General features: G+C 70.9%; 81 protein-coding genes and 2 pseudogenes (2 of these 83 cut by a window edge). 35 read left to right on the forward strand and 48 right to left on the reverse strand.

Going from position 1 to position 115,343, the window contains the following annotated elements:
• The 3 genes from IGS69_RS26860 to IGS69_RS26870 all read left to right on the forward strand — a co-directional run.
• Positions 1–182: the 3' portion of a bifunctional salicylyl-CoA 5-hydroxylase/oxidoreductase gene (locus IGS69_RS26860; RefSeq protein WP_232543650.1), read on the forward strand. 2,134 nt of this gene lie to the left of the window's left edge; the window shows 182 of its 2,316 coding nt (coding positions 2,135–2,316); its start codon lies beyond the left edge, outside the window; the stop codon is at positions 180–182.
• A gap of 10 nt (positions 183–192) precedes the next feature.
• Complete coding sequence (gene sigJ / locus IGS69_RS26865) at positions 193–1,143, forward strand: RNA polymerase sigma factor SigJ (RefSeq protein ID WP_190903051.1); 951 nt, start codon at positions 193–195, stop codon at positions 1,141–1,143.
• A 114-nt stretch (positions 1,144–1,257) separates the two neighbouring features.
• A complete protein-coding gene (locus tag IGS69_RS26870) occupies positions 1,258–2,472 on the forward strand; it encodes an NAD(P)/FAD-dependent oxidoreductase (protein ID WP_190903052.1) in 1,215 nt (404 codons plus the stop codon).
• 21 nt (positions 2,473–2,493) lie between these two features.
• Here IGS69_RS26870 and IGS69_RS26875 read toward each other — a convergent pair whose 3' ends face one another.
• The 6 genes from IGS69_RS26875 to IGS69_RS26900 all read right to left on the reverse strand — a co-directional run bounded on the left by IGS69_RS26875 (position 2,494) and on the right by IGS69_RS26900 (position 8,778).
• On the reverse strand, positions 2,494–3,567 hold the full coding sequence (locus tag IGS69_RS26875) for an ABC transporter ATP-binding protein (RefSeq protein WP_190903053.1): 1,074 nt from the start codon (positions 3,565–3,567) through the stop codon (positions 2,494–2,496).
• A complete protein-coding gene (modB, locus tag IGS69_RS26880; RefSeq protein ID WP_190903054.1) occupies positions 3,564–4,415 on the reverse strand; it encodes a molybdate ABC transporter permease subunit in 852 nt (283 codons plus the stop codon). Before modB ends, IGS69_RS26875 begins: the two co-directional genes overlap by 4 nt.
• Complete coding sequence (gene modA / locus IGS69_RS26885) at positions 4,412–5,224, reverse strand: molybdate ABC transporter substrate-binding protein (protein ID WP_190903055.1); 813 nt, start codon at positions 5,222–5,224, stop codon at positions 4,412–4,414. The genes modB and modA overlap by 4 nt, the downstream gene beginning before the upstream one ends.
• Positions 5,225–5,394: 170 nt before the next feature.
• Positions 5,395–6,165 carry a ribonuclease BN gene (locus IGS69_RS26890; protein ID WP_190903056.1) on the reverse strand — a complete coding sequence of 257 codons (771 nt, stop codon included), beginning with the start codon at positions 6,163–6,165 and terminating at the stop codon, positions 5,395–5,397.
• 174 nt (positions 6,166–6,339) lie between these two features.
• Positions 6,340–7,152 carry a PaaX family transcriptional regulator gene (locus tag IGS69_RS26895; RefSeq protein ID WP_190903057.1) on the reverse strand — a complete coding sequence of 271 codons (813 nt, stop codon included), beginning with the start codon at positions 7,150–7,152 and terminating at the stop codon, positions 6,340–6,342.
• A 15-nt stretch (positions 7,153–7,167) separates the two neighbouring features.
• Positions 7,168–8,778, reverse strand: coding sequence for an AMP-binding protein (locus IGS69_RS26900; RefSeq protein WP_190903058.1), 1,611 nt, complete (start codon positions 8,776–8,778; stop codon positions 7,168–7,170).
• Between the two features lie 127 nt (positions 8,779–8,905).
• On the opposite strand from IGS69_RS26900, the gene IGS69_RS26905 reads away from it, so the two are divergent.
• Both IGS69_RS26905 and IGS69_RS26910 read left to right on the forward strand, forming a co-directional pair.
• Positions 8,906–10,159, forward strand: coding sequence for an acyl-CoA dehydrogenase family protein (locus IGS69_RS26905; protein ID WP_190903059.1), 1,254 nt, complete (start codon positions 8,906–8,908; stop codon positions 10,157–10,159).
• Complete coding sequence (locus tag IGS69_RS26910; protein WP_190903060.1) at positions 10,156–10,554, forward strand: RidA family protein; 399 nt, start codon at positions 10,156–10,158, stop codon at positions 10,552–10,554. The genes IGS69_RS26905 and IGS69_RS26910 overlap by 4 nt, the downstream gene beginning before the upstream one ends.
• Before the next feature lie 37 nt (positions 10,555–10,591).
• Here IGS69_RS26910 and IGS69_RS26915 read toward each other — a convergent pair whose 3' ends face one another.
• Positions 10,592–10,786 (reverse strand): DUF5999 family protein, encoded by a 195-nt coding sequence (locus IGS69_RS26915; RefSeq protein WP_190903061.1) that lies wholly within the window; start codon positions 10,784–10,786, stop codon positions 10,592–10,594.
• 245 nt (positions 10,787–11,031) lie between these two features.
• Between IGS69_RS26915 and IGS69_RS26920 the strand changes: the two genes are divergently transcribed.
• The 6 genes from IGS69_RS26920 (at position 11,032) to IGS69_RS26945 (ending at position 16,695) form a co-directional block, all read left to right on the forward strand.
• Entirely contained in the window at positions 11,032–11,472 is a 441-nt protein-coding gene (locus tag IGS69_RS26920) for a DUF6299 family protein (protein ID WP_190903062.1), read from the forward strand.
• Between the two features lie 126 nt (positions 11,473–11,598).
• Positions 11,599–13,185: an ABC transporter substrate-binding protein gene (locus IGS69_RS26925; protein ID WP_190903063.1), complete on the forward strand. Its 1,587-nt coding sequence runs from the start codon at positions 11,599–11,601 to the stop codon at positions 13,183–13,185.
• Positions 13,186–13,205: 20 nt separating this feature from the next.
• Positions 13,206–14,174, forward strand: a complete 969-nt coding sequence (locus IGS69_RS26930; protein ID WP_190903064.1) for an ABC transporter permease — start codon at positions 13,206–13,208, stop codon at positions 14,172–14,174.
• Positions 14,164–15,063 carry an ABC transporter permease gene (locus IGS69_RS26935; RefSeq protein WP_190903065.1) on the forward strand — a complete coding sequence of 300 codons (900 nt, stop codon included), beginning with the start codon at positions 14,164–14,166 and terminating at the stop codon, positions 15,061–15,063. The genes IGS69_RS26930 and IGS69_RS26935 overlap by 11 nt, the downstream gene beginning before the upstream one ends.
• 62 nt (positions 15,064–15,125) lie before the next feature.
• A complete protein-coding gene (locus IGS69_RS26940; RefSeq protein WP_190904656.1) occupies positions 15,126–16,049 on the forward strand; it encodes an ABC transporter ATP-binding protein in 924 nt (307 codons plus the stop codon).
• A complete protein-coding gene (locus tag IGS69_RS26945; protein ID WP_190903066.1) occupies positions 16,042–16,695 on the forward strand; it encodes an ABC transporter ATP-binding protein in 654 nt (217 codons plus the stop codon). The genes IGS69_RS26940 and IGS69_RS26945 overlap by 8 nt, the downstream gene beginning before the upstream one ends.
• 31 nt (positions 16,696–16,726) lie before the next feature.
• On the opposite strand, the gene IGS69_RS26950 is transcribed toward IGS69_RS26945, so the two are convergent.
• From IGS69_RS26950 to IGS69_RS26970, 5 genes are all read right to left on the reverse strand, one after another.
• On the reverse strand, positions 16,727–17,026 hold the full coding sequence (locus tag IGS69_RS26950) for a hypothetical protein (protein WP_190903067.1): 300 nt from the start codon (positions 17,024–17,026) through the stop codon (positions 16,727–16,729).
• 147 nt (positions 17,027–17,173) lie between these two features.
• Positions 17,174–17,938, reverse strand: a complete 765-nt coding sequence (locus tag IGS69_RS26955) for a class I SAM-dependent methyltransferase (protein ID WP_190903068.1) — start codon at positions 17,936–17,938, stop codon at positions 17,174–17,176.
• Positions 17,939–18,038: 100 nt separating this feature from the next.
• A complete protein-coding gene (locus IGS69_RS26960; RefSeq protein ID WP_190903069.1) occupies positions 18,039–19,235 on the reverse strand; it encodes an aminotransferase class V-fold PLP-dependent enzyme in 1,197 nt (398 codons plus the stop codon).
• A gap of 5 nt (positions 19,236–19,240) precedes the next feature.
• Positions 19,241–20,560 carry a pyridoxal-phosphate dependent enzyme gene (locus IGS69_RS26965; RefSeq protein ID WP_190903070.1) on the reverse strand — a complete coding sequence of 440 codons (1,320 nt, stop codon included), beginning with the start codon at positions 20,558–20,560 and terminating at the stop codon, positions 19,241–19,243.
• Positions 20,557–22,023, reverse strand: coding sequence for a Y4yA family PLP-dependent enzyme (locus IGS69_RS26970; protein ID WP_190903071.1), 1,467 nt, complete (start codon positions 22,021–22,023; stop codon positions 20,557–20,559). The genes IGS69_RS26965 and IGS69_RS26970 overlap by 4 nt, the downstream gene beginning before the upstream one ends.
• Before the next feature lie 396 nt (positions 22,024–22,419).
• On the opposite strand from IGS69_RS26970, the gene IGS69_RS26975 reads away from it, so the two are divergent.
• The gene (locus tag IGS69_RS26975; RefSeq protein WP_190903072.1) at positions 22,420–23,064 is read left to right on the forward strand and encodes a hypothetical protein; all 645 of its coding nucleotides are present in this window, start codon (positions 22,420–22,422) and stop codon (positions 23,062–23,064) included.
• Between the two features lie 4 nt (positions 23,065–23,068).
• Here the strand turns inward: IGS69_RS26975 and IGS69_RS26980 are convergent, their stop codons facing one another.
• The 5 genes from IGS69_RS26980 to IGS69_RS27000 all read right to left on the reverse strand — a co-directional run bounded on the left by IGS69_RS26980 (position 23,069) and on the right by IGS69_RS27000 (position 35,479).
• The gene (locus IGS69_RS26980) at positions 23,069–23,653 is read right to left on the reverse strand and encodes a DUF488 domain-containing protein (RefSeq protein WP_190903073.1); all 585 of its coding nucleotides are present in this window, start codon (positions 23,651–23,653) and stop codon (positions 23,069–23,071) included.
• Between the two features lie 653 nt (positions 23,654–24,306).
• Complete coding sequence (locus IGS69_RS26985) at positions 24,307–26,580, reverse strand: UvrD-helicase domain-containing protein (protein ID WP_190903074.1); 2,274 nt, start codon at positions 26,578–26,580, stop codon at positions 24,307–24,309.
• Positions 26,577–33,524, reverse strand: coding sequence for a DEAD/DEAH box helicase (locus IGS69_RS26990; protein ID WP_190903075.1), 6,948 nt, complete (start codon positions 33,522–33,524; stop codon positions 26,577–26,579). The genes IGS69_RS26985 and IGS69_RS26990 overlap by 4 nt, the downstream gene beginning before the upstream one ends.
• 99 nt (positions 33,525–33,623) lie before the next feature.
• Complete coding sequence (locus IGS69_RS26995; protein ID WP_232543652.1) at positions 33,624–34,271, reverse strand: hypothetical protein; 648 nt, start codon at positions 34,269–34,271, stop codon at positions 33,624–33,626.
• A complete protein-coding gene (locus IGS69_RS27000; protein ID WP_190903076.1) occupies positions 34,268–35,479 on the reverse strand; it encodes an AAA family ATPase in 1,212 nt (403 codons plus the stop codon). Before IGS69_RS27000 ends, IGS69_RS26995 begins: the two co-directional genes overlap by 4 nt.
• A 601-nt stretch (positions 35,480–36,080) precedes the next feature.
• On the opposite strand from IGS69_RS27000, the gene IGS69_RS27005 reads away from it, so the two are divergent.
• Positions 36,081–37,283: an IS110 family RNA-guided transposase gene (locus IGS69_RS27005; protein WP_385865423.1), complete on the forward strand. Its 1,203-nt coding sequence runs from the start codon at positions 36,081–36,083 to the stop codon at positions 37,281–37,283.
• A 39-nt stretch (positions 37,284–37,322) separates the two neighbouring features.
• Here IGS69_RS27005 and IGS69_RS27010 read toward each other — a convergent pair whose 3' ends face one another.
• The 7 genes from IGS69_RS27010 to IGS69_RS27040 form a co-directional block, all read right to left on the reverse strand.
• Positions 37,323–37,907 (reverse strand): hypothetical protein, encoded by a 585-nt coding sequence (locus IGS69_RS27010; protein WP_190903077.1) that lies wholly within the window; start codon positions 37,905–37,907, stop codon positions 37,323–37,325.
• A 64-nt stretch (positions 37,908–37,971) separates the two neighbouring features.
• On the reverse strand, positions 37,972–38,640 hold the full coding sequence (locus tag IGS69_RS27015; protein WP_190903078.1) for a hypothetical protein: 669 nt from the start codon (positions 38,638–38,640) through the stop codon (positions 37,972–37,974).
• The gene (locus tag IGS69_RS27020; protein WP_190903079.1) at positions 38,637–39,017 is read right to left on the reverse strand and encodes a hypothetical protein; all 381 of its coding nucleotides are present in this window, start codon (positions 39,015–39,017) and stop codon (positions 38,637–38,639) included. Before IGS69_RS27020 ends, IGS69_RS27015 begins: the two co-directional genes overlap by 4 nt.
• Positions 39,014–41,599, reverse strand: coding sequence for a tetratricopeptide repeat protein (locus IGS69_RS27025; RefSeq protein WP_190903080.1), 2,586 nt, complete (start codon positions 41,597–41,599; stop codon positions 39,014–39,016). Before IGS69_RS27025 ends, IGS69_RS27020 begins: the two co-directional genes overlap by 4 nt.
• Before the next feature lie 117 nt (positions 41,600–41,716).
• Entirely contained in the window at positions 41,717–45,634 is a 3,918-nt protein-coding gene (locus tag IGS69_RS27030) for a caspase, EACC1-associated type (RefSeq protein WP_190903081.1), read from the reverse strand.
• A 6-nt stretch (positions 45,635–45,640) separates the two neighbouring features.
• Positions 45,641–46,072: an effector-associated constant component EACC1 gene (locus tag IGS69_RS27035; protein ID WP_190903082.1), complete on the reverse strand. Its 432-nt coding sequence runs from the start codon at positions 46,070–46,072 to the stop codon at positions 45,641–45,643.
• A 98-nt stretch (positions 46,073–46,170) separates the two neighbouring features.
• Entirely contained in the window at positions 46,171–46,689 is a 519-nt protein-coding gene (locus IGS69_RS27040; RefSeq protein WP_385862582.1) for an ATP-binding protein, read from the reverse strand.
• A 138-nt stretch (positions 46,690–46,827) separates the two neighbouring features.
• On the opposite strand from IGS69_RS27040, the gene IGS69_RS27045 reads away from it, so the two are divergent.
• Together IGS69_RS27045 and IGS69_RS27050 are read left to right on the forward strand one after the other, a co-directional pair.
• The gene (locus tag IGS69_RS27045; RefSeq protein ID WP_190903084.1) at positions 46,828–47,691 is read left to right on the forward strand and encodes a helix-turn-helix domain-containing protein; all 864 of its coding nucleotides are present in this window, start codon (positions 46,828–46,830) and stop codon (positions 47,689–47,691) included.
• On the forward strand, positions 47,688–47,873 hold the full coding sequence (locus IGS69_RS27050) for a DUF397 domain-containing protein (RefSeq protein ID WP_190903085.1): 186 nt from the start codon (positions 47,688–47,690) through the stop codon (positions 47,871–47,873). Before IGS69_RS27045 ends, IGS69_RS27050 begins: the two co-directional genes overlap by 4 nt.
• A gap of 62 nt (positions 47,874–47,935) precedes the next feature.
• Here the strand turns inward: IGS69_RS27050 and IGS69_RS27055 are convergent, their stop codons facing one another.
• From IGS69_RS27055 to IGS69_RS27070, 4 genes are all read right to left on the reverse strand, one after another.
• Positions 47,936–53,098 (reverse strand): Eco57I restriction-modification methylase domain-containing protein, encoded by a 5,163-nt coding sequence (locus IGS69_RS27055; RefSeq protein ID WP_190903086.1) that lies wholly within the window; start codon positions 53,096–53,098, stop codon positions 47,936–47,938.
• 11 nt (positions 53,099–53,109) lie between these two features.
• The gene (locus IGS69_RS27060; RefSeq protein WP_190903087.1) at positions 53,110–56,100 is read right to left on the reverse strand and encodes a DEAD/DEAH box helicase; all 2,991 of its coding nucleotides are present in this window, start codon (positions 56,098–56,100) and stop codon (positions 53,110–53,112) included.
• A gap of 87 nt (positions 56,101–56,187) precedes the next feature.
• Positions 56,188–57,564 (reverse strand): serine/threonine-protein kinase, encoded by a 1,377-nt coding sequence (locus IGS69_RS27065; protein WP_190903088.1) that lies wholly within the window; start codon positions 57,562–57,564, stop codon positions 56,188–56,190.
• Positions 57,565–57,703: 139 nt separating this feature from the next.
• Positions 57,704–58,465, reverse strand: a complete 762-nt coding sequence (locus IGS69_RS27070; RefSeq protein ID WP_190903089.1) for a DUF6338 family protein — start codon at positions 58,463–58,465, stop codon at positions 57,704–57,706.
• Between the two features lie 165 nt (positions 58,466–58,630).
• On the opposite strand from IGS69_RS27070, the gene IGS69_RS27075 reads away from it, so the two are divergent.
• Positions 58,631–61,468, forward strand: coding sequence for a CHAT domain-containing protein (locus tag IGS69_RS27075; protein WP_190903090.1), 2,838 nt, complete (start codon positions 58,631–58,633; stop codon positions 61,466–61,468).
• A gap of 494 nt (positions 61,469–61,962) precedes the next feature.
• On the opposite strand, the gene IGS69_RS27080 is transcribed toward IGS69_RS27075, so the two are convergent.
• Positions 61,963–63,492 (reverse strand): helix-turn-helix domain-containing protein, encoded by a 1,530-nt coding sequence (locus IGS69_RS27080; protein ID WP_190903091.1) that lies wholly within the window; start codon positions 63,490–63,492, stop codon positions 61,963–61,965.
• Positions 63,493–63,577: 85 nt separating this feature from the next.
• Positions 63,578–63,778, reverse strand: coding sequence for a DUF4236 domain-containing protein (locus tag IGS69_RS27085; protein ID WP_190903092.1), 201 nt, complete (start codon positions 63,776–63,778; stop codon positions 63,578–63,580).
• A 275-nt stretch (positions 63,779–64,053) separates the two neighbouring features.
• Between IGS69_RS27085 and acnA the strand changes: the two genes are divergently transcribed.
• Complete coding sequence (gene acnA / locus IGS69_RS27090; RefSeq protein ID WP_269783183.1) at positions 64,054–66,771, forward strand: aconitate hydratase AcnA; 2,718 nt, start codon at positions 64,054–64,056, stop codon at positions 66,769–66,771.
• Between the two features lie 129 nt (positions 66,772–66,900).
• On the opposite strand, the gene IGS69_RS27095 is transcribed toward acnA, so the two are convergent.
• The 5 genes and pseudogenes from IGS69_RS27095 to IGS69_RS27115 all read right to left on the reverse strand — a co-directional run.
• Complete coding sequence (locus IGS69_RS27095) at positions 66,901–68,256, reverse strand: ABC transporter substrate-binding protein (protein WP_190903094.1); 1,356 nt, start codon at positions 68,254–68,256, stop codon at positions 66,901–66,903.
• A gap of 89 nt (positions 68,257–68,345) precedes the next feature.
• Entirely contained in the window at positions 68,346–69,644 is a 1,299-nt protein-coding gene (locus IGS69_RS27100; protein WP_190903095.1) for a sugar ABC transporter permease, read from the reverse strand.
• Entirely contained in the window at positions 69,641–70,420 is a 780-nt protein-coding gene (locus tag IGS69_RS27105) for an ATP-binding cassette domain-containing protein (RefSeq protein ID WP_190903096.1), read from the reverse strand. Before IGS69_RS27105 ends, IGS69_RS27100 begins: the two co-directional genes overlap by 4 nt.
• Positions 70,421–70,434: 14 nt before the next feature.
• Positions 70,435–71,517, reverse strand: a complete 1,083-nt coding sequence (locus IGS69_RS27110) for a substrate-binding domain-containing protein (protein ID WP_190903097.1) — start codon at positions 71,515–71,517, stop codon at positions 70,435–70,437.
• Between the two features lie 458 nt (positions 71,518–71,975).
• Positions 71,976–74,567, reverse strand: a pseudogene (locus IGS69_RS27115) (SpoIIE family protein phosphatase); the annotation flags it as partial.
• Positions 74,568–74,965: 398 nt separating this feature from the next.
• Here IGS69_RS27115 and IGS69_RS27120 point away from each other — a divergent pair.
• Complete coding sequence (locus IGS69_RS27120; protein WP_190903098.1) at positions 74,966–75,376, forward strand: MmpS family transport accessory protein; 411 nt, start codon at positions 74,966–74,968, stop codon at positions 75,374–75,376.
• 78 nt (positions 75,377–75,454) lie between these two features.
• Here IGS69_RS27120 and IGS69_RS35095 read toward each other — a convergent pair.
• Positions 75,455–75,574 (reverse strand): annotated as a pseudogene (locus IGS69_RS35095) (hypothetical protein); the annotation flags it as partial.
• 159 nt (positions 75,575–75,733) lie between these two features.
• Entirely contained in the window at positions 75,734–79,531 is a 3,798-nt protein-coding gene (locus IGS69_RS27130; RefSeq protein ID WP_190903099.1) for a GH92 family glycosyl hydrolase, read from the reverse strand.
• 368 nt (positions 79,532–79,899) lie between these two features.
• Between IGS69_RS27130 and ngcE the strand changes: the two genes are divergently transcribed.
• The 9 genes from ngcE (at position 79,900) to IGS69_RS27175 (ending at position 92,170) form a co-directional block, all read left to right on the forward strand.
• Positions 79,900–81,354 (forward strand): N-acetylglucosamine/diacetylchitobiose ABC transporter substrate-binding protein, encoded by a 1,455-nt coding sequence (gene ngcE / locus IGS69_RS27135; RefSeq protein WP_190903100.1) that lies wholly within the window; start codon positions 79,900–79,902, stop codon positions 81,352–81,354.
• Positions 81,355–81,397: 43 nt separating this feature from the next.
• Complete coding sequence (locus IGS69_RS27140) at positions 81,398–82,324, forward strand: carbohydrate ABC transporter permease (protein ID WP_190903101.1); 927 nt, start codon at positions 81,398–81,400, stop codon at positions 82,322–82,324.
• Positions 82,325–82,327: 3 nt separating this feature from the next.
• Positions 82,328–83,251: a carbohydrate ABC transporter permease gene (locus tag IGS69_RS27145; RefSeq protein WP_190903102.1), complete on the forward strand. Its 924-nt coding sequence runs from the start codon at positions 82,328–82,330 to the stop codon at positions 83,249–83,251.
• 450 nt (positions 83,252–83,701) lie between these two features.
• Complete coding sequence (locus IGS69_RS27150; RefSeq protein WP_190903103.1) at positions 83,702–84,913, forward strand: ROK family transcriptional regulator; 1,212 nt, start codon at positions 83,702–83,704, stop codon at positions 84,911–84,913.
• Between the two features lie 133 nt (positions 84,914–85,046).
• Positions 85,047–86,147: an ABC transporter substrate-binding protein gene (locus IGS69_RS27155; protein ID WP_190904658.1), complete on the forward strand. Its 1,101-nt coding sequence runs from the start codon at positions 85,047–85,049 to the stop codon at positions 86,145–86,147.
• Between the two features lie 189 nt (positions 86,148–86,336).
• The gene (locus tag IGS69_RS27160; RefSeq protein ID WP_190903104.1) at positions 86,337–87,128 is read left to right on the forward strand and encodes an ATP-binding cassette domain-containing protein; all 792 of its coding nucleotides are present in this window, start codon (positions 86,337–86,339) and stop codon (positions 87,126–87,128) included.
• On the forward strand, positions 87,125–88,417 hold the full coding sequence (locus IGS69_RS27165; RefSeq protein WP_190903105.1) for a sugar ABC transporter permease: 1,293 nt from the start codon (positions 87,125–87,127) through the stop codon (positions 88,415–88,417). Before IGS69_RS27160 ends, IGS69_RS27165 begins: the two co-directional genes overlap by 4 nt.
• 179 nt (positions 88,418–88,596) lie before the next feature.
• A complete protein-coding gene (gene dxs, locus IGS69_RS27170) occupies positions 88,597–90,519 on the forward strand; it encodes a 1-deoxy-D-xylulose-5-phosphate synthase (RefSeq protein WP_190903106.1) in 1,923 nt (640 codons plus the stop codon).
• A gap of 136 nt (positions 90,520–90,655) precedes the next feature.
• Entirely contained in the window at positions 90,656–92,170 is a 1,515-nt protein-coding gene (locus IGS69_RS27175) for an amino acid permease (RefSeq protein WP_190903107.1), read from the forward strand.
• Between the two features lie 286 nt (positions 92,171–92,456).
• Here IGS69_RS27175 and IGS69_RS27180 read toward each other — a convergent pair whose 3' ends face one another.
• Positions 92,457–92,828, reverse strand: coding sequence for a PIN domain-containing protein (locus tag IGS69_RS27180; protein WP_190903108.1), 372 nt, complete (start codon positions 92,826–92,828; stop codon positions 92,457–92,459).
• An 81-nt stretch (positions 92,829–92,909) separates the two neighbouring features.
• Between IGS69_RS27180 and IGS69_RS27185 the strand changes: the two genes are divergently transcribed.
• Positions 92,910–93,929, forward strand: a complete 1,020-nt coding sequence (locus IGS69_RS27185; protein WP_190903109.1) for a hypothetical protein — start codon at positions 92,910–92,912, stop codon at positions 93,927–93,929.
• 72 nt (positions 93,930–94,001) lie between these two features.
• On the opposite strand, the gene IGS69_RS27190 is transcribed toward IGS69_RS27185, so the two are convergent.
• The 5 genes from IGS69_RS27190 to IGS69_RS27210 all read right to left on the reverse strand — a co-directional run bounded on the left by IGS69_RS27190 (position 94,002) and on the right by IGS69_RS27210 (position 100,842).
• On the reverse strand, positions 94,002–96,131 hold the full coding sequence (locus IGS69_RS27190; protein ID WP_190903110.1) for a 3-hydroxyacyl-CoA dehydrogenase NAD-binding domain-containing protein: 2,130 nt from the start codon (positions 96,129–96,131) through the stop codon (positions 94,002–94,004).
• On the reverse strand, positions 96,128–97,345 hold the full coding sequence (locus IGS69_RS27195) for a thiolase family protein (protein ID WP_030838745.1): 1,218 nt from the start codon (positions 97,343–97,345) through the stop codon (positions 96,128–96,130). Before IGS69_RS27195 ends, IGS69_RS27190 begins: the two co-directional genes overlap by 4 nt.
• A gap of 314 nt (positions 97,346–97,659) precedes the next feature.
• Positions 97,660–98,949, reverse strand: a complete 1,290-nt coding sequence (locus tag IGS69_RS27200; RefSeq protein ID WP_190903111.1) for a ribonuclease D — start codon at positions 98,947–98,949, stop codon at positions 97,660–97,662.
• A gap of 186 nt (positions 98,950–99,135) precedes the next feature.
• Entirely contained in the window at positions 99,136–99,798 is a 663-nt protein-coding gene (locus IGS69_RS27205) for a response regulator transcription factor (protein WP_003993737.1), read from the reverse strand.
• Between the two features lie 369 nt (positions 99,799–100,167).
• Complete coding sequence (locus IGS69_RS27210; protein WP_190903112.1) at positions 100,168–100,842, reverse strand: DUF3000 domain-containing protein; 675 nt, start codon at positions 100,840–100,842, stop codon at positions 100,168–100,170.
• 101 nt (positions 100,843–100,943) lie between these two features.
• Here IGS69_RS27210 and hemE point away from each other — a divergent pair, with 101 nt between their 5' ends.
• On the forward strand, positions 100,944–102,011 hold the full coding sequence (hemE, locus tag IGS69_RS27215; protein ID WP_190903113.1) for a uroporphyrinogen decarboxylase: 1,068 nt from the start codon (positions 100,944–100,946) through the stop codon (positions 102,009–102,011).
• Positions 102,012–102,126: 115 nt separating this feature from the next.
• Positions 102,127–102,459, forward strand: coding sequence for a hypothetical protein (locus IGS69_RS27220; RefSeq protein WP_031109274.1), 333 nt, complete (start codon positions 102,127–102,129; stop codon positions 102,457–102,459).
• A 123-nt stretch (positions 102,460–102,582) separates the two neighbouring features.
• On the opposite strand, the gene IGS69_RS27225 is transcribed toward IGS69_RS27220, so the two are convergent.
• Both IGS69_RS27225 and IGS69_RS27230 read right to left on the reverse strand, forming a co-directional pair.
• Positions 102,583–103,971, reverse strand: a complete 1,389-nt coding sequence (locus IGS69_RS27225) for an FAD-dependent oxidoreductase (protein WP_190903114.1) — start codon at positions 103,969–103,971, stop codon at positions 102,583–102,585.
• Positions 103,972–103,998: 27 nt separating this feature from the next.
• A complete protein-coding gene (locus IGS69_RS27230; protein ID WP_190903115.1) occupies positions 103,999–104,979 on the reverse strand; it encodes a DUF4349 domain-containing protein in 981 nt (326 codons plus the stop codon).
• Positions 104,980–105,136: 157 nt separating this feature from the next.
• On the opposite strand from IGS69_RS27230, the gene hemG reads away from it, so the two are divergent.
• Both hemG and hemQ read left to right on the forward strand, forming a co-directional pair.
• Positions 105,137–106,582 carry a protoporphyrinogen oxidase gene (hemG, locus tag IGS69_RS27235; RefSeq protein ID WP_190903116.1) on the forward strand — a complete coding sequence of 482 codons (1,446 nt, stop codon included), beginning with the start codon at positions 105,137–105,139 and terminating at the stop codon, positions 106,580–106,582.
• Between the two features lie 5 nt (positions 106,583–106,587).
• Positions 106,588–107,331: a hydrogen peroxide-dependent heme synthase gene (hemQ, locus tag IGS69_RS27240; protein ID WP_190903117.1), complete on the forward strand. Its 744-nt coding sequence runs from the start codon at positions 106,588–106,590 to the stop codon at positions 107,329–107,331.
• On the opposite strand, the gene IGS69_RS27245 is transcribed toward hemQ, so the two are convergent.
• The gene (locus IGS69_RS27245) at positions 107,332–108,990 is read right to left on the reverse strand and encodes an alpha/beta hydrolase (RefSeq protein WP_190903118.1); all 1,659 of its coding nucleotides are present in this window, start codon (positions 108,988–108,990) and stop codon (positions 107,332–107,334) included.
• Between the two features lie 113 nt (positions 108,991–109,103).
• The gene (locus tag IGS69_RS27250) at positions 109,104–109,874 is read right to left on the reverse strand and encodes a TIGR04222 domain-containing membrane protein (protein WP_190903119.1); all 771 of its coding nucleotides are present in this window, start codon (positions 109,872–109,874) and stop codon (positions 109,104–109,106) included.
• A 283-nt stretch (positions 109,875–110,157) separates the two neighbouring features.
• Between IGS69_RS27250 and IGS69_RS27255 the strand changes: the two genes are divergently transcribed.
• From IGS69_RS27255 to IGS69_RS27265, 3 genes are read left to right on the forward strand one after another with little or no spacing between them, the layout of a single operon-like run.
• Positions 110,158–111,627 (forward strand): aldehyde dehydrogenase family protein, encoded by a 1,470-nt coding sequence (locus IGS69_RS27255; RefSeq protein ID WP_190903120.1) that lies wholly within the window; start codon positions 110,158–110,160, stop codon positions 111,625–111,627.
• 51 nt (positions 111,628–111,678) lie between these two features.
• Complete coding sequence (locus IGS69_RS27260; RefSeq protein ID WP_190903121.1) at positions 111,679–113,235, forward strand: GMC family oxidoreductase; 1,557 nt, start codon at positions 111,679–111,681, stop codon at positions 113,233–113,235.
• A complete protein-coding gene (locus tag IGS69_RS27265) occupies positions 113,232–114,734 on the forward strand; it encodes an APC family permease (protein WP_190903122.1) in 1,503 nt (500 codons plus the stop codon). The genes IGS69_RS27260 and IGS69_RS27265 overlap by 4 nt, the downstream gene beginning before the upstream one ends.
• Before the next feature lie 36 nt (positions 114,735–114,770).
• Here the strand turns inward: IGS69_RS27265 and IGS69_RS27270 are convergent, their stop codons facing one another.
• On the reverse strand, positions 114,771–115,343 hold the 3' portion of the coding sequence (locus IGS69_RS27270; protein WP_190903123.1) for a DUF692 domain-containing protein. It continues 891 nt past the right edge of the window; the window shows 573 of its 1,464 coding nt (coding positions 892–1,464); the start codon falls outside the window, past its right edge; its stop codon occupies positions 114,771–114,773.

Genomic DNA, 115,343 nt, shown 5'->3' on the forward strand with positions numbered 1-115,343 from the left:
CCCGCCCCCACCTCTACGACCCCCACTGGACCCTGCACGCGGCGGCCGAGCAGGACTACACCGGCCCGGGTGCGCCCTGGCCGGATCCGTACCGCGCGGGCAGCCGCCGCCCCCAGACGGGCCGTACGGACGCCCCGAAACCGCGGCTGAGTCTGGGAGGCGGCGGCGCGGGCGGCGGTTAGGATCCGGGGCATGGCCCTGACGCTGGACGACGTGGACCGGTTCGAAGCATCCAGGCCGCGCCTGGAGGCCGTGGCCTATCGGCTGCTGGGCTCGGCGAGCGAGGCCGAGGACGCCGTGCAGGAGACGTTCCTGCGCTGGCAGGGCGCCGACCGTGATCGCATCGGAGTTCCCGAGGCGTGGCTGACGAAGGTCCTCACCAACCTGTGTCTCAACCAGCTCACCTCGGCCCGTGCGCGCCGTGAGACCTACGTCGGGCAGTGGCTGCCCGAGCCGCTGCTCGCCGGGGACCGGATGCTCGGGCCCGCCGACACCGCCGAGCAGCGTGAATCGGTCTCCTACGCGGTGCTCGTCCTGCTGGAGCGGCTCTCCCCGAACGAGCGGGCGGTGTACGTGCTGCGGGAGGCCTTCGACTATCCGCACCGGGAGATCGCCGAGATCCTCGACATCACCGAGGCCTCCAGCCAGCAGATCTTCCACCGCGCGAAGAAGCATGTCGCGGACGGCAGGGCCCGGACCCGCACCGAGATCGACGAGGCCGCCGCGCGCCGGATCATCGACGAGTTCCTCGCGGCCGCCGCGAGCGGCAAGACCGAGCCGCTCGTCCAGCTGCTCACCGGGGACGCCGTCGCGGTCGGCGACGGCGGCGGGAAGGTCCCGGCGCGCGCCAGGGCGTTCGAGGGCGCCCTCGCGGTCGCGAAGTTCATGCGGGGTCTGTTCAAGCCCAGCGCGGCCAAGCGCGCCCTGGTCGGCGGCTCGCCCGACGTCTACGCCTGGACCGCCAACGGTGAACCCGCCCTCGTGGTGGTCCTCGACGGGCGGGTCATCGGCGTCATGTGCCTGGAGATCGCCGACGACGGCATTTTGGCGTTCCGCAACCAGGTCAACCCCGACAAGCTCGAACGCGCGACCCGGCTGTGGTCCGCCGGCGACCACGGAGTCCCCCTGCTCACGGTCTTCTGACCCGGCCGACCGTGATGTGACGCGCGTCACACCGCGCTCCTGTCAGGAAACGGCGGGCCGCCCGGTTCAAGTGGCGAACCCGCTGAAGACAGCCGTCATGACAGGAGCCACGCCATGCAGCACCGCATCGTCGTCCTCGGAGCCGGCTACACCGGAGCAACCGCCGCCGGGCGCCTCGCCAGGCGCCTGCACCGCGAAGACGTCGCCCTCACCCTCGTCAACGCCGAGCCCGACTTCGTCGAGCGCGTCCGGATGCACCAGCTCGCAGCCGGCCAGGACCTCGCGCCCCGGCCCTTCGCCGAGATGTTCGAGGGGACCGGCGTCGCGCTGAAGCAGGGGAAGGTCACCGCCCTCGACGCCGACCGCAAGACCGTCACCGTCGCCGCCCCGGAGAGCGCGGGCGAGCGGCAGGACGAGGTCCTGCCGTACGACACCCTCGTCTACGCCCTCGGCAGCGGCTGGAACGGCCAGGGCGTGCCCGGCACCGCCGAGCACGCCCACGAGATCGCCGGCCGCACCGGAGCGCTCCGGCTGCGCGAGCGCCTGGCCGGCCTGGCCGCCGGCGAGTCCGTGGTCGTGGTCGGGGGCGGTCTCACCGGCATCGAGGCGGTGACCGAGATCGCCGAGGCCCGCCCGGACCTCGACGTCGCCCTCGTCGCCCGCGGCGCACTCGGCGACTGGCTGTCGCAGAAGGGCGCCGGGCACCTGCGCACGGTCGTCGACCGGCTCGGCATCACCGTCCACGAGCACGCCGGCGTCACCGCCGTCGAGGCCGGCCGCATCATCACCGGCGACGGGACGGCCGTCCCGGCCGCGGTCACCGTGTGGACCACGGGCTTCGCCGTCCACCCCGTCGCCCGGGCCACCACCCTGGACGTGAGCGGCACCGGCCGGATCGTGGTCGACCGGAGCATGCGCTCGGTGTCGCACCCGGACGTGTACGCCGTCGGCGACGCGGCCCTGGCGATGGGCCCCGGGGACAAGCCGCTGCGGATGTCGTGCGCCTCGGGCGTCCCCACCGCCTGGCAGGCGGCCGACGCCATCGCGGCCCGGCTGACCGGCGGCAAGGTCCCGAACGTGCCGGTGCGCTACTTCAACCAGTGCATCTCGCTGGGCCGCAAGGACGGTCTGATCCAGTACGTCACCGCCGACGACCGCGCGAAGTCCGCGGCCCTGACCGGCCGGCTCGCCGCGCTCTACAAGGAGATCATCTGCAAGGGCGCGGCCTGGGGCGTCGCCCACCCGACACTCCTGCCGGTCCGGCGCCGCCGCGTCGTGCGGGAGACCGCCGTCGTCCCGGAGGGCTCGCCGGTCAGGACGGCGGCCTGACCCGTGCGGACGCCGACCGTCTCAGACCGGGTAGGCGTGGGTCTGGGTGGCCTTCACCGTCGCCCAGACCTCCGCCCCCGGGTGGAGACCGAGTTCGGCCGCGGCGACCGTCGTGAGGTCGGCGGCGAGCGGGAGTTCACCGGTGAGGCCGGCGCGGATCTGGTCGCCGTGGGTCTCCAGACCGGCCACCTCGCAACGCCACAGGTTGCGGGCGCTGGAGCCCGTGGGCCGCTCCCGGTGCAGGGTGACCGCGCTCGGCGGGAACGCTACGAAGACCGGGCCGGACAGCACCTCCGTGGTGGTGAGCTGCGGGCCGTCGGCGAGCCGCACGGTGTGGCCGTCGGACTCGCCCCGGTAGAGGTTCAGCCCGACCAGCTGCGCGATGTAGTCCGTACGCGGATGGCGGGCGATGTCGGCCGGAGTGCCCTCCTGGACCACCCGGCCGTGCTCCACGACCACCAGCCGGTCGGCCAGCACCATGGCGTCGAGCGGATCGTGGGTGACGAGCACCGCGACCGCCTCGAAGTCGGCCAGATGGCGCCGGAGCCGGGCGCGCACCTCCAGCCGGGTCCGGGCGTCCAGGGCCGCCAGCGGCTCGTCGAGCAGCAGCAGCCGGGGCCGGGTCGCCAGGGCACGGGCGAGGGCGACGCGCTGGGCCTGCCCGCCGGAGAGCCTGCGCGGCTTGGCACCGGCGTGCGCCGCGAGGCCCAGCCGGTCGAGCCACTCCGCGGCCTGCGCCCGGGCCTCGGCCTTGGCCGCGCCCTGGCAGCGGGGGCCGAAAGCGACGTTGTCGAGGGCCGTCAGGTGCGGGAAGAGCAGGTAGTCCTGGAAGACGACCCCGACGGGACGGGCCTCCGGCGGCGTACGGTCCAGCTCGGTGCCGTCCAGTCGCAGATGGCCGCCGGAGAGCGGGGTCAGACCGGCCAGGGCGCGCAGCGCGGTGGTCTTGCCGGCGCCGTTCGGCCCGAGCAGGGCGACGACCTCGCCGGGCGCGACGGTCAGCGCCACGTCGAGACGGAAGCCCCCGCGGTCCACGAGGAGACGGGCGTCGAGACCGTCCGTGGCGGGGCCGGTGGCGGGGTGGGTCTGGATCATCCGGCGCTCATCCATCGGTCGCGCAACCCGGCGAGCACCGCGATCGACACCGCCAGCAGCACCAGGCTGAGGGCGATCGCGGCCTCCGGGTCGCTCTGCAGGGCCAGGTAGACGGCCAGGGGCATGGTCTGGGTGCGGCCGGGGAAGTTGCCGGCGAAGGTGATCGTCGCGCCGAACTCCCCGAGCGCCCGCGCCCAGGCGAGGACCGCGCCCGCCGCGATGCCCGGTGCGATCAGCGGCAGCGTGACCCGGCGGAACGCGGTGAAGCGGGAGGCGCCCAGGGTGGCGGCCGCCTCCTCGTAGCGCGGATCGGCGGCCCGCAGGGTGCCCTCGACGCTGATGACGAGGAACGGCATCGCCACGAACGCCTCCGCGATCACGACCCCCGCGGTGGTGAAGGGCAGCGTGATCCCGAACCACGAGTCGAGCCACTGCCCGACGATGCCGTTGCGGCCGAGCGCCATCAGCAGCGCCACACCGCCGACGACCGGAGGCAGCACGAGGGGCAGGGTGACGAGGGCGCGTACCAGGCCGCGGCCGGGGAAGTCGACGCGGGCCAGCAGCCAGGCCAGCGGCACGCCGATGACCAGGCTCACGCCGGTGGCGAGGGTCGCGCAGATCAGCGAGAGCCTGAGAGCCTGCCATACGTCCGGGCTGGTCAGCTGCGTGGGCAGGCTGTGCCACGGGGTCCGCACGAGCAGGGCGATCAGCGGCACGATCAGGAAGGCCAGGCCGAGCAGCGCGGGGATCAGCAGGGGCAGCGGGACGCCCGTGCGGACGCGCCGGCGGCGTGGACCGCCCCGGAGGGTGCCGGCCGCGGCGCGAGGCTTGTCGGTCGGGAGCGTCACGGCTTGAGGAACCCGGCCCCGGTCAGGACCTTCTGGCCGTCGGCGGACCGCACCAGGGCGATGAACGCCTTGGCGGCCTCGGCGTTCCGCGCGTCCTTGAGCAGGGCGATCGGGTAGTCGTTGACGGCGTCGGCGGACTCGGGGAACTCCACGCCCTCCACCTTGTCACCCGCCGCGCGCACGTCCGTCTTGTAGACGACGGCGGCGTCGGCCTCCTTCAGCTCGACCTTGGTGATGGCGGCCTTCACGTCCTGCTCGTAGGAGACGGGTGTGAGCTCGAGCCTGCTCGCGGCCAGGGCCTTCTGCGCGGCTGCGCCGCACGGCACCTCCTTGTCGCAGAGCACGACCTTCCGCCCCGCCTCGGTGAGGTCCTGGAGCGAGGAGATCTTCCCGGGGTTGCCGGGCAGGGTGGCGATCTCCAGCTCGTTGCGGACGAAGGCCGCGGGGGTGCCCGAGGCGTCCCCGGCGTCCGTCACGATCCTCATCGTCCTGGGGCTGGCCGAGGCGAAGACGTCCGCCGGGGCGCCGCCGGTGATGCTCGCGGCCAGCGAGTCACTGCCGCCGAAACTGAAGGTGACCTTCGTGCCGGGGTGCTCCTTCTCGAACTGCTCGCCCAGCGTCGTGAAACTCTCCTTCAGCGAGGCCGCGGCGAACACGGTCACCTCGCCGGAGAGCTTGCCCGGCCCGGAGGAGTCCGGCTTCGCCGAGGAGCCCGAGCCGGACGAGCAGGCGCTCAGGGCCAGCAGGGCGGCGGCTGCTCCCGCGGCATGCGGGAGCGGGCGGCGGGTCCGGCGCGCGGTACGGGTCATCACGGATCTGCTCCCTCGGTTCACTATGGCCCGATGATAATGCCGCAGATGCGAGGCGAAAGGCCCCTGTGGATTCGCATGAGCGGGGACAGGGATCCCTGGGGGTGGCATGTGCGTTCGTACGGCACGGCAGGGCAGGGCAGGCAGGACGGGGCAGGCCGGAGCCGGGTCTACTCGGCGTGGTCCTGATGCACGTGGTGCTCCAGCACCCAGCGGCCGACGAGCGCGCCGCCGTAGACGACGTAGCCCACACCGATGAGCCAGGACTCCACGACGAGGACGACGCCCATCGCTCCGTAGCTGATGGCGTTGGTGACGATGAGCGGGGTGAAGACGAAGTAGGAGAACATGCGCAGGCCGACCAGGCCGGCCATGGTGGCCAGCGCCCCGGGGAGCAGATCGGTCCAGCGGACCTGCCCGCCCAGCAGGAAGCGCTGCCCCCACCAGAAGAACAGCACACCGGACGCCGAGCTCAGCGCGATCCGCTCCGGCCCCGAGACGATGCTGCGCGTCTGCACCTCCTGGTAGAGGTACGCGGTCATCGCGATCATCCACACCGCCTGCCGCCAGACGCGGTGCCACGGACCCGAGGGCAGGCCCCAGATCCGCTCGTAGCCGTTCTGCACGCTCCCGCCGAACGCGACACCGAAGACCGCGAGGGCGACCCCGCCGAGCACGCTCGTGGTGCCGATGACCTTGCGCGGCGGGCTGATGATGTCCGTGAGCACCCGCGCGGACCGCCCCGACAGCCCCATGCCGTCGGCGAGCCACAGGGCGAACCCGCCCCGCTCCAGGGGGTCGGCGGCGGCGACCACGATGAGCAGCGGCGCCAGGGTGACCAGGGCGAGCGTGGCGAACCCCGTGGCCCGGTGCAGCAACTCCACCTCGCGGCCCTGCCGGACGAGGGTGTGCCCACCGGCCCGGTGCCACCCGCCGTGCACCGAGCGCCCCCACCGCCTCACGGGAGCCGGTCCGCGCGGGAGCCTGTCGTCCTCGGTGGTGTGGTGACGGTCATCCCTCGGCCCGCCTCCCGGTACGCGCTCCGTCCAGTCGCGGACATCGTTGACCGTTCCACGGCGGAGCAAACGCCGCAAACCGGGCGGCGTCCGGGTGGGTCAGAGGCCGACGAACGCCGCCCCCGCGTCCCGCAGCCGCTCGTGCAGGCCCCGGAACACCGCCGACGAGCGCACCCCCGGCCAGTCCGCGGGAAGCAGCTCGGACGGCAGGCCCGGGTCGGTGTAGGGCAGGTGGCGCCAGGAGTCCAGGGCGAGGAGGTAGTCCCGGTAGGCCTCCTCCGGCGGGGTGTCCTCGCGCTTCTCCCAGTCGCGCAGCACCCGCGCGTGGCGGTCGAGGAACTCCTCGTGCTCCTTGGCGATGGCCGCCAGGTCCCACCACCGGGCGACAGCCTCCGCGGTCGGGGCGAAGCCGAGGTGGTCACCGCGGAAGAAGTCGACGTACGCGTCGAGCCGCAGCCGCTGGAGCGTGTGCCGGGTCTCCTCGTACAGCCGCGCGGGCGCGATCCACACACCCGGAGCGGCCGTGCCGAAACCGAGCCCGGCCAGCCGGGAGCGCAGCACGTGCCGCTTCTGCCGCTCGGACTCCGGCACGGAGAACACCGCGAGCACCCAGCCCTCGTCCTCGGGCGGAGCGCAGGCGTAGATGCGGCGGTCGCCGTCGTCGAGCAACTGACGGGCATCCGGGGACAGTTCGTAGCCGGCCGCGCCCTGTTCGGTGCGGGCCGGTACGAGCAGGCCGCGTCTCTTGAGCCGTGACACCGAGGAGCGTACGGACGGAGCGTCCACGCCGGCCGCGGCCAGCAGCCGGATCAGTTCGGCTACCGGCACGGGGCCCGGCACGAAGCGGCCGTACGCGCCATAGAGCGTGACGATGAGAGACCGTGGTGCATGGTGGTCGGACACGTTGATCATCTTAGGTCGTACGGATCATTCCCGGTCGCCTTCCGGTATCCCCGGGGCACGCAGTCTGAACCGCTGGAGCTTGCCGGTGGCCGTGCGCGGCAGCGCGTCGAGGAAGACGATCTGGCGCGGGCACTTGTACGGCGCCAGCTCGCTCTTCACGAAGGCGCGCAGCGCCTCGGCGTCCCGCTCCGCGCCCTCCTTGAGGACGGCGAAGGCCAGCACGACCTGCCCGCGGGCCTCGTCGGGCCGTCCCACGACCGCCGCCTCCACCACGTCCGGGTGCCGCAGCAGCGCGTCCTCCACCTCGGGTCCGGCGATGTTGTACCCGGCCGAGATGATCATGTCGTCGGCGCGGGCGACGTAGCGGAAATAGCCGTCGGGATCGCGGACGTAGGTGTCGCCGGTGACGTTCCAGCCGCCGCGCACGTAGTCCCGCTGCCGCGGGTCGGCCAGGTACCGGCAGCCGACCGGCCCCCGCACGGCGAGCAGACCCGGCTGCCCGTCGGGCACGGGCTCGCCGTCCGCGTCCTGCACGCGCGCCTGCCAGCCCGGCACCGGAACGCCCGTGGTTCCGGGCCGGATCCGGTCGTCCGCCGCGGAGATGAAGATGTGCAGCAGCTCGGTGGCGCCGATGCCGTTGATGACGCGCAGGCCCGTGCGCTCCTGCCAGGCCTGCCAGGTGGCCGCCGGCAGGTTCTCGCCGGCCGAGACGCAGCGGCGCAGGGAGGAGATGTCGTGCCCGTCGAGCTCGTCGAGCATCGCGCGGTACGCCGTCGGGGCGGTGAACAGCACGGAGACCCGGTGCCGGGCGATGGCGGGCAGCAGTTGCCGGGGACCGGCCTGTTCGAGCAGCAGCGCGCTCGCACCCGCCCGCAGCGGGAAGACCACCAGCCCGCCGAGGCCGAAGGTGAAGCCCAGCGGGGGGCTGCCGGTGAACACGTCGTCCGGGCCGGGCTTCAGGACGTGCCGGGAGAACGTGTCGGCGATCGCCAGCACGTCCCGGTGCAGGTGCATGCAGCCCTTCGGGCGGCCGGTGGTGCCGGAGGTGAAGGCGATCAGTGCCACGTCGTCGGCCGCCGTCGCGACCGCCTGATACGGGGTCACGGGCGCCGGGCGGTTGAGGAGGTCGTCCGGGGCGTCACCGCCGTAGGTCGTGATCCGCAGGCCGGGGATCTCCGCCTTGGCGAGGTCGTCGACGGCCCTGATGTCGCACAGGGCGTGTTCCACCCGCGCGATCTCGCACATCGTGCTCAGCTCGTGCGGGCGCTGCTGGGCGAGCACCGTCACCGCCACGGCCCCGGCCTTCAGCACCGCCAGCCAGCAGGCCGCGAGCCAGGGGGTGGTGGGACCGCGCAGCAGCACCCGGTTGCCCGGGACGACGCCGAGCTCGCCGGTGAGCACATGGGCGACCCGGTCCACGCGGGCGCGCAGATCGCCGTACGTCCACGGCTCGCCGGTGGCGGTGAGGAAGGCCGGGCGTTCGCCGGGCGGGCCGGTCAGCAGTTCGGCGGCGCAGTTGAGCCGTTCGGGGTAGTGCAGCTCCGGCAGATCGAAGCGGAGCTCGGGCCATTGGTCCGGGGGTGGCAGATGGTCCCGGGCGAAGGTGTCGACGTGGGCCGTGCGCCGTGCGGTCATACGGTTCGCCCCCTTGGCGTGGTGGGCTCGCACCTGGAGCGTATCGTGTTGGTGACGACAGTCAACGGTCCGCGATAGCCTCGGAGTGGCCCAGCCGGAACGCAGGGTGGCGGAGAAGGGACCGGCGATGACCGCATTCTCACTCGAACCGGCACAACTCGCCTGGTGCGCGGAGCTGCGCACCCTGGCGGCGGAACGGCTCCACCCACTGGCCGACAAGGGGGAACCGGGGCATGTGAACCGCGCCCTGGTCGCCGAGCTCGGCAGCCTCGGCCTGCTCGGCCGCCTGTTCACCTCGGGCGCGCTGGACCTGTGTCTGATGCGTGAGTCCCTGGCCTACGCCTGCACGGAAGCGGAGACGGCCCTGGCCCTCCAGGGCCTCGGCGCCCATCCGGTGCACGCGTACGGAACCGAGGCGCAACGCGCCCGCTGGCTCCCCCGGGTCACCGCCGGCACGGCGGTCGCGGCCTTCGCGCTGAGCGAGCCCGGGGCGGGATCGGACGCGGCGGCACTGGAGCTCACAGCGGAGGCGGAGGGGGAGGCGGAGGCGGACGCGTCGCGGGCCGGCCGGTCGTCGGACGCGTCGCGGGCCGGCCGGTCGTCGGACACTTCGGGGGCCGGCCCGTCACCGGAAGCCCCCGCGCTCACTGCCGCCCCCGACGGCCCCGCCCGCTGGCGGCTCACCGGAGAGAAGTGCTGGATCTCCAACGCCCCCGAGGCCGACTTCTACACCGTCTTCGCCCGCACCACCCCGGGCGCCGGGGCACGAGGCGTCACCGCCTTCCTCGTGCCCGCCGACCGGCCGGGCCTGACCGGCCGCGGACTCGACATGCTCTCGCCGCACCCCATCGGCGCCCTCGGCTTCGACGCCGTCCCGGTGACGGCCGACGACGTGCTCGGCGAGGCGGACCGCGGCTTCCGGGTCGCCATGGGGACGCTCAACCTGTTCCGGCCCAGCGTCGGCGCGTTCGCGGTCGGCATGGCGCGGGCGGCCCTCGACGCCACCCTCGCCCACACCGCCGGACGCGACGCCTTCGGGGGCAAGCTGCGGGACCTGCAAGCCGTCTCGCACCAGGTCGCCGAGATGGCCCTGCGCACCGAGGCGGCCCGGCTGATGGTGTACGCGGCGGCCTCGGCGTACGACAGGGGCGACCCGGACGTGCCCCGGCGCTCCGCCATGGCGAAACTGCTCGCCACCGAGACCGCGCAGTACGTCGTCGACACGGCCGTCCAGCTGCACGGCGCCCGGGCGCTGCAACGCGGCCACCTGCTCGAACACCTCTACCGCGAGGTGCGTGCCCCACGCATCTACGAGGGGGCCAGCGAGGTGCAGCGCGGCATCATCGCCAAGGAGTTGTACGCCCGTCAGGAGGCCCGGTGAGCACCGAGCGCGTCAACCCGTCCGAGCTGTCCCCGCCGGCCGGCTTCTCCCACGCCGTCGTGGCGTCCGGGTCGCGGGTGGTGTTCCTCGCGGGGCAAACAGCCCTGGACCCCGACGGCAAGGTGGTCGGGCGCACGCTGCCCGAGCAGTTCGAGCGGGCTCTCACCAACCTGCTGGCCGCCCTCGCGGCGGCCGGTGGCACGCCCGCCGACCTGGCCCGCGTCACCGTCTACGCCACGGATGTCGAGGCGTACCGCACACACGCGCCCGAACTGGGCCGCACCTGGCGCGAGTTGGCCGGCCGCGACTATCCCGCCATGGCGGTCGTGGAGGTCGTCCGGCTGTGGGACGCGGAGGCGATGGTGGAACTGGACGGCTTCGCGGTGCTGCCGTAGCGAGGCCGTCGTGCCGCAGTCAGGGGACGTCCTCGGGTCAGGCCGCGACGGCCAGAGTCGCGGCGGTCACCCGGCGCGGCTGCACCACGCGTCCGTCCGGCAGCAGTTCGCCGGTGTCGTCGAAGACGACCGTCCCGTCGCACAGCAGGCTCCAGCCCTGCTCGGGGCGGGCCGCGACGACGTGCGCGGCGGGGGAGTCGGTCGCGGGGCACTGGAGCTGGTGGGCACACATGGCGCACCTCCACGTCGGTACGGCCGTCCGAAGGGTTCGGAGGACTCGTACAGACAGACCATCCTCCCGTGCCGAACTCATCGGAACGGCCCGGCGGGAAGCGTGACACGCCCAGGACATTCCCAGGACGGTTCCACGACGGCCGGCGTGGACTCGCCACCGAAGGGGTGAGGGTCACGGGCGCCGGCCCGGAGGGCCGGTACGAGTGGAAGCCGCAATTCCGCTCCTTTCGGGAGGTTTCCCCCATGCGTGTACGTCCCCTTCTCGGCGCGGCGGCCGGTGCCGCGCTGCTCCTGCTCACCGGCGCCGGCGCGGCGCCCGCCACCGCGTCCGTCCTCGCCCCGACCGGGTCCGTGACGGTCGACGCCGTCGGCCGGATCACCGCCGACGGCACCGTCACCCTGTCCGGCACCTACCGCTGCGTGAGCTCCAGCGGCCCGGTCTTCGTCAGCTCCTCCGTCAGCCAGGGCGTCTCCGTGACCCGTCACGGCGTGGGCGGCACCCGGGCCGTGTGCGACGGCGCGGAGCACCGCTGGGTGAACACCGGCCAGGTCACGCCCGGCGCGCTGGTGGCCGGGGCGGCCCGCGTCGAGGCCACCCTGATGGAGCTGCGCACCTTCAGCGGCCTGCCGCTGCCCAGCTTCCACGCGGTCCAGGGGCAGGACGTCACCCTGACCCAGGCCTGAGCACCACCTGAAGGAAACGGCGGGCGACCCGGGTTCGGGTCGCCCGCCGATCCTGTTTAATTGCGAGGTCTTTGCAATAACCTGTGTGTGCAACAAGCTGACTAGGCAACAAGGGTGTGAGGTCACATGTCGACCCGTCGGATACGAGGGGCCGCCGTCACGGCGGCGCTGACCGCGGCGGTCACCGCCTGCTCGGCCCCCGGCGGCGGCTCCGGCGACGGCACGTCCGCGGAGTCGGTCGTGCTCGGGGTGGCCTCCGAACCGGACACCCTCAGCCCGCTGCTCGGCTACGGCAAGGACGGCAACTCCAAGATCTTCGACGGGCTCCTCGCCCGCGACGCCGACCTGAGACTGAAGCCCGCGCTGGCGTCCGCACTGCCGAAGATCACCGACGGCGGCCGTACCTACACCTACACCCTGCGCGACGGGGTCGAGTTCAGCGACGGCGAACCGCTGACACCCGCCGACGTCGTCTACACGTACCGGACCGTCCTCGACGCCAAGACCAACAACACCTTCAAGAGCGAGCTGGACGCGGTCGAGGAAGTCGAGGCGAGCGGCGACGACAAGGTCGTCTTCACCCTCAAGTACCCCTACGCCCCCTTCGCCGCCCGCACGGTGCTGCCCATCGTCCCCGAGCACATCGCGGGGAAGCAGGACCCCAACACCGGCTCCTTCAACACCGAGCCGGTCGGCACCGGCCCGTACGTCCTCACCGGCTGGAGCAAGGGAGAGAAGCTCTCCTTCAAGGCCAACCCCCGCTACTGGGGCGGCAAGCCCGCGATGAAGACCTTCACCATGGCGGTCATCGCCGACGACAACGTACGCGCCACCCGCCTGCGCTCCGGCGACCTCGACGGCGCGGTCCTCCCGCCCAACCTCGCCGCCACGTTCAAGGGCGACGACGCCAAGCGCACCTACGAGGCCCGCTCCTACGACTTCCGGGCCGTCACGCTCCCCACCGCGCACCGGGTCACCGGCGACCGCGCGATCCGGCGGGCCCTCGACGCGGCCGTGGACCGCGAGGCCATGATCGCCAGGATCCTCGACGGCGCGGGCCGCCCCGCCTACGGGCCGCTGCCCGTCGACGACCCCGCCTTCAGCAAGGACATCGAGCGCACCCAGGATCTCGGCAGGGCCGGGAAGATCCTCGACGAGGCCGGCTGGAAGCCCGGCAAGGACGGCATCCGCAGCCGGGACGGACAGCGGGCGTCCTTCGGCCTGCTCTACCCCTCCGGCGACAAGGTCCGCCAGGACCACGCCCTCGCGTACGCCTCCGACGCCAAGAAGGCCGGCATCGACGTGACGGTGGAGAGCGCCACCTGGGAGGTCATCGAGCCGCGCATGAAGGACACGGCCGTCCTCGCGGGCTTCGGCAGCACCGGCGACCCCGACTTCGGCCTCTACACCCTGCTCCACTCCTCCCTCGCCGGCGACGGCTTCAACAACATGGCCCGCTACGACAACCCGGCCGTGGACCGCGCCCTCGACGACGGCCGCCGCAGCCAGGACCCGCAGACCCGCGGGGCCGCCTACGACAAGCTCCAGCGGGCCCTGGTGCAGGACCCCGGCTACACCTTCCTCACCCACATCGACCACCTCTACGTGCTGGCCGACCGCTGGGACGGCCTGAACACCCAACTCGAGCCGCACGAACACGGCTTCGCCAGCGGCCCCTGGTGGAACATCGAGGACTGGCAGCCGAAGAAGTGACCCGACTCCCCTGGGGAGCGATGGCACGACTGGCGGGACGGCGGGCCCTGTTCGCCGTCCCCGTCCTGCTCGTCGTCACCTTCGGCGTGTTCGCCATCGCCGCCGCCTCCCCCTTCGACCCCGTCAAGGCCTACGCCGGCACCGCCGCGCTCGACGCCGACCAGCAGACCCTGGACCGGCTGCGCGAGAACCTCGGCGTGGACCGGCCCTTCGCCGCCCGCTGGTGGCACTGGCTGACCTCCGCGCTCACCGGCGACCTCGGTCACTCCAGCGTCATGCGGCAGCCGGTCGCCCAGGTCATCGGCGAACGGCTCGTGTGGTCCGCGCTCCTGTGCGTCGTCGCCTTCGCCGCCGCCGTGCTGGCGGGCACCCTGCTCGGCGTGCTCGCCGCCCGCCGCCCCGGCTCGCTCGTCGACCGGACCGTCACCTCCCTCGCCTACACCCTGGAGGCGGCCCCGGTCTTCTGGATCGCGCTGCTCGCCATCTGGCTGTTCGCCCTCCGGTGGGACGTCCTGCCGGCGGGCGGCCTGACCGACACCGGCAGCGCACAGGTCACGCCCGGCCAGGTCACCAGCCATCTCGTCCTGCCCGCCGCTGTCCTCGCCGTGTCCCAACTGCCGTGGTTCACCCTCTACGTCCGCCAGGGCGTCGGCGACGCTCTGGCGGAGGACCCCGTGCGCGGCGCCCGGGCCCGGGGCCTGAGCGAACGCACCGTCCTGCTCGGCCACGCCCTGCGCTCCGGGCTGCTGCCGGTGCTCACCCTCATCGGCTCCCGCGTGCCCGAACTCATCACCGGTGCCCTGCTGGTGGAGAGCGTCTTCAGCTGGCCGGGCATCGCCGCAGCCACCGTCGAGGCGGCCACCGCCGTCGACTTCCCGCTGCTCGCCGCCCTGACGACCCTGGCCACCGCCGCCGTGCTCGCCGGGAACCTGCTCGCCGACCTGCTCTACGGACTGTTCGACCCGAGGGTGAAGCTCAGTGACATGTGACGCACCGGCGCCCGCCGGCGCCCCGGCCGAGCCCGAGTGGCGCTCGCACGGCCCGGAACGCCGCTCCACCCGCGCCCTGCGCGTGCGCACCTCCGCCGCGCTGGTGGCCGCGACCGTCCTCGCCGTGCTGCTCGTGCCGCCGCTGGTCCAGCTCGACCAGCAGGCCGTCGACCTCGCCGCCAAGCTGCAACCCCCCTCCTGGGCACACCCGTTCGGCACCGACGACGTCGGCCGCGACCTGCTGCTGCGCTGCGTATACGGCCTGCGCGTGTCGCTGCTCGTCGGAGTGGCGGCGGCGCTGACCGCGACCGTGGTCGGCACGGCCGTGGGCGCCGCGGCCGGTGCGCTGGGCGGCTGGGCCGACCGGGCCCTGATGCGGGTGGTCGACACGTTCTCCTCCGTGCCGCACCTGCTGCTCGGCATCTTCATCGTCGCCATGTTCCGCCCCGGGGTGTGGCCGGTGGTGATCTCGGTCGCGCTGACCCACTGGCTGTCCACGGCCCGGATCGTGCGCGCCGAGGTGCTGTCGCTGCGGTCCCGGCCGTACATCGACGCGGCCGTCTCCGGCGGGGCGTCCCGGTGGCGGGTGGCCGTACGGCACCTCCTGCCCGCCGTCCTTCCCCAGGCCGCGCTCGCCGCCGTGCTGATGGTGCCGCACGCCATGTGGCACGAGTCGGCCCTGTCCTTCCTCGGCCTCGGGCTGCCCACCCACACGGCGAGCCTCGGCACCCTGATCCAGAGCGCCCGCGGCTCCCTCCTCGCCGGCCAGTGGTGGCCCACCCTCTTCCCCGGCCTCTTCCTCATCGTCCCCACCCTCGCCATCGCCGGACTCGCCGGCGCCTGGCGGGAGCGGATCAACCCACGTCACAGATCGGAGCTGATGCTGTGAGCGCCGGTACGCCGTCCACGACCCCCGTGCTGTCCGTGCGCGGACTGTCCGTGCGGTTCCTCATGCCCGGCGGGCGCCGCGTCGCCGCCGTCACCGACGCGCGCTTCGACGTGGCGCCCGGCGAGTGCCTGGCCCTGATCGGGGAGAGCGGCTGCGGCAAGTCCGTGCTGGCCTCCGCCCTGCTCGGACTGCTCCCCGGCAACGCCCGCACCGCCGGCTCGGCCCTGCTCGGCGACCTGGACCTGCTCACGGCCGACGAGCGGACCCTCGCCCGCACCGTACGAGGACGGCTCATCGGACTCGTACCGCAGAGCCCGGCCGCCCACCTCACCCCGGTCCGCACCGTCCGCTCCCAACTGCAGGAGACCGTCGCCGCGTTGACCGCGACCCGGGGCCGCGCCGCCCTGCGTGCCGCAGCCGAGGCCGCCGCCGAACGGGCCGCGTTCCCCGCCGACCACCTCGACCGCCACCCCCACCAGCTGTCCGGCGGCCTCGCCCAGCGCGCCGCCACCGCCCTCGCCCTGGTCGGCGACGCGCCCCTGCTGCTCGCCGACGAACCGACCACCGGACTCGACCGCGACCTCGTGGACCGTACGGTCGACGAACTGCGGCGCCACGTCGACGCCCCGGGCGGCCGGGGCGGCGGACGGGCCCTGCTGATGATCACCCACGACCTGGCGGCCGCCGAGCGCATCGCCGACCGGGTCGCCGTCATGTACGCCGGACGGATCGTCGAACTCGCCGACGCCACCGCCTTCTTCGGCACACCCGGCCCCCGCCACCCCTACAGCCGAGCCCTGCTCCAGGCCCTGCCCGACCGGGCCTTCACCCCCGTCCCGGGCATGCCGCCCGAACTGGGCGACCTCCCGGCCGGCTGCGCCTTCGCCGCCCGCTGCGACCGGGCCACCGACACCTGCGCCGCCCCGCCGCCCCCCGGCCCGGTCGCCTGCCACCACCCGCACGTGCCGGAGGACGTCCGTGCTTGAACTGCGCTCCATCTCCGCCGGATACACCAGGAACGCTCCGGTGGTCCGGGACGTCTCCCTCACCGTCGCCGCGGGGGAGTCCGTCGGCCTGCTCGGCCCGAGCGGCTGCGGCAAGTCCACCCTCGCGCGGGTCGCGGCCCTGCTGCACCGCCCCGAGTCCGGCACCCTGCTCCTCGACGGCGAGCCCGTACGGCACTGGCGGCACCGCGCCCCACGTGCCCTGCGCACCGCCTTCGGGGTCGTCTTCCAGCAGGCCAGGCTCTCCGCGGACCCCCGGCTGCCGCTCACCGACCTGATCGCCGAACCCCTGCGGGCCACCGGCCGCGGCAGGGAAGCCGCCGGCCGGGTCGCCGAACTGGCCCCCGCCGTCGGCCTCACCCCCGACCTGCTCACCAGGCGGCCGCACGAGGTCAGCGACGGCCAGCTGCAACGCGCCTGCCTCGCCCGGGCCCTGGTGCTGCGCCCCCGCCTGCTGGTGTGCGACGAGATGACCGCGATGCTCGACGCCTCCACCGCGGCGGCCCTGGTCGCGGCCGTCGAGGGCTACCGGGCCACCACCGGAGCCGCCCTGCTGGCCGTCGGCCACGACCGCACCCTGCTGGAGCGCTGGTGCGACCGCACCGTCCACTGGGACGCCCTGGTCTGAGCGTCCCGGACGGCGGCCCCAGCGAGCTGCGTCAGTGGTCGTCCCAGTGGCCCTCGTGGGCCGCGTGGCGGTGGCCGTCGTGCACGTAGTCCGTGTGGTCGCCGTGCCGTACGGCCAGGTGGCCGCAGTCGTCGCCGTGCTCGTGGTCGTGGTTCCGGTGCACCGTGTGGCGGCCGTCCGCGCACTCGTCGGCATGGCCGTCGTGCATCCGGTGGATATGGCCGTCGTGGGCGTAGTCGGTGTGGTCGCCATGGGTGAAGGCGAGGTGGCCGCAGTCGTCGCCGTGGGCGTGTGCGTGGTCCTCGTGGGTGGTGTGCTCGGTGCTGGTCATGGGGAGCTCCTCGCGTGGGGGGTGCCGCTCGGGGCGCTTCCGCCGCGGGCGGCCATCGACATCACCATAAGACGACATCTGCATGCATGGTCGTAATGTCCACCCCTACCCGCCATCCGGCGCGGGCCGCCCGGCTGACGCGCGAGGTCAGCGCACCGCCACGACCACGCAGCTGTCTCCGTACTGCCACACCGGCCCGGCCGTGCCGAAGCCCGCCTGCCGGAGCAGCTCCAAATGGGCGCAGAGGGGCAGCTCGGCGGGGCGGCCGGTGCCGAGGAGAGCTGCACGCCGTCGGCGCTCCGCGAGGAGGTCGGCCAGCTCCGGGTCCTCGCCGACGGCGGCCCACCACGAGCCCCAGTCCTCCTGGGCGAACACGCGCTGCCGGTCGGCCCGGCACCGCCCGACATGGGCCGCGATCCCGGCCGGGCCCCGCTCGCCCTGGGGGAGGTGGTCGCCGTTGACGAGGACGCCCCCGGGGCGCATCAGCTCGGCGAGCCGCCGGTAGGTGCCGAGCAGGGTGTCGCGGTCGAGGTAGTGCAGGGCCGTCGTGGAGACCGCCGCGTCCAGGGGCCGGTCCAGTTCCAGCGCCCAGGTCCAGCCGGGCGCGCCGATCTCGGCGTCGACGTACCGGGCCGCGTCCGGGTGGTGGGTGCGGCCCAGCTCCAGCAGGACGGGGTCACGGTCCACGGCCACGATCGCGGCGTCCGGGAGCCGCCGCACCAGCCGCGCCGCGAGGGAGCCGGGCCCGCAGCCCAGGTCCACGACGAGGGGCGGGGCCGCGCGCCCCGCCGTGACGTGCTCGACGACATCGGCGATCACCGTGAACCGCTCCTCGCGGTCGACGGCGTACCGCTGTTGCTGGAGCTCCCAGCGCTCCACCCATCGCTCGGCCGTCGCCAGACTCAGCCCCATCCGCTCGCGCCACCTCGCCGTCTCGCATCGGACACCTGCGGCCCGAGCCTACAGGTGGAAACGGTTCTCATTACACATGACGGTCACACGGGAGGGGGAGTCAGGCGAGCGAGGCGAGAACGGACAGCAGCCGGTCGATCTCCTCACCCGTGTTGTACACATGCAGACTCACCCGCACCGAACCGGTCTTCTCGCCCGCGTCGCCCTGGCAGTGATGGTCGGAGCGGACCATGAAGCCGTGGCTGAACAGGATGAACCCCAGGTCGCCCGAGTCGATGGCGCGGTGCCGCAGGGTCACGATGCCCTGCCGCCGCTGGACGCCCGAGTCGGCGGCCAGGCTGAGCGGGCAGCCGAGGATCTCGTAGGCGTCCATCCGGCGCAGCTCCTCGGTGAGCCGGGCCGCAAGACCGGCCGTCCAGCGCTCGATCCGGTCGACACCGGCCGCGTCCAGCCAGTCCAGGGCCGCCTCCAGCGAGGCGATGCCCACCGTGTTCGGGGTGCCGCTCCAGCCGCCGGGCACGAAGGCGGGCCCGCGCGCCTGCCGGGCCCACACCGCCCCGGAACCGGGCAGGGCCAGCGCCTTGTGCCCGGAGAACACGACGAAGTCCACGTCCAACTCGGCCACGGACACCGGCAGATGACCCACGCTCTGCGCGGCGTCCAGGCAGATGACCGCCTCGGGGCCGACGGCCTCGCGGATGCGCCGCACGTTCATGTCGCCGCCGTACACGTGGTGCACATGAGTGGTGGCGACGAACCGGGTGCGCGGGCCCGCCCGTTCGGCCAGGGCCCGGTGGTCGTAGTCCCCGGAGCCGCTCTGGTACGGCATCGGCACCACCCGGACGTGCACGCCCTCGCGCGCGAGCGACTCCCTGGCCTCCAGCCACGGTGTGATGTTGGCCTGGTGGTCGGCGTCCGGCACGACGATCTCGTCGCCGTCGCGCAGGAACCCCGGCAGCCAGTCACGGGCGACGGTCCGCAGTCCCTCGGTGGTGCCGCTCGTGAAGTGGACGGCGGAGCGCTCCGGCCGGGGATCCCCGAGGAACCGGGCGACGCGCTCGCGGGTCCGCTCCACCAGCTCCGTCGTCCGGTTGGCCCAGGTGTAGGTCCCGCGCGCGGCGTTGGCGTTGGACGTGGTCAGATACGTCCGCACCGCGTCCAGCACGGCCCGCGGCTTCTGCGCCGTGGCCGCGCTGTCCAGGTAGGCCAGCTCGGGATGCCCGGTGACGATGGGGAACTCCTCGCGCAGCGCACGCTGCCACGGGCGCAGATCCTCGCGGGTGATCGGTGCGGTCATCCCGGTCAGTCCCGCACCAGGGGGGCGCCCGCGTCCCGCCAGGCGATGATGCCACCGGCCAGGCTCCGCACGTCCGGGTGACCCATCCGGGTCAGCAGCGCCGCGTACCGCGCGGACTGCTCACCGACCGGGCAGGCCAGCAGGACCGGCTGGCGCCGGCTGAACGGCAGCCCGCCCCGCAGGAGTTCGGCGAACAGCTCGTCGACGATGTTGACCGACCCGTCGATGTGCAGCGCCGCGTACGCGAACGGGCTGCGCAGGTCGACCACGAGCGGCCGGTCGGTGTCGATCCAGTGCCGGGCGCCGGCCACGCCGATCGACGGGGCCGCGCCGATCTCGGCGTCCGACAGGTCGGCCGGCGAGTTCTTCCGGGGCGGCCGGCCCAGCAGATCGGGGCGCCGCTGCCGGACGTAGCTCAGATAGCTCTCCACGCGGTCGCAGACGATGAACACCGCCGTCCGGCGCTCGCTCAACTCCTCGTCCACAGCACGCAGATGGCGGACCGCGCCGAAATAGGCGGCCCCTCCGGTGGGGCCGCCGAGGATGCCGCAGCGGCGGTTCAGGGTGAGCATGCCCTCGATCGCCTCGTCGGCGCTCACCGACTCCATCGTGTCGTACGTCTCCGGGTCGAACAGGCCGACCTCCTGCACCTCGTCGATGGTGCGGATCCCCGGGATGAAGTCGGACTTGGCCCCGACCAGCCCGAGCACCCGCACGGACGGGTCCTCCTCGCGCAGAGCCCGGGCGACACCCGTGGAGGAACCGGCGGTGCCCACGCAGGCGACGAACCAGTCCGGGACCCGGCCGTCCAGGTCCTTGACGATCTCCGGCCCGGTGCCGGTGAGATGGGCCTCGGTGTTGCGCGGGTTGAAGTACTGGTCGGTGTGCAGATAGGCACTGCCGGAGGCCGACAGCGTCCGGTGGAACAGGGTCAGCGGATCGTCCGTGGCGGTCGGGTCCAGGCACTCGCTCTGCCCCGGCAGCTCCTCGATCTCCGCGCCGAGCAGCAGCAGGAGGTCCTTGATCTCCGGGACCCGCATCCGGTTGGTGACGCTTCTGAAGCCCAGGCCGTGCATGCCGGCGATGACCGCGAGGGCCTTGGCCGTGTTGCCGCTGGACAACTCCACGACCTGGCTGCCGTGTTCGACCGCCTCGTCCAGCAGGGGCCGCGCCATGCTCCAGGCGGCCCGGTCCTTGACCGAGCCGAAGGGGTTGAGCATCTCCAGCTTGGCGTACAGATCGATGTTCCGCAGGCCGTGCACGGCCGGGTCGATCCGCACCAGCGGGGTGTTGCCTATCGCCTCGGTGATGCTGTCGTACCTCACTGGACTCCCCCCGAGGGCGTGATCGGCCAGAACTGGTCGTCGAGGCACCAGCGCCACGCGTCGCCGTCCTGCCAGGCGGCGACCTTGCGGGCGCCGGGCTGGTACTGGGCGCGCGTGGCGTGGAAGTCCATGGCGTAGCCCGCGGTGTTGGCGAAGGCGAGCAGGTCACCGGGTTCCGGGCGGCGCGGCAGGAACACCGTGCGCCGGGTGATGAGGTCGGTCTCCAGGCAGAGACTGCCGAAGAGGTGCACGGCGACGGGCCCCTGACCCGGCCCGGCTCCGCTTCTGGGGACGACGACCGGGTCCATCAGCACTCCGTGGTCCTCCAGGGCGATGTCGTCCGCCTTCGCGGCCAGCCGTACGAGCAGTTCCCCACCGGGTTCGGGGCCGCGGACCTCCAGGACCCGCGCCAGGGTCACTCCGCACTGGTCCAGCAGGGCCCGGCCGGGCTCGGTGTGCAGGTCGTACAGGTGCTCCAGCAGCAGCGCCGCCAGCGGGCGTCCGCCCAGCGAGCCGGCGGGCTGGGCCAGCAACTCGTCCAGGTAGGCGGCACCGGTGACCGGGCGGTGGGCGGGGTAGAGGCCCAGCGTGCCGCGCAGGGTGCCGGACTCGCTGCGCAGCCCGTAGCCGTGCCCGCCCCACGTCAGGGGCGGACGCCGGCCGAGGACGGCCGCGGTGAGCCCGCTCGTGTACGCCTCCCACTGCTCCCGCTCGGCGAGGTAGCTGATGCCGAACCCGCCGCCGATGTCCACGGCCCGGGGCCGCAGACCCCGGCTCCGGCACAACTCCAGGGCGGCCAGGCACCCTTCGAGGGCCGTCGCCTTCTCCGCGACGCTCGTCGTGTCCAGATGGAAGGCCACCCCCGTCGGCTCGACCGCGTCACCGTGCCGCTCGACCGCCTCCAGCAGCGGCTCCACCTCCCGTACCGGCGTGCCGAAACGACTGCGCCGGCTCAGCACCTTCACGCCCGGCGCCTCGAAGCCCGACAGCCGCAGCAGCACCCGCACCGGGGCGAGCCCGTGCTTGCGCACCAGGCCGGCGAGCCGGTCCAGCTCGGCGACACCGTCGACCCCGACCGTGACACCCGTACGCGCCGCCAGCCACAGGAACTCGGGGTTCTTCGGCCCGGTCGCCGTGATCCGGTCGGCGCCGAAGCCGGCACCCAGCGCGTGCTGCAACTCGCCCAGCGATGCCACGTCCACACCCGCGTCCGTCGCGGCGAGCCGCCGCAGCAGCGCACTGGAGCGGTTGGCCTTGTGGGCGTAGAAGACCTGCCCCGACAGGTGGTGCGCCCGGTAGACCGACCGGAACCGCTCCAGGTTCTCGGCGATCTGGTCCGGCACCACGAGGTGCAGGGGTGAACCGAGTGCGTCGACGATCGAGTGCAGCGTGCCGTGTGCCGCCACGAGCGACCTCAGCCGTGGCTCCAGCCGCGGTTCGAGATACAAGGGCCGTCCGTCCATGCGCGCTCCCCCTCCTGAAGCCGCTGCGCCCGGCATCCGGGCACGTCGGACACTCCCCGCGTTTCGCCGTATAGCCCCTATCCATTCTTCGGTCGCTTTACGCCCTGCACGACCCGCACCTGTCCGCGCGTCGGTGTGAAGCGGATCACGAACCAGAGGGGCGGCGCGCGCCGGGCGCACGCAGCTCAGTTCGCCCTGAAGCCGTCCCTGACCTCCGGCCGATCCGCGATCCGCCCCGGGGCGAACCCGGTTGCACGCCGGTGACATTCGGGACGGATCCGTAGCGGGCGTACAGGGCAACGGTCGCGGGCGGTGGCGGGTCGTACGGGGGGCAAGGGCAAAGGCCCGCGCATTCGACCGGGGAAACCGACCGGGAAAACCGGTCGGGGAAGACCAATGGGGGAGACCATGCAGATCCGCACCCGAGGCATCCGTGCCCGAGGCATCCGTACCACCGTGGCCGCGCTGGCGGCCGTCGCCGGTGTCGCCGCGGCCGCCGTCCCGGCGGCCGCCACCGGACCGGCCTCCGACACCCCCCGGTTCCTGGAGCCGGCCGAGCTGCCGCCGCACCCGTCCTCGCCCTGGTACGCCGGAGCGGTCACGGCCGGCCAGCCCGACCCGCTGCCGATGTGCGTCGGCGACGCGCTGCCGTCCATCACCTCGCACAGGGAGTACTGGACGGAGTTCGACACCAACGCCCAGCAGCTCACGGTCGAGGGGCGCAGCGAACAGTGGGCGAAGGACTTCGCAGCGCTGCTGCGCAAGGACCTGGCCGGCTGCGCGAAGAAGCTCATGCAGCAGGACCCCGACATCACCGCGACGCAGAAGTACTACGGCCACCTCAACGTCGAGGAGGGCGCGGACGTCTACGGCATCCACACCGCCTCCGCCTGGGGCTCCTCCGACATCGGCCTCTTCTCGGTCGGCCGCGACGGAGCGACCGTCACCATCGTCCGGTGGGGCCAGATGGGCACCTTCCAGCACGCCCAGGTGGCCGACTTCAAGGCCACGACCGTCACGGCGGTGAACAAGCTGTACTGACCGCTCACCCCCGGGGCGGCCCGGCGGGGGCGTCGTACACGAGGAGCCCGTCGTCGCGCAGACGGGCTCCCGGTGTCGGCGTGTGGGCGCTCAGCCGGCCGTCGTGCATGAGGTGCCGGGCGGACGCACCGCGGGCGAGGACCGCGAAGTCGCCGATCAGCCGGCGGTGGCAGCGCCACCAGACCGCCTCGCTGCACATCACGGCGGTACGCGCGTGCGCCGCCTGCCGCAACACCCGGTCCATGGCGGCGACGAACTCGGGGGACCGGGTGTGGGCGGCGTACCCGCGGAAGGAAGCATCGCGCCAGGCGACGTCCGGGCTGTCCCCGGGCAGGGGACGGAATCCGCCGAGGCGGGGCTCCCACCGGTAGGCGAGGCCCACCTCCGGCATCCATGCGGCCATCCGCTCCCGCAGCAGGTCGGGGTCACGACGGCTGCCGGGAGCGGTCCGCACGTCCACGACGGCCGCGACACCGGCCGCCCGCAACAGCTCGGCGATCCGCTCCCGCCCGGCGGTGCTGTGCCCGAAGGTCACCAGGGAGGAGTCCACGGTGTCGGACTGTCCCTTTTCGGGGGGCGCACGCCTCATGCCCCGGCGGCCTCAGATGTCCGGGAGAGACCAGCCAGCTCGGTGACCTGTAACGTTGTGTGGAAATCGGTTGCTGACCTGGGTGAATAGCCTTTCAGCTGTTTCACGCTCGTGCCGGTTGATGAAGCGGGAAGTCCCAGCAAAGTCCCAGAGCACCCCCACGGCTGGCGGATCCTCTTTCGGTTTTGCTCGACGTAGGGCAGCGCGGCGGGCCGGGGCTGTGTGCTCGAGGCCGGTCTGTCACATATCCGCTGTCAGTCCCCAGCGGTCAAGTGGTCGGCCGAGGGTCTTCCGCCGGCCCCGCACGGGCGGCACACCGCTGCGGTCCTCGCCCACCCCGGGACCGCGAGCGTGCGCAGTGACGTTCGGGCAGCAAATAGAGCGTCGATAATTTGCACGTATCGCCCACTCGGCACGTCATGCATATCGAGACTGTGCTCGATTTGTTAAATGTGTACCAATTCTGGTGCCTGTGGCAAAGGGACGCTGACCTGCCGATTTCGGTCTTCTCGTGGTGATCTCGGATATCGCTCCGTCGGACTCCGGCCCGGTGGTACGTGGTGGATCTGCGTCGTGGTCTGGGCATGTGACCGCACGGACTGGGACACGGCTCTGACGCCCGGACGGCCGGGGGCCATGAGGAGGCCTCACTCTCAGGATGGCGACGCCGACGAGGCGACCCACGAGTCGTCGAGGAACGGGCTGGGCTTTCCGTGCCAGAAGACGTCCACACTGTCCCGGGCCCGCGTCGTCGCCACGAAGAGCAGGGACCGGGCACGCTGGATCTCGTGCCGGTGACGGCCTGGGTCCCTGTCGCGCAGGCTGTTGACGGCCTCGCGGGGCACGAGTCCGTCCGTCACGCCCGCGATGACCATGCGCTGGTATTCCAGCCCTTTGAACCGGAACATCGTGCCGATGTGCACCCCGGTGGAGCCGTTCGGGCCGTCGGAGCGGATCTCCACCGAGTCGATGCCGTGCAGCTTGAGTGTGTAGGCCATCTCGGCCGCCATCTGATTCGTCGGCACGCAGATCGCGATCTGCTCGTGCGGAATGGACATGTCCGAGTCGGCGTCCCACTCCTCGATGAGCGCGGCGACGCCTTCCCGCTCGGAAGCCCAGTCCGGGAAGGCGTGCCCGGCCGGAAGCCCTCCACTGAGCACCGACCGGTAGCCGGCGAGTGTTTCCTCGCTGCCGTCGAGGTCGTCGTACTTGGTCTCGCCCAGCACGCCGAGGGCGGAGCGCAGGATCTGCCGCGTCGTGCGGTAACTGAGGCTCAGCTTGGAGGATCGGCCCCGGATGTTGACACCGAGGCTGCCGAGCGTCACCTGGTTCTTGTAGATGCGCTGATGGGTGTCGCCGACCAGGAACAGGTCGTCGGCGCCGCGAGGGACCATCGCACGCAGCATCTTCCAGTGGGCGGGGCGCAGATCCTGTGCCTCGTCCACCACGATGTGCCGGTACCGGTGGCGCAGCCAGCCCCCTGAGCCGTCCTGGAGGTGGATGTTGTCGAGGCCGCCCGCCTCCTCCCGCTGCCGGGCGATGTTCTGGATGCGCTGTTCGCGGCCGATCTCCAACCGCGCGGCCCGCTCTGCCACCTGGTCCCAGGTCTGCCGCCCGAGCCGGTCCAGCCGCTGGGTGAAGCGCTCGGCGAGCTGCCAGATCTCGGCCCGCTCGGCGCGGCCGATGTTCCTGCCGCGTCCGGCGCGCCGGGCCCTGAAGTAGTCGGTGCGGGTGCCGACGGCCTGGCCGAGGATGACCTGCGTCCACTCGTCGTGCAGGAACTCCGCGTCCCAGCCGTCCTCTCCCAACTCGTCCAGCAGCCCCCGCCATTCGCGCACCGCCTGGCTGTCGTCGATGGCCTGCTTGCCACTGCCCGGTTCCGCCTCGCGGACGACGCGCAGGGCCAGCTGGTCGACGTGGCTCACCTCGACCCGGCTCAGCAGTTCCTCGCCGCCCAGCTCCAGAAGCCGAGCGCGCAGGTCGGCGGCGAGGTTCTTGTTGTACGTGGTGAGGAGGACAGGCTTGTCCCGGCCGGGAGGAAGCTGCCGTACGAGATGCCGTACGCGGTGCAGGGCGACGATGGTCTTGCCGGTGCCGGGGCCGCCGCCCACCCGGGCGGGGCCGTTGTAGCGCCGTTCGACCAGTCGGGCCTGGGTGGGGTGGAGGAAGACCTTCCAGCGGCCGAAGTCGCCGCTCTCCAGTGCCTCCTTCAGGGCATCGTCGGTGGTGGTGACGACCGTCGCCGGCCGCTGCGCCGCAGCCTCGAAGTCGTCCGGGTCGACCGGTTCGGTGGCGGCCACCGGCCGGGTCACCTGGTCGAGGACGTCGTCGTACGACGCACCGTCGAACAGGGCGAGGAGCACTTCCCCGGTGAGCTGCGGCGCGTACTCGACGAGGCCCAGCAACTGGTCCTCGGTGGCGAGGGTGCGGATGACGGGCAGCAGGGGTTCGGCGACACCGAGGTCCGACAGCTGCTCGTCGGACCAGTCGGCGAACAGGGACCGTGCCGGCTCGGGCTGCGCCGGCGTGGACGGTTCGGCACTCGCCGGGGCTGGTGCGGGCGGGGCGGGGAGGCGGCGCAGGACGCTGTCCTCGACCACCTCCAGGTCCACGTACTCGATGCCGCCGGTGACCTGGTTGACGCCGTACGACAGCCGGTTGTAGACGTCCTTGCGGTGCTTGACGGAGACGATCAGCCAGTCGTCGTCGGCGAGCCGCAGCAGCAGCGCCCGGTACTCGTCGTTGACGCGTGCCGACCAGAGCCTGCTGTCGCCCTTGAGCTGCTGGAGTTTCAGCCCGGTGGTGTGGGGGGTGCTCCGGAACTTGTGCTGGAAGTCGAAGAACGCGCCCTTGACCGTGCGGGGGAGTTTGAGGATCTCCTTGTCCGCCTTGTCGAGCAGGCGCAGTGTGACGCCGGAGGTGTTCATCGCTTCGGCTCCCCGTCCCTGATGGTGTCGCTGTCGTGCCGTCGTTCCGTGAGCCGGGCGATCATCGCCGCCCGATCCCATTCGGCGGCGGTGTGGACCGTCCAGCCTGCCGCCGAGAATGCCTTGTCCCGGTCCTGGGCCTCGAAGTCCGGCTCGTCGCCGTCCGGACGAGGGCCGAGGACCACTCCGATCCGGGCCGCGGGCCACGCCAGTTCGGCCTGCCAGCCGTGGCCGTCCAGTTCGTAGCCGTCCTGAGGCGCGGGCACCGCGGCGTCGGCCAGTGCGTGGGCTAGATCCGTGAGCCCCGGCTCCTCCGGGTCGAGGTACTCGATGACCCGGTCCCAGCCGGGGTCCCGCCCCGGTGCTTCGCCGCCGCGTGCCTCGTCCGCGGAGGGCCTCGGCGCGACCGTCTCACCACTGCCCACGGCAGGCACCGCGGGCACTGGGGCGACCCCGACGGGCGCGAGTTCGTCCGCGGGCGAGAGGACCGGCGTACGCGTCGACGTCAGCCAGCCCTCCCCGCCGGTCAGGGTGAGAACCTCGGGAGTGAAGCCGTCGAGCATGCTCGTTGTCAGCTGGGCGCTGTCTCCACCGCCGTGCTCCAGGAACTGCAGCACGTTGCTCCAGTACAGCCAGGCACGCCAGCGTCGCTTGTGGGCCGGCTCGTCGGAGAGGGCCGCGTCGCCGTCGTCCAGGACGGTGAGTCCCGTCCACACGGGAGGAGTGCGTCTGCCGTCGGCGGCCAGCACCAGACGGCAACCCGACGCGTCGGGACCGGAGAGCAGGCGTACGGGTCCGGCGCCCCCTGCCGGCATGTCGCCGCGCAGTGCCGCCCTGAGCCCCTCGCCGGCCTCTTCGCCGGTGAGCGCGGTGGCTCGGACCCCGTCCGCCCCGCTGAGCCCGGCGGCGGCCGCCTCAGCTCGCCGCCTCCAGCGCTCCGGGTCGGGAGAGCGCAGATAGGCCAGCAGCAGCCGGGCCGGATTGACCCACACCGTCTCGGCGAGTTCACCGGGCAGGCCCCGGCCCACGCGGTCGTAGTAGTCGCGGGCCCGCTGCTGTCCGGCCGCGCCGTACGGCTCCCACACGGGGTCGGCGGGGCCGGCTCCCGCGTACCCCGTGTCCTTGATCCGCTGACGCCACTCCTTCACGTCGTGGTAGGTCAGCTGGAACACGCGAAGGCCGTCTGCCCGGAGCCGGGTGCGCTTCATCGCGTCGTCCGCCAGCCGGTTGTGCTCACGGGTGGCGTGGTACGCGTAACCGTCGAGGTACAGGGCGACGCGCGGGCCGGGCGTGTCCAGCCGTTCGAGGAGTATGTCGGGCCGGGTGCCGTCCAGGGCTCGCTGCTGGGAGACGCGCCAGCTCACCGTGGCCCCGTCGGGCGCTGTGAGCCGCAGGTCGAGGGCGTACGTACCGGCGGAGGTCGTGTACGTGTCCGCCGCGGCCTTCGACTCGGTCAGTTTGGCCCAGTCCTGAAGGGTGTCGATGAAGAGGATCTCCAGGTCGCTCTCGGCCTGTCGTTGCAGCGGGATGTGACGGGTCGTCGCCACCGGCGAGGTGCGCCACCCCTCACCGTCGGCGCCCAGCAGTTCGTCCAGCATCTGGCGGACCTCGCCCCGGCTGACCTTGTCGTATTCGGCGGCCGGCACGCGCCGCAGCAGGCACTGGTGGCAGCCGTCGAGTCCCTTCTCGCGGCAGGCGCAGCGCTCGATGACGTCCCGTGCCTCGAGCAGTACCTCCCGGAAGCCGTCGGCGGAGGACAGCCGGTGCAGGTAGCCCGTGCCGCCCGGCAGCCGGTCGTAGACGACGAGGAAGCGCCTCGGCCAGTCCGCGTCCAGGTCGCCCCCGTGGTCGGGCATGGTCGCCTCGGCGATGTCGATGTGGTCGGGGTCGCCGCCGTAGCGAGCCGCGATCCCCACGAACAGGGCGGCGGTGAACGACGCGAGCCGCTCCTTGACGCGTGCCACCGAAGCGGGCAGCAGAATGCGCACGGCCTCGGTGGTCAGTTCGTGGGCGAGCAGCAGCGGCACGTCCTGGCCCATGCCCTGCTGTTCGCCCTCACCGGCGACGGGCTTGCGGACACGGCGGCGCGCGCACCACAACTGATGGTGCTGTGCGGCCGGAGTGCTCGCCGCCAGCGACTCGGTGAGCGCATGCTGCGGCGTGTCCACCACCGGCCGGCCGTCCGCCGTGGCGCCGCCGCACTCGGTGCAGACGTAGAACGGGTTGAGCCGTACGTCCTGGCCGGCCAGCGGCACCGTGCTGCTGCCGTCCTCGCGGTCGAGCCCGAGGTTCAGTGTCCGGATCGTGGCGTGGCGGGTGAAGTCCACGCCGAACACGGCGGTGTCGTGCCGCCAGGAACCGGGCGCCAGACGGTCGGGGTCGATGTCGACGGTGGTGAGGACCGCGTAGCGCCTGTGGTCCCGCTCGTCGCGGTCGTCGCGGACTCGGGCGTCGTCGCGCTTGTCGCGGGAGAGGACTCGCCTGGGTCGCAGGACGCGCTGGACGCACCCGGCGTCGGCGATCTCCCGGCCGTGACACCGCGGGCACGGATCGGTGTTCTGCTCCTCGGTGCGGACATATCCGCAGGCGGGGCAGAGCCGCCACACCGACCAGGCGCGACGCTCGGGACTACCGACGTCCAGGGCGCGCACCACGTGACGGTAGCCGTTGACGTAGAAGCTGTTGCCGGGGGCGAGTTCGGTGAGGGCCAGTTTGCGGGACCGCTCGTAGTCCCGCGTCTCACTGCGGTACACCTTGCGGACGGCGCCCTGCTCGGCGGCTGCGGCCCCGGTGTCGTCCTCCTCGCCCGGGGTCTCCGTCCAGTACAGCGTCGCTTCCAGCCGGGTGGTGGTGTCCGTCAGGCTGTAGTTGGGCAGCAGCCCGAGGTCCACCAAGGTGGCGTGGGCGCTCGACTGGCTCAGCTCCCGCAACAGGTCGCCGGCGCCCCGCCGCTCGGCGAGCAGTTCGCGCCGCTCCCGGGCCTGCGACTCGTCGGACTGGGCCAGTTGCTCCGCGGCTTCGTCGATCGCCGCGATCCTGCGCCGCAGTTCCTCGCGCCGCCCCGTCCAGTCCTCCTCGGCCTCCTGCAACGCCCGCGCGATCCCGCTGGTCGCGTACGCCCGGAGTTCCTCCTCCGCGTGCGCAGAGACGCCCGCACCGTCAGGACGGTCGGGGTCGCGCACGTCGCTGCCGCCGGGGAACAGGGCCAGGAACTCCTCCACGAGTGCTGCCCCGTGCGTTCGCGCGGCGTCGGCGAAGTCCTCGCACCACCCGCTGGTGCCGAACAGAGCGGAGGACAGCCGGGGGAGCGGCGCCAGCACCTCGCCGTCGGAGGTGCGCAGCTCGCCACGGGCCGCCAGGTCCAGCAGCCGCGCCGTGTACTGGCGGCGCAGGATCTCCACCGCCGACAGGTAGCAGCCCGGCGGCAGGATGGTCCCGACGATCATCTCGCGCGGCTCGTCCAGGTAGTACAGGTCGCGTGCCTTGCGTCCGCCGAACGTGACGACCAGCGCGTTGCCCGTGCGGCGTCCGGCGCGTCCGGCCCGCTGCACGTAGTTGGCGGGACCGGCGGGCAGGGAGCCGAGAAGTACGGCGGACAGGTCGCCGATGTCGATGCCGAGTTCCAGCGTCGGGGTGCACGAGAGCACGTTGGGGTCGGTGTAGTGCGTGCCCGCCTTGAACGCCCGCTCCACGCGCTCCCGTTCGGGGCGGCTGAGCATGCCCGTGTGCTCGGCGGTCACCACGCGGAACGTGCCGCCCGTCAGGTAGAGGCGGCGGTAGTAGTCGCGGGTGTAGTCCCGTTCCGGTACTAGGGGACCGGAGCCGAAGCTGGACACCTCGGCTTCGGCGGCGGACCGGTTGGTGTGGGGCGCGGTCAGCCGGCCCTTGCACCGGTAGCGGGGGCACGGATGCCCGTACCAGCGGGTCCGGCGCTCGGGCATCACGACCTGCTGCCAGCGGCAGTCCTCGCAGGCGACGAAGGCCTTGTTGACGACGGCGTCGTCGAGGAGCCGCACCTCGATGTGGCCGGGCTGCAACCCGTAGACCCGGGTCTGCCGGTCCCGGGCGGTTCGCACCGAGAGGACGCCCGCGTCGGCGAGGGCGGGCAGCAGCCTGCGCAGGTATTCGGTGGCCCCGGCGGCGTCCAGATCGAGGCATCTGCGGGTCCAGTCCTGGTACCACCCCAGGCGTCCGGTGAGCGAGTCGAACTCGGTCCTGTCCTTCTGCCCGTCCAGCAGGAACCTCGGCGGGGCGACCCCTTCGGGGAAGGCGGGCATGCCGTCCGGCCTACGCCCGGAGATGAGGTAGCGGTCGCCGCCGGCTTCCTTGATCCATGTGTCGAGCCACCGGTGCCGCACCGCGCCGCGCAGCCGAAGCCGCTCCAGCAGACCCCGGACGTAGGCGAGATACCGCTCGGGCGTGGGCAAACCGCCGACCGCCAGCAGCTGGCCGGGCAGGGCAAGGTGCAGGTCCCGCGCCAGGTCCGTGATCCGATCCGGGTCCGCCACGGCGACCTCGGCGGCGGCGGTCCGGGTCAGCTCAAGGGTTCGGCCCATGCGGCTGCGCAGCCCGAACTCCATTACCGTCGCGAACGCCAGCCGTTCACCGATCAGCCGCCAGGTCCGCGCGTCGCCGGTGCCGCGGCCGGACAGCAGCCGGTCAACCCCGGGTTCGTCATGCAGATCGGGGGGAACAACGGCGGCCAGCGCCTCCGGGTCGTCCACCGAGTCCAGGACATGACCGATCAGGTCGTTCAGCGCGGTCGGCGCACCGGACTCGTCCAGGTTGTGCGCGAGCAGTGAGCGGAGCGAGAACTTGTACGAGGCGTTGGCGACGTATCCCGCCCGGTGTGCCGCGTCCTGCGTGGAGTCGTTGAACAGCAGCGTCTTGCGCTCCTCCGGGACGAGCGCGATGTCGCCGCCGGTGAACAGCTGGGTGACCGTCGCGGAGGCGAGGGCCGCCCGGGCCGTGCCGAGGAAACGGATGCTGTTGTCGGTGTGGCAGGCCGGGCACCGGTCGTCCTTGGCGGCCCGGTCGGCGGCCTTCTTGTCGAGCACGGCCAACGCGAACGAGGCGTCGACGAGATCTCCGTCGTCGTCGACAGTCGGCAGTCGGTAGGTGCCCTGCCCGCCGTCCAGCACCACCACCGACAACGGGTCGACGCCGCCGTCCGAGGGCCGTGCGCCGGTCAGCGCGTCGAGGGCCTGCCGTCGCTCGCGGGCGGTGGCGGAGATGAAGTAGCGCAGGCGCCGCTTGTCCCGGCCCACACCGGCCCGCCAGATCCTGTCCTGGGCCATCACCAGCTGCTGCGGGTCGGCTTCCGGGGACAGGGCAGCCCACCCCGATCGCCCGCAGTTACGGCAGTACACGGCGGGCAGGTGCACCTGGGCCGGGCGCGGTGCGGTGTCGGCGCCCGGCAGCGGCTTGCCACTCGCCGACGACGGATAGCCGCCGGACGAGGCGTCCGGGTCCTCGTCACCGGGCGGCGCGGCGTTGAGAGCGGCCCGGCGGGCGGCCGTGCGGTCGTCCTCGTACCACCGGAACTCGGGGGTGCGGCCCACCCCACGCAGCACCCGGGTCACGGGCCGCACCCACAGGTGTGCCTCGATGTGCAGCAGGGGCCGGGGCCGGCGCTCGTCGGAGTCCGGGTCACGGGCGGCCGACAGCAGCGCCACGAACCGGGACAGCGCCTGGAGCACCAGTCTCGGGTTCTCCCGCGCCGTGCGGCCCCAGGAGTAGCCGAACCGGGCGAGCCGGTCCCGCAGCGACCACTCGTCCACCGGCTCCCCGCTGAGCAGCGACAGCGCACCGTGGGTGAAGTCGTGCCGCTTCAGTAGCCGCCCGACGCGGAACGCGTTCAGGCCGGAGCGGCCCAGCATCCGGGTGGCGAGCGCGTCCAGGTCCAGCAGGTCGGGGCGGGCCTCCACGTCCGGTCCGCCGGACACCGCCACGACCTCCTGAGGGCTCGGCGGTTCCGGCAGTTCGTAGTCGACGGCGCCGGTGAACTCGTCGGCGGTCATCCGCTCCTCGCCGATGACGGCGTCCGCGGGGAACGGCATGCCGAACACCCGCGCGGCCACGTCGCGAATGCCCCCGGTCTCCTCGGCCTCCTTGCCGGGCGCACCCTCACCCAGCGTCGCCGAGGTCGCCACCGGGCAGATCGACCCCAGCGGCCTGCCGGGCCGGGACGCGCCGGTGGCGGCGGCCAGCCGGCGCAGCAGCATCGCCACGTCGGTGCCCTGGGCGCCGTCGTACGTGTGGAACTCGTCCAGTACGACGTACGCGGGCTCGGCGCCGTCCCACAGGCTGCGGTCCTCACCCCGCTGCAACAGCAGGTCGAGCATCTTGTAGTTGGTGATCAGCACGTCGGGCGGCGAGACGCGCATCTCCTCGCGGCGCGTCATCACCCGCCGGAAGTCGGTGTCGGGCCGGTCGCCGATGTACAGGCCCGCCGTCACCTGGGCCAGCTCCGGCCGTGCCAGATACTCCCCGATACGCCCGGCCTGGTCGGTGGCGAGCGCGTTCATCGGATACAGCAGCACGGCCTTGATCCCGGCCCGCCCCTCGGCCTTCTGCCGCCGACAGTGGTCCAGTACGGGGATCAGGAAGGACTCGGTCTTGCCGGACCCGGTGCCGGTCGTCACCAGCGTCGGCTGGGCGGGCCCGTGCAGCGTGGACAACCGCGCCCAAGCCTTGGCCTGGTGCCGCCACGGGGCGAACCCCGGGAAACCGGCCGACCACTCCAGCTCCCGCTGCCAGCCGTCGTCGGCGACGTGGAACGGCGTCCTGATCCGCAGGTAGGGCCCGCGGAAGATACCGGTCTCGGGATGCCCGAGGAAGCGTTCGAGCGCGCTGCGGGTGTCTTCGTCGGCGAGGGCGTACGTCGTCGTGAGGTACTGCGTCAGACTGCCGCGGAGCTGCGCGGCGGCCATGGTGGGCTTCACGACGGTCCCCCTTGCGATGCCGGTGCCCTGGTGATCGGTTACCACCGTATAGGGGGTGGCTGACAGCCTCGATACGGTGGTGGACCGGTCCTGACCTGGCTAGGCGGTCTTCGTCCAGACGGACATGTCTTCGGCGAAGTCCCGGAACGACCGGTTGTTGCCGGCCGGGCGTGTGGTGACGTGTCCGCCCTTGACCGCCGCCTGCATGATCGTGGGGGCGTCGGACTCCCGGTACGGGGGCTTGCCCAGGTGTCTGACGAGGTGCTCTTTCGCCTTCTCCAGCCTGGCTAGGTCACGACGGCAGTCGGCTTCCCGCAGCCGCCAGCCTGGCCTGACCTTCGGGAATGCCTCGGGAAAGAGCATCAGCCAGGCCTCGATCTCGTAGGCCGCCAGAGCCAGTGCCGAGGGGCAGTCCCTGAAGGTGGCGCGCATCTCTTCGGTGATGCGCCTGCGGAGTTTGTCGTAGGTCTCGTCGGCGACGCCATCGAGATCGACATGTATGACCACCCCGGCCAGCTTTGCCTTGTCCGCGACGCCAAGGGCGAACCTCTTGATCTCTTCCAGCCGGGGAGAGAGCTTCGCCTGGGCACGCGCGAGCCGTATGGGCTTCTTCATGTTGATCACCTCGGGGCAGCCGCCCGGGTGCAGGGCCGGGACGAGATGCCGGAGTACCTCGCGGTCGTAGTTCCCCTCCCCGGCCACCACGATGACCGAGCGTTGGCGTCCCCGAGCGGTCTTCGCGCTCACAGTCCACCTCCGAGAGCACCCGCGTACCAGAGATCGCCCATCGGCTCGTACTCGGACTTCTCGATGACCCGCTGTGTGTCCTCCGGCCGACGGGCCGGGATACGGGAGGCGCCGCTCGGCAGCCGCTCGCACACGACGAGCTCCTCTGCTTCCAACTCGTTGACCAGGACAGGTGAGTGGGTTGTGACCAGGAACTGGCCACGGACGCTGGCCTCGCGAAGCCTGCCCGCCAGCAGGCTCAGGGCATGCGGGTGGATTCCGTGGTCGATCTCCTCGATGCATGTCAGCAGCGGAGGTTCCGGGTCGTGGAAGATCGCCAGCATGCACAGGATGCGGACGGTTCCCCAGGACGCCTCCCTCAGGCGGGTGCGCCCACGAAGGCCTTCTTCCTCCAGTTCCACCTGGACCAGCGGGGAGCCCGGGATGAGTTCCAGGTGAATGTCCCGGATCTGCGGAACCACGGTCTTGACGTCCTCCAAGAGGTACGTCCAGGCGTCCCTGTCCTCCCTGAGGCTCAGGAGGAAGTCGGCGAGGTTCGATGCGTCGCTCTCCAGATACCGGCCCCGCTCAGTGACCGACGACGGATTCCGAGCAGCCCGCACATCGGGGTCGAACACCCGGATCTCGGAAAGATGCCGACTGATTTCGCGCATGGCCCGCCGGGTCGGAGCGGTTTCCGGAAGCGGCAGTACCTGGTCCCGGTGGAGGGCGGATGCCATCCGCCCGATGCTCTCCGGTTTCTCCGGGTGGTCGGCCTCCAGCGGGCTGCTGACCGTCAGAGAACCCCTCGTCAGCTCGACCGAGGTTTCCGTGCTGTCCGCTGGGTGCTGTGTGAACTGCTCCCGACGGTACGTGGTGTGGCGCTCGCCGGCTCCTTCGGGAAGTCGAGGTCGGGAAACACTCAACTCGTAACGATCCGGCGCTTCCTCCGAAGCGAACTCGGACCAGATGCCCTCGACCCCCACCGTGATCCGGGACACCGGTTTCCGGCCCCCGCGGAAGGCCAGGACATCGAATCCGCCGTGCTTTTTGAGCGTCGGCTCGATCCCGTCCTTGGTGACATCCCCCAGGAACTCCAGGGCATGCAGAACATTCGACTTGCCCGCCGCGTTGGGCCCGACCATGACGGTCAAAGGCCCGAGCGGCAGCTTCGTGTCGGTCAGGGTGCGGAAGTTCCGCACGGTCAGACCGAGTATCCGGTGGTTCAAGCCTCGCGCCCATCGTGGAACGGCCGGGCCGACGACGACCCGGGCATCGAACTGGTCGGCGCACGGCGGACGGTCCCTGAGACAGGTCTGAGTGCCGCTCAGTTCCCCACGTGAGCCGTCCACTTGGTACGTCCGACCACCGAGCATCACGAAGCGTACAACTTGCGTCACACCGTCACCAGGTACTTGCGCACTTCAGCCATGCAGACTGAAAGGGCTCTCTTTTCGCATGCCTTGACTTCCGCGGACCCTGGCGGTGAGGGAAAGCGCGCGGGCAGTGCCGAGGGGGAGCCGCGATGTCCGAACCGGTTCGGACACCCCTGCCAGGGGCCCCCAGGCTGGACGGGTGTGGGTTCTCCCCCCCCATTACCGTCTTCGTAGCCCCGCAACGGGGTTACCGGCCTTCGGAGTTGGCATGACTACCTCCCCTTGTCGAGTGCATGGCCTGGGGGGTGGTGTCACCAGCTCCGGAGGCACTGACAGACCGCTGATTAGGGGCATGACCACCGACTTCTTCGCAGGTCGGGAGGCTCTTCGTAATGTGGATGTGGCGATCAGTGCCGTGGCAGGGCCGGACGAGTACGACCGGAGGACACCGCACGTGATCGACACCGGCGACATCGACGTCTACCTCGGCCTGGACGTCGGCAAGGGCGAACACCACGCCACCGCGCTCACCCCGGCCGGGAAGAAGACCTTCGACCGTAGACTGCCCAACAGCGAACCCAAACTCCGCGAGGTCTTCGCCAAACTGCAGGCCAAGCACGGCACCGTTCTCGTCATCGTCGACCAGGTCGCCTCCATCGGCGCCCTGCCGCTGACCGTCGCCCGCGAGCTCGGCTGCCATGTCGCCTATCTGCCCGGCCTGACCATGCGGCGGATCGCCGACCTCTACCCCGGCGAGGCAAAGACCGACGCGAAGGACGCGTTCATCATCGCCGACGCCGCCCGGGCAATGCCTCACACGCTGCGGTCGGTCGACCTCGACGACGAGACGATCGCCGAGCTGCAGATGCTCGTCGGCTTCGACGACGACCTCGCCGCCGAAGCGACTCGCCTGTCCAACCGGCTGCGGGGCCTGTTCACGCAGATCCACCCGCATCTGGAACGGGTCCTGGGCCCGCGCATGCAGCACCCGGCCGTGCTCAGGCTGCTGGACCAGTTCGGCTCGCCGGCCCAGATCCGCAAGGCCGGACGCCGACGGCTCGTCACCCTGATCCGGCCGAAGGCGCCCAGGATGGCCGAACGGCTGATCGACGACGTGTTCTCCGCGCTGGACGAACAGACCGTCGTCGTCCCGGGCACGGATGCGGCCGCGCTGATCGTCCCCAGCCTCGCCTCCTCGCTCCAGGCCGTGCTCGACCAGCGCAAACTGCTGGCCCACCGGATCGAGGAACTCCTGGAGGCCCACCCTCTTTCCAAGGTCCTGATGTCCATGCCCGGCATCGGCATCAGGACCGGAGCCCGCATCCTCATCGACGTCGGTGACGGCACCGCGTTCCCGTCCGCCGCCCACCTCGCCGCCTACGCCGGCCTCGCTCCGGCGACCCGGACCTCCGGGTCCTCCATCCGCGGGGAACAGCCCTCACGGAGAGGAAACAAGCAGCTCAAACGCGCCTTCTTCCTCTCCGCGTTCGCCGCACTGGCCGACCCGGCCTCCCGCACCTACTACGACAAGAAGATCGCCCAGGGAAAGCACCACACCCAGGCCATCCTCTGCCTCGCCCGACGCCGAGCCGACGTGCTCTTCGCGATGCTCCGCGACGGCACCTTCTACCAACCACCAACCCCGACCACCCCTTGACCAAAGTCATAGGGGCACCCCCCCGGGGGCCGGTTGTGCTCAGCGTTGGTGCAGGCGCTTCAGGGCCAGGGAGAGGCCGACGCCCTTCGCGTGGTGCTTGAGGCGTTTGTGGTCGGGGTCGCGGTCGGTCTCGATCGTGAACCTTCCCTTCTCCCGGTAGTACCTTTCGGCTTCGAAGTCGAAGAGCATCACGTCGTCGGCGGTCATCGGATTCTCGGACGTCGTCCTGTCCGAGAACGTCAGCGCTCCTTTGAAGAAACAATCCGTCTCCGAGGTCACCCTGACCACCAGGCCGCCCTTCACGGTGAGGCAGTAGTCGTACAACGCAGTCACATCCTCGTCCGCCTGATTCCCTTCTCCGCGCTCCTTCTTGTGCCAGGACCGGGACTGCAGTACCCAGAAGTCGTCGGTCTCCGTCCGTGGGACGTCGAGGGTGTAGGTCTCCTGCCGTGTGAACAGGCCGAACAGCCCACTCCTGACCTGGCGGGTTCGCTCCGACCGTTCGACGACCTGGCGAGTCCTGCGCGGAACGCGGGTCTCCCGGGCCACCTTTTCCGCGTAGCGCCGCAGCCGGTTCCAGTCCAGTTCGCTCCGCTCGTAGGCGGCTCTGCTCGGTCCGCTCACCGTGCTTCCTCTCCCTCGCCTTTTCCGGGTGTATGACCACTGAGCCAGGCCGTGCGGTGTGTGTTCACGGCGGGCAGGAGTCGACGGCTGCCAGGGACACGACCTCGGCGGTCGGCACCCGGCGCGGGGTACCGGCCTCGTCCGTGAGGATGGTGAAGGTCTTGGCCCCGCTGGTCAGCTCGCCGCAGAGGACGGCTCCGGGCGTCACCACGAGCACCCGGGGCCGCGCGTCCTGACCCTCGGTCGGGGTGTCGCGTGGAAGCCACCAGGACGTCAGCGTCATGGCGACGATCACGGGCAGGGAGATGAGCAGCGCGATCCTGGCCCTGCGGACGTCGGACCAACTCCTCGCCGCGGCAGCGGCTTTGTAACGGGCCAGGGACCCGTAGCGGCTGCGCACCCGGTCCCGGTCGACCGGTCCCGAACCACCCACCGCGGAAGCGCGCGACGCGGCCCACAGACCGAAGAGCGCCACGGTGAAGCCGAAGCCCAGGACGACGGTGACGACACCGCGCCAGGCGGGGTTCAGGTCGGCCATCCTGCCGGGCCCGCCCAGCATGAGCCCGGCGGCCATGACGGTGACCAGCAGCCCCAGTCCGGTGCGCCACTGTTCCGCGCTGGCCTGGGCCCGGGTGAGCGAGTCCTCCGCGTACTCACGCCATGCCGCGTCCTCCGCGAGTTCGCGCTCACTCAGTGGAGAGGCCGGCTCCCGGTATCGCGCCGGGGGCGTCATGCGATGTCGTCCCGGAGCACTTCGATGGTGAAGGTGATGCCGCAGCCCGTCGTCACGCCCGTGGGCCGGTTCTCGTGCGCGAGCTCGCAGTTGCACGTCACGTTGATACGGGTGTACGGGTCCGGGGTCCCCGCCGTGTCATCGCCGAGCACGCCCGACTCGCCGGCCGCGGTCAGGATCTCCTCGCCGGAGATGTCCCCCAGGCAACGTGGGCAGGCGCCGCTGATGACCGCTCGGGTGATCCCGCCGGAGCTCTCCACGACCGCTCTCAGTTCCGGGTCGTCCCCGACGCACATGGTGAAGGCGGCTTTCGTCCACCTGTAGGCCAGTGGTTCGTCGAGCTCGTATTTCAGGTCCTGATGTGCGCGGGGCGTCACCGCTGACCTCCGAAGGGCCTGTGTGTACCGATGGGAATGAGAGGGGCCCAGTGGTGCATGGCGAGCGAGCGGTAGTCCCGGCGGGCGAGGAACTGACGGGTGGCCTGGTGTACGGCCGCCGCCATGGTGTTCTCCGGGAGGGCGTCCAACACCATCTCCACGTAAGTGGTGGCCGGCCCGGAGTCGCCCAGCTCCCCCACGGTGGCCAGCACTTCGTCGGAGCCTCCGGCCAGCGCGAGCGTGGCGACGCTGATCGGATCGCTGGGGGCGCGGCCGGGGTAGGCACTGCCCCAGCAGGCGATCAGAGCGAGTCGCCGGGGCGGGCGTCGGCCGAGAAGGTCAGCGGGCAGGAGCCACTCGTCCGTGTCGAGTTCGAGGTAGTGGCCCGCTTCGGTGTCGGGCCTGCCGTGCCCGGTCAGCACCATCAGCTCTCGCCCGTCGTAGATCGCGCCGCGGGCCTCGGCCGCCGAGGACAGGCGACGGGGATTCCACCGGCGGTCCTGGAACAGATCCAATGGATGACGTTTCACGAGCGGGCTGCGCCACACGTCGACATCCACCGGCGATCGCGTGTGGGGCGCGGGGCCGTGCCGCGTGGCCAGTTGTCGCTGGATCGTCAGCGAGGGACAGATCACGAAACGTGCGACCTCGCCCAGGACCAGGCCGCCCTCCAGGGGAAGCGCACCCCACGGCACCCGCCACAGCTCACCGGCCGGGACGATCAGCAGGTCATGCCGGCCCGAGGCCACGAGTGCCGTGACCAGAGGCGGCGGGAGCAGTGCGGACAGCGGTCGCAGATCGCCGACCGTCAATGCCTGACGTTCTGTGGTCCGGTCTCCGGACCTGAGTATGGACAACAGGTCCAGCGCGGCCGGTGTCAGCCGAAAGCTGCCCATGGAGATGCGGTCTCCCGGGGCGCTCCACGACCAGCGCACCAGATCCTCCTCGACGGGGTCGAGGAGGATCTGGAGCGTGTGGCATCCGTCGGGCAGTGACTCAAGGAGCGCGTCGCCCTCGTCGGCCGGTGGGAGGTACACGGCTGCCAGCAGGTCGTCCAGCGACTTGCCCGCCCGGGGCTCGGCTCCGTGCCGGACCTCGAACGCGCCCAGGCGGCGTATCCGGTGCTCCCGGCGCTCGTCACCGAAGCGGTCTTCATCGGCACGAGTGCTTCTGCGGTGCGCGAGCAGTCCGCGGTCCGCCCTGGCCAGCAGTTCCTGGAGCTGGTCCAGTTCGTTGCCGGCCATGGCGGTGCTGTTCGCCTCCAGCAGGCCCGCCAGCCGGCGACCGGCCAGGAAGTCGGCCACCACGGCGAAGGTCTGGGGCGAGTGGTGCTTCTCCGCCGCCGACAAGGTTTCCTTGTACACGTCCCGGAAGCGGTGCCGGTACTCCTCCTGGAAGCGTTCCTCCTGGTGGTCGGCGCGGTAGGACTCGACCTCCACGACGGCCTCGCGCCAGGTCCGTAACGCGTCCTCCGCGGAGCCGCACTCCTCTTGTGCCTCTGCCAGTTTGCCCATTGCTTTGGACATGCCCAGCAGATCACCGATCTCCCGGTACCGCTCCAGAGACTCGGTGAACAGCTCCACTGCCTCGGCCCAGTTGCCCCGGCCTCGTGCCGTTCTGCCCAGATCCTGCGCGGCGTGGGCCTGCGCCCGGGGCAGCCCCGCTGACAGGGCGAGTTCCCGTGCCTTGTCGTACGCGTCCGCCGCGTCGTCGAACTGGCGGTTGTCCAGGTGAAGGTCCCCGCGCAACGAGTGCACGTTGACCAGCCCGTTCGGATCGCCCTCCTCCTGGAAGACCGCCATCGCGAGGTCGAGCCAGTCCCCGGCTTCCGAGTGCTTTCCGCGGCGGTGCAGCCAGCCGGCCAGCCGTTGGGCCGCGTTCCCCTGGCCCTGGGCCGACCGGACAGCCGCGAACGCGGCATAGGCGTCCCTGCCGTGTTGCTCCATACGGTCGAGCTCGCCGAGCCGCTCGGCACACTCCGCGGCGCCGAGCAGCGCGTTGCCCTGGAACACCGGGTCATCGAGGGCGGTGGCGATCCCCGCCGCCTCCCGGAACTGGTCCAGGGCGAGTTCCGCGGAGTGGTGCCACAGGGACAGGTACCCCCAGACGACCAGCGCTTGCGCTCGGCCGAAGCGGTACATCGACTCATCGGCGACCACCGTGGCCGTCTCGATGTGCTCGGAGGCGGCCTCGATGTCGTTCCGGTTCATGGCGACCTTGCCGAGCCCGACGTGGGCGTGCACCGTGGGCAGTTGTGGCCTGCTTCCGGTCTCCTCTTCGAGGAGGGCCCGGAACGCGGCCAGTGCCACGGTGGGCGCACCCGACCTCACGGCGTTGTCGCCTTCGGTTTCGAGGCGTAACTGCCGCACCCATGCTTCGGGCGTGAGGTCCGGATTCCACGGACCCGAGGGGGCCTCGGGGTCCAGCAGCGTCCGGTAGCGGCTGCGCAGGGCGATCGGTTCGGGAACGTCGATGCCCCGTACCAGAGCCCGCCTCCGTTCGGTGTCCGGGCTCTGCCACGCGGCCAGGAGTACCTCGCAGGCCGGGTGTCCGGCGATGTCCGTGACGTAGGAATCCCCCATTGGTCCCCTCTCCCCGAGGGCAGAAGATATCCAGCTCCGATCGGCCTGACCACCTCAGGAAGGGGAGTAACTCTTTCGGGTTATTTCCTGTCAACTTGTTCGATCTTTGTGTGGTGGTCAGTCGAACAGCGGTGCCAGCGCCTCCTCGCCCGACAGGATCCGCCACGCCGGGACCCGCACCGCGCGTTCCACCGGGCACGCCTTCGCCCCGTAGCCCCCGGACGGCAACTCGGTCAGGAGATCGCCCCGCGCGTGGGTCAGCCGCAGGTGCCGTGCCGGATCGGTACCGGGCGGTGGGCCGACGTCGATCAGGACCGCCGTGTTCTGCCCGGCCTCGGTGAACAGCAGGTCCACCGGGTGGCCGCCGACCACCGCCGCCCGCTCCAGGTCGGTGATCCCGCGCTCGGCGAGGTACTGCTGGAGCCGGTCGGCGAGTTCCTCACGGAACCCGGTCGCCGGCGTGGCCGTCACCGTCGGCACCTCGGCGTCGTCGGTGTCCGCCCCCAGGAGCGCCGAGCGGTCCGCGAGCAGGGTCGGCAGACCGCTCTGCCCCCGCCAGAACGCGTGTGCACCCACGGTGATCAGCTGGGACTTCGCCCGGGTCACCGCCACGTTCCACAGGTTGACCTGACTCGCGACCCAATGGGTCGTCCTCGGCGGGGTATTGTGCGTGGCCACGGGGCTCAGCACCATCACGTCGCGCTGCCCACCCTGGAAGGCGTGCACGGTGCCGACCCGGACGCGGTCGTCGTCGCGCCACACCCCCGCCAGCGCCTCCTTCTGTGCCCGGAAGGGCGTGACCACACCCACTGTGGCCTGCTGCGGCAGCCGCTCCAGCAGCTCGTCCACCACCCGTCGTACGGCCTCCGCCTCCGCCCGGTTGCGCCAGGACCGCCCGTTGCCCCCCAGCGCCGACTCGCCGCGCGGCACGTCGACCCAGCCCAGCGCCGGCGCCGGATCGGCTGCCCCCACCGGGTCGAGGGCCGGGACCTGCCTCCGTACGTCGGTGAGCACCTGCAACTGGCCCGCGTAGCAGTAGCTGTTGACGATGTCGGCGATCCGGGGGTGGCAGCGATAGTGCTCGTCGAGGAGCAGTGCGGAGTCACCGTGCTGCTCGGCCGCGTGGTACGAGGAGTAGACGTGGTAGGTGAGCCGGTGGTGCTCCAGCTGCGCCGCGCTCAGCCCGGCCCGGACCCGCGCCTGCTGTTCCTGCTGGGGTGACACGCCGGGGATGTGCCCCAGCTGCATCGGATCGCCGATGATCAGCGCCCGGCGGGCCCGGAACAGCAGTGGCAGTACCGACGGGATGGAGCACTGGCTCGCCTCGTCGATGACGACGAGGTCGAACAGCTTCGGGGTCAGTTCCAGCTGCCGCACCGAGTGCGTGCTGACGGCCCATCCCCTGATGTGCGCCATCAGGTTCTTCTGGCTGCGCTGGAAGCCCGAGCGGCTCCGCAGTGCCTGGAGCCGCTGCTGCATGAGTGCCCGCCCTCGCGTCAGCGCCTCGGCGGACAGCGCCCGCGACAGTTCCGCCGACAGCTCGGAGAGCGTGCCCGCCGCCTCCAGCCGTGACCGTCGCAGCCCGTCCTCGTCCCATCCCGTCTGCCGGGGGACGAGCGCCCGTACCTCCCGTTCCACAGCCACGGTGTCCGCCAAGGACTCCAGCAACTCCGCCGGCACCGGCCGCCCGGTCGCCCACTCCGGCCACGACGGCAGGTCCGGCCGGTCCGGTCGGTCCTCTCCCGCGTCAGCGGTCGCCGCCGCGACGAGCGCGGCCAGCGCCCGTCCCCGACGCCACTGGCCGAGCAGCCACCAGGGGGCACCGGCCACCTTCCGCGCCCGGTGCTCCCAGCGCCCCAGAGCGGCCGAACCGTCCTCACCCGCCGCCGCCCACACCCGTTCGAGGAGCGGCAGCGGCAGTGCCAGCGTTTCCGCCCGTTCCGCCCGGTCCCGGAGCAGCTCCAGCAGGCGGCCCTCCTCGCCGACGTGTCGCGCGGCCTGTGCCCGCAGCTCGTCGGCGGTCTTGCGCGCACTGCGCAACTGCCCGCCCACGGTGGCCGATCCGCGCCGCGGCGCCTGGACGGGCTCGCCCAGCAGCCCTTCCAGCTTGGCCCCCTCCCGCACCAGTGCCTCGGTGTTGCCCGTGCGCATCAGCAGCCCGGGAGCGATGTCGTCGCAGCGTTCGGCGACGACGTTCACGGCCTCGTTGTTCGTCGAGGCGACCAGTACCGACTGCCCGGCGGCGACACAGGTGGTGACGACGGCGGTGACGACCTCGCTCTTGCCCGTGCCGGGCGGCCCGGTCGCCACCGTCAGGGGCCGCGTCATCGCCGAGGAGATGACCGACTCCTGGCTCTCGTTGCACGGCCCCGGAGCCACCACGGCGACGGACGCGGACGCGCCCCGCGCCTTGCCCTCGCCGCCGCTCAGCAGCGCGTCCAGGGCGGTGCCGGGGATCTGCCCGGTCCGGGCCGACATCTGCAACAGGTTGTCCACCAGGGCCTCGGTGGCCTTGGCCTCCACACCCGAGGGCACCAGCAGGACGGCCGCGTTGTGCGCGCCGGGCCGCAGCGCCTGCATCACCGTCCGCTCGCTGAGCGCGGACGGGTCGAGTGGCTCCAGCTCCGGCAGCCCCAGCGTCTCCAGCAACTCCCGTACGGCGCGCAGCATCTGCGCGTCGTTGCCCTCCTGCCAGGACGGCTGCCAGTGCGCGATGAGGTCGGCCGCGTCGCCTGCGTCGAGCAGTTCAGAGACGACACCCGTGTGCAGGGAGGGAACGCCACTGGGCCGGAGCACGTCCCGGCCCTCCTCGTCCGGGGCCAGTTCCATCTGCTGGATGAGCAGCGGCGCCAGCTCCACGGTCGTACGGCGTCCCCGGGCCCCGCCGTCGCGCACCGGCAGGGTGATCGCGGGATAGCCGTACCAGTACTCCTGCTGCGCCCCCGTGTCACCGCCGCTCGCACCGGCCGACCTGTCCAGTGGCTTGGGTAGTGCCCCGGGCGCGGGAAAGACGGCACCCCGACCGGATTGGATGGTCTCCTCGCCCTGGCCCAGCAGGAAGTACTTCGAGCCGCGCCCGCTGTCCCGGTCGGGCCGCATGCCGGCCGCCGACGTAGCGGTGAGGCACTGCGCGTAGTACCGCAGCAGCCGTTCCCAGTCGACGCCGTCCCGCGCGTCCAGCGCGGCCAGTTCCCTGGCCTTCAGCAGGGCAGGGGACCGCCGGGCCGCCTCGGTCGCGTCGCGCGGCAGCGCCGGGAGGTGCACCGGGCGGGCCACCGACCGGGCGAAGGGCAGCTGGTTCGTGGCCCTGATCGTGGACTTGGTGGGCTGCTGCTCCTCCGGTACGCCGTCGCGCCTCATCTGCGCGGTCAGGTACTCGAAGAGGTCGTCCGGCGTGATCCAGCCGCCCTCCTTGATCCGCCCGTTGCGCAGCCCCTCCACGATCTCCCCGGTGAACCGGGACGTACCGAGGCTCGACCCCTCCGGCGCCATCGCGGACGCGGACTGAAGAGCGTCGGACGCGGTGATGAAGTAGACGCCCGTCGGCCGCAGCAGCGTGCTCGGCGCGGGCCGGGCGCGCTCCTGCGCCGGCCCCTTCGCGGTCCATCCCTGGACGACGGAGCCGCTGGAGCAGCAGTCCAGCAGCACCAGCTTCGAGGCGGCCCGGCACGACTGGAGCATCCGCTCCAGGAACTCCGCCGGGACCGCCGTACCCGGCAGATCGGCCGGGTCGGTGTCCCGGGTCAGGAAGTACAGCTGGTTGTCGTCCTCGCAGAACTCGCCGTGCCCGCTGAAGTACAGCAGGGCCGTCTCGCTGGGCTGCCGCGTGCTCAGGAACGTCTCGACGGCGTGCAGCATCTCCGCGCGGGTCGGCTCGGCGACCATCGCGCAGTCGTTGTACATGCCGATCTCGGTGTTCTCCAGCACGGCCCGCATGTAGTGCAGATCGGCGCGCACGGGTGGCAGGTCCGGGTACGCGTCACTGTCGTACGTGGACACGCCCACGAGCATGGCGAACCGGTCGTTGTCGGTCATCCGCGCTCAGCCCGCCGCAGGGCTGTCGCCGGGGCCGTGGAGCTCCGTGCGGCGGGGTGTCTCACCGCCGCCCGCGAGGAACCGGTGGATCCGCTCGTCGTCCTCGCGGGCCTCCTTCCCGGTGATGTGCAGGGTCGCTCCGTCCGGCCGCCGCACGACGATCGTTCGCTGCGGCACCCGTGCCAGCCAGATCTGCACCCCGGCGGCGACCAGCGATCCGGCGCTGATCAGCACGCCGATGGTGTCGGCCGTGAGCCCGCCCTTCAGCGACCCGTCGGCCGGCCCGCCCGTGTCCCGCCGGGGAACGTCCAGCGCCGCCTCGGGGTCGGCATCGGCGATCTGCGTGAGCAGTTCCCGGGCTTCCTTGCGCGCCCGGAGCGGGTCCTCGTCGACGATGGAGATCCGGAACCCGGTCCGTTCCTCGGGCGTGGTGGTCACAGCGCGTCCCCTCGATCTGCGGTGTGCCTGGTGGAGGCGTGAGCGGACGACGATAGTTGGCGGGTCTGACAGCGGGCGCCCGTGTTTCCGAAAACCCGTCAGGCGTTGGCGGGAAAGTGACTGATGGGAGACGGTGCGGGGGCCTCTCCGGGCAGCCACAGTTCCGCCCACACGGTCTTGCCCGGCCCGTCGGCGCGCGGGGCGACCGCCCAACGGGTCGCCAGCTGCGCGACGATGAGCAGGCCCCGCCCCGACTCCTCGTCCCCGGGCGTCTCCTGGGCGGTGAGCAGCGGTACGCGTTCGGTGCGGGTGTCGGTGACCTCGACGCGCAGTGTGCGTGGGCCGCCGGCGGTCTCGAAGAGTCGTAGGTGGAAGTCCCGCCCGGCGACATGCCCGTGCCGTACTGCGTTGGCGGTCAGCTCCGAAGTGATCAGCGACAACGTCTCGTTGGCGTTCCCGGTGTACGGGTGGCCCCAGGAGTCCAGCCGGTGGGAGACGAGGCGACGGGCCAGGCGTGCGCCGCGGGTGGACGAGGTGAAACGCATCGCGAACTCGCGGCGGACCGGGCGCGGCGCTGCTCCCGGTGCGGGGGAAGTTTCGTTGTTCATGTGGTCCACGCTGACGTGCCGGTTTTACCGTGACGAGATACGACGTGCACACGGGCGGTAGCTGTAGGTGAGGAGTCGGTGTGTGTAGGCGGGGCGGTGCGTGACGGTCGGCGCGGGGGCGCGTTGGCCGGGGAGGTGGTGCGGAGCATGAGCGAGGTGGCTGGGTTGGCCGAGGAGGAGGCCGGGACGGAAGGGGAGGAGCGGGAGTCGGGGGCGGGCTCCGGCATCCTGCGTGTCTTCGGACGCCAGTTGAAGAGGTTCCGGGTACGGGCGGGGCTGGAGCGGGCCGAGTTCGGCTCGATGACCGGCTATTCCGTGTCGACCATCGCCGCGTACGAGCAGGGGCGCCGGGTGCCGCCGCCGAAGTTCATCGACCAGGCGGACGAGGTGCTGGACGCGGGAGGGGTCCTCCAAGAGATGAAGGAGGAGGTTGCGCGGGCGCAGTATCCGGCGTTCTTTCGGGATGCGGCCAGGTTGGAGGCGGAGGCGGTTGAGCTGCATGTGTACGCCATGTACGCCGTCCCGGGCTTGTTGCAGACGGAGGCTTACGCCCGAGCGGTGTTTTCCATCCGCCGCCCTCTGCTCGACGATGACCGGATCGAGCAAGGGCTGACTGCACGCCTCGCGAGGCAGGAGATCTACGTGCGCAAGCCCGCGCCGCTGATGAGCTTCGTCTTGGAAGAGTCCGTGCTCCAGCGGCCCATCGGGGGTAGGGAAGTACTGCGGGGCCAGTTGGAGCAAGTGTTGCTCATCGGTCATAAGCGGAACGTTGAGATCCAGGTCATGCCGGTCTGCCGAGAGGACCATGGCGCACTGGGCGGCCCGTTCACCTTGATCGATACACCCGAAGGGCGGAGGATCGCCTATGCAGAGGTGCAAGGCGACAGCCGCCTCTACTCAGGGCAGTCGAAGGTCCGGGAGCTTGATGCCCGTTACGGGATTCTCCGAGCTCAGGCCCTCACGCCGAGTGAGTCACTGGCATACGTAGAGAAGTTGCTGGGAGAGACATGAGCGTTGAGCCTGAACTGACCTGGTTTAAGAGCAGTTACAGCACGGGTGATGGGGGCGAGTGCGTCGAGGTCGCTGTCAGCCCCCAGGCCATCCACGTACGCGACTCCAAGGACATAGCCCGCCGTGGCCTTGCGGTCGATGCGGCCGCTTGGACCGCGTTCGTCGGCTTCGCCGTCCGGTAGGGCGTTGGGTCTGCCCCTGGCAAGGCGCCAGGGGCAGAGCTGTGTCCGGCAGGGCCCGGCGACTACGCCTGTACGGCTTCTCGGACGGGCGGTGTCCAGCGCCCGGCGGCGATCTCCGCGTCCAGCCGAGCCTGGAAGTGGGCGTGCGCGGCCCGCATCTCGGCCTCTCGGTCGGCCTTATAGAAGGGGGCCTGGTAGCCCTCCGGGGGAGGGGTGCGCTCCGGGTCCTCCAGGTGGGCGAGGAGATCGAGGTAGTCCTGTTTGGTCTGGCCGTGGCCGTACGTGTTGAAGTCGCCCGCGATCTTGCGGCCGTTGGCGTCGAAGTAGGTCGCCGACTCGTAGGCGTACAGCTGTGGGTAGCGCGACTTGAAGATCGCGGCGAGCTGGTCGGCGGTGATGCCGAGCCAGACGGCGACGAGGGCGTCGAGTTCGACGAGGGCGGCTCGGCGCTCGTGTTCGGTACGCAGTGGGGTGTTGTACTCCCAGGTCGACTTGAGGCCGGCGGCGAGGGGCTTCAGGTGGGGCCAGTAAGGATTGGCCCAGTCCTCGTAGCCAGCCCAGCGAGGGTCGAACAGCTCGGTCCAGAGGGGGCCATAGTGAACGGTGAGGGCGTTCAGGCGGAGGGTGCGGAGGAGAAGGGCGGGGACAAGGGGGTGGACTGGGTCTACTGCGGGCATCTGCCTTGCGTTGGCAGGAGTGAGATCGGCGCGCCCGGTGATGCGCAACAGGTAGTCGAGTGGCAATGACGCCCAAAAGCCCGCGTTGAGCGCGGTCAGGCGATTGTCTGCCAGAGCTATCGACTGCACGGCGTGCACGTGGGAGGGTCCAGGCGGGATGAGGGCGGCGTGCAGGCAACGGCTGCTGTCGAAGGGGATCATTCTCCGCCAAGCCAACCGGTAATACGACGAGGAGGGTTTTCCGCGCCACGATTCCTGTGCCGCGAGGTACGTTGTTTCGTCAGTAGCCCTCACAAGGTTAGTCACCGGGACGAACGCTTCGGGCAGCTCCGTAGGTACGAGCAAGTCCCAGTCCCTATTGCTCCGACAGGGGACCCGCGGCTCCTTCGCAAAGGGGAGAGCCGATGCGAAGTGCGGTCCTTGGAGGATGACATCCGCGAGGTCAGGTACCCCCTGGTTAACCCAGCGGATCAGCCCGTGCTTTTTGTCCGTGGTCTCGTTGTATCCGCTAGAGATCATCGGATGGTAATCGGCCAGATTCCTGTGATACGCGGCGAGCGCCTCAATCGCGCCTTGCTCACCAACTAGGACCGGGTATAGCAAGGGAGTCTGCGCAGTCCCACCTGCTGATCCAGTTATGGCCTGCCAACTGGTCAACAACGCTGTATTTACATGCACCACGCGTTCGCGATGCGGGCGAATGTCCCATGACCCGTTATGCTTGATGCCGGGTGCCGCGCCTTGTCCATCATGGATCAGTGAATCGGGTAGAACGTCGGCGTCACGCAATTCACTGACATGCAGAAAGTCGGGTTCCTGTGGCGTGCCGTAAATGTGAACTCCGAATTCCTGAGACCAATTCAGGTCGTCGAAAGCCCATCTGTATGAGTTCACAAAATGTGCGTGGATGCGGAGGTGCCGGTAGGCGGCTGCACGGATGGCGCCCTCGCGTACACCGCCGAAGTGCGTGTCCGGGTGAATCATGCCCGCTCTGCCGCAAGGCGCAAGGTGCTGCCAAACCTGAGCCATGAAGGCTCGGTAAAGATCGCCTCGGGTGCCGACTAGGAGCGGATACACAGTCGGACTGCCTAGCGTTGCGACGGCCCCAGCATGAGGGGCCAGCTCGCTGAGGATGAAATCTCGACTCCCCGCACGCGTGGCCAGCAGCTCATCTTTGCGGAGGCGCCATTCCTCCACGCTCGGCTTGTCCGCCAGCATGAACCAAGGCTCCAGCTCCGCTAGAACCAGGTCTTCTTGCCACTGCGGCCGAACCCAAGGCGGATTCCCCACCTGCAAGTCAAACCCACCCCGCGCAAACACCTGCGCGAACTCCAACTCCCAGTGGAAGAACCCCTGAGCCTTAGCCACATCCCTCGCCGTGGCCGCCCACAGGAACCGGTTCTCCAGCCCCTGGAACCGCTCCATGCCCATCCACTCGGGCAGCTCGTCCTCATACACCGACAGGTCGTTCAGCGTCTCGAACGCCGACACCAGCGACTCACTCGGCACATCCTGCGTGCCCAGCAACGCCTCGGCGAAGTCGAGCCAGTCATCCAGCCCCGCCAGCGGAATGACCTCCCGGCGCTGCCCCTTGACCTGCTCCGCGCGGCGCCCGGTGCGGCGGCGCGACACCGAATCCCGCGTCAGTGTCATCTGCTGGGGCTCAGCCGAGAAACCCGGAAGCGCGTCCGCCTCCCAGGCCATCAGAACCCCGGAGTCCTCCTCACCGGCCGCAGCCGATACCCCGGCCGCCTCGAACTCCGCCGCCCGCTCCGCCAACGCCTCGGCCCGCGCGTACCGCTCATCCGTACCGTCCAGCAGCGCCGCACTCTGCACCGGCCAGAACCACAGCGCGCACCACGCGTCCATCAGTGTCTTCAGCCGCCAATACGGCGTGTCCTCGGCCTGGAGGTCGGCCAGCACCTCGTCCCGCTGCACCGCGACTTCCGGTCGCCGCAGCCAGTCGTCCTCCGCGCCCCACACCCCGATGCGCCGTGAGATGTCCCGCTCCGACAGCTCCAACCGCCGTACGACCAGCCCCCACAGGTACTCGGCCCGCCGGGCCAGCCCCTGAAGCCTGGCCGTCTCCTTGGCCGTCGGTGACTTGGCGATCGCCTTCCGCCACGCACCCAGTGCCTTGGCTGCCTCCGGAGCGAGCGCCTTCGCCTCCTTCTCGGCGGCTACCGCACCCCATTCCTTCGCCGGAAGGAGGAAGTGGTGCACCGAACCCTCCGGCAGCGCTGCACCCCCCACCGCGTCCGCCAACGCGAAACGCTCCGGAGTCGTCCCCAGCCAGCCGCCCTTCTTCAAGCGATCGGGGCCGTACACCTCCCGCCGTCCACCGATCAGCGAGTTGCCGCGCCGCAGGTGCAGGCCGAACCAGGGCGCTTCCATACCGGGGTGCATCGTGTTGAGCCACAGCGACACTTCGGCCAGCTCGACGGCCGTCTCGTTGAGGTCGACGCCAAAGGAGTTGTGCAGGGCGATGTATGCCTTGGCCTTCTGGAGCTCGACGGCGTACTGCTCGGTGTCGATCGACCGGCCCAATTCGCTCTGCCTGCGCCGCAGATACTCCGCCGAGACCTGGTTGATCGCCTCGTTGAGGAACGCGCCCGAGCCGAGCGCCGGCTCGCAGATCCGCCAGTTCAGCAGCTCCTTCGCCTCGGTCTCCTCGGTGAGCAGCTGCTGGAGCGCCAGCTGCACGGTGACCTTCGTCAGCGACTCCGGCGTGTAGTACGAGGCGGAGGTCTGCCGGTCGCGGCCGGAGAGGCGGTACACGAAGGAGCCCGGGGGGTACCGCACCCGGAGGTCCTCGCCCGTGTGCCTGTCCCGGCGACGTACGAACACCGAGTCGTCGTACTCGCCGATCTTCGACTTGGGGACCAGCCAGGAGCCGTCCTTCCGGTCGCCGCCCTTGGCGACCTCGTACAGCTCCTCGCCCGCGATGAAGCCGCTGTACGACATGAGGCCCTCGTACACCGCGCCGAGCTGGTTGATGCCGAGCTGGGCGTACGAGATGAAGCCGCCGCGTTCGCCCCGCTTTCCCCGGGTGATCATCAGGCTGTGCAGCACCTGGTGGAGCGTGGCGTTGCGCAGCCGGGTGTCGAGGTAGCGCACGGACTCGCCCCGGGCCAGGGCTTCGTCGGAGTCGAAGCGCGGGTCGGGGAGACTGACGTTGCCGATCAGCCGGATGGCATCCCGCTCGAACAGCTTGCTCTTCAGCGGCTCGAAGCGCAGGCCGACGTCCTCGCTGGTCTTGGCGTCGATGCCGTCGACCGTCGCCTCCACGCCGTGGGTGCGGCGGGGGCGGTAGCCGTCCTGGACCTTGCCGAAGAGCAGGTCCAGGGACTCGTAGAGGTAGAAGCCCTTGCGGGCGGTGTCGCTGATGGGCTCCCGGTCGGCGATCAGTTCGGCGAGGCGGCCGAGGCCGTACCCCTGCTGGTATTCGGGGTAGTCGGCCGGCAGGATGCCCAGCTCGGGGCGGGCCTCGGCGTAGAGGAGGAACAGGATCCGGTAGAGGTAGCGCAGCGACTCGCGCGTCAACTGGCGGCCCAGTTCAGAGAGTTCGCCGATGTCCTCGGGGTGCAGGCCCTGCTCGCGGAGCCGTTCCAGTACTTCGTTCGCGATGAGTTCGACGCTCTTGCGTAGGCCGTCGCGCAACTCGCTGGAGACCCCCACCGCGTGCTTCGCGGACTTGCCGACGAGTTCGGCGAGCGGGTTCTCGCCGCCCTCCTCCGGTGTGCGCAGCGAGTCCGCGCCGAACAGCGCGGCCACCGTGTCGAGTTCGCCGCCCACCCTGGTGTCGTTGCGCTGGAGAGCGGTGTCCAGGGAGACGCCGAGGGAGCGGCCCTCGCCCCACACCACCCGGTCGGCGAGGACGACCACCCCGCCGCACAGCAGCAGCACGTACCGGGGAGGTTCCTCGCAGGCGAACAAGAACCTTGCCAGCTTGTCGCCGGTCGCCAGCGAAGGAAGACCGTCGAGGGGCACAGGCTCCAGCAGCCGGCCCCGGCCGTTCTTGTCGAGGGCGGCATCCGGTTCGGCAGCCCAGCCGCAGTCCACCGCGACCAGGCCCTTCTCGGCGTGGGCGACCGGGATCTCATGGGTCTGCCCGGCGCGCACCACGGTGAGCGTGCGCGGCTTGGCGTCGTAACCGAGGGCGCGCAACACCTCGGCGTTGAGCGCCCGTACCCGCTCCCGCCATTCCGAGTCGCCGTAAGTCGCCTTCTCCTCGTCACTCTCCCGGGCCACGGGGATGCCGTCCTTGTCCTTGGGGACTGCGAAGAAGGACCGGGCTCGGAAGTAGTCGCGGCGCAACGCCCGCAACCCCGCGCGGGGGGTGACCGGCAGCTCGTCGGCGCCGGGCGCCGACGCATCGAGCGCGTCGGCCTCCATGGCGGCGGCAACACCTCCGGCGGGCAGTTTCGCCGCCTCCTCGCGGTCCTTCCATACCTGCAACAGGCCCGACTTGAGGTCCTTCGGCAGTACCTCGGCCAGATAGTGGGCCGAGAAGTAGTCGCCGCGGTTGACGAGGGAGTCGTACGTCATGGCAGCTTCTCTCAGCGGGTCGCGGCGGGGCGGGGCCACCACACGGCGGGCGGCGACAGCGGCGGGGGTCCGAGGTGGACGAGCGGCGGGCCGTCATTGTCCTTGTGGTCCGGGTCCGGCACCAACACCGCGAGTACCCGCAGCAGTGGTCGGCCTGTCGTCAGCAAGGAGTCGGCGAGGTCGGCCAAGCGTTGCCTGTCGCGTCCCTCATCAAGAGTTGGCTGATGCCAGGTGGCGAGCTTGCGCTTGTACTCCGCGATGGGCTCGCGCAGTGGCGCCTCCCAGGCGTCGCGGCGCTCGGCGAGGAATTCCTCTGCCCAGCGCAGTACGTTGGGCAGGGCCTCGCGTAGCTGCTTACTGTCGCGGTAGTGGCCCTTGTTGGCCATACTGGGGCCGACCCCGCAGCGGTGCAGCAGTGACACCATGGTGTCGTCGATCGCGCCCTGGCGAGTCACCCCCATCCACTTCACGACCGTGGGCCTGCCCAGCTTGTTCGAGTACACGCCCTGGACGAGATAGATGGGCTCCGCCACGTTCGCCGTGATCATGGGGGCCTCCTGGCGGCCCATCCCGACGAGGACCTTGTCGGTGAGCCACTCGACGACCGGGTGCAGGTCCGTGAGGAGGGAGATCTCCGGCCAGCTCGACGTGGACGACTCCCGGGCGCGCTGGAGGGAGTGTTCGGCGAGGCGGCGGTTGAACGTCACGAGCATGCGCTCGCGCAGCCGCTGCTCGCGCAGGTAGTCGCTCGGGAGCGCCTTGAGACGATGGACGAGTTCCGTCGGGGGACGGAACGAGAGCAGCCCCGACTGCTGGTCGCGCTCCAGGTCCAGCAGCTCGCGGGCGTCCGGGTACACCTCGCGCAGCGCGTCGTCCAGGAACTGCGCGGTCGAGTCGAAGAGACGGGGGAGCACGGGGCTCGCGGCGGCCCGGCCGCCTGACGCCTCCGTACCGGGAGCGGCAGCGGAGCCGCCGCTCTCCGTGGGTTCCGCCGGTGCCGCTTCTTCACCGACCGGGCCGAAGAAGTCCGCCAGGAAGTCGTCCAGCCCCGCATCCTCGCCGTCCGCGCCGGAGCGGCGGGCGTCCAGGGACTCGTCAACGGTCCGGCCGCGCAGCAGGTCCTGGATGAGGGACTTCTCCTCCGCCTCCGCCCGGTACAGACCGGTCACCGCCTCCGCCGTTCCCAGGGAACGGTGGGCCTGGTCCTCACGTTCCAGCAGCCGCTCGGCGACCACCGTGTCGTCCTTGGCGCCCTCGACCTCGCTGGTCAGGATCAGCGCGCGGAACTCCGGGGGCCTGGCCTGCCCGTAGCGGTCGATACGGCCGTTGCGCTGCTCGATCCGGATCAGCGACCACGGCACGTCGTAGTGCACCAACTGGTGACACTGGCGGTGCAGGTTGACGCCCTCGGAGGCCACATCACCGGTCACCAGGACCCGTACGGGCGTGTCGGCCAGGCCGAACTCCTCGACACACGCCATCTGCTGCTCGTCGGAGAGACCGCCGTGCATGATCCGGACGCAGTCCCGGGCGGCCCGGCCCTTGAAGCCCAGTGCAGCGGGCAGTACTTCGGCCAGCCACTCCAGGGTCTGCACGCGCTCGGAGAACACCACGACCCGTTCGTCGGAGCCGGGCCCGACACCGATCTCCTCGCGAAGCTGACGCACGAGCGCGGCGAACTTCGCCGAGTCCGCCTCGGTCAGGTCGGCGGCCAGTTCCGACAGCCGCTGGAGGGCAACCAGTTCGGCGGCGGTGCCCTGCGGGTCGTCCTTCTTCTCCAGGGTCTTGATGCGCGCGGAGACCGTGGCCCGCAGCGCCGCGTGGGAGGACAGGAACGACTTCAGCAGCGTGTACGGGAAGAGGGGCACCGAACTCACCGAGGTGCCGCCCTCACCGGGCAGCCAGACGGCCGCCAGCTCCTCGAAGATTTTCTCCTCGGCAGGGGTGGCCGGGCAGTGCACGGAGTGGGAGGGGCCGCGGTCCGCCCACTGGCCCTTCATCTGCTCCCGCACCTCAGGGCTGATCTTCGTCCGGCGGATGAAGAGGTGCTCGATGTCGGCCGCGCGGTAGTTCTCCGGGTCCCTGATCGCCACCGGGTCCAGCAGGCCGATCAGCTCAGCGAACGACTTCGCGTCGCCGTTGTGCGGGGTCGCGGACGCGAGGATGAGGGCGTCGGTGCGGGGGGCGAGGGTGCGTGCGAGCTGGTTGCGCAGGGAGCCGCGGTTGATCAGGTTGTGCGACTCGTCGATGACGACCGCGTCCCAGCGGATCTGCTCCAGATGGTGCTGGTACTGGGCGGTGTTCTTCAGGGTGTCGATGGAGACGATGACCCGCTTGAACGAGGTGAAGGGGTTGCGGCCGGCCGGGATCTCCCGCTGGATCCGCTCGATGCCGACCGAGTCCAGCCGCACCAGCGGGATCGCGAACCGCGTCCACAGCTCGTGCTGGAACTGCTCCAGCACATGCTGCGGGGTGACGACCAGGATGCGCTCGCCCCTACCGCGACGGATCAGCTCGGCCAGCGTCAGACCGATCTCCAGGGTCTTGCCGAGGCCCACCACGTCCGCGATCAGCAGCCGCGGGCGGAGGTTGGCGCCGGACAGGGCCAGCTCGGCGGGCCGCCGCTGGTACGGCAGCGAGTCCATCAGGAACGAGTCGGCCAGGGCGAGCCGACGCTCCGACTGGGGGAGCGCGGTGCGTCGCAGGACCGCCTCCAGGAACAGCCGGGAGCGCCGGTAGTTCGGGGAGTCGTCCATGACGAGCGTCGTCTCACGAGGGTCGAGCAGCTCGATGCGGTCCAGGCCGGAGAAGAACACGGCCTCCTGGTCACGGACGAACTCCGACACCCCGACGACCTCGATCCGGGTACCGTCGTCCTCCGTCGGCATCGAGCTCCTGACCAGCCACTCCTCGTCCCGCACGACCACCTGGGCGCCGGCCGGATACTGATCCTGGCCCGTGGTGACGCCGCTCTGCTCCGCACTTGTCTGGACGGCGGTCACCCGTGGCCTCCTGAGGCGGTTCGGTCGTACATGGTCAGGCCCCCCATCAGGGCCCGCCCATTATCGCGGGTCGCAGGGGCGTACGGGTCAGAAGGGAGTACTGGCCGCGTATGCCTCACGCAACCGCTGAGCGGTGATCCGGGCCTGGGCGGAATGCCGCAGGGAACGCCGTCGGACGCTGCTGTCATCACCGCCCAGGGTGCCCCGGCCCGCCGGGCGTACCGAGGGCCGCGCGCTGTCCCGCTCCGCCGTTCTGTCCGCCGGCGGCTGCCCTGCTGACGGGGAGGCGGGCGCGCCGTCGGCCGGTAGAGGCGCGGGGGTGTCGACACGGGCGAAGAGCAGTCGCGGATCCATGGGTGGCGGCACCTGGGCCGACGGCCCCGGCGGTGTGGACGGGAGCACCTCGGGATCCCGGCGGCTGGGCCGGAACCCGCTCGGCTCCTGCCGGGCCGGCCCAGGCGCTGCCATGCCCGGTTCCTGCCGAGGGGGTGGAGCGTCGACCGGGCCGTCCGACGTAGCTCGCGCTCGGGCCGACTCCTCCGTGGCCGGGCGGCTCACGGCGAGCAGGTCGTCGAGGACATGAGCTGGAGCGGCCGTGTAGTTCGTGAGCCTGCGCCGCGCCTGGGCGACCTTCAGTCCCTGTGCCTCGATGAGCACCCGGCACCGCCGTACGACATCGTCGAGCGCGGGCCGGTCCTCCGGACGGTGGGCCAGCATCGCCGTCAGCAGCGGTGCGAGTTCCTCCGGTGCCCCCGAGAGGTCCGGAGCGGTCGCGGGATCGACGACCTGGTGGAACAGGAGATGGATGTTGTCGGCCCGGTAGGGAGCATGGCCCGAGCAGGCGAACAGCAGCACGGCACCCAGCGCGTACACGTCGACCGCAGGAGTCAGCGGCTTCTCGCCGTTCGCCTGCTCGGGCGGCATGCAGGAGGGCGTGCCGACGACCGTGTTGGCAGCGGTCAGGGACACGCTGGACTCCGCGAACACCGCGAGGCCGAAGTCGATCACCTTCGGTCCGTTGGGGCCGAGGAGCACGTTGGCGGGCTTGAGGTCGCGGTGCAGCAGCCCTTGCTTGTGCACCGTCGCCAGCGCCTCCGCGAGCGTCGCGCCCAGAGAGGCGGTGAGCAGGGCGTCCAGCGGTCCGTGACTGGCCACGTGCCTGCTGAGGTCCAGCCCTTCGACGTACTCGGTCGCCAGCCACGGCGGGTCCGCCTCCGGGTCGGCGTCCAGGAGGGCGGCGATCCGGGCGCCCCACACCGTCTTGAGGATCTCCACCTCCTGGGCGAACCTCAGACGGGTCTCGGAGTCCACGACGGACGGCTTGATCACCTTCACGGCGGCCGGCTCACCGCCCGGCGACTCCCCCAGATACACCTGGCCCATGCCGCCCTGCCCGATCCGCCCGAGCAGCTCGTATCCGCCCAGCTCGGCAGGGTCGTCGGGGCTGAGGGGCGCGATGTGCACGTGGGTCCTCACAATCGGGACTGGCTGCCGGGGCAGGTGTTCATCGGCACGTTAGACCACTCCGTGCAGGCAACAACGGGCGGCGCCGTGCGGCGCGTGCCTTCCGCGTCATCCTTCGTCGGAGGCACCGGTGTCCGGCTCAGTGGTCGGAGGAGGTGTGGGCGGAGCCTGGGTCGGCTCCGGCCGTCTGCCGACGGGCCGGTAGCCCCTCTTCCCGTTGGGGTCCAACCGCGGTCGAGTTTCGGTCACTGGTCGCGTCTCCGTCCGCGCTCACGGGAGGTACTTCGATGAAGTCGAGATACTCCACATCGTCCATCCGAATATAGATCCCGCCGGAATGCTCCAGCGGGCGTTCGAACAGTCCGGTGGCGGACAGAGCCCAAGCGGTCTGCAGATACAGGTCCGCGGCTTCCGGGTAGCTCGACGTGTAGGAGTCCTCGCCGTAGTACCCGCCGATCCAGCGGCCGCTCTTCAGCCGCGCCCGCACCAGGCAGTGGCCCCGGCGCTGGAAGATCCAGTCCCACGCCGTGGGCGTCGGGTCATAGGCCGACCCGCTGCCGCGCGAGCGCAGCCAGGACGCGAACCACGCGGCCAGAGCCGGAACCGCTATCAACAGGGTTGCCGCTGCCACGGCCGCGACCCGCGGAGTCTCTGCCGCGCCCGCCAGCCAGCCGTTACGACGGTCGTACACCAGGTGCACCAACCAAGGGCCTGCGAGTAAGACGTAGACGGTGTCGAGAGCGATGCCCGCCGTCACCGCTCGGAGCACGCGTTCTCCCAGGTCCCTGTGCCCCGGGGCCAGGCCATGGGCGCGTTCGCGGACGAACTGGTAGGTCACGCCGGGAAGCACCAACAGAAGAACGATCACTACCTGGGCGACTGTTGTGGGCGCGTGCGGCATCGCCGTATGTCCTTCCGGATGGCTCGGTCAGGGCTCTTGCAGCCGCTGGTGGCCTGAAGTACCCCCAGTGTCGCGGCAACTTGTGGGCGCCACAGACATACTGCCGTGGCACTTGTGCATGGTTGGGAAACTGGGGGGCGACTGATGCGGGACAACTTGTTCAGGATGCGTACCGCGTGGGTCGACGGCCTTGCGGCTCGGGTTTGTCGCGAACTCGGGCCCGACCGGCGCCGATACGACATGTTCCCCTCATGGGTTACGGACGAGCCGCTGGCGCTCGCCGCCCTGTTGGCCCGCATCGCTGTGGAGGACATCAAGGGCAGCTCTCCGCAGGACATCAGCGACCATCTTCGATCGACCTCCCTCGTCGATTCCAGAGCACCCGGCCCCGTGGTTGCCGAAGACCTCGTCATGCCTGTTCTGCGCTCGGTTCGCAGCGAAGGCGTCCCGTGGCAACGGTGGTGGGACGTCGCCGGCTTCCATGTGCTGCTCATCGAGTTGTGGGCTGGACGCCGACTCTCGACTCGATCCAGGGAGAGGGTGCGTGAGGAACTGACGAGCGTGTGGTGCCTCCCTGCCCAGGACCTGGAAGTCGTCCTCCGCAATGCCGCAGATCCTTACGCCTCGTTGCCGCCGGACCTCCTTCACGCATCGGCCACCGGCAGGGCGAGTACGTGCTTGCAGACCCTTGTCTCCGGCGGCTGGATCAAGATCACCGGGGACGAGGACGTCCTGCGAGCCAGACCGGCACTGACTGGCAGACCTGACCTCGTGGAGGTCGCGAGGCGCCTGCAGCACCGCATGCATCTGGAGAGCGCGGTAGAACGCATCAGGAACCCTTCGGAGGAATTCCTCGCAGGGCTGCGTGAGGATCTTGAGGTGTGGGAAACCCAGATGGGCGAGTTCGCTTCCCACCTGACAGCGTACGAGCTCGCATTGATGGAACCCGAGGTGGGGGACGATCGGTATGCAGATGAGTGTCTCGTGGCAGGTAGGGAAATGTATAAGTCCCCAATGCTGGTGGACGATGCTCTCTTGTGGGAATCGAATGCAGGCGAACTCGGCGCCTCGGTACCCGACTGGATGGTCGAAGAAATCGTCACTTGCGGAACCCGGTTCTTTCACACACAGGTAGGCCCCCACCCGGTCTGGCTGGCCACCGCTGAGACGGACACTCACCTGGCCGCCATGCAAGCGTTGATGGATCCGAGTGCGCGGTGCGGCTTCGGAATCGTGGACTACGGTGATGGCATCAGGATCTGGTTGGTGTTTCCCACGCCTCCCGGCGACCCGGGCCCTCCGATGCGCGCTCCGTACACCTATTCGCTGGCCTGGGTGGAACATGCCTGGGAACTACTGCATCTTGCGACCGTCGGATATGCCCGCCTCACCGTCGTCCGGCTTGTGGACGACGGTGAGCTCAGGCCTGTGGGCAGCATCTGGCTCCCCCTGCCGGAGGAGTTGCGCGCTCAGTGCAAGGAAGCCGCCATCACGGCGCTCCGTCGGCTGGTTGGTGACGAGACGCAGAGCATCAAGCAGAAGATGGCCGGCGAAGGTCTCCATCAGGTCGCCGAGTCGGCCTTCTGGAGCTGCGAGAACGCAAAAGGTGAGGATATCCAGGACGAACTTGTCTTGGTCTCCGACGCCACTGAGTACCGACACTTCATGTCCGCCGCGCGCCGCCTCGCCGGTGCACGTGCACTCCAAGCGTCGCACCTGCTTGACGGAGGAGACGCATCTGGGATGAACGTGGACCTGAAGGCCGCTGTCGAAGAGCGCCAGCGCACTCTGGAACTCCTCCGGGCAACCGCGGGCCGAGGGGAGACGAAAAAGGGTCACAGGAGTGAACCCGAAATACCCCTGCTGGGCGAGCAGACGGCTTTCGTGCATCTGATCAACCGGTACGGGACGATTCAGCTCGCCGCATGCAGGAGTCGTGCAGGCCGCGCACACGTCGATCTTGTCTCGTGTGAGGAGATTTCCCTCGGACGCTTTCCTGAGGTCGTAAGTGAATGGGCAAAGCTACCGCAGGATGCTCCCGGGCGAATGTGGCATCACTTCCTGGAACAGGCCCTCGCCGGCTGCAGTGAAATGGTGGAAGCAATCATCGACATGAACGAGGACGATGATCTTCGTCGATTGATACTCAGTCCCACGGCTCCACTGGAGCTACTGCCACTCCATGCCGTTCCCCTTCGTGCCCCGCGAGCTGTGACTCTGAGCGACGTTTTTGATCATGTCGCTTACGCTCCCACGGCCCGGCTGGCGTCGGCCATCAGGAGCTCCCGGCGACAGCCGGCCGCAGTCGAGGTCCTCGTGGTGGCACACAGCGGTGAGGGGGTGCCCGGCTTTGAGTCGATCGGCGGGCCGCTCTGCGAGGCTGACTTGATCGCCGACCTCTACGACCATGCCGAGGTCCTCGCGCAGGACGAGGCGACCCCCGGCCGTGCTCTGGAAGCGATGACCAGGGCGCGGATCGTCCATGTGGCATCGCACGGCCTGACGCATCTCAACCGCTGGGCTGCCGGAGTCGTGCTGCAAGGCGATTCGCTCGGAGCAGCCACTTTGACCACGAGCAGAATCCTCGCCGAAGGCGCCTTCAGCAGCGTCGACCTGGTCATCCTGAATGCTTGCAGGACAGGCACGCACGAAGGAATCGGTCGTACCGTGCAGACCTTGCGCAGTCTCGAGTCCGCGTTCCTGGCTCGCGGAGCGAAGGCGGTCGTTTCCACACTCTGGGAGATCACAGATCTGCAAGGCGTCGTCTTCTCTGCTGTACTCCATGCCTATCTCGGCGCAGGCGTGAACCCTCAGACCGCTTTCACTGACACCACTCGGTACCTCCGTACACGTCAGTGGGAAGTGCCCTCTCAGGGAGGGCCGTTGCTCTCCGCCGAGTCGGCCATTCACTCGGTGCTTCCGGACTGGCGAAGCCATCTGGATCAACAGGTCATGGACAACCCGCTGTTCTGGGCCGCCTTCAAGATCACCGGAGCTGTGTGAGTCCCAATTCTAGCTCAAGTCCCGTCGGCTCTCCGCCAGGCACGGCCGTGCTCGATCCCACCCGGACTCGGGTCGCGGTGCTGGCGGCGACCGACACCGATGTCCACCGCGACGCTCTCGGATAGCGGGAAGTCGTCCCTGGCACCTTCTTCGCCCTTGTCGTCACAGTGGGCCGAGATCCTTCCGGCCCCGTGAAGAAGGACGTGGGCGTTACCAGCACCGTGCTGCGGACCCACCGCTGGATTCCGGCCGCAGGGGTGCGGAGACCACGCTGCTCCGGCCGGACGTAACGCTCGGGGTCTTCGGCGAGGCGCTCGGAGCCTCGGCTTACTCACGCTGGCGTGCGGCCGTATCACCTGGCCCCTGGTGAGAACCGTTCTCGATGAACGAACGCGTGACGTGCATGTCCCAGAAGTCCCAGGGGCAACTGCGAGTCCCCCCTGCCCCGCATCTGTGCAGGTCAGGAGGGGTTTCGCGCGGCTTTCCCAGAGCCTTCAGATGTCCCGGAACGTCTCGATCTGCGCCCCCACCGAGTTCAGCCGCTCCGCCAGGTCCTCGTAACCCCGGTTGATGACGTACACGTTGCGCAGCACCGACGTGCCCTCGGCCGCCATCATCGCGAGGAGGACGACCACCGCAGGGCGCAGCGCCGGCGGGCACATCATCTCGGCGGCGCGCCAGCGCGTCGGGCCCTCGACCAGGACGCGGTGGGGGTCCAGGAGCTGGAGGCGGCCGCCGAGGCGGTTCAGGTCCGTGAGGTAGATCGCGCGGTTGTCGTAGACCCAGTCGTGGATGAGGGTCTTGCCCTGGGCGACCGCCGCGATGGCCGCGAAGAACGGGACGTTGTCGATGTTCAGGCCGGGGAACGGCATGGGGTGGATCTTGTCGATCGGCGCCTCCAGCTTGGAGGGGCGGACGGTGAGGTCCACCAGGCGCGTACGGCCGTTGTCGGCGAAGTACTCCGGCGTGCGGTCGTGGTCGAGGCCCATCTCCTCCAGGACCGCCAGCTCGATCTCCAGGAACTCGATCGGCACCCGGCGCACCGTCAGCTCCGACTCGGTGACCACGGCCGCCGCGACCAGGCTCATCGCCTCGACCGGGTCCTCGGAGGGGGAGTAGTCCACGTCGACGTCGATGGTCGGCACGCCGTGCACGGTCAGGGTGGTGGTGCCGATGCCGTCGACCTTGACGCCGAGCGCCTCCAGGAAGAAGCAGAGGTCCTGGACCATGTAGTTGGACGAGGCGTTGCGGATGACGGTGATGCCGTCGTGCCGGGCGGCCGCGAGCAGCGCGTTCTCGGTCACCGTGTCGCCGCGCTCGGTGAGGACGATCGGGCGGTCGGGGCTGACCGCGCGGTCCACCTGGGCGTGGTACTGGCCCTCGGTGGCGGCGATGTCCAGACCGAACCGGCGCAGCGCGATCATGTGCGGCTCGACGGTGCGCGTACCGAGGTCGCAGCCGCCGGCGTACGGCAGCTTGAACGAGTCCATGCGGTGCAGCAGCGGGCCGAGGAACATGATGATGGAGCGGGTGCGGCGGGCCGCGTCCGCGTCGATCGCCGCCAGGTCCAGCTCGGCCGACGGCACGATCTCCAGGTCGACACCGTCGTTGATCCACCGGGTGCGCACACCGATGGAGCCCAGCACCTCCAGGAGGCGGTACACCTCCTCGATGCGGGCGACGCGGCGCAGCACCGTGCGCCCCTCGTTGAGCAGTGAGGCGCACAGCAGCGCCACGCACGCGTTCTTGCTCGTCTTCACGTCGATGGCACCGGACAGCCGGCGCCCGCCGACCACGCGCAGATGCATCGGACCGGCGTAGCCGAGGGACACGATCTCGCTGTCGAGGGCCTCCCCGATGCGAGCGATCATCTCAAGGCTGATGTTCTGGTTGCCGCGCTCGATCCGGTTGACGGCGCTCTGGCTGGTGCCGAGCGCCTCCGCCAGCTGCGACTGAGTCCAGCCCCGGTGCTGCCGGGCGTCACGGATGAGCTTGCCGATGCGTACGAGGTAGTCGTCTGCCATGGGCTTGAGGTTATCTCAGATATGAGATGTCACCCGACCGGGGGGGTCCGAACGGGTGACGGGCTGTCAATCCCGCCCGGCGGCCTCAGCGTCGACGCGCCTTGGTGGTGCGCCGCCATCCGAAAGGTCCGGGCAGATCCATCGATGTCGTACGACGTCCGGTGCTGCTGCGGGTGTAACGCGGGCCGTTCTTTCCGCCGCCGGTGGTGATGGACCAGGAGCGCTTGTTGATGTTCAGGCGCACCCCCGGAAGGATCCGGAAACTCTTGCGGAACGTGAGCGGCATGCCTGTCTCCCCTTCGTATGGCGTGGATGTCGTGCGTGGGTACCCGGTTCGGATACCCGGGAAAGAGGCGCACATGACCGCACGGTGGACGCCGGGGCATGACCATCCGGCGCTCGTGTACTAGAGTTATCTCGACATCGAGATATCTGCCGAGAGAGCACTCCAGCCGCCACCCCGGTAAGGGTTACCTAACTTAGCCTTACCTTAGCGGATCGGCCAAGATGCCGTGGCGGCAGGATCGTGGTGGTACGCGCACATCAATGAAGGAGACTGTCGTGTCGGCGAACAGCTTCGACGCCCGCAGCACGCTGCAGGTGGGCGACGAGTCGTACGAGATCTTCCGGCTGGACAAGGTGGAGGGCTCGGCTCGCCTGCCCTACAGCCTCAAGGTCCTGCTGGAGAACCTGCTCCGCACGGAGGACGGCGCGAACATCACCGCCGACCACATCCGTGCCCTCGGTGGATGGGACTCGCAGGCCCAGCCCAGCCAGGAGATCCAGTTCACGCCGGCCCGCGTGATCATGCAGGACTTCACCGGCGTCCCCTGTGTCGTGGACCTCGCGACCATGCGTGAGGCCGTGAAGGAGCTGGGCGGCGACCCTGCGAAGATCAACCCGCTGGCCCCGGCCGAGCTGGTCATCGACCACTCCGTCATCGCCGACAAGTTCGGCACCCGCGACGCCTTCGCGCAGAACGTCGAGCTGGAGTACGGCCGCAACAAGGAGCGCTACCAGTTCCTGCGCTGGGGCCAGACCGCGTTCGACGAGTTCAAGGTCGTACCCCCGGGCACCGGCATCGTCCACCAGGTGAACATCGAGCACCTGGCGCGTACGGTCATGGTCCGAGGCGGCCAGGCGTACCCCGACACCCTCGTCGGCACCGACTCGCACACCACCATGGTCAACGGCCTCGGCGTGCTCGGCTGGGGCGTCGGCGGCATCGAGGCCGAGGCCGCCATGCTCGGCCAGCCGGTCTCCATGCTGATCCCGCGCGTCGTCGGCTTCAAGCTGACCGGCGAGCTGCAGCCCGGCACCACCGCCACCGACCTCGTCCTCACGATCACCGAGATGCTGCGCAAGCACGGCGTCGTCGGCAAGTTCGTCGAGTTCTACGGCGAGGGCGTCGCCGCCACCTCCCTGGCCAACCGCGCCACCATCGGCAACATGTCGCCGGAGTTCGGCTCCACCGCCGCGATCTTCCCGATCGACGACGAAACGATCAACTACATGCGGCTCACCGGCCGCAGCGAGCAGCAGCTCGCGCTGGTCGAGGCGTACGCCAAGGAGCAGGGCCTCTGGCTGGACCCGGCCGCCGAGCCGGACTTCTCCGAGAAGCTGGAGCTGGACCTGGCGACGGTCGTCCCGTCGATCGCCGGCCCGAAGCGCCCGCAGGACCGCATCGTCCTCGCCAACGCCGCCGAGCAGTTCAAGACGGACGTCCTCAACTACGTCGACACCGTGGACGAGGCCGGCCAGGAGTCCTTCCCGGCCTCCGACGCCCCGGCCATCACCCCGAACGGCGCCCCGTCCAACCCGGTCACCGTGACCGCCCCCGACGGCACGTCGTACGAGATCGACCACGGCGCGGTGACGGTCGCGGCCATCACCTCCTGCACCAACACCTCTAACCCGTACGTCATGGTCGCCGCCGCCCTGGTGGCCAAGAAGGCGGTGGAGAGGGGCCTGACCCGCAAGCCGTGGGTCAAGACCACCCTCGCCCCGGGCTCCAAGGTCGTCACCGACTACTTCGAGAAGGCGGGCCTGACCCCCTACCTCGACAAGGTCGGCTTCAACCTCGTCGGCTACGGCTGCACCACCTGCATCGGCAACTCCGGCCCGCTGCCGGAGGAGGTCTCCAAGGCCGTCAACGACCACGACCTCGCGGTCACCTCGGTCCTCTCCGGCAACCGGAACTTCGAGGGCCGTATCAACCCCGACGTCAAGATGAACTACCTGGCGTCCCCGCCGCTGGTCGTGGCCTACGCGCTCGCCGGCTCCATGAAGGTCGACATCACCCGGGACGCCCTGGGCGCCGACCAGGACGGCAACCCGGTCTTCCTGAAGGACATCTGGCCCTCCGAGGCCGAGGTGAACGACGTCGTCGCCAACGCCATCGGCGAGGACATGTTCTCCAAGTCCTACAGCGACGTCTTCGCGGGCGACGCCCAGTGGCAGGCGCTGCCGATCCCGACCGGCAACACCTTCGAGTGGGACGCCGAGTCCACCTACGTCCGCAAGCCCCCGTACTTCGAGGGCATGGCCCACGAGCCGGCCCCGGTCGAGAACATCTCCGGCGCCCGGGTGCTCGCCAAGCTGGGCGACTCGGTGACGACGGACCACATCTCGCCCGCCGGCGCCATCAAGGCCGACACCCCGGCCGGCAAGTACCTCACCGAGCACGGTGTGGAGCGTCGTGACTTCAACAGCTACGGCTCGCGCCGAGGCAACCACGAGGTCATGATCCGCGGCACGTTCGCCAACATCCGCCTGCGCAACCAGATCGCGCCGGGCACCGAGGGCGGCTACACCCGCGACTTCACCCAGGCCGACGCGCCGGTGTCGTTCATCTACGACGCCTCGCAGAACTACCAGGCCGCCGGCACCCCGCTGGTCGTCCTGGCCGGCAAGGAGTACGGCTCCGGCTCGTCCCGGGACTGGGCCGCCAAGGGCACCGCGCTCCTCGGCGTCAAGGCCGTCATCGCCGAGTCCTACGAGCGCATCCACCGCTCGAACCTCATCGGCATGGGCGTGCTCCCGCTCCAGTTCCCGGAGGGCCAGTCGGCCGCGTCCCTCGGCCTCACCGGTGAGGAGACCTTCGACTTCACCGGCGTCGAGGAGCTCAACAACGGCACCACCCCCCGCACGGTGAAGGTCACCACCGACACCGGCGTCGAGTTCGACGCGGTCGTCCGCATCGACACCCCCGGCGAGGCGGACTACTACCGCAACGGCGGCATCATGCAGTACGTGCTGCGCAGCCTGATCCGCAAGTAAGCGGACCGGCAGGGCAGTTCACGGCAGTTCGAGGGCCGCGTTCCCGGGTGACCGGGGGCGCGGCCCGCGCCGTTCCCTTACTCTCCGGGCCGTTCGCGGACTCCCCGGGCAGGACCCAGGATCCGCCGGTCACCCGCCCCGGTACTTCGCCGCCGCGGCCTGGGCCAGGTCCTGGGACTTGTCCAGGGCCGCGTCCACCGACTGCTGCCCGGCGATGGCCGCGGCGATCTGCTGGGAGACCGCCGTACCCAGCACGGCGAACTCCGGGATGCCGAGGAAGCCGATGCCCTGGTAGGGGCGGGGGCCCACGCCCGGGTTCCTCGGGTCGGCGGAGTCCGTCGCCGCCGTGAACTCCTGCCGGTACCAGGCACCGGCAGCCTGCTGGTACTCGGGCTTCTCGTAGAGCGACATGCGGTTCCCGGCGGGCGCCGAGGTCCAGCCCACCTCCTGGCCGACCAGCTCCTGGAACTCCTTGGAGGAGGCCCAGGAGATGAACTCCCAGGCGGAGTCCTTGTTCCCGGAGGCCTGCTGGACGCCCCAGGCCCAGGTCCACAGCCAGCCGGCCTTGGCGGTCCTGTCGTGCGGGGCGGGGACGTAGCCCACCTTGCCCTTGACCGAGGAACCGTCGGCCTCGATCGACGAGGCCAGCGACGTGGCGTCGTACATCATGGCGCACTTGCCCTCGACGAAACGGTCCAGGATCTCCAGCACGCCCATCCGTTCGGCGCCGGGCTGGCCGTGGGTGCGGAGCAGGTCGACGTAGAACCCGACGGCCTTCTTGAACTCCGGTGAGGTCAGGCGGGCGTTCCAGTCCATGTCGTACCAGGCGCCGCCGAAGGTGTTGACGACCGTGTTGATGGGGGCGAGGTTCTGGCCCCAGCCGGGCAGGCCGCGCAGGCAGATGCCGCTCGCGCCCTCGGAGCCGTCGACCCGCGAGGCGAGGTCGGCGACCTGCTCCCAGGTCGGGTCCGGCGGCATGGTCAGCCCGCCCTTGCGGAACAGGTCCTTGCGGTACATCAGGAAGGAGCCCTCGCCGTAGAAGGGTTCGGCGTAGAGCTTGCCGTCCTCCCCGGTCAGCGAGGACGCCAGGTTCGGGAAGACGTCGTCCTGGTCGAAGTCCTCGTCGGCCTTCACATAGGAGTCCAGCGGGGCGAGCCAGCCGTTGTCCGCGTAGATCGGCACCTCGTAGGCGCTGACGCTCGCCACGTCGTAGGTGCCGGCCTGGGTGGCGAACTCGCGGTTCATCTTCTCCCGCGCCTCGTTCTCCGGCAGCAGCGTGTAGTCGACGGAGATGCCGGTCTCCGCCGTGAAGTGCTTCTTGGTGAGCTTCTTGAGGGTCTGGATCTGCGGCACGTCCGTCGCGAGCACACGGAGGCCGGCCCGCTCCTCGCCGCCGGACGGATCGGTGTCACCGCACCCGGCGAGGACCAGACCGGCGGCAGCCGTGAGAGCCACGGCCGCCTGAATGAGGCGGCTGCGTTCCATGACACATCGCCTTGTACCCACGTGTGCCGCTTGTTAGGCATTTTGTAAGAAAAAGGAATGATGGGTGCATTTTCCAAGCAGGTCTGCGCTCAGGGGCGGCCGCGTCTGGCCTGAGCGCGCCGGGACAACGCGTCCGCCGCCACGGCGGCCAGCAGCACCCCGCCGGTGATCATGAACTGCACGGCGTCCTGGACCCCCAGCAGCCCCATGCCCGAGGCGATCGACTGGATGACCACCACACCGAGCAGCACCGACCAGGGCGAGCCCCGCCCGCCGAACAGACTCGTCCCGCCGATGACGGCCGCCGCGATCGCGTTGATCAGCAGCATCCCCGAACCGGCGGCACGCGCCGTCGTGGGGCTCGCCGAGGTCAGCCCCGAGGCCACGAACAGTCCGCCGAACGCGGCCAGCGTCCCCGACACCATGAACATCGCGACCCGCACCCGCTCCACCCCGATGCCGGCCCGCCGCGCCGCCTCGACCCCGCCGCCGAGCGCGTAGACCTGCCGCCCGTAACGGGTGCGGCGCAGCACGTAGTCCGAGACGACCAGGACCACCAGGAAGATCAGCAGCGCGAGCGGCAGTCCCTGGAACCGGTTGAGGGTGTGGGCCGCGGCGAACGCGACCACCGCGAGCAGAGCGGTGCGCAACCAGATCTCGCCCCCGGGCCGGTAGGGCATCCCGGTCGCCCGGTGGCGGCTCCGCCGGCGGCGGGCGGCCAGGAAGTACCCGCCCGTGCCGAGCGCCGCGACCGCGTACGCCGCCAGGTCGTTGTCGAAGTGCCGGCTGGTCAGGGAGGCGACCAGGCCGTCCTCGTCGATGTTGATCGTGCCGCTCGCCCCCAGCAGGTAGAGCGTCAGACCGTTCCAGATCAGCAGCCCGGCCAGTGTCACCACGAACGCGGGCACGCCGAACCAGGCATGGAAGAACCCGTGGAAGGCGCCCACCGCCGTGCCCGCGGCCACCGCCACGATCACCGCCAGCCACTCCGGCACCCCGTGGTTCACGTTGAGCACGGCGAACGCCGCCCCCGCCAGGCCGCTGACCGAGCCCACCGACAGATCGATCTCCCGGATCAGCAGCACGAACACGATGCCGACGGCGACCAGCCCGGTCCCGACGATGTCCACGCTCAGGTTGGACAGGTTGCGCGGCGAGAGGAACTTGTCGTCCAGCCCCTGGAAGACGATCCAGATCACGATCAGCCCGGTGATGACCAGCAGCGGCCCCCGCTCGCCGTCGCGCACACCGCCGCGGAGGTCCCGGACGTACTCCCGCACACTGTCCTGCCAGCCGCGGGCGGCGCCTGGCTCGCGGCCGGTGGTGACCGGCCCGGCACTGCCCGTCCCGGCCGGCCCGCCGTCCCCGCGCGGCCCCCCGCGGCTCACGGCCACGCCTCCTCGTCGCCCTTCGTCCGATGGGCCACGGCGTTGTCCGCGGCCCCGGTGACGGAGGAGATGATCTGCTCCTGGGTCACGGTGCTCACGTCGAACAGACCGTTGTTGCGGCCCAGCCGCAGCACGGCGACCCGGTCCGCGACGGCCTTGATGTCGCCCATGTTGTGACTGATGAGGATGATCGCCATCCCGCGGTCGCGCACGCCCTCGATCAGGTCGAGCAGATGGCTGGTCTGCTCCACGCCCAGGGCGGCGGTCGGCTCGTCGAGCTGCAGCACCTTGGGCGAGCCCATCAGCGAGCGGGAGATCGCCACGGCCTGCCGCTGCCCGGCCGACAGTGCCGCGACCGGCATCCGCACGTCGGGGATGCGGATCGACAGGGCCCGCATCAGATCACGGGCGCGGCGCTCCATCTCGACCTCGTCGAGGACGCCCACCCGGTCGATCTCGCGGCCGAGGAAGAGATTGCCGACCACGTCCAGGTTGTCGCACATGGCGAGGTCCTGGTAGACGGTCGCGATGCCCAGGGCGTGGGCGTCGTGCGGGCGCCTGATCTGCACCAGGCGCCCCTCCCACTCGATGATGCCCCGGTCGGCTGGGCTGACCCCGGAGATCACCTTGACCAGTGTGGACTTGCCGGCTCCGTTGTCACCGGCCAGGGCCACGACCTCCCCGGCCCGGACCTGGAGATCGACGTCCACGAGCGCCTGGACGCCGCCGAAGCGCTTGGTGATGCCGCGCAACGCCAGTACGGGGGGATGGGCCACGGGGACCACCTCGCTCACCGGGTGAGCCCGGCCCGGTCACAGGCCGGGCGGAGCTTCGGGGTGCAGATCTGGTCGATCGTGTAGACGGCGTCCCGCACGAGCGTCCGGCCGATCGTCTCGCGCGTCACGGCGGTCGGGGTGAGCAGGATCGCCGGGACGTCCTTCGTCGTGGGGCTGTCCACCTGCGTCGTGACCAGGGCGTCGATGTCGTTGCCGCGCGCCAGGGCGACGGCCATCGCGGCGGCCGCCTCGGTCTCCAGCCGGAACGGCTTGTAGACGGTCATGTACTGCTCGCCCTCGACGATGCGCTGCACGGCGTCGAGGTCGGCGTCCTGCCCGGTGACCGGGGGCAGCGGCGAGACACGGGCGCTCTTGAGGGCCGAGACGACACCGGCCGCGATCGAGTCGTTGGCCGCGAGCACCCCGTCGATCCGGCTCGGGCCGAGGTCGCTGATCGCGGCGGACATCTGGTCGTGCGCGTTCTCCGTGCGCCACCCGAGGGTGTTGTACGACTTCAGGATCCGCACCTGGCCCTCCAGGACGGACCGGGCTCCGCCCTCGTACCAGGCGGCGTTGGGGCTGGAGGGGTCGCCGTTCATCATGACGACACCGCCGCCGTCGGCCCTGGCACCCATGCCGTCCAGGAGCGCCCGGCCCTGGAGCCTGCCGACCCGGGCGCCGTCGAAACTGACGAAACCCGAGATCGGCCCCTCGGCGAGGCGGTCGTAGGCGACGACCGGGATGCCCTCGCGGTGTGCCGCGCGGACCGAGGAACGCAGGGCCTTGGGGTCGACGACGTCCAGCATCAGGACCGAGACGCCCCGGGTGATCATGGAGTTCATCTGCTGCCGCTGGCTCGCCGCGTCGTTCTCGGCGTTGGCGTACACGACCGTGCACTCGGGGCACAGCTCCTTCACCCGCTTCTCGATCAGCGGCTTGTCGGACTTCTCCCAGCGGGGCACGGCCCGGCTCGGCAGCAGCAGCCCGACGGTCAGCTCACCCTCGCCCTCCCCGGCGCTGTCGGTACACCCGGCGAGGGAGACGGCCAGGAGGACCGCCAGCAGTCCGGCGACGCCGCGCAGGCCAAGGCCACGCATCAGGGGCCTCCCCCGTCGGCCCGGTTCCGGCGTGAGGACGGGGGAGGCTCGGCGACGCCGTCGCCGATGTGCTCCATGGCCCGGTCGAGCCCCACGGCCTGCTCACCCCTGTGCCCTGCGTCCTTGTCGCCCCTGCGGTCCGCGTCCTGCTCCCCGTCGCGGCCCGGCGCTCGGCCGCGGTCATGGCCGCGGTCCGTGGCGCGGTCGTCGTCACGGCCCGTCGCCGGTTCGCCGTCGCGGTCCGTGACGCGGTCGTCGTCGCGGTGCGTCGGGCGGTCGGTGTCGCGGTTTGTGGCTGGTTCGCCGTCGCGGGGCCGGCCCTGCTCGCGGGCCTTGCGGCGGTCCCGGTTCCGGACCAGGCCCCAGCTCCGGTCGCGGCCCAGGCCCCAGCCACGGCCCGGCTTCCGCTCCTCCTCCGGCTCCTCCTCCGGTTCGTCGTCCGGCTCCTCGCCCTCCTCGGGCTCCCGTTCCGGACGGGTGACGACGATCTCGCTCCATACCTGCTTGCCGCCGCCCACCGGCACCGAGCCCCAGGCCGCCGACACCGCCTCGACCAGGAAGAGCCCGCGGCCGCCCGTCGACTCCCAGTCCACGACCACCGGCTTGGCCGGCGCCCGGGGCGAGGAGTCGCTCACGGTCACCCGCAGCCGGTCCGCCGCCAGGGTCAGCTCCACCCGGACCGCGCCCTGCGTGTGCACCAGCGCGTTGGTGACCAGCTCCGACACCACCAGCAGGACCGTGTCGGCCTCGGCCGCGATGCCCCACGAACGCAGCGTGCGCGCACTGAACCTGCGCGCGTGCATCACCGCGTCCGGCAGCCGCCACACCACCCAGCTCGCCCGCACCGGCCGGACCCGCATCCCGTCGTAGCGCAGCAGCAGCACCGCCACGTCGTCCTCACGGCGCCGGTCCTCGCCGAGCAGCGCGTCGGCCATCCCCCCGAGGTCGGCGGGATCGGCCTCGGCGAGCGACCGGCGGACGAGCCGCATGCCCTCGTCCACCTGCAGATCCGCCGACTCGACCAGACCGTCCGTGACCAGCGCGAGCACCGAGCCCGGGGCGAGCGCCAGTGCCGTCAGCGGGAACTCCGCGTCCGCGAGGACGCCCAGGGGGAGCCCGCCCTCGACGGCGATCTCCGCGGTGCTGCCGTCGGGATGCCGTACGAGCGGGGCCAGATGCCCGGCCCGGACGAACAGCGCGTTGCCCTCCTCCATGTCGAGCTCGACGTAGCAGCAGGTGGCGAACAGGTCCGTCTCCATGCCGACGAGCAGCCGGTTGGCGTGCGCGACGACCACGTCCGGCGGATGACCCTCCACGGCGTAGGCCCTGACCGCCGTACGCATCTGGCCCATGATCGTCGCGGCCCCGGCGCTGTGCCCCTGCACATCACCGATGACCAGGGCGACCTTGCTCTCCGACAGCGCGATCACGTCGTACCAGTCGCCGCCCACCTGGAGCCCGCGCCGGGCCGGCAGATAGCGGGCCACCGCGGTGCCCCCGGGCAGCCGGGGAAGCCGGCGCGGCAGCAGGCTGCGCTGGAGCATCGTCGCGAGCTCCTGCTCGGCGTCGTAGGCGTGCGCGCGCTTCAGGGCCTGCCCGACCAGGCCCGCCGTCGCGGTCAGCAGGGCCCGTTCCTCGGGGGCGAACTCGTGCGGGGTGTCCCAGCCGACCAGGCACACCCCCGCGACTCCGCTCTTGGCCGGCAGCGGCAGCACCGCGAGGCCGCCGGGACCGATCCCCGCGAGCCCGGGTTCCAGCACGGAACCCGCCGGCCACAGGCTCATCCGCCCGTCCCGCAGCGCCGCCTGGAGCGTGGGCAGGGCGGTGACCGGCGCGTCGGGCCACTCCGAGCGCCACTCGCGCCGCCACAGCTCCGGCCAGGCACCCGCACGCGGCGGATCGAGCACGGTGACCGCGAGCCGGTCCTCCAGCAGTTCGGCGAGTGCCACCCGGTCGGCACCGAGCGGCTCGCGCAGCGCGGCGACCACCACCCGGCTGACGTCCCGTACGGTCGTGGCGTCGTCGAGCGCGGCCGTCAGCCACTGGATCCGGGCGACGTCGCTGGCGCTGCGGCGCAGCACCGGCGCCGCGCTCACCACGCCCAGCACCCGCTCCGGGGTGCCGTCGGGCCCCTTCAGCACGCGGCAGTTCAGCCGCAGCCAGCACAGTTCACCGGTCGGGCGGCGGATCCGGAACTCCAGCTCACGCCGGCCCGGGGTCTGCGCGGACGGCTCGATGACCGACATCAGCGCCGGGACGTCCTCCGGGACGCTGCAGGAGAGCAGGGTGTCGGTCTTGCCGTCGAAACCGCCCTCGGGGATGCCGACGAGTTCGAGCAGGGCCGGATCCGTCTCGACCAGCCCGGTGCCGGGCGACAGGGCGAAGGACCCGACGCCCATGGCGCGCAGGGCCGAATCCAGCAGGGGTGAGGGCGCCGACCGGTCGGCCTCGCCGCGCAGCCGCTCGGCGACGGCTTCGGCGTATCGCTCCAGGAACTCCTGCTGTTCGGCGCCGAACCCTTCCCCGGCCTCTCCGACCACGACGAGACAGCCCAGCCACCCGCCGGCGGCCCCCAGCGGCAGCGCCCCGAGGGGTGCGGCCGTGGCCTCGGCTTCCTCAGATCCGGGCAGCACCGCGCTCGCGAGCCATACGGCCCGCCCGCGCAGAAACGCCTCGGCGACGGCCGGACAACCGCGCCCCGGGTCGGTCGGGCCCGGGGATGCCGAGGTGGGAGCGCCGTGGGGAGCGGCAGGGGATTCCGCCCCGGGGGAGTAGCTCGGCCCGGTGCCCGGAGCTCCCGCGGAATCCGGGAGCGGCACCCGCCCCGGCAACTGGTACCGCTGCTCGGACTCGGCCCCGGCCGACTCCACCAGGCGCAGCTCCGCGCCGTCCTCACTGCGCACGTACACCGCCGCCAGCGCCACCCCGGCGAACGCCAGCAGCCGCGCTCGGGCGGCCGTCTCCGGAGCGGGACGAGGCGGACCGGTGCCCCCGTTCCCCGGCGCCCGAAGAGCGGGGACCGCGGCCCGGGCATCGCCGTGATGGGGCATGTCCGCATCCACCTCCCGTCCATGCCGCAGCCACCGGCAGGTGGGAGTCCCCGGGACTCAGGCGACGACGACGCGGGCACGGGACCGGCGGCGCGGGGTCGCGCCTCCCATGGCGGATCCACGCCGCTCATGAGCGGCAGGGCACCCTCACAACAGAATCGCACACCTGGATAACAGCGACATATGGGGCGCGTGACCGGCTGGGTCGACGCCCATGCACCGGAGACGACGTAGCAGAACGTCGTGCTCATGCCCGGGGCCAGGCAGCCGTTCCAGCCGGCGTTGTGGACCATCACAGCCCGGCCGTTGCAGGTGGCGAGGCCGGTCGGAGCAAGTTGACTTTACCTTTCCTTTGCGGTTGGCTGCGGATCCGACCATCATGATCCGGGGGGATCCACGTGAACCGCGCTCTTCGTGCAGCCTTCTGCTCCGTCGCGGTCGGCGCTCTCGCGCTCGGCCTCAGCTCCTGCTCCGAGGCGGTCGACCAGGTCGACAAGGCGGTGAACGAGACGTACGAGGTCACCTACGAGGTCACGGGGAAGAACATCGACTCGATCGACTTCCACGGCGGCGGTGGCAAGGCCATGGAGCCGAAGATCGAGTCGGTGTCGAAGCCGGAGCTGCCCTGGAAGAAGACGGTCACGCTGCGCGGCATCATGCCCGCTGCCGTGATGCCGGTCGCCACGGACCCCGAAGGGGCCCAGGTCACCTGCAAGATCATCTACAAGGGCAAGGTGCTCGAGGAGCAAAGTGCCAAGGGCCTGGTGACCGCCGGCGGTTGCACCGCGGAGTCCCCGATCACGGAGTGATCGCGCGGGTGTTCCACGGTCTCGGGTGTTCCACGGTCTCGGCTGCCTCGCGGCAGAGACCGACGCGGCCCGAGTGCGCTCCCTGATCTGGAAATCCATCGGCCCGTGCTGCACCTGGAGCACGGCGTCGGCCTCGAACTCCCCGTCCAGCGGCACGAAATGGCCGTACGCGGCCCGGGCCCGGTCCGTGCCGCGGTCGCCGGCTCCCCGTGCACCGTCTCCACCAGCGGACCCGATCCCCGGATCAGGGCCGCCGGCTGCCGACCGCCCGGAAGGCGGCGGGCGGCAGCCAGGCCGGGTCGGCACCCTCGGGCAGGACGGGCACGGGAAGCGGCATCGCACTGCCAACTCTGCTGCTCAGGAGAGCAGTTCGACCTCCGCCAGGGTGGCCTCGCCGTCGAGGACCAGGCGGTACTTCTGGTACGTACCCGGCGACCTCACGGAGAACGCGCGCGTCTGACGGTCCCAGGCGAAGGACTCCCCGGAGCGCCGGTCCAGCGTCCGCCAGGTGGTGCCGTCGGAGGAGCCCTGGAGCGTCCATCCGGCCGGTGCCTTCGCCCGGTCCGCCGACGAGGTCAGCGTGTACTGGACCGCCTCGGCTCCCTTGCGGACCGGCAGGTCCACGGAGGTCACCGCGGCGTCCGTCGCCGACGTGTCGTCGAACAGGGCGCCGTCACCCTCCAGCACGTCCGCGCGCGGCGCCGGCACCTCGTCGTCCCGGGTGATCGACACGGGCGCGGCGTGCTCGCCCGTGCCCCAGGACGACGGCCGCGAGCCCATGTCGAACTCCAGGACACCGCCCTTGGCGATCAGCGAGTGCGGCAGCGAGGTCTTCGTCCACGTCCGGCCGTTGACCTTCAGCCCCTGCACGTAGACGTTCTTCGCGCTGTTCCGGGGCGCCTTCACCACCAGCTCGCGCCCGTTCTCCAGATGCACGGTCGCCTTGGTGAACAGGGGTGAGCCGATCGCGTACTCGCCGCTGCCCATCACCAGCGGGTAGAAGCCGAGCGAGGAGAACAGGAACCAGGCCGACTGCTCGCCGTTGTCCTCGTCACCGTGGTAGCCCTGCCCGATCTCGCTGCCCGTGTACAGCCGGGACAGCACCTCGCGGACGTTCTTCTGCGCCTTCCAGGGCTGCCCGGCCGCGTCGTACATGTAGATCGCGTGGTGGGCGACCTGGTTGGAGTGCCCGTACATGCCCATCCGGACATCGCGCGCCTCGGTCATCTCGTGGATGACACCGCCGTAGGAGCCGACGAACTCGGGGGAGGCGGTCTCCGGGGTGGAGAAGTAGTCGTCGAGCTTGTCGGCGAGGCCCTTGCGCCCGCCGTACAGGTTCGCCAGGCCCCGGCTGTCCTGCGGGGCGGTGAAGGCGTAGCCGTACCCGTTGGTCTCGGTGTAGTCGTGGCCCCACACGCGCGGGTCGTACTTCGAGGACTCCACCCGCCAGTCGCCCTTGGCGTTGCGGCCCTGGAAGAACCCGGCCTTCGTGTCGAAGAGGTTCACATAGTCCCGGGCGCGGTTCAGGAAGTACTCCGACTCCTCCTTGTAGCGTCGCTCGCCGGTCTCCTCGTAGAGCTTCCGGCCCATGCGAGAGATGCCGTAGTCGTTGAGATAGCCCTCCAGCGCCCAGGACAGGCCCTCGTGGGTCTCGGTGCTCGTGTAGCCGAGGAAGGGGGAGGTGGCCATGCCCTTGCGGCCGACGCCCGAGTTCGGCGGTACGACCGTGGCGTTCTTCACCGCCGCGTCGTACGCCGCCTTCGCGTCGAAGTCGACGCCCTTGACGTACGCGTCCGCGAACGCCACGTCCGACGAGGTACCCGTCATGAGGTCCGCGTAGCCGGGGGAGGACCAGCGCGAGGTCCAGCCGCCGTCCTTGTACTGCTGCACGAACCCGTCGACCAGTTCACCCGCCCGGGACGGAGTGAGCAAGGAGTACGCCGGCCAGGTCGTCCGGTAGGTGTCCCAGAACCCGTTGTTCACGTACACCTTGCCGTCGACGATCTTCGCGCCGGTGTGCGTCGGGGTGTCCGGGTTCGGCATGGGGGAGAAGGGCGAGGCGTACCGGTGCTTCCCGCCGACCTTCTCGAAACCGGAGTTCGGATACAGGTACAGCCGGTACAGGCTGGAGTACAGCGTCGTCAGCTGGTCGGGGGTCGCGCCCTCGACCTCGACCTTGCCGAGCAGCCGGTCCCACTGCCGCTGTGCGCTCTTCTTGACGGCCTCGAAGGACTTCCCTTCGGGAATCTCCTGGCGGAGGTTGTCCTTGGCCTGGTCGAGGCTGATGAGCGAGGTCGCCAGGCGCAGGGTGACGGTCCGGTCGTCGGCCTTGAAGCGCAGGTACCCCTTCACACCGGCCGAGGAGCCCTCGCTCACCGGCTTGTCGAACTCGCCGTAGACGAACAGCCGGGTCGCGCCCGTCGACAGCCCGGACTTCACGTCCGAGTAGCCGGTGACGACCCCGTTCTCCTTGTCGAGCGTCAGCCCCGCCTGGTCGGTCACGTTGTCCAACAGGACACTCGCGTCGTCGCCGGGGTAGGTGAACCGCAGCGCCGCCGCGTGGTCCGTCGGCGCCATCTCCGCCTTCAGCCCGTTCTCGAACCGCACCCCGTAGTAGTACGGCCGCGCGGTCTCGTTCTCGTGCCGGAAGGCCAGCTCCCGGGCCTCCCGGCCCAGGTCCGGGGTCCCGGACGCGACGGACGGCATCACCTGGAAGGTCTGCCGGTCGCCCATCCAGGGACTCGGCTCGTGGCTCGCGCTGAACGCCTGGATCGTCGGCAGGTTGTCCGCGTTGTTGGCGCGTGCGTAGTCGTACAGCCAGCTCAGCGAGCCCGCGTTGGTCACCGGCGTCCAGAAGTTGAAGCCGTGCGGCACCGCCGTCGCGGGGAAGTTGTTGCCCCGGGAGAAGCCGCCGCTGGAGTTGGTGCCCCGGGTCGTGACCGCGTAGTCCGACAGATGCGCCTTCGGCCGCTCGGGGGCGACGGACTCGATGCTCACATCGTCCAGCCAGCCCCGGAACTTCGCCGGGCCCTTGGGGGAGTCGTAGGCCACCAGGATCCGGTCCACGGTCTTCCCGGCCGCGACCGAGCCGATCCGCGATTCCACGTTGTTCCACTGGTTGACGTAGAGGACCTTCGCCGCGCCCTGCCCCTGCGGGGTCAGCGGGAAGCCGTGCTGGTCGGTGGCGCGCAGGTCGCTCAGATGGGTGCCGTCGGTGAAGGCGAGGTCGACGGAGACGTTCGTCGCGTCGTAGTCGAGGTCACCGTCCGCCATGGACGGGAAGACGCGGTAGGCCAGCCGCGTGTTCCGGCCGACGGCCACGTTCACGTCGAAGACCTTGTTGTACGAGTACGCCCGGCCCTCTGCGGTGTGCCGGCCGGCGTAACGCAGGGCGCGCTTTCCGGTGAACCCGGCGCCCGCCTTCGCGGTGGGGGAGCCGCTCGGGCCCCGGTCGACGAGCGACAGCATGTCCTGCGGTACGGGCCCGTCGGCGCCGCCCGTGGACAGCTGGAGGTCGGCGAGCTGGAGGATGCCGCCGCCGTTGTTCCCGGTGACGTCCAGCCGGAAGTGCCGGTACTCGCCGGGTTCGGCGAGCTCGTACGTCTTCGTCTGGAAGCGCTCGGAGAAGGACTCGCCGGAGCGGGTGTCGAGCGTCTTCCACTCCTTCCCGTCGGCGGAGCCCTTCAGGGTCCAGTCCTTCGGGTCGCGCTCATCATGGTCATTGGCCGACGTCAGCGCATAACGCGTCAGTTTGATCGGTTTGTCCAGGTCGAACTCGGCCCAGCCGGTGGATGCGAAGACGAGCCACTTGGTGCTCGGCTCGCCGTCGACGAGGTTCTCCTTCACCTCCCCGCCGCCCGTGTTCTCGGCGCTGGCCCGGACGTCGGTGACCTGGTCGGTCACATTTCCCGGTATGCCGCTGCTGTAGCCGCCGTCGACTCCCGAGGCTCGTTTGCCGCCGCCCGGGGTGGTGTCGACGGTGTTCAGCCAGTCCGGAACCGGGTCATCCGACTCGAACGAGGACGCGAACTCCCGGTCGGGGGTTTCGGGGGCTTCGGGCCGTGCGACCGCAACGCCCTGTGAACTCAGGGCCAATGCGAAGGCGGTCGCCGACACGACCGCCGACCCCCATCTGTGCCGAGCTTTCCGCTGCATCAACGGGTACCCTCCCTGCGCAGTGGACAACGTTGTCACCTTCAATGCGCAAGGACCAGTAGTTGCCCAAGTGGCCGGGAGTGTCAAGGGTGTTGCCTGTGGCATTCGGGCGCGGTGACCGGGATATTTCCGGCGGAGCACCCACAGGTCACTCATACTTCCGCGAGGTCTCAACTCGGATAAGACCCACGGCCAACCCTGTGTTCGATGTTGATCCGCTGGCGGGAAGTGGACTATACCTGTCGCACGCTTCACCCGATTCGCACGTCACCACCCGCACTTTCCTGCACGACCCAGCTTGACCCGATCGCGGTGCCGGGAAGGATCCGGTTCACCGCCTGAGTCCTGGAGAAGGCGAGGACTTGAGCATGGGATCCACTTCCGCCGAGAACCACGGCACCGAAGGTGTCGGCCGCCGTGATCTGATCAAAAGGTCTGCCGCGCTCGGGCTGATCTCCGTCCCCACCATGAGCTTGTTGTCCGCCTGCGCCAGCAGCGGCGGCGACGACAGCGGGGACAAGGCCAAGGCCGGCAAGAAGACCGCGAAGAACCCGCTCGCCGTCAACGACACGGCCGGCATGGAATTCGTCCTGTTCGACGGCGGCTTCGGCAAGGAGTACGCCGAGGACGCCGTGAAGATCTACGAGAAGAACTTCCCCCAGGCCAAGGTGAAGTTCTCCGCCACCCAGAAGATCCAGTCCACGCTCCAGCCCCGCTTCAACCAGGGCACCCCGCCGGACCTCATCGACAACTCCGGCGCCGAGCAGATGGACATGGGCGTCCTGGTCGGCAAGAACCAGCTCTCCGACCTCACCCCGCTGCTGGACGCGCCCTCCTACGACGACCCGAACAAGAAGGTCCGCGACACGCTGCGCCCCGGCATCGTGGAGATGGGCCAGTTCGACGGCGAGAAGGTCTGGATCCTGTACTACGCCTACACGGTGTACGGCGTCTGGTATTCACAGAAGGCCCTGGACTCGCTCGACGAGCAGTACCCGGAGACCTGGGACCAGATGCTCGCGGTCTGCGCGAAGGCCAAGAAGAAGGGCATGGCGGGCTGGACGTACGCGGGCAAATACCCGTACTACATCCCCTTCTCCCTCTACCCGATGATCGGCAAGGTCGGCGGCCGCGAGGTCCTCGACGCGATCGACAACCTGGAGCCGAACGCCTGGAAGCACCCGGCCGTCAAGGCCTGTTTCGAGGCGTACTACGAGCTCTACAAAAAGGGTTACGTCCTCAAGGGCACCCCGGGCCTGGACCACATCCAGTCGCAGACCGCCTGGGCCGAGGGCAAGGCACTGTTCATCCCGAACGGCTCCTGGGTGGAGAACGAGTCGGCCAACGTCATCCCCGACGACTTCGACCTGGCCGTCTCCGCGCCGACCGGCCTCGACTCCTCCGACGCGATGCCCTTCGGCACCATCTGGGCCTCCGGCGGCGAGCCCTTCATCGTCCCGGCCAAGGCCAAGAACGCGGCCGGCGGCATGGAGCAACTGCGCATCATGCTCAGTGAGGCGTCGTCCAAGAACTTCACCGGCAAGGTGAAATCGCTGACCGCGTACAACGGCGGCACCGACGGCATCCCCCTCACCCCCGGCCTCAAATCCGGCGTCGCGGCGCTGGACAAGGCGGGCGAGAACGTGGTGAATCCCCGTCTGCAGGACTGGTACGTGCAGTTGCAGAAGGAGAAGATCGGTGTGTCCGGCCTGGGCGAGATGATGGCCGGCCGCCTCACCCCGGCCGAGGCCATCAAGAAGATCCAGGGTTTCGCCGACGAGGCGGCCAAGGACGACTCCATCAAGCACTACAAGCACCAGTAACGGCAACCGGAAAACCATTTTCCGCAACGGCACCGGAGTGGCGATGCAGCACGGCAAGTACCGGTTCATCGTGGGCTTCCTAGCGCTGCCCCTGGGACTGTACGCGCTCTTCGTGGTCTGGCCGTTCATCCAGTCCATCTACTACTCGTTCACGGACTGGACCGGCCTGAGCCCCGAATTCAAGATGGTCGGTTTCGACAACTACAGCCGGATGCTCGACGACGACATCTTCTGGAAGTCGCTGCAGCACAGCCTGCTGTTCGCCCTCCTGCTGCCGGTGGTGACGATCGGCCTGGCGCTGTTCTTCGCCTTCATGATCAACGTAGGCGGCAGAAAACGGAGAAACGGGCCCGTCATCACCGGCGTCCGCGGCTCCGGCTTCTACAAAATCGTCTACTTCTTTCCGCAGGTCCTCTCGATCGCCATCGTCGCGCTGCTGTTCGCGTTCGCGTACAACCCGGACAGCGGCGCGATCAACTCGCTCCTGCGCGGCGTCGGCCTGGACGACGTCCAGCCCCTCTGGCTGGGCGACCCCGATCTGGCCCTCTGGGCGGTGATGGGGGTCCTGGTCTGGTCCACGGTCGGTTTCTTCGTGGTCCTCTTCTCCGCCGGCATGGCCTCCATCCCGGCGGAGATGTACGAGGCCGCGCTCCTGGACGGCGCGAACCGCGTCACCACGTTCTTCCGGGTCACCCTGCCCCTGCTGTGGGACACGGTGCAGTCCGGCTGGGTCTACGTGGGCATCCTCGCCCTGGGCGCCGAGTCGTTCGCGGTCGTGCAGATCATGACGACCGGCCCGGGCGGTCCCGACTACTCGACCACCGTCATGGTCCTGTACGTGTACCAGAAGGCGTTCCGTGACGGGCAGGCCGCCTACGCCACCACCATCGGTGTCGCCCTGCTCGTCGTCACGCTGGCCTTCGCCGCCGTGGTGATGCGGCTGGGCCGTCGCGAGCGGCTGGAGTACTGACCCATGAAGACGACCGAAACCCCCGCGCCGCTGCCGGCCGAGTCCGGCGCACCGATCACCAAGACGGACCTCCAGCCGCCCCCTCCCGCCAAGGAGAGGAAGGAAGGCACGGTCCTCAACGTCTTCTCCCACGGCGTCCTGGTCATCTGGGCGTTCATGGTGGTCCTGCCGCTGCTCTGGGCGGTCATGACGTCCTTCAAGGACGACCGCTCCATCTTCAGCTCCCCCTGGTCGCTCCCGGACTCCCTGCACTTCGACAACTGGTCGCGGGCGTGGACGCAGGCCAACATGAGCGACTACTTCCTCAACACGGTCCTCGTGGTCGGCGGTTCACTCGTGGGAACCCTGGTCCTGGGCTCCATGGCGGCGTACGTCCTCGCCCGTTTCGACTTCCCGGGCAACCGCTTCATCTACTTCCTGTTCATCGGCGGCATGAGCTTCCCGATCATGCTCGCCCTGGTCCCCCTGTTCTACGTCGTGAACAACATGGGCCTGCTGAACACCATCCACGGGCTGATCCTGGTCTACATCGCCTACTCGCTGCCGTTCACGGTGTTCTTCCTCACGGCGTTCTTCCGCACGCTGCCGACGTCGATCGCCGAAGCGGCCTTCGTGGACGGGGCGTCCCACAGCCGCACGTTCTTCCAGATCATGCTGCCCATGGCCAAGCCGGGGCTGATCAGCGTCGGCATCTTCAACTTCCTCGGCCAGTGGAACCAGTACATGCTCCCCACGGTCCTCAATACCGACCCCGACAAGCGGGTCCTGACCCAGGGCCTGGTCCAGCTGGCCGTCAGCCAGGGCTACAAGGGCGACTGGTCGGGCCTCTTCGCGGGCCTCGTGATGGCGATGCTGCCGGTGCTGGCGGCGTACGTCATCTTCCAGCGACAGGTGGTGCAGGGGCTTACGGCGGGGGCGCTGAAGTAGGACGGCCGGGCCGCGGTACCGCCGGTTCCCACGACTCGGCGTCGCAGCCGGGGCCGGGTGGGTCCGCAGCCCGGCGCAGCGGGGTGCCGCTCTCCTTGGGACGGGTGCCGCCCCCAGCGGCACGCATGCCCGCAGCTAGCCGCCGGACGGCGCAAGGGGCCGTGTCGGGGGGTGTCCGCCCGCAGCGGTTGGCGCGTCAACGGACAGTCAGTCGGTATGAAGGTCCATCGCGCCGTTCCGAGGACGGACACCCCCCGGCGCGGCCCCGGCCCCCCACCCGCCGGTCAGGCGGAAGCGCGAACCCCCACGTAGCCCTGCGCAACCACCCGCATACCCCTCGGAATCAGTTCAACCTCTTGACGGGAGGCAACCCGAACGGCTCAGCTTAGAGTTCACTAGTTGGACATAGACGGGGCCTCATCGAGGCGGCCCCGCGCGCAGGAGGTCGTCGTGGAGACTCCGGGGTCGCAGTCATCGCTGCACCGAGCCAACCTGGAGCGTGTCGTACGAGCCGTGCGCCTGGCGGGCTCCCTCACCCAGGCCGAGATCGCGAGGACGACAGGCCTGTCCGCGGCGACGGTCTCCAACATCGTCCGGGAGTTGAAGGACAGCGGCACCGTCGAGGTCACACCGACCTCCGCCGGCGGCCGCCGCGCCCGCAGCGTGTCGCTCAGCGGCGACGCCGGCATCGTCATCGGCGTCGACTTCGGCCACACCCACCTCCGCGTCGCCATCGGCAACCTCGCCCACCAGGTCCTCGCCGAGGAGTCCGAGCCCCTGGACGTGGACGCCTCGTCCACCCAGGGCTTCGACCGCGCGGAACAGCTGGTCACCCGCCTGATCGAAGCCACCGGCGTGGACCGCTCCAAGATCGCCGGCGTCGGCCTCGGCGTCCCCGGCCCCATCGACGTCGAGTCCGGCACCCTCGGCTCGACCGCCATCCTCCCGGGATGGACCGGCACCAACCCCGCCGAGGAGCTGCGCGGCCGCCTCGGCGTCCCCGTGCACGTGGACAACGACGCCAACCTCGGCGCCCTCGGCGAGATGGTCTGGGGCAGCGGCCGAGGCGTCCGCGACCTGGCCTACATCAAGGTCGCCAGCGGCGTCGGCGCCGGCCTGGTGATCAGCGGCAAGATCTACCGCGGCCCCGGCGGCACCGCCGGAGAAATCGGGCATATTACACTCGATGAATCCGGCCCGGTCTGCCGATGCGGAAACCGCGGCTGCCTGGAGACCTTCACGGCCGCGCGCTACGTGCTCCCGCTCCTCCAGTCCAGTCACGGCACCGATCTGACCATGGAGGGCGTCGTACGGCTGGCGCGGGACGGAGATCCGGGCTGCCGTCGGGTGATCGCCGACGTCGGCCGCCACATCGGCAGCGGAGTGGCCAATCTCTGCAATCTGCTGAACCCGAGCCGCGTGGTCCTCGGCGGTGATCTCGCCGAGGCCGGTGAGCTGGTCCTCGGGCCGATCCGGGAGTCCGTCGGCCGCTACGCCATCCCCAGCGCGGCACGCCAGTTGTCCGTTCTCCCCGGTGCCCTCGGCGGCCGTGCGGAGGTGCTCGGAGCGCTCGCCCTCGCCCTCAGCGAGATGGGCGATTCGACGCTTTTGGACGGGACGGCTCCCGGTGCCCTCCAGGCAGTCACCCCTGCCTTCACTTAGAGAACGGATGGCACCGTTGCCATCTCGTTAAGGATTTACTTCTTGACGTCGCACGTGTGGCCGAGTTGACTTCCAGCCACCTCGGCCGCAATGTCGCGGCCTCGTCAGGGAGGTTTCTGAAGTGAACACGCGTATGCGTCGCGCCGCTGTTGCTGTTGCCGCCGGTGCGATGGCCGTTTCGCTTGCTGCCTGTGGCAGCGCCAAGGAGTCGGGTGACAACGCCGACTCCACCGGGTCCGCCAAGAAGGGCGACGACATCAAGGTCGGCCTGCTCCTTCCGGAGAACGCGACCGCCCGTTACGAGAAGTTCGACCGGGTGCTCATCGAGAAGAAGGTCAAGGAGCTCACCGGCGGCAAGGGCGAGGTCGTCTACGCCAACGCCAAGCAGGACGCCAGCACCCAGAACCAGCAGGTCGACACGATGGTGACCAACAAGGTCGACGTGCTGATCGTGGACGCGGTGGACTCCAAGGCCATCGCCGGCTCGGTGAAGAAGGCCAAGGACGCCGGCATCCCCGTCGTCGCCTACGACCGCCTGGCCGAGGGCCCGATCGACGCCTACACCTCGTTCGACAACGTCACCGTCGGCAAGACGCAGGGCGAGGCCCTGCTGAAGGCCCTCGGCGACAAGGCCAAGGACGGCCAGATCGTCATGATGAACGGGTCCTCCACCGACCCGAACGCCGCCCAGTTCAAGCAGGGTGCCCACGAGGTGCTCGACGGCAAGGTGAAGGTCGGCCGCGAGTACGACACCAAGGAGTGGAAGCCGGAGAACGCCAACGCCAACATGGAGGGCGCCATCTCCGCCCTCGGCAAGGACAAGATCGTCGGCGTCTACTCCGCCAACGACGGCATGGCGGGCGGCATCATCACCGCCCTGAAGGCCGCCGGCCTCGAGGACATCCCCGTCACCGGCCAGGACGCCGAACTCTCCGGCGTGCAGCGCATCGTCACCGGTGAGCAGTACATGAGCGTCTACAAGCCCTACCCCCAGGAGGCGGACGTCGCGGCCGAGATGGCCGTCGCCCTCGCCCAGGGCAAGTCGCTCGACTCGATCGCCAAGGACAAGGTCGACAGCCCGACCACCAAGGCCATCCCCTCCGTCCTCGTCCCGGTCGTCTCGCTGACGAAGGACAACATCAACGACACCGTCATCAAGGACGGCATCTACACCGTGAACGAGATCTGCGCGGGCAAGTACAAGGCCGCCTGCGACAAGATCGGTCTCAAGTAAGCGACCGCCAAGTCCCCTGCGGAGCACGGGAGTCCGAGCCGGGCTCCCGTGACTCCATGCAGGGGCCGGTCCGCCCCCGAGTTCCTCCGGCGCCCCGCCACATCAGCCCCGCAAGCTCTGCGGGGCGCCGGACGGATCACTCCTCCCACACTTCTGCACAACCTCCCGCCGGGTCAGGCGGCGAAGGAGATGGTTCACGTGTCCGCTACGCCCGTGCTGGCGTTGCGCGGGGTCTCCAAGCGGTTCGGTGCCGTTCAGGCGCTCACCGACGTAGAGCTTGAGGTCCACGCCGGTGAAGTGGTCGCCCTGGTCGGCGACAACGGAGCCGGAAAGTCCACGCTGGTCAAGACGATCGCCGGCGTGCACCCCATCGATGAGGGCGTCATCGAATGGGACGGCAGGTCCGTCCAGATCAGCAAGCCGCACGACGCCCAGAACCTGGGCATCGCGACCGTCTACCAGGACCTCGCGCTCTGCGACAACATCGACGTCGTCGGCAACCTCTACCTGGGCCGGGAGATCCGCAAGCGCGGCGTTCTGGACGAGGTGGAGATGGAGCGCCGCTCCCGCGAGCTGCTCGACACGCTGTCGATCCGCATCCCCAGCGTGCGCATCCCGATCGCCTCGCTCTCCGGCGGTCAGCGCCAGACCGTGGCCATCGCCCGTTCCATGCTCGGCGAGCCCAAGCTGGTCATCCTCGACGAGCCCACCGCCGCCCTCGGCGTCGAGCAGACCGCACAGGTCCTCGACCTGGTCGAGCGGCTGCGCGAGCGCGGCCACGCCGTGATCCTCATCAGCCACAACATGGCCGATGTGAAGGCCGTCGCGGACAAGGTCGCCGTGCTGCGCCTCGGGCGCAACAACGGCGTCTTCGAGGTCAAGTCGACCTCGCAGGAAGAGATCATCTCCGCCATCACCGGCGCCACCGACAACGCCGTGACCCGCCGTGCGGCGCGCACGAACGGGGAGGTTTCCAAGTGAGCATCGACAAGACCTCCGCGGCTCCGGACGACCACGTCGTGGAGAACCCCGAGGCGGCCAAGGCGGCCGTCACGGTGGTCGACCCCCGGCTGCTGGTCCGCGAGCAGGGCCTCAAGGGCTACGTCACCGAGTTCAAGCGGAAGATGAAGTCCGGTGACCTGGGCTCCATCCCGGTCGTCATCGGCCTGGCGATCATCTGGATCATCTTCACGAGCCTGAACCCCAACTTCCTCACCGCGGGCAACCTGTCCGACATGTCCGTCGCCATGGTCGGCACCGGCATGATCGCCGTCGGCATCGTCTTCGTGCTGCTGCTCGGCGAGATCGACCTGTCGGTCGGCTCGGTGTCCGGTGTGGCGGGTGCGTCCTTCGCGGTGCTGAACGTCACCAACGGCATGAACGAGTGGCTCGCCTTCGTGCTGGCCATCCTCACCGGCACCGTCGCCGGCGTGCTGCACGGCTTCTTCTTCGCGAAGATCGGCGTCCCCGCGTTCGCCGTCACCCTGGCCGGTCTGCTGTTCTGGAACGGCTTCATGCTCCAGATCCTCGGCGACAACGGCACGATCAACCTCGACCCGGACGGGGTCGTGGCCCAGCTGACCAGCTACTACTTCTCCGACGTGGCCGCCGCGTACGCGCTGGCCGCCGTGGTGACCGCCGGGTTCTTCCTCAGCTCCTTCCTCGGCAACCGGCGCCGCGAGGCCGCGGGCGTGCCGTCGAGGCCGCTGAGCGAGACCATCGTGCGGACCGTGCTGCTGGCGGTGCTCGCCTTCACCGTCGCCATCGTCTTCAACCAGTACAAGGGCCTGCCGCTCGCCGTGGTGATCTTCATCGCGGTGCTGCTGGTCACGGACTTCGTGCTGCGCCGCACGTCGTACGGCCGGAAGGTGTTCGCGCTCGGCGGCAGCGTCGAGGCGTCCCGCCGTGCCGGTATCAACGTGGAGATGGTCCGGATCTCGGTGTTCGCGATCTCCGGCACCTTCGCCGCGGTGGGCGGCCTGTTCATCGCCTCCAAGATCGCCGCGGCCAACCAGGGCGCCGGCGGTGGTGACCTGCTGATGAACGCGATCGCCGCGGCGGTGATCGGTGGCACGTCGCTGTTCGGCGGCCGTGGACGCACCTGGAACGCCCTGCTCGGTGTGCTGGTGATCGTGTCCATCCAGTACGGCCTCGCCCTGGAGGGCATCGCCTCCCCGGTGCAGTACATGATCACCGGTGGTGTGCTGTTGGCCACGGTCGTCATCGACGCCGTCACCCGCAAGACGCAGAAGACCGCCGGGCGCGCGTAACGCCCGCACCCGCCTGTGCCCGGTACCTCCCAGGTACCGGGCACAGGTGTGTCGTAGGTGTGGCACAAGATGGGTACAGCCGAACGCGTGACGTACGACGCGAGGCCACGGAGCCGCCCGCAAAGGCGGAACATTAGACTCGACAAGCCCGGCAACAGCTCTACTGCAAGGAGGCACGGGTGCCGCTGCTGACCCGTATCAGGGGACCGCGTGATCTGGACCGGCTCAACCTGGAGGAGCTGAACCAGCTGGCGGAGGAGATCCGGACCTTCCTTGTGGAAGCGGTCTCCAAGACCGGCGGTCACCTCGGCCCCAACCTCGGCGTGGTGGAGCTCACCATCGCCCTGCACCGGGTCTTCGACTCGCCCCGTGACAAGGTGCTCTGGGACACCGGCCACCAGTCCTACGTCCACAAGCTGCTCACCGGCCGCCAGGACTTCTCGAAGCTGAAGATGAAGGGCGGCCTGTCCGGCTACCCCTCGCAGGCCGAGTCCGAGCACGACGTCATCGAGAACTCGCACGCCTCGACCGTCCTCGGCTGGGCCGACGGCATCGCCAAGGCCAACCAGATCCTCGAGCGCGACGACCACGTCGTCGCCGTGATCGGTGACGGCGCCCTGACCGGCGGCATGGCCTGGGAGGCGCTGAACAACATCGCCGACGCCAAGGACCGCCCGCTCGTCATCGTCGTCAACGACAACGAGCGCTCCTACGCGCCGACCATCGGCGGCCTCGCCAACCACCTCGCGACGCTGCGCACGACGGACGGCTACGAGCGCTTCCTCGCCCGCACCAAGGAGGTTCTGGAGCGCACCCCCGTGGTCGGCCAGGCGCTCTACGACACCCTGCACGGCGCCAAGAAGGGCCTGAAGGACTTCATCGCCCCGCAGGGCATGTTCGAGGACCTCGGCCTCAAGTACGTCGGGCCGATCGACGGGCACGACCTGGAGGCCCTGGAGTCCGCGCTCGCCAAGGCCAAGCGGTTCGGCGGGCCGGTCATCGTGCACTGCCTCACCGAGAAGGGCCGCGGCTACCAGCCCGCCCTCCAGGACGAGGCGGACCGCTTCCACGCCGTCGGCAAGATCCACCCCGACACGGGCCTGCCGATCGCCAGCTCCGGCGCCGACTGGACCTCCGTGTTCGGCGAGGAGATGGTCAGGCTCGGCGAGGAGCGCGAGGACATCGTCGCCATCACGGCCGCCATGCTCCAGCCCGTGGGCCTCGACAAGTTCGCCAAGCGCTTCCCCAAACGGGTCTACGACGTCGGCATCGCCGAGCAGCACGGCGCCGTCTCCGCGGCCGGCCTGGCCACGGGCGGCGTGCACCCGGTCTTCGCCGTCTACGCCACCTTCCTCAACCGCGCCTTCGACCAGGTGCTGATGGACGTGGCCCTGCACAAGTGCGGCGTCACGTTCGTGCTCGACCGGGCCGGGGTCACCGGCACCGACGGCGCCTCCCACAACGGCATGTGGGACATGTCGATCCTCCAGGTCGTGCCCGGACTGCGGCTGGCCGCACCGCGTGACGCCGACCAGGTCCGCGCCCAGCTGCGCGAGGCCGTCGCCGTCGACGACGCGCCGACCGTGGTCCGCTTCTCCAAGGGCGCCGTCGGCCCCGCCGTGCCCGCCGTGCGGCGCGTGGGCGGCATGGACGTCCTGCGCGAGCCCGGCACCGACCGGCCGGACGTCCTGCTGGTCTCCGTCGGCGCCCTCGCGCCGATGTGCCTGGAGATCGCCGGCCTGCTCGACAAGCAGGGCATCTCCACGACCGTCGTCGACCCGCGCTGGGTCAAGCCCGTCGACGAGGCCATGGCCCCGCTCGCCGAGCAGCACCGCGTGGTCGTCACCGTCGAGGACAACAGCCGGGTCGGCGGCGTGGGTTCGGCGGTCGCGCAGGCGCTGCGCGACGCGGGTGTGGATGTGCCGCTGCGCGACTTCGGCATCCCGCCGCGCTTCCTCGACCACGCCTCGCGTGCCGAGGTCCTGGCCGAGATCGGTCTGACCGCGCCGGACATCGCCCGGCAGGTGACCGGGCTGGTCGCCCGCCTCGACGGCCGCTACGAGCGGTCCGCCGCGGACGCTGTGGAAACCGCGCGCGACTGACACCGCTGAATGGGCCGGTTTCACCACCGTGAAGGGTGGTGAAACCGGCCCAATGGCGTGAATCCTCCCCCGTCGGGGCATACGGATGGTGCCCCCTCTCGATCATGTCGAGGACGACAAGCGTGGGAGGTACCCCGTGAGCAGTACCCTCTTCCGGACGAAGAAGGTCGAGCAGTCCATCCTCGACACCGAGGAACCAGAGCACGCGCTCAAGAAGTCCCTGTCCGCGCTGGATCTGACCGTCTTCGGCGTCGGTGTGATCATCGGCACGGGCATCTTCGTCCTCACCGGCACAGTCGCCAAGAACAACGCCGGGCCCGCGACGGCCCTGGCGTTCGTGGCGGCCGGCGTCGCCTGCGCCCTGGCCGCGCTCTGCTACGCCGAGTTCGCCTCCACGGTTCCGGTCGCCGGGTCCGCCTACACGTTCTCCTACGCCTCGCTGGGGGAGCTTCCCGCCTGGATCATCGGCTGGGACCTGGTCCTGGAGTTCGCGCTGGGGACGGCGGTGGTGGCCGTCGGCTGGTCCGGCTACATCCAGTCGCTCCTGGAGAACGCGGGCTGGACCATGCCCGCGGCGCTGGGCAGCCGGGAAGGGGCCGACACCTTCGGCTTCGACATCCTCGCCGCAGCGCTCGTCCTCGTCCTCACCGTCATCCTCGTGATCGGCATGAAGCTGTCCGCGCGGATCACGTCGGTCGTCGTCGCCATCAAGGTGACCGTCGTCCTCGTCGTGATCATCGCGGGTGCGTTCCTCATCGACGGCAAGAACTACGACCCGTTCATCCCGGAGGAGAAGCCGGTGGAGGCGGGGTCGAGCCTCGACTCCCCGCTGATCCAGTTGATGTTCGGCTGGGCGCCCTCCAACTTCGGCGTGATGGGCATCTTCACGGCGGCCTCGGTCGTGTTCTTCGCCTTCATCGGCTTCGACGTCGTGGCCACGGCCGCGGAGGAGACCAAGCAGCCGCAGCGCGACATGCCGCGTGGCATCCTCGGCTCCCTCGTGATCTGCACGACGCTGTACGTCCTCGTGTCGATCGTCGTCACCGGCATGCAGCACTACAGCCAGCTGTCCGTCGACGCGCCGCTGGCCGATGCCTTCAAGGCGACCGGGCATCCGTGGTTCGCGGGCTTCATCAGCTTCGGCGCCGCGGTCGGCCTGACGACGGTGTGCATGATCCTGCTGCTGGGGCAGACCCGGGTGTTCTTCGCGATGAGCCGGGACGGGCTGCTGCCGCGGTTCTTCTCGCACGTCCACCCGCGGTTCAAGACGCCGCACCGGCCGACGATCCTGCTCGGCGTGATCATCGCGATCCTCGCCGGGTTCACGCCGCTGACGGAACTGGCCGCGCTGGTGAACATCGGCACGCTGTTCGCCTTCGTGGTCGTCGCCATCGGCGTGATCATCCTCCGCAAGAGGCGGCCCGACCTGCCGCGGTCGTTCCGTACGCCGTGGGTGCCGGTCGTTCCGATCCTGTCGGTGTGCGCCTCGCTGTGGCTGATGATCAACCTGCCCGCCGAGACGTGGGTCCGCTTCGCCATCTGGATGGCCGCCGGCTTCCTCGTCTACTTCCTGTACGGCCGCAACCACAGCCGCTTGGCGCGCCGCGAGCCGGGGGAGGAGCAGCCGAGCGTGGGGGGTGGCACGGCGTAAGCGGCTGCGGCTGCGGCTTCGCCTGACCGGTGGAGGTGGGTCGGGGCCGCGCCGTACGGCGGCGGGTGCGGGCGCGCCCAGCTGCGGGCATGCGTGCCGCTCGGGGCGGCACGGGTGGGCGCAGCGGCACCCCGTTCCGCCGGGCTGCGGACCCACCCGGCCTCAGCACGGACGGGGAGCACCCCGAGACGCCGGGTCGCGGACCCACCACACCTCGGCCCCGACGCCGGGTACCTGGCAACACCGGGCCGCGGACCCACCCGCCCCCGCCCCGACCTCGAGATCCCTACGGGCGAACAGTTCGCGGTCCCGCCACATCCGCCCCCAGCTCCCGGACCCGCCTCCGCAGCTCCCGGTCCGCCGTGATCACCAGGACGGGACGGTCACCGGCCGAGGCCACCAGATCGACGATGTGGTCGTCTCCGCTGCCCGGGGCGGACGACACCCGTACCCCCGGCACGGACTCCACCCCGCGCGCCGCCCCCTCCACGACCATGACGATCTCCGCCGGCCCGGACACCGCCGGAACCCCCTCCGACGCCAGCCGGTCACGCAGCCGCTCCGCCGCGCCCCGGCGGTCCCGCCACCACCCGTCCGGCACGGAACCGATGACGTTCGCGGCGTCGACGATGACCAGGACAGGCGCGGTGTCGTTCATGTGGCCAGGGTCGCACGGGAGATGGACGTGAGGCTGGAGCGGGCGGCACGCCGGGCCCTGTCGGCCGCATAAAGTGAACACGTGAACGGCGACTGGCTCATCCGCGGCCGCGACGGCCGCCTCACTGTCTATCTGCCCTCCGGCGAAGCCGTCCTGTGCCGTGCGGAACGCGGCCCCGCGGGCCCCTGGGAGGACACCGCGCGCACCGTCGGCGGCAGCCAGAAGCTGCACCCGGGCGCGGCGGTCGGCCAGGGCACCGACGGGTACGCGCACCTGGCCGCCTGGCGGCCCACCGTGCCGGGGGAGTCGGGGCTCGTGCACACCACGCACTTCCGGCCCGGGCTCGCACCGCTGGACTGGATCCCGATCGGGCACCCGGACCAGAAGGGCGACCGGACGGGCCCACCGGCGGTCGCCGTCGACGGCGCGGGGCGTGGCTACGTCTTCGTCCGGAACAAGGGCGGCGGGGTGAGCCTGCGCAACCAGAAGGTCAAGGGCGGCTGGGGCGGCTGGCTGGACCTCGGAGGGCATGACGTCGAGGGGGAGTTGACCGCCGTGGCGGGGGAGTCCGGGCTCGTGGAGCTGTACGCCTCCGCACCCGGCGGGATCCTGCGCTGGCGGCAGGAGGGGGACGGGAAGAAGCCGGTGCAGGCCGAGGGCGTCGACGCCCCCGTCCGTCCGGGGACCCTGCGCGCGCTCGCCACGTCCGCCGAGCACACCACCCTGTTCTTCACGAACCTGTCCGGAGACCTGTGCGCCTGGCGTCCCGGTGAGAAGCCGGTGACCCTGCTGGCGTCGGCCGGGCCGGGGCCGGTCCGCGCCGTGCGGTGTGTCATCGAGGGGCACGACTGCACGGTGCTCGCGCAGCGGTCGGCGAGCGGCCGGGTCGCCTTCGCCGCGTATCCGACCGAGCAGGAGGCGGCCGGTGCCTGGTGGACCGAGTCCGGGCCCGCGCTGCCCGCCGACGCCACGGTGTCGGTGGCGCTCGACGAGCACGACGAGGTCGTCGCCGCCTCCCTCTCGCCCTCGACCGGGACCGTGCTGCTCACCCGCCGCAAGGACGAGCCGGGGCTCGCGCTGGAGGCCTGGCGGGAGATCTGACGCCAGGTAAAAAAAGGGGGGCGGGTGCACGGATTGTTGCCGTACGCCCCACCCCCCTCAGGGGTTTACGCGTTACGCCGGGACGCTCGCGACGCCCTGTGCCAGGAACCTCTTGCCGTTCACGCGCTCGGAGACACCCTCGCGGTCCAGGTACGGCGTGATGCCGCCCAGGTGGAAGGGCCAGCCGGCGCCCGTGATGAGGCACAGGTCGATGTCCTGCGCCTCGGCGACGACGCCCTCGTCGAGCATGAGGCCGATCTCCTGCGCCACCGCGTCGAGCACGCGGTCGCGGACCTGCTCCTCCGTCAGGACGGTGTCGCCCTGCTTCAGCAGCGCGGCGACCTCGGGGTCCAGCTCCGGCTTGCCGGAGTCGTAGACGTAGAAGCCGCGCTTGCCCGCCTTGACGACGGCCGCGAGGTTCGGGGAGACCGTGAAGCGGTCCGGGAACGCCCGGTTGAGGGTCTCCGAGACGTGCAGACCGATCGCCGGGCCGACCAGCTCCAGCAGCACCAGCGGCGACATCGGCAGACCGAGCGGCTCGACGGCCTTCTCGGCGACCTCGACCGGGGTGCCCTCGTCGATGACGTTCTGGATCTCGCCCATGAAGCGGGTCAGGATGCGGTTCACGACGAACGCCGGGGCGTCCTTGGTGAGGACCGCGGTCTTCTTCAGCTTCTTGGCGACGGCGAACGCCGTGGCCAGCGACGCGTCGTCGGTCTTCTCGCCGCGCACGATCTCCAGCAGCGGGAGCACCGCGACCGGGTTGAAGAAGTGGAAGCCCACGACCCGCTCGGGGTTCTTCAGCTTCGACGCCATCTCGGAGACCGACAGCGAGGAGGTGTTGGTGGCGAAGACGGCGTGCGCGGGGGCGACCGCCTCGACCTCCGCGAACACCTGCTGCTTGACGCCGATCTCCTCGAACACGGCCTCGATGATGAAGTCCGCGTCCGCGAAGCCCTCGGCCTTGTCCAGCACACCGGACACCAGCGCCTTGAGGCGGTTGGCCTTGTCCTGGTTGACACGGCCCTTGCCGAGCAGCTTGTCGATCTCGGCGTGGACGTAGCCCACACCCTTGTCGACGCGCTCCTGGTCGATGTCGGTCAGCACGACCGGCACCTCCAGGCGGCGCAGGAACAGCAGCGCGAGCTGGCTGGCCATCAGACCGGCGCCGACGACACCGACCTTGGTGACCGGGCGGGCCAGGCTCTTGTCCGGGGCGCCGGCCGGGCGCTTGCCGCGCTTCTGCACGAGGTTGAAGGCATAGATGCCGGAGCGCAGTTCGCCGCCCATGATGAGGTCGGCGAGGGCCTTGTCCTCGGCGTCGTAGCCCTGCTGGAGGTCGCCGTTCTTGGCGGCGGCGATGATGTCCAGGGCGCGGTAGGCGGCCGGGGCGGCGCCGTGCACCTTGGAGTCCGCGATGAAGCGGCCCTTGGCGACGGCCTGGTCCCAGGCCTCGCCGCGGTCGATGACCGGGCGCTCGATCTCCAGCTCGCCCTTGAGGACGGCCGCGGTCCAGATCAGCGACTGCTCCAGGAAGTCCGCGCCCTCGAAGATCGCGTCGGCGATCCCGAGCTCGAAGACCTGCTTGCCCTTGAGCTGCTTGTTCTGGTTGAGGCTGTTCTCGATGATCACCGAGACGGCCTTCTCGGGGCCGATCAGGTTCGGCAGCAGGGCGCAGCCGCCCCAGCCCGGGACCAGACCGAGGAAGACCTCGGGCAGCGAGAACGCCGGCAGGGCCGCGGAGACGGTGCGGTAGGTGCAGTGCAGACCGACCTCGACACCGCCGCCCATCGCGGCGCCGTTGTAGTACGCGAAGGTCGGCACGGCCAGCTTGGACAGCCGCTTGAAGACCTCGTGGCCGCCCTTGCCGATGGCGAGGGCGTGCTCGTACTCCTTGAGGATCTCCACGCCCTTGAGGTCGGCGCCGACCGCGAAGATGAACGGCTTGCCGGTGAGGCCGACGCCGACGATCTCGCCGTCCGCCGCCTCCTTCTCGACCTGGTCGATCGCGGCGTTCAGGTTCGCCAGCGAGGCCGGGCCGAAGGTGGTCGGCTTGGTGTGGTCGTGGCCGTTGTCCAGGGTGATCAGGGCGAAGCGCCCGGCACCGAGGGGGAGGTCGAAGTGGCGTACGTGCGCACTCGTGACGACCTCGTCCGGGAACAGCTCGGAAGCCTGCTTGAGAAGCTCGGCGGTGGTGCTCACTTGTCCCCCTCGAAGTGCGGGTTCTCCCAGATGACCGTCGCGCCCATGCCGAAGCCGACGCACATGGTGGTCAGGCCGTAGCGGACGTGCGGCTGCTCCTCGAACTGGCGGGCCAGCTGCGTCATCAGACGGACGCCGGAGGAGGCGAGCGGGTGGCCGAAGGCGATGGCGCCGCCGTACTGGTTGACGCGCTCGTCGTCGTCGGCGATGCCGTAGTGGTCCAGGAAGGCCAGGACCTGGACGGCGAAGGCCTCGTTGATCTCGAACAGGCCGATGTCGGAGATCGACAGACCCGCCTGGGCCAGCGCCTTCTCCGTCGCCGGGATCGGGCCGTAGCCCATGACCTCCGGCTCCACACCCGCGAAGGAGTAGGAAACCAGGCGCATCTTCACGGGGAGGTCGTGCTCCCGCGCGAAGTCCTCGGAGGCGATGAGGGAGGCGGTGGCGCCGTCGTTGAGACCGGCCGCGTTGCCCGCGGTGACCCGGCCGTGCACACGGAACGGGGTCTTCAGGCCGGAGAGGTTCTCCAGGGTCGTGCCCGGGCGCATCGGCTCGTCGGCGGTGACCAGGCCCCAGCCCGTCTCACCGGCCTCCGGGGAGGTGCGGCGGACCGAGACCGGCACCAGGTCGGCCTGGATCTTGCCGTTGGCGTACGCCTTGGCGGCCTTCTCCTGGGAGCGCACGGCGTACTCGTCGGCGCGCTGCTTGGTGATCTGCGGGTAGCGGTCGTGGAGGTTCTCCGCGGTCATGCCCATGAACAGGGCCGACTCGTCGACCAGCTTCTCGGAGACGAACCGCGGGTTCGGGTCCACGCCCTCGCCCATGGGGTGACGGCCCATGTGCTCGACACCGCCCGCGATGGCGATGTCGTAGGCGCCGAAGGCGACGGAACCGGCGACCGAGGTGACGGCGGTCAGGGCGCCGGCGCACATGCGGTCGATCGAGTAGCCGGGGACCGACTGGGGGAGACCGGCCAGGATCCCGGCCGTGCGGCCGATGGTCAGGCCCTGGTCACCGATCTGCGTGGTCGCGGCGATGGCGACCTCGTCGATCTTCTTCGGGTCGAGTCCGGGGTTGCGGCGCAGCAGCTCCCGGATCGCCTTCACGACGAGGTCGTCGGCACGGGTCTCGTGGTAGATGCCCTTCGGGCCCGCCTTGCCGAACGGGGTGCGGACGCCGTCGACGAAGACGACGTCCCTGACGGTACGAGGCACGATGGCTCTCCTCCAGGGTCAGGATCTGCATTGCTGCTGCGATGCGCTGAGCGCGCGCTCAGGCCCATGCTACTTATGAGTAACGTAGCTGCACACCCCTGGCAGGCGGAGCGGTGAAGGTCACACCCCGTGAGGCAGCGCCCCGCGTTTCAGGGGCGCGGGACCCTGTCGATATGCGGCTCCGCCGCCTGGGTGCGAGCAACCCGATACGGCCCGCACCTGTAAGGGCCCTGCCGAGGCGGCGCCTGCGCGCGGCGACGTCCTTGATGGTGACGCGTCCACCGAAGATCTTGGCGTGATCTCGACGGCGGCGGTCAGGCCTCCTTCGCGGCCAGCGCCTTCACCAGCACCGGTGTCACCTGCTCGACCTGCCACTGACGCGCGCCATGACCGGCCAGCGCGGCCGCCACGGACTCGGCGTCGACAACCGCCGGCGGCTCCCAGCAGACCCGCCGCACCGTGTCGGGCGTGATCAGGTTCTCCTGGGGCATGTTGAGCTGCTCGGCCAGCGCCGACACCCCGGCCCGGGCCGCGGACAGCCGGGCCGCGGCCGCGGGGTCCTTGTCGGCCCAGGCGCGCGGCGGCGGAGGCCCGGTCACCGGCTGCCCGGGCTGCGGCAGCTGGGCCTCGCTCAGCCCCTTCGCCCGGTCCACCGCCGCCTGCCACTGCTCCAGCTGGCGCTTGCCCACGCGGTGGCCGAAACCGTTCAGTGCGGCCAGCGCGTGCACATTGGCCGGAAGCGCCAGCGCGGCCTCCACGATGGCTGCGTCCCCCAGCACCTTGCCCGGCGACACGTCCCGGCGCTGCGCGATCCGGTCCCGGGCCTGCCACAGCTCCCGTACGACGGCCAGCTGCCGCCGCCGGCGCACCTTGTGCATGCCGGACGTACGGCGCCACGGGTCCTTGCGGGGCTCGGGCGGCGGAGCCGAGGCGATCGCGTCGAACTCCTGGCGGGCCCAGTCCAGCTTGCCCTGCCGGTCCAGCTCCTTCTCCAGCGCGTCGCGCAGGTCGACGAGCAGCTCGACGTCCAGCGCCGCGTAGCGCAGCCAGGGCTCGGGCAGCGGCCGGGTCGACCAGTCGACGGCGGAGTGCCCCTTCTCCAGGACGAAGCCCAGCACGCTCTCGACCATCGCGCCGAGGCCGACCCGGGGGAAGCCGGCGAGCCGCCCGGCCAGCTCCGTGTCGAACAGCCGCGTCGGCACCATTCCTATCTCGCGCAGGCACGGCAGGTCCTGGGTGGCGGCGTGCAGCACCCACTCGACGCCGGACAGGGCATCGCCGAGGGCGGACAGGTCGGGGCAGGCCACGGGGTCGATGAGGGCCGTTCCGGCGCCCTCGCGGCGCAGCTGTACGAGGTAGGCGCGCTGCCCGTAGCGGTAGCCGGACGCGCGCTCGGCGTCGACGGCGACGGGCCCGGACCCGGCCTCGAAGGCGGCGATCACCCGGGCCAGGGCGGTCTCGTCCGCGATGACGGGCGGAATGCCCTCACGCGGCTCCAGCAGGGGGATCGGCGCCTCCGTAGCAGAAGATCCGCCGTCGTCCGGAGGGGCGCCTCCGGTGGTTCGCAGTGAGCTGTCTGCTGCGGTGTCGTGGGCGTCGGTCACCTGTCAAGAGTATCCATGTATGGACAGCGCCCGCCGACGGAACGTTCCGTCGACGGGCGCCCGAGGGTCGCAAACCAGTCATGTCGGGGAAGCGGCGGGTTCACGAACCGTGAGTGACGTGAACGGGGCCGACGGCCGGCCCCGTTCACGTGAATGAATGATCACGACGGGTCACGGCGGACCGGGTCAGTGGATGATCCCGGTCCGCAGCGCCACCGCGACCATGCCGGCGCGGTCGCCCGTGCCGAGCTTGCGGGCGATGCGGGCGAGGTGGCTCTTGACGGTCAGGGCGGACAGGCCCATCGAGACGCCGATCGCCTTGTTCGACTGGCCTTCCGCGACCAGCCGCAGCACCTCGACCTCGCGGCCGGACAGTTCGCGGTAGCCGCCCGGGTGGCTCGGGGCACCCGGGGGGCGGCGGTGCAGTCGCGCGGCGGCGGCGCCGATGGGGGCGGCGCCCGGCCGGGTGGGGAGCCCGACGTTGGTGCGCGTGCCGGTGACGACGTAGCCCTTCACTCCGCCGGCGAGTGCGTTGCGCACGGCGCCGATGTCGTCGGCGGCGGAGAGGGCGAGCCCGTTGGGCCAGCCCGCGGCGCGGGTCTCCGACAGCAGGGTGAGGCCGGAGCCGTCCGGCAGGTGGACGTCGGCGACACAGATGTCGCGGGGGTTGCCGATGCGGGGACGAGCCTCCGCGATGGACGAGGCCTCGATGACGTCGCGCACACCGAGCGCCCACAGGTGGCGGGTGACGGTGGAGCGGACGCGCGGGTCGGCCACGACCACCATGGCGGTCGGCTTGTTCGGGCGGTAGGCGACCAGGCTTGCGGGCTGCTCGAGGAGAACGGACACCAGGCCTCCTGGGGTGCGGGACGGGGCCGGCTCGTGGGGGTGAAGCCGGGACGAACCGTGCTTTCAAGGTCACAGTCGTCTTCGGCACCGAACCCGTCCGCCTTTAGAGAATGATCACGATTCGGTGATAACAATCCGTGCAATTCGGACACGCGGTCGATCATTCGAAGGCCGGACGGTTTCGGTCTGCGTCGGTACGCGGTCGAAAGTGGCCGTATCGACAAAGTGATTCGGCCAAGAGGGGTACGCAGGTGTGATCGTCGACCGGACATGGTTGACCGCCCCGCACAAGGTCGATCAGTGCGGGGCGGTCGGGGGTCGTTCAGAGGTGGTTCAGAGGTCGTTCAAGGGGGCGATCAGGGGGGCCGGTCAGCGGGACTGCGGTCCTCGCCGCTGGGGGAGGGTCACGACGGACGCGTCCCCGGGGACGGCCGGGGGCAGCCCCGCGATCTGGGCCAGCAGATCGCACCAGGCCGCGAGATGCGCGGCCGTGTCCGGAGCTCCGCCCAGGCCCTCGCGCGGCGTCCACGACGCACGGATCTCGATCTGCGAGGCGGCCGGACGCGCGGACAGCCCGCCGAAGTAGTGGGAGCTCGCGCGCGTGACCGTGCCGCTCGGCTCCCCGTACGTCAGCCCGCGCGCCTGGAGCGCACCGGTCAGCCATGACCAGCACACCTCCGGCAGCAGCGGGTCCGCCGCCATCTCCGGCTCCAGCTCGGCGCGCACCAGCGTCACCAGCCGGAAGGTGCCCCGCCAGGCGTCGTGCCCGGCCGGGTCGTGCAGCAGCACCAGCCGGCCGTCGGCCAGGTCCTGGTCGCCGTCGACGACCGCGGCCTCCAGCGCGTAGCTGTGAGGAGCGAGCCGCCTCGGTGGGGGCGTCGGCTCGACCTCGATCTGGGGCCGCAGCCGCGCCGCCTTGAGCGCGTCGACAGCGGCCCGGAAGGGCGGCGGCGCGGAGTCCGCCTCCCGCCGGTCGTTCTCGGTGTCCTTCGCTTCGTCCATTCCGCCAGCGCCGTCCGACAGTCGTCCCTGAGCCGCAGCCATGCGGGAAGATTACGGGGACCGGAGCCCGGGTGCCGGGCTAGACACCCCGCGCCTGCCCAGGGGCTGAATAGTGCCGTCCGACGGCGTGCGAAACTTGGCCCGTGAGTGCCAACGACGCCCCCCGGGTCCAGCAGCCGTCCGCCCCGCACGACTCCGCCTTCCTCAAGGCCTGCCGGCGCGAGCCCGTGCCGCACACGCCGGTGTGGTTCATGCGGCAGGCCGGGCGCTCACTGCCGGAGTACCGCAAGGTGCGCGAGGGCATCCCGATGCTCGAGTCCTGCATGCGTCCGGAACTGGTCACCGAGATCACACTCCAGCCGGTGCGCCGGCACGGCGTGGACGCGGCGATCTACTTCAGCGACATCGTCGTCCCCCTCAAGGCCATCGGCATCGACCTCGACATCAAGCCCGGCGTCGGCCCGGTCGTCGAGCGCCCGATCCGCACCCGCGAGGACCTCGCGCGGCTGCGCGACCTCACCCCCGAGGACGTCTCCTACGTCACCGAGGCCATCGGCCTGCTCACCCGTGAGCTCGGCGCCACGCCCCTGATCGGCTTCGCCGGCGCGCCCTTCACTCTCGCCAGCTATCTGGTCGAGGGCGGCCCGTCCCGCACGTACGAGAACGCCAAGGCCATGATGTACGGCGACCCCGAGCTGTGGGCCGACCTGCTCGACCGCCTCGCGGAGATCACCGCCGCGTTCCTGAAGGTGCAGATCGAGGCGGGCGCCTCGGCGGTCCAGCTGTTCGACTCCTGGGCCGGTGCGCTGGCCCCCGCCGACTACCGGCGCTCGGTGCTGCCCGCGTCGGCGAAGGTCTTCGAGGCCGTGGCCGGTTACGGCGTGCCGCGCATCCACTTCGGTGTCGGCACCGGCGAGCTGCTGGGTCTCATGGGCGAGGCCGGCGCGGACGTCGTCGGCGTCGACTGGCGCGTCCCGATGGACGAGGCCGCCCGCCGGGTCGGACCGGGCAAGGCGCTCCAGGGCAACCTCGACCCGACCGTGCTGTTCGCCTCGACGGAGGCCGTCGAGGCCAAGACCCTCGAGGTCCTGGACTCGGCGAAGGACCTCGAAGGCCACATCTTCAACCTCGGCCACGGCGTCATGCCGTCGACGGACCCGGACGCGCTGACGCGGCTCGTGGAGCACGTGCACACGCGGACCGCGCGCTGACGCGAACGCCCGATCGGCCGGTTCGCTGAACGCGGCCGCACGCTCCTGCGTATGTCTCGGCAACCGCCCGCGGCGCGGGGAAGGCGGGTCGCGGGGCCGACGTGAGGAACAGGCGATGAACGACCGAGTTACTCCCGCCATGCACGCACTGCCCGACGGCGAGGCGGAGTTGACGCTGGTGGTGCGGCTGCCCTGGGAGGACGTGGCCCGCCTGGGCCAGGACGCGGGGCGGCTGGCCACGCAGTTGCGGCGGCCCGTGACGCTGGAGGAGGCGGTGAGCCACCGGTTGCGGTCGACCCGGGTGGCCTCGCACGCGAAGCCGGCGGGGGAGCAGCCGCCGGCGGTGACGGCCGCGCCGGCGTCGGTGTCGTCCTTGCCGTCCAGGCCGCCGGCGGAGCAGGCGCGGCAGGCGATCGACCGGATCAACGGTACGGCGGGGACGGCGTAGCCGTTTCGCCGTAGGGCGTGGGTGCGTCGGCGGGTGCGGGCGGGTTGCGGTTTTTCGCGCCCACGCGGCGGAGCCGCATAGTGATACAGCCCCGCGCCCCTTCGGGCGCGATCCCGCCCCGCCTCACAGCGAACCGTGCACCTTCACCGTCGCCTTGCGGGCCGCCACCAGGACCGGGTCCCAGACCGGGGAGAACGGTGGGGCGTAGCCGAGGTCCAGGGCCGTCATCTGTTCCACGGTCATGCCCGCCGTGAGGGCGACCGCCGCGATGTCGACGCGTTTGCCCGCGCCCTCCCGGCCGACGATCTGGACGCCGAGGAGGCGGCCCGTGCGGTGCTCGGCGAGCATCTTGACCGTCATGGGGGAGGCGTTCGGGTAGTAGCCCGCGCGGCTGGTCGACTCGATGGTGACCGCTTCGAAGCGCAGGCCCACCCGGTGGGCGTCCTTCTCCCGCAGGCCCGTGCGGGCGATCTCCAGGTCGCAGACCTTGCTGACCGCGGTGCCGACCACGCCCGGGAAGGTCGCGTACCCGCCGCCGACGTTGGTGCCGATGACCTGGCCGTGCTTGTTGGCGTGGGTGCCGAGCGGGATGTGCCGCTCCTGGCCCGAGACCAGGTCGAGGACCTCGACGCAGTCGCCGCCGGCCCAGATGTTCTCGTGGCCGCGCACCCGCATCGAGCGGTCCGTGAGGAGACCTCCGTGCGGGCCGAGAGGGAGGCCGGCGGCCTTGGCGAGGGCCGTCTCGGGGCGCACGCCGATGCCGAGCACGACGACGTCCGCCGGGAACTCGCGGTCCTCGGTGACCACCGCCCGCACCGCCCCGTCGTCGCCGGTCAGGACCTTGGTGACCTCGGCGTCGTTCACCATCGTGATGCCCAGGCCCTCCATGGCGTCGTGCACCAGGCGGCCCATGTCGGGGTCGAGGGTCGCCATGGGCTCGCTGCCCCGGTTGACGACCGTCACCTCGTAGCCGCGCTTGATCAGCGCCTCGGCCATCTCCACGCCGATGTAACCGGCCCCGACGACCACCGCGCGGCGGCCCCGCCTGGCCTCCAGCGTGTCGAGGAGGGCCTGCCCGTCGTCCAGCGTCTGCACGCCGTGCACGCCGGCCGCGTCGACCCCGGGCATGTCCGGCCGGATCGGCCGGGCGCCGGTCGCGATCACGAGGTGGTCGTACGACGTCCAGGACTCCTCGCCGGACTCCAGGTCACGCGCGCGGACCCGCTGCCCGTCGGGGTCGAGCTCCGTGACCTCGGTGCGCAGCCGCAGGTCGATGCCCCGGGCACGGTGCTCCTCGGGCGTGCGGGCGATGAGCCGGTCCCGTTCGGTGACGTCGCCGCCGACCCAGTAGGGGATGCCGCACGCCGAGTACGACGTGAAGTGACCCCGTTCGAACGCCACGATCTCCAGCTCGCCGGGGCCCTTCAGACGGCGGGCCTGTGACGCCGCGGACATACCCGCGGCGTCACCGCCGATGACGACCAGTCGCTCCCGTGTACGGCTCATGTCCATGCGAACACGCTACGGGAGCACGGCATTTCAGTCCCGCTTTCCCGGGGCCGGCGGCTGTTCGGCCTCCGGGGCGGGGCGGGCCGCCGGCAGCGGGCCGAGCGCGGTCGCCGCGGGCGCGGGCGCGGGGCGGCGCGGCAGCCGGGGGCGTACGACGCGCAGCCACAGCAGGACGAGCAGCGCGGCCACCGCCGCGAACGGCAGGACCGCGCCGAAGGCGACGGCGAGCCAGCGCAGCATCGTCACGAAGGCGCTCCAGCCGCCCGCGAGCGCGTCCACGAAGCCCGGGTCGTCGTCCCCGGCCTGCTCCTTCACCGGGGTCTCGGACAGCGACAGGGTGATGGTGGCCAGACTGGTGCGGTCCTTCAGGGACTTCTGCCGGGCGAGCAGCGACTCCAGGTCGGCCTGGCGGGTGCTCAGCTCGCCCTCCAGGGTCACCACGTCGCTGAGCTTGGTGGCCCGGTCCATCAGCTCGCGGATCCGGGCCACGCTGGCGCGCTGCGTGGTGATCCGGCTCTCCACGTCCACGACCTGGTCGGTGACGTCCTCGGCCTTCGCGCTGCGGTCGAGGAGCTTGCCGGCGCCCTCCAGTTCGGCGAGGACCTCGTCGTACTTCTCGACGGGCACACGCAGCACGATCCGGGTGCGCTCGTGGCCCTCGGTGTCCCGGGTGGTGGTCTCGTCGCCGACGTAGCCGCCCGCGTTCTCCACGCCGGTGCGGGCCTGGTCCAGGGCCTTCGGGACGTCCTTGACCCGCACGGTCAGGGAGGCCGTGCGGATGATGTGGCTCGCGGTGAGCTTCGGCGGCGCCGTGGCCCTGGCGCCGCTGCCGGTACCGCCGGGGGCGGCCTCGCCCGAGACGCCCTTGTGGTCCGCCCCGCGGTCGGCGGCGGAGTTGCTGCCGCTCGAGGCGTCGTCCCCGGCGCCGCACCCCGTGAGGGCGAGGGCGGCGGCCAGCAGGAGTGCGGCCAGGGCCGGGGCGGGGCGTCGTACGGATCGTCGTGTGCGCATGCGGCATCCCCCGAGGGTCGATTCTGCTGACGCTTCTTCGACGCCCGGACGGCGCCGATCGTTTGGTCCGGGACGGTTCCGATGCGGTCACGGTCGGGACTCGTGGCGGACACCGGGGCGCGGCGGCGCTGTCGGTGGGGTCTGAGAGGCTGGGGGCATGCGCGAAGTTCAAGGGCAGGTCGTCGTCATCGGGGCGGGCATCGCGGGGCTGGCCGCCGCCCACCGGCTGCTGGAGCGCGGGGCGCGGGTGACCGTGCTGGAGGCGTCCGACCGGGTCGGCGGCAAGCTGCTGCCCGGGGAGATCGCGGGCGCCCGTGTGGACCTCGGCGCCGAGTCGATGCTCGCCCGCCGGCCCGAGGCGGTGGCGCTCGCGCGCGAGGTCGGCCTCGCCGACCGCCTCCAGCCCCCCGCGACCGCCACGGCCTCGCTCTGGACCCGCGGCGCCCTGCGCCCCTTCCCCAAGGGGCATGTGATGGGCGTGCCCGGCACCGCGTCCGCCCTGGCCGGTGTGGTGTCCGAGGAGGGCCTCGCCCGCATCGAGCGGGACGCCGAGCTGCCCCGCACCGAGGTCGGCGACGACGTGGCGGTGGGGGAGTACGTGGCGCGGCGCCTCGGGCGCGAGGTCGTCGACCGCCTGCTGGAGCCCATGCTGGGCGGGGTGTACGCGGGCGACGCGTACCGCATCTCCATGCGTTCGGCCGTCCCCCAGCTCTTCCAGGTGGCCCGGACCCACACCTCCCTGACGGAAGGCGTCCGCGACCTCCAGGCCAAGGCGGCCGCCGCCCGGCAGACCGGCCCGGTGTTCATGGGCATCCGGGGAGGCATCGGCACCCTGCCCCTCGCGGTGGCCGACTCGGTCCGGGCACGCGGGGGCGAGATCCTCACCCGCACGCCGGTGACGGAGCTGCGCCGCACACCCGACGGCGGCTGGCAGGTCGGCTCCGGCGAGCGCGCGTGGCGCGCGGACGCCGTGGTCGTCGCCGCCCCCGCCCCGGTCGCCGCCCGGCTGCTGCGTGCCGAGACCCCCGGGGCCGCCGCCGAGCTCGACGCCGTCGAGTACGCCTCCATGGCCCTGGTCACCCTCGCCTACCGCCGCTCCGAGACGGCCCTGCCCGACGGCAGCGGCTTCCTCGTGCCGCCGGTCGACGGACGCACCATCAAGGCGTCCACGTTCGCCTCGCAGAAATGGGGCTGGATCGCCGACGAGAACCCGGACCTGGCCGTCGTGCGCACCTCCGTCGGACGGTACGGCGAGACGGAGATCCTCCAGCGCGACGACAGCGAGCTGGTCGAGGTCTCCCGGCACGACCTGAAGGCGGCGACCGGCCTGGACGCCACGCCCGTCGCGACCCGCGTCACCCGCTGGGACGGCGGCCTGCCCCAGTACCCCGTCGGCCACCACGCGCGCGTGGCCCGCATCCGCGAGCACATCGCCCGGCTCCCCGGCCTCGCCGTCTGCGGCGCCCCGTACGACGGCGTCGGCATCCCGGCCTGCATCGCCAGTGCCTACGCGGCCGTGGACCAGGTCCACGGCGACACGAGCGGTGTGGAGCAGCTCACCGCCCACCCGGTGCAGAGCCTGCACGGCGGAGCGGGAGAATGAGAAGCATGAGTGACGACGCCTCCACCACGGCCTCCAGCGCCGCGCCCGACCGCATCGCGAACAAGGGCAAGCTGGCCAAGGACCTCAACGAGGTCATCCGCTACACGCTCTGGTCCGTCTTCAAGCTGAAGGACGTCCTCCCCGAGGACCGCGCCGGGTACGCCGACGAGGTCCAGGAGCTGTTCGACCAGCTCGCCGCCAAGGACGTGACCGTCCGCGGCACCTACGACGTCTCGGGCCTGCGCGCCGACGCCGACCTCATGATCTGGTGGCACGCGGAGACCAGCGACGCGCTGCAGGAGGCGTACAACCTCTTCCGCCGGACGAAGCTGGGCCGCGCCCTGGAGCCCGTCTGGTCGAACATGGCGCTGCACCGCCCCGCCGAGTTCAACCGCTCGCACATCCCGGCGTTCCTCGCCGACGAGACGCCCCGCAACTATGTGAGCGTCTACCCCTTCGTGCGGTCCTACGACTGGTACCTGCTGCCCGACGAGGACCGCCGCCGCATGCTCGCCGACCACGGCAAGATGGCCCGCGGCTACCCGGACGTGCGCGCCAACACCGTCGCCTCGTTCTCCCTCGGCGACTACGAGTGGATCCTCGCCTTCGAGGCCGACGAGCTGTACCGCATCGTCGACCTCATGCGCCACCTGCGCGCCTCGGAGGCCCGTAGGCACGTCCGCGAGGAGGTGCCGTTCTACACCGGCCGCCGCAAGGACATCGCCGAGCTGGTCGCCTCGCTGGCCTGATCAGCGGATGGGTCGCACGGCCCCGGCCCGGTCCGGGGCCGTCGGCTTCGGTTCCGCGTGCGGGGCCGTCGGCTTCGGTTCCGCGTGCGGGGCCGTCGGCTTGGGTTCCGCGTGCGGGGCGCACTGCGCGCCGCGTCCCGGGAGCCGGCCCTCCAGCAGATACGCCTCCATGTGCCCGTTGACGCAGGCGTTCGGCCCGCCCGCCAGCCCGTGGGCGCCCGCGTCCCGCTCCGTCACCAGCACCGAGCCCGCCAGGCGGTCGTGGAGTTCGAGGGCGCCGTCGTACGGCGTCGCGGCGTCCCGCTCGGCGGCCAGGATCAGGACCGGCGGCAGCTCGCCCGGCCCGGCGCCGACGTCGATCGGCCGCTGCCGGGGCGCCCGCCAGTACGCGCACGGCAGATTCGTCCACACGTTGTCCCAGGTCTCGAAGGGCGCCACCCGCGCGAGCCGGGTGTTGTCCCGGTCCCACACCCTCCAGTCGGTGGGCCAGGGCGCGTCGTTGCACTCGACGGCCACGTAGACCGCGCGGGAGTTCTCCGCCTCGACGGCCGCCTCCGGGTGCTGCTCCATCTGCTCGATCAGGGGCTGGGCATCACCCTTGAGGTACGCCGACAGCGCGTGCGCGCGGTGCGGCCACTGGTCGTCGTAGTAGCCGGCCTGCAGGAACGCCGCGTGCAACTGCCCCGGTCCGACCTTCCCGCCCGCGGGCTCGGCGGCCAGTCTTGCGCTCGCCCGTTCGTAACTGCGCAGCACCTCCCGCTCCGTCGCGCCCAGCCCGTACACGCCGTCGTGCCGGGCGATCCACTCCCGCACGTCCCGCCAGCGGTCCTCGAACGCCGCCGACTGGGCGAGGTTGTTGCGGTACCAGATCCGCCCGGGGCCGGGGTGGACCACCGAGTCGAACACCATCCGCCGTACGTGCGCGGGGAACAGCGTCGCGTACAGGGCACCGAAGTAGGTGCCGTAGGACGAGCCCATGAAGGTCAGCCGCTCCTCGCCGAGTGCGGCGCGCAGCACGTCGAGGTCGCGGGCGTTGTTCAGCGAGTGGTAGTGCCGCAGCGCGTCGCCGTTGCGCTCGGCGCAGCCCCGCGCGTACGCCTTGGCCTTGGCGATGCGCTCCCTCTTGTACGCCTCCGAGGGGTGGACCGGCGCCTGCGAGGGACCGGTGAGGAACTGCTTCGGGTCCTTGCACGACAGCGGTGCCGAACGGCCGACCCCGCGCGGGGCGTAGCCGACGAGGTCGTACGCGGCGGCGATCCGCTTCCACTCGGGGAGCAGGCCGATGAGCGGGAAGTACAGGCCGGTGGCACCCGGGCCGCCCGGGTTGTGGACGAGGGCGCCCTGCCGGAGGACCTTCCGCTCGCCGCCGCCCGGGTCCTTCCGGGTGGCCCGGGCCCTGCTGACGGAGAGTGCGATCTGCCGGCCGTCCGGGCGGGCGTAGTCCAGCGGGACGCTCACCGTGCCGCACTGCATGCTGCCCGGCAGGTCCTGCGCGTCGGGGCACGGGCCGAAGTCGACACCGGCCGCCTTCGCGCGCGCGGCGGCCACGGCGGTGCCGCGCCGCTCGGCCGCGCCCGTCCGGTCCTCGGCGTCCGGGGCCCCGGTGAGGGCGCTCAGCAGCAAGGACCCGGCGGCCGAGTAGAGGAGGGCGGCTCTCATGCGTATCCCTTCGGTGCACGGTGGCGACGAAAGGGATGTTTCGTTCGGGCGGAGGGGAAGGCAAGCACCGTCGACCGGTGTCGGGCCGCATGCCCCCGCGCGCCCCCGGTCGGTCAGTCGTGCGGCTCGCGGTGCGCGAACGCGGCGCGCAGGTCCGGTTCGCCGATCGCGCGCACGCCCCGTACGGCGACCGAGGTGAGGTACGTACGGTCGTCGGCGGCGCCGTCCGCGGTGCGGGTCAGCGCGCCGAGCAGCCGCTGGCCGGCCGGAGAGGCCCAGCGCGAGTAGGGGTGGATCTCGACCCGGGCGACCACCAGGCAGCTCAGCGTCAGGGCGAGCGGCAGCGCGAACCACAGGGCGACCAGGTGCCGGGGCATGTCCGGCGGAAGCGGCGTCAGCAGCGCGGCCACGCCCAGCCCGAGGACACCGACGGCCGCGACGCGCACCTGCCGCACGGCCGCGGCGACCGTCGTGCGGGCACTGTCGGGCACCGCGAGCCCCGCGCGCACCAGCCCCTCGGCGATCCCGCGCACCGGGTCCGCCGCGGCGGCCGTGGCCCGCACCGGCGCGATACGGCACTGCCCGTCGGGACCGATGGCCCCTATCACCGACCGCTCCATCTCGTCCCGCCCGCGCGGGTCGACGACCGTCGCCCAGCCGGTGTGGGCCAGGAGCAGCCGGCGCTGGCGGGCCATGGCGACCAGGGTCACGTCGGCGACCCGCCGAGGGCCGCCCGAGAGGAACGCGGCCTCGTACAGCGTGAGTTCACGCCCCCGGCCGGTGTCCGCGTCCACCGCCGCCGCCCGCACGGCGGCCAGACACAGGCGCGTGCACGCCGTGCCGGCCACGGCCCAGGCCGCCAGCAGGAAAAGAACCCAGAGCATATGTTGTTTGTATGTGACACGGTCCCGAAAGCACCATGCCTCGTTCACAATCCGGACGGAGTGTTGTCGGTATGTGACGTTCCGTTTCAGTCCGGTGGCGGGCTGTAGGCGGGCGGCGGGAGCGTGTGATCCGGTGCGGGCCGGGCGACTAGCCCACCTGGGTCCTCTGGGCCGCCCGGACGCCGTCGCGGCGGTGTGCCCCGTGGCCGCCGCCCGCCCGATGGGCCATGTTGCTGACCGTCGAGCCGATCGGGCTCCGGCCGGACGCGAAGGAGGCCCAGCGGTGGGTGAGCTGTACATCGACGGCGAGTGGACACAGGCCGCGTCCGGAGGCCGGCGCGAGGTGATCAACCCCTACGACGCCTCGGTCGTCACCACCGTCGACGAGGCCGACGCCACCGACGTCGACCGCGCCGTGCGCGCCGCCCGGCGCGCCTTCGCCGAGGAGGACTGGGCGGGCGCCCCCACCCGCCGCCGCGCCGACCTGCTGATGCGTGTCCACGACCTGCTGCTGCGCGACCGCGAGGACATCGCCCGCACCGAGACGCTCGACACCGGCAAGACGCTCACCGAAGCCCGGATCGACGTGGAGGACGTGGCGAACGCCTTCCGCTACTACGCCGAACTCGCGGGCAAGGACGGCGGCCGGGTCGTCGACGTCAACCCGGACGTCCTCAGCCGCGTCGTCTACCAGCCGGTCGGCGTGTGCGCGCTCATCGCCCCGTGGAACTACCCGCTGCTCCAGGCCTCCTGGAAGGTCGCCCCGGCGCTGGCCGCCGGCAACACCTTCGTCCTCAAGCCCAGCGAGACCACCCCGCTCACCACCATCATCATGATCCGGCTCATCGAGGAGGCCGGCGCCCCGCCCGGCGTCGCCAACCTCGTGCTCGGCTCCGGGGCGACCGTGGGCGCGGCCCTGACCCGCCACCCCGACGTCGACCTGGTCTCCTTCACCGGCGGCCTGAACACCGGCCGGGCCATCATGGCCGCCGCCGCCGACGAGGGACCGCGGAACATCGCCCTGGAACTGGGCGGCAAGAACCCCAACATCGTCTTCGCCGACGCCGACTTCGACGCCGCCGTCGACTACGCGCTGGACGCCGCCTTCCTGCACTCCGGGCAGGTCTGCTCGGCCGGTTCACGCCTGCTCGTCGAGGACTCCCTGCACGACCGGTTCGTCGAGGCCTACGCCGAGCGCGCCCGGGCGATCCGGCTCGGCAACGGCCTGGACGAAGGCACCGAGAGCGGCCCGCTCAGCTCCGCCGAGCACCGCGAGAAGGTCGAGGGCTACATCGCCATCGCCAAGGAGGAGGGCGCCCGGCTCGTCACCGGAGGCACCCGCCCCGACGACCCCGCCCTCAGCAACGGCTTCTTCCTGCTGCCGACGATCTTCGCCGACTGCGACCGGTCCATGCGCATCGTCCAGGAGGAGGTCTTCGGCCCGGTCGTCACCGTCGAACGCTTCCGCACCGAGGACGAGGCGGTGGAACTCGGCAACGACACCCGCTACGGCCTCGCCGGCGGCGTGTGGACCTCCGACGCGAGCCGCGCCCAGCGCGTCGCCCAGCGGCTGAGGCACGGCACCGTGTGGATCAACGACTTCCACCCCTACGTACCGCAGGCCGAGTGGGGCGGCTTCGGCCGCTCCGGCGTCGGACGCGAGCTCGGCCCCACGGGGCTGCGCGAGTACCAGGAGGCCAAGCACATCTACCAGAACCTCGCCCCCGCCCCTTCCGGCTGGTTCAAGGGCTGACACCCGCGCCCCGTCCGCCCGTTCACGACGGCCACCGAAGAAAGGCACCGCATGGCCACCATCCCCGCGCACGGCGCCGAGTCCGCCTACGACTACGTCATCGTCGGCGGCGGCACCGCCGGCTGTGTGCTCGCCGCCCGGCTGAGCGAGGACCCCGACTGCCGCGTCTGCGTCATCGAGGGCGGCCCCAGCGATGTCGGCGACGAGCGCATCCTGCGCCTGCGCAACTGGATCAACCTGCTCGGCTCGGAGTTCGACTACGGCTACACCACCGTCGAGCAGCCGCGCGGCAACTCGCACATCCTGCACTCCCGGGCCCGGGTGCTCGGCGGCTGCTCCTCGCACAACACCCTGATCAGCTTCCTGCCGCTGCCGCAGGACCTCGACGACTGGGTGAGCCACGGCTGCTCCGGCTGGGACCCGGCGACGATCCTGCCCTACCGCGACCGGCTGCTCACCCGGATCGTGCCCGTGGCCGAGGCCGACCGCAATCCCATCGCCAAGGACTTCGTCACCGCCGCCTCCCGCGCCCTCGGCGTCCCCGTCATCGAGGACTTCAACGCCGAACCCTTCGCCGAGGGCACCGGGTTCTTCTCGCTGGCCTACGAGCCGGAGGGCAACCTGCGCCAGTCCGCGTCCGTCGCCTACCTCCACCCGGTGCTCGACCGGCCCAACCTCACGCTGAAGCTGGAGACCTGGGCCCACCGGCTGATCCCCGACGCGTCGGGCCGGCTGACCCGGGTCGCCGTCCGGGGCGCCGACGGCGAACCCGCCACCGTGCGTGCCGAGCGCGAACTCCTGCTGTGCGCGGGCGCCATCGACACCCCGCGCCTGCTGCTGCTCTCCGGCATCGGCCCGGCCGACGACCTGCGCGCCCTGGGCATCGCCGTACGGGCCGACCTGCCCGGTGTCGGGGAGAACCTGCTGGACCACCCCGAGTCCGTGATCGTCTGGGAGACCGCGGGGCCGCTGCCGCCCAACTCCGCGATGGACTCCGACGCCGGTCTGTTCCTGCGCCGCGACAAGAGCCAGCCGCGCCCCGACCTGATGTTCCACTTCTACCAGGTGCCGTTCACCGTCAACACCGAACGCCTGGGCTACCCCGTACCGCAGCACGGGGTGTGCATGACCCCGAACGTCCCGCGGGCCCGCTCCACCGGCCGCATGTGGCTGCGCAGCAACAACCCCGCCGAGCATCCCGCCCTGGACTTCCGGTACTTCACCGATCCCGAGGGGTACGACGAGCGCACCATCGTGGACGGCCTCAAGGTCGCCCGCGAGGTCGCCGGGGCCGGCCCGCTGCGCGACTGGCTCGTCCGCGAGGTCGCACCCGGCCCGGACGTCGTCTCCGACGCCGACCTGTCGGAGTACGGCCGCCGCGCGGCCCACACCGTCTACCACCCGGCCGGCACCTGCCGGATGGGCGCGGCGGACGACCCGGCGGCCGTCTGCGACCCCGAGCTGAGACTGCGGGGCTTCGAGGGCGTGCGGATCGTCGACGCGTCGGTGTTCCCGACGATGCCCACCATCAACCCGATGGTGACCGTGCTGCTCGCCGCCGAACGCGCCGCCGACCTGATCAAGGCGGAACGAGGGGCACACCGATGACCGGGACACAGCCTCCCGCACCGGCGTCCGGCGCCCCCTCCGGGGAGCCGGGCTCGGAGTTCCGCAAGGACATGAGCCCTTGGGCCAACTTCGCCCTCGGCTTCACCTACCTCTCCCCGGTGGTGGGCACCTACACCCTCTTCGGCGTCGCGATCGCCGACGGCGGACCGCCCATGATCTGGGCGTTCCTGATCGCCGGCTGCGGCCAGTTCCTCGTCGCGCTGATCTTCGGCGAGATCGTCGCCCAGTACCCGATCGCGGGCGGCGTCTACCCCTGGGCCCGGCGGCTGTGGGGCAAGCGCTGGGCGTGGATGACCGGCTGGGTGTACATGTGGGCACTGCTGGTGACCATCACCTCCGTCGCCTACGGCGCCGGCCCCTACATCGCCATCCTCTTCGGCTTCAGAGCCACCGTGCACACCACCGTGCTGTGCACCGCCGTGCTCATCGTCGTCGCCATCCTCATCAACTACATGGGCACCAAGGCACTGTCGACGGCGGCGCTCATCGGTTTCGCCGGCGAGCTCATCGGCGCCCTCGTCGTCGGCGTCTACCTGCTGGCCACCCACCGTCACCACGGACTCGGCGTCGTCTTCGACACCTACAACGTCGAGGGAGACGGCTCCTACCTGCCGGCGTTCCTCGCAGCCGCCATCATCGGCCTCTACCAGTACTACGGCTTCGAGGCGTGCGGCGACACCGCCGAGGAGGTCGCCCACCCGGGCCGGGTCATCCCCCGCGCGATGCGCCGCACCATCTACATCGGCGGCGCGGCGGCCACGTTCACCTGCATGTCGCTGCTGCTGTCCGTCACGGACTTCAACGCGATCATCTCCGGCGAGCAGACCGACCCGGTGGTGGACGTGCTGTACGACGCCATGGGCGAGACCGGGGCGCGGATGGTGATGGCCGTGGTGCTGATCTCCTTCCTGTCCTGCACGATCAGCCTCCAGGCCGCGGCCGGGCGGCTCATCTACTCCTACGCCCGTGACGAGATGATCGTCGGGCACCGGCTGCTGCGGCGATTCATCCACTCCCGCGCGGTGCCGAGCTGGGCGCTGTTCGTGTCCGCGGCGGTGCCGCTGGCCATCGCCTTCGCCTCACTGCTCTCCGAGGACGCCCTCACCAACATCGTCTCGTTCGCGATCCTCGGCATCTACGGCTCGTTCCAGATGGTGGTCCTCGCCGCGCTGCGCGCCCGGCTCAAGGGCTGGCGTCCGGCAGGGGAGTTCACCCTGGGCCGCTGGGGACTCACGGTGAACATCGCGGCGCTGGTCTACGGCATCGCCGCCATCATCAACATCTGCTGGCCCCGCTCCCCGGAGAAGTCCTGGTGGGAGAACTGGATCGTCCTGCTGTGCGGCGGTGTAGTGCTGGGGACGGGCCTGCTCTACATGTTCACCACGCACCACTACGGCCGTGGCAACGCCCCCGCGGGCGACGCCGTGCCGGACAAGGCCGGTGCGACGTCCGGAGGAACTCCTCCCGGACAGGGATGACACGAGAGGTGCGGGGCAACGGCCGGCCCCTCACCCTCAACGCCGTGACAGCACCCGGCGCGTGGCGCGGGCGAGCCGGTGAACGCGCCGCCCGGAACGCGGCGCCGGGCCCGACCGCTCCAGCCACCACTCCCGCAGCTCCCGCCGCGCCCGCGTGTCCCCGGGGCGCCCGGTGGACAGCAGGTGCTCGGCGAAGGTGAGGGCGTCGCGCCGGTAGCCGTCGGTCATCGGGTGGTTCTGGGCGTAGCCGAGGAACGCCGTGCGGTACTCGCCCCCGAGGATCACCGGCAGTTCGGGCGCGACCTTCGCCACGACGTCCGCCCGCTTGGCCGCGAGCGCCCGCGCCTGCACGCCGACCCGCGCCCCGTCGAACCCCTCGGGCACCGGCGTCCCCGCGACCAGCGCCGACAGCAGCGCGGCCTGCGCCAGTGCGAGCCGCTGCCGGGCCTCGTCGACGCCCTCGGGGCAGGGCCGGCCGAAGGCGCCCCGTGTCGCCCCGGCCGCCCCGGTCTCTTCATCCCGCCGTGCCGCTCCGGCCCCGGCCGGTGCCTCGCCGCGGGCACGCCGGGCCGCCTCGCGCCGCGCGAGGGCGGCAGCGCCGAGCAGTTC

Source organism: Streptomyces tuirus (assembly GCF_014701095.1).
Classification (GTDB): domain Bacteria; phylum Actinomycetota; class Actinomycetes; order Streptomycetales; family Streptomycetaceae; genus Streptomyces; species Streptomyces tuirus.

Coding starts and splice junctions, on each gene's coding strand:
- IGS69_RS26915 (WP_190903061.1), bottom strand. CDS start 10,786: ATGTGTGCCCACCAGCTCCAGTGCCCCGCGACCGACTCCCCCGCCGCG.
- IGS69_RS27055 (WP_190903086.1), bottom strand. CDS start 53,098: ATGACGTACGACTCCCTCGTCAACCGCGGCGACTACTTCTCGGCCCAC.
- IGS69_RS27245 (WP_190903118.1), bottom strand. CDS start 108,990: ATGAGAGCCGCCCTCCTCTACTCGGCCGCCGGGTCCTTGCTGCTGAGC.
- IGS69_RS26975 (WP_190903072.1), top strand. CDS start 22,420: ATGGGGGAGACCATGCAGATCCGCACCCGAGGCATCCGTGCCCGAGGC.
- IGS69_RS26970 (WP_190903071.1), bottom strand. CDS start 22,023: ATGGACGGACGGCCCTTGTATCTCGAACCGCGGCTGGAGCCACGGCTG.
- hemG (WP_190903116.1), top strand. CDS start 105,137: ATGCGCGAAGTTCAAGGGCAGGTCGTCGTCATCGGGGCGGGCATCGCG.
- IGS69_RS26960 (WP_190903069.1), bottom strand. CDS start 19,235: ATGACCGCACCGATCACCCGCGAGGATCTGCGCCCGTGGCAGCGTGCG.
- IGS69_RS27045 (WP_190903084.1), top strand. CDS start 46,828: ATGAGCGAGGTGGCTGGGTTGGCCGAGGAGGAGGCCGGGACGGAAGGG.
- IGS69_RS26980 (WP_190903073.1), bottom strand. CDS start 23,653: ATGAGGCGTGCGCCCCCCGAAAAGGGACAGTCCGACACCGTGGACTCC.
- IGS69_RS27015 (WP_190903078.1), bottom strand. CDS start 38,640: ATGACGCCCCCGGCGCGATACCGGGAGCCGGCCTCTCCACTGAGTGAG.
- IGS69_RS26985 (WP_190903074.1), bottom strand. CDS start 26,580: ATGAACACCTCCGGCGTCACACTGCGCCTGCTCGACAAGGCGGACAAG.
- IGS69_RS27130 (WP_190903099.1), bottom strand. CDS start 79,531: ATGCAGCGGAAAGCTCGGCACAGATGGGGGTCGGCGGTCGTGTCGGCG.
- IGS69_RS26940 (WP_190904656.1), top strand. CDS start 15,126: ATGCCCGGCGGGCGCCGCGTCGCCGCCGTCACCGACGCGCGCTTCGAC.
- IGS69_RS27140 (WP_190903101.1), top strand. CDS start 81,398: ATGCAGCACGGCAAGTACCGGTTCATCGTGGGCTTCCTAGCGCTGCCC.
- IGS69_RS26905 (WP_190903059.1), top strand. CDS start 8,906: ATGACCGCATTCTCACTCGAACCGGCACAACTCGCCTGGTGCGCGGAG.
- IGS69_RS27260 (WP_190903121.1), top strand. CDS start 111,679: ATGGCCACCATCCCCGCGCACGGCGCCGAGTCCGCCTACGACTACGTC.
- IGS69_RS27225 (WP_190903114.1), bottom strand. CDS start 103,971: ATGGACATGAGCCGTACACGGGAGCGACTGGTCGTCATCGGCGGTGAC.
- IGS69_RS27250 (WP_190903119.1), bottom strand. CDS start 109,874: ATGCTCTGGGTTCTTTTCCTGCTGGCGGCCTGGGCCGTGGCCGGCACG.
- IGS69_RS27180 (WP_190903108.1), bottom strand. CDS start 92,828: ATGAACGACACCGCGCCTGTCCTGGTCATCGTCGACGCCGCGAACGTC.
- IGS69_RS26955 (WP_190903068.1), bottom strand. CDS start 17,938: ATGGGGCTGAGTCTGGCGACGGCCGAGCGATGGGTGGAGCGCTGGGAG.
- ngcE (WP_190903100.1), top strand. CDS start 79,900: ATGGGATCCACTTCCGCCGAGAACCACGGCACCGAAGGTGTCGGCCGC.
- IGS69_RS27075 (WP_190903090.1), top strand. CDS start 58,631: ATGCGTACCGCGTGGGTCGACGGCCTTGCGGCTCGGGTTTGTCGCGAA.
- modA (WP_190903055.1), bottom strand. CDS start 5,224: ATGACCCGTACCGCGCGCCGGACCCGCCGCCCGCTCCCGCATGCCGCG.
- IGS69_RS27230 (WP_190903115.1), bottom strand. CDS start 104,979: ATGCGCACACGACGATCCGTACGACGCCCCGCCCCGGCCCTGGCCGCA.
- IGS69_RS27030 (WP_190903081.1), bottom strand. CDS start 45,634: ATGACCGACAACGACCGGTTCGCCATGCTCGTGGGCGTGTCCACGTAC.
- IGS69_RS27210 (WP_190903112.1), bottom strand. CDS start 100,842: ATGGCTGCGGCTCAGGGACGACTGTCGGACGGCGCTGGCGGAATGGAC.
- sigJ (WP_190903051.1), top strand. CDS start 193: ATGGCCCTGACGCTGGACGACGTGGACCGGTTCGAAGCATCCAGGCCG.
- IGS69_RS26925 (WP_190903063.1), top strand. CDS start 11,599: ATGTCGACCCGTCGGATACGAGGGGCCGCCGTCACGGCGGCGCTGACC.
- IGS69_RS26930 (WP_190903064.1), top strand. CDS start 13,206: ATGGCACGACTGGCGGGACGGCGGGCCCTGTTCGCCGTCCCCGTCCTG.
- IGS69_RS27265 (WP_190903122.1), top strand. CDS start 113,232: ATGACCGGGACACAGCCTCCCGCACCGGCGTCCGGCGCCCCCTCCGGG.
- IGS69_RS27220 (WP_031109274.1), top strand. CDS start 102,127: ATGAACGACCGAGTTACTCCCGCCATGCACGCACTGCCCGACGGCGAG.
- IGS69_RS26895 (WP_190903057.1), bottom strand. CDS start 7,152: ATGATCAACGTGTCCGACCACCATGCACCACGGTCTCTCATCGTCACG.
- IGS69_RS26870 (WP_190903052.1), top strand. CDS start 1,258: ATGCAGCACCGCATCGTCGTCCTCGGAGCCGGCTACACCGGAGCAACC.
- IGS69_RS26900 (WP_190903058.1), bottom strand. CDS start 8,778: ATGACCGCACGGCGCACGGCCCACGTCGACACCTTCGCCCGGGACCAT.
- IGS69_RS26950 (WP_190903067.1), bottom strand. CDS start 17,026: ATGACCAGCACCGAGCACACCACCCACGAGGACCACGCACACGCCCAC.
- IGS69_RS26875 (WP_190903053.1), bottom strand. CDS start 3,567: ATGATCCAGACCCACCCCGCCACCGGCCCCGCCACGGACGGTCTCGAC.
- IGS69_RS27050 (WP_190903085.1), top strand. CDS start 47,688: ATGAGCGTTGAGCCTGAACTGACCTGGTTTAAGAGCAGTTACAGCACG.
- IGS69_RS27080 (WP_190903091.1), bottom strand. CDS start 63,492: ATGGCAGACGACTACCTCGTACGCATCGGCAAGCTCATCCGTGACGCC.
- IGS69_RS27155 (WP_190904658.1), top strand. CDS start 85,047: ATGCGTCGCGCCGCTGTTGCTGTTGCCGCCGGTGCGATGGCCGTTTCG.
- IGS69_RS27160 (WP_190903104.1), top strand. CDS start 86,337: ATGGTTCACGTGTCCGCTACGCCCGTGCTGGCGTTGCGCGGGGTCTCC.
- IGS69_RS27025 (WP_190903080.1), bottom strand. CDS start 41,599: ATGGGGGATTCCTACGTCACGGACATCGCCGGACACCCGGCCTGCGAG.
- IGS69_RS27070 (WP_190903089.1), bottom strand. CDS start 58,465: ATGCCGCACGCGCCCACAACAGTCGCCCAGGTAGTGATCGTTCTTCTG.
- hemQ (WP_190903117.1), top strand. CDS start 106,588: ATGAGTGACGACGCCTCCACCACGGCCTCCAGCGCCGCGCCCGACCGC.
- IGS69_RS27145 (WP_190903102.1), top strand. CDS start 82,328: ATGAAGACGACCGAAACCCCCGCGCCGCTGCCGGCCGAGTCCGGCGCA.
- IGS69_RS27095 (WP_190903094.1), bottom strand. CDS start 68,256: ATGGAACGCAGCCGCCTCATTCAGGCGGCCGTGGCTCTCACGGCTGCC.
- IGS69_RS26920 (WP_190903062.1), top strand. CDS start 11,032: ATGCGTGTACGTCCCCTTCTCGGCGCGGCGGCCGGTGCCGCGCTGCTC.
- IGS69_RS27110 (WP_190903097.1), bottom strand. CDS start 71,517: ATGCGTGGCCTTGGCCTGCGCGGCGTCGCCGGACTGCTGGCGGTCCTC.
- IGS69_RS27085 (WP_190903092.1), bottom strand. CDS start 63,778: ATGCCGCTCACGTTCCGCAAGAGTTTCCGGATCCTTCCGGGGGTGCGC.